The organism is Mycobacterium sp. 360MFTsu5.1 (assembly GCF_000383495.1).
In the GTDB taxonomy this organism is placed as follows: domain Bacteria; phylum Actinomycetota; class Actinomycetes; order Mycobacteriales; family Mycobacteriaceae; genus Mycobacterium; species Mycobacterium mucogenicum_B.
In genome coordinates, this window is sequence record NZ_KB911471.1 from 1 (window position 1) to 114727 (window position 114727).

Below are 114727 nucleotides of genomic sequence, written 5' to 3' on the forward strand. Positions count from 1 at the left end.
GAGACGCCGATGCTGTTCTCGGTCGGCTTCCTGATCACCTTCCTGCTCGGTGGTCTGTCGGGCGTGCTGCTGGCCAGCCCGCCGCTGGACTTCCACGTGACGGACAGCTACTTCGTCATCGCGCACTTCCACTACGTGCTGTTCGGCACCATCGTGTTCGCCACCTACGCGGGCATCTACTTCTGGTTCCCGAAGATGACGGGCCGTCTGCTCGACGAGCGTCTGGGCAAGCTGCACTTCTGGCTGACCTTCATCGGTTTCCACACCACCTTCCTGGTCCAGCACTGGGTCGGTGACGAGGGCATGCCGCGCCGGTACGCCGACTACCTGCCCTCCGACGGCTTCACCACGCTGAACGTCATATCCACCATCGGGGCCTTCATCCTCGGACTGTCCACCCTGCCCTTCGTGTGGAACGTGTTCAAGAGCTGGCGTTACGGCGAGCCCGTCGTCGTCGACGACCCGTGGGGCTACGGCAACTCCCTGGAGTGGGCCACCAGCTGCCCGCCGCCGCGGCACAACTTCACCGAGCTGCCCCGCATCCGTTCGGAGCGGCCGGCGTTCGAGCTGCACTACCCGCACATGGTCGAGCGGATGCGTGCCGAAGCGCACATCGGTCGATCGCACCACTAGAAATCAGCCGACCCGCCCGCGCCTAAGGCGCGGGCGGTTCTGCGTTAGGGGACCTAACGGATGACGCAGGAAAGCAACTCAAACGGGTCGGTGCTGATCACCGTCACCGGATTGGACCAGCCGGGTGTGACGTCGACGCTGTTCGGCGTGCTGTCGCGGCACAACATCGAGCTGTTGAACGTCGAGCAGGTGGTGATCCGTGGCCGCCTGACGCTCGGCGTCCTGGTCGCGGTGCCGGCCGAGGTGGCGAGCGACGTATTGCGCGCCGACGTGCAGCAGGCCATCGGCGAGCTGGGGCTCGACGTGTCGATCGACAGTAGTGACGACCAGCCCGTCCTGACCGAACCGTCGACCCACACCATCGTGGTGCTGGGCCGGCCCATCACCGCCGAGGCCTTCACCGTCGTCGCCCGCGAGGTGGCGGCGCTCGGGGTCAACATCGACTTCATCCGTGGCGTCTCCGACTACCCGGTGACGGGTCTGGAGCTGCGGGTGTCGGTGCCGCAGGTGGGCGGCGCCTACGCGCAGCTGCAGACCGCGCTGGCCCGTGTCGCGGTCGACGAGGGTGTCGACATCGCGCTCGAGGACTACAGCCTGGCCCGGCGGGCCAAGCGGCTCATCGTGTTCGACGTCGACTCGACGCTGATCCAGGGCGAGGTCATCGAGATGCTGGCGGCGCGCGCCGGCGCCGAGGCGAAGGTCGCGGCCATCACCGAAGCCGCCATGCGCGGCGAACTGGACTTCGAGGAGTCGCTGCGGGAGCGGGTGGCCACGCTCGCCGGCCTGCCTGCCGAGGTGGTCGACGAGGTCGCCGACCAGATCGAGCTGACGCCGGGCGCCCGCACCACGCTGCGCACGCTGCGCCGGCTGGGATACCACTGCGGTGTGGTGTCCGGTGGGTTCCGTCAGGTGATCGAGCCGCTGGCCGAGGAACTGATGCTCGACTTCGTGGCGGCCAACCACCTCGAGATCGTCGACGGCAAGCTGACCGGCCGGGTGACCGGCCCCATCGTCGACCGCCCGGGCAAGGCCAAGGCGCTGCGCGACTTCGCCAACCAGGCCGGTGTGCCCATGGAGCAGACCGTCGCGGTCGGCGACGGCGCCAACGACATCGACATGTTGTCGGCGGCCGGCCTCGGCGTCGCGTTCAACGCCAAGCCCGCGCTGCGGGCCGTTGCCGACGCCTCGCTGAACCACCCGTATCTGGACACTGTGCTGTTCATCCTGGGCATCACGCGTGGCGAGATCGAGGCCGCCGACGCCGTCGACGGTGTGGTGCGTCGGGTGGACATTCCCTAGGGATTCCCTGGCGAGGGCACGCCGGGACCGCTGTCGCGTTACAGTGGTGACTATTGATATTGATTTGCTGCGTAAGCGTGTGGGAGATGGTGACATGAAGCGTGCGGTTCTGGTTGGTGTGAGTGCTGTCGCGTTGGTCGCCGGCCCCTTGTCGGTCGTATCGGTGACGGCGGCCGCGCCCGCCTACGCGTGCCCCTGGGGGACCGTGCCGAGCCACTTCGAAGGCGTGTGCGTCAAGGGCACGGCGAATGGCAGCGGCCCGCAGGCGGTGCCGCCGCAGACGTCCAACAGCGGGACGGGCGCGCAGATCACCCAGTCGGTCGGCGGCCTGCAGACGGTCAACGGCATTCCCTGCACGCCCGAGCACATCGGCACCTGCATCGGCCTGATCCAGAGCCAGCAGTAAGTCTCGCTTCAGCCCACCTCAGACGACGAGGGCGTGAGCGTCCGGCGTACCCACGCCGGTGACGCCGCGCCACGCCTGAGCCAGCACCGCGACCGACTGGTGCAGGCGCTCCTCGGGCTGGGTGAAGGGCACGCGGATGAAGCGCTCCAGCGTGCCGTCGACCCCGAAGCGTGGCCCGGCGGGGATGACGAGGCCCATCCGAGAAGCCGCGGCGGACAGTGCTGAACTCATGGGTGCGGGCAGCCGCATCCACATCGACATGCCGCCGTGGCACGGGCTGGCCGTCCAGTCCGGGAGTTGTTCCTGCAGAAGCGAACTCACCAGCTCACGCCGGGCGCGCAACATGTCGCGACGGGCGGGCAGGACGGTGTCGGCCTGCCGGAGCAGGTCGGCCGACGCCAGTTGTTCGACGATCGCGGTGCCGAGGTCGATGGTCGGCCGCACCGCGGCGATGGCGGCCAGGGTGGACCGTTCGGCGCGAATCCAGCCGACCCGCAGGCCACCCCAGAACGACTTCGACATCGAGCCGACGGTGATCACCAGGTCGCGGCGGCTCTCCAGGTAGGAGGCCAGCGGCGGGGGCAGCGGATCGTCCAGCCAGATGTCGCAGATGGTTTCGTCGATGATGGTGCGGGTCCGGGTCTCGGCGATGATCCGGGCGAGGCGCTCGCGCCCCGCGGCCGGCAGGCTCAGCCCGGTCGGGTTGTGGTTGTCGACGATCAGATAGGCCAGGGTGGGGGCCAGTTGCCGCATGGCGGCCTGCACGGCATCCAGTTCCCAGCCGTCTTCGGCCATGCTGACGGGCACCGGCCGGGCGCCGGAGGCCGCGATGAGCGAGATGGCGCCGTGGTACGTCGGCTGTTCGATCAGCACGCGGTCGCCCGGGCGGGCGTAGGTGGCCAGCACGAGATTGATCGCGTGGAGCGCCCCGGTGGTCACCATGATCTCGTCCGGATCGGTGGGAAGACCTCTGGCGCAATATCTTTCGGCGATGGCCCGGCGAAGCTCGGCGACGCCGGTGAGTTCGATGCCGAGGTCGTGCAGATGTGGCGCCACGCGCTGGGCGGCGCGCGCGAACGCCTCGAGGGTGGCGGCCGCCGGCGCGGAGGGCGCGGCGTCGGCCAGGCTCAGCGTGCCGGTTCTGACGATGGGTGCCGGACTGGCCGTGAGCGCCGTGGGCGGCAGGGCCGTGGTGCTGCGGGCGCCGCGGCGGGCGTTGAGGTAGCCGTCCTCGCGCAGCTGGGCATAGGCCGCGGTGACGGTGGTACGGGAGACCCGCAGGGCGTCGGCCAGCGCGCGTTCGCTGGGATACCGGGCGCCGACGGGGAGCCGGCCGTCGACGATGAGCAGGCGGATGGCGTCGGCCAGGCCCAGATAGGCGGGGCCACTGAGGCTGGACGTGCGCCAGTTGCCCAATTCGCGTGCCAGAAGGACTTCGTCAAGTGATCTGGCTGACATCTCGATCGACATTGAAGCCAGTATCGGTCAACTGGCTATTGAATGGCAAGCCAGTTGGCCGGAAAACTGGTGTCATGCGAACGAACTGGCTATCAAAACTGGCTGAGAAGCGCACCCGGTCGAGGCGCGACAACCGCGCCGATGTCCGTGATCTGGATGCCGCCCGGGTGCGTCACGAACTGGACGCCATCCGCGCTCGCTTCCAGGACCACCGGTGATGGCAGCGGGCAAACGCGTCAGTGGGGCCGGCCTGACAATCCGCTCGGTGCTGCTGCTGGCGGGGCTGAGCGGCTACGGCCTGTCGATGGCGCTGTTCGTGCGGGCCGGCCTGGGCCTGGATCCGTGGGACGTCTTCCACCAGGGCCTGGCCAAGCACACCGGGCTGACCATCGGCGGCGCCACGGCGCTCGTCGGTGTCGTGGTGCTGCTGGGCTGGATCCCGCTGCGGAACCGGCCGGGCGTCGGCACCGTCGCGAACGTCATCGTCATCTCCGTCGTGGTCGACGCCGCCCTGATGGTGCTGCCGCAGCCGACGACGCTGCCGGTGCGCACCGCGATGATGGTCGGCGCCGTGGTGCTCAACGCCGTGAGCACGGTGATGTACATCGGTGCCGGGATGGGGCCGGGCCCACGCGACGGCCTGATGACCGGGCTGGTGGCCCGGACCGGATGGTCGGTGCGGCTGGTCCGCACCGGCATCGAGGTGACGGTGCTGGCCACCGGCTGGCTGCTGGGTGGCACCGTCGGCGTCGGAACCGTCGTGTACGCCTTGGGGATTGGGCCGCTGGTGCAACTGGTGCTGCGGTGCACCCCGACCCGGTGGCTCGCGGCCAGCGGATGGGCGCACGTGGTGGGGGACCGGGCAGCTGAACCGGCCGTGGCTACGATGAGCGAGTGCCCGGCGCCCTCAACGACAACCTCGTAAGGCCAGAAGTCCCGCCCGACTCGGACCAATTTATCGACTCCGTCGATGGCGACCTCCTGATCGAATTCTCGGCCGTCACACTGCGCCGCGGCGGTGCCACCCTGGTCGGCCCGATCGATTGGTCGGTGGAACTCGATGAGCGCTGGGTCGTCCTCGGTCCCAACGGCGCGGGCAAGACGTCGCTGCTGCGCATGGCGGCCGCCGTCGAGCATCCGTCGTCGGGCACGGCGTTCGTCCTCGGCGAGCGGCTGGGCCGCACCGACATGTCCGAGCTGCGGTCGCGGATCGGGCTCAGCAGTTCGGCGCTGGCACAGCGGATACCCGACGACGAAGTGGTGCGGGACCTCGTGGTCTCCGCCGGTTATGCCGTGCTGGGCCGGTGGCGCGAACAGTACGACGACGTCGACTACAACCGCGCGCTGGACACCTTGGAGAGCATCGGCGCCGAACACCTCGCCGACCGCCGTTACGGCACGCTGTCCGAGGGTGAGCGCAAGCGGGTGCTGATCGCCCGGTCGCTCATGACCGACCCGGAGCTGCTGCTGCTCGACGAGCCGGCGGCCGGACTGGACCTCGGCGGGCGGGAAGAACTGGTGGCCCGGTTGGCTGATCTGGCCGCCGACGCCGACGCACCCGCCTCCGTCCTGGTCACGCACCACGTCGAGGAAATCCCGGAGGGCTTCACGCACTGCCTGCTGCTCTCCGAGGGGCAGGCGATCGCCTCGGGGCTGCTGCCCGAGGTGCTCACGTCCGAGAATCTCTCCCAGGCCTTCGGTCAGTCGATCGCCCTGGAGTACATCGACGGGCGGTACTTCGCCCGTCGTACCCGCAGTCGCGCGGCGCACAGGAGGCGTTTATGACCGAACTCGACCCGCTGCATCCCAGGCCGGCCGCGACCGTGATGCTGGTGCGCGACGGCGCGCCCGGCATCGAGGTCTTCCTCATGCGTCGCACCATGTCGATGGCCTTCGCCGGCGGCATGACGGTCTTCCCCGGCGGCGGGGTCGACGAGCGCGACCGCGACGCCGACATCGCGTGGACCGGACCCGACCGCACCTGGTGGGCCGAGAAGTTCGGCGTCGACCCCGTGTTGGCCGGCGCACTGGTGTGCGCCGCCGCTCGCGAGACCTTCGAGGAGTCCGGCGTGCTGTTCGCCGGGCCGGCCGACGACCCGGACGGCATCGTCTCCGACGCGACCGTCTACCACGAATCCCGGGCCGCGCTGGAAAGCCGTGAACTGTCGTTCGGGGAGTTTCTGGCCCGCGAGAAGCTGGTGCTGCGTGCGGACCTGTTGTGGCCGTGGGCCAACTGGATCACCCCCAAAGAGGAACGCACCCGCCGCTACGACACGTTCTTCTTCGTCGGTGCCCTGCCGGCCGGCCAGCGCGCCGACGGCAACAACACCGAGAGCGACCACGTCGCCTGGCGTACGCCCGCGGCCGCACTGGAGGAGTTCGCGCAGGGGCATTCGTTCCTGCTGCCGCCCACGTGGACGCAACTGAGCTCGCTGGACGGCCGCACGGTCGGTCAGTTGCTCAAGGACGAGCGGAAGATCGAGCCGATCGAACCGGTGCTCACCATGGGCGAGGGCACATGGGACATCGAGTTCTTCGATGCCGAGCGATACAAGGCGGCCCGCGCCGGCAGGGCGCAGTGATGGACATCGGCGAGTTCGTCCAACTCCACGTCACCGACGGCATCGGGACCCTGCTCCTGGCCAGGCCACCGCGCAATGCGCTGACCCGCCAGATGTGCCGAGAGGTCACCGCGGCCGCCGAGGAGCTGGGCCAGCGGTCCGACGTCACCGCCGTCATCGTGTACGGCGGCCACGAGGTCTTCTGTACCGGTGACGACGACCACGAGACCAGCACCCTCGACGCTGCCGAAGCCCGCGTCGCGGGCGCGGTGTGCCGCGCCGCGGTCGACGCCGTCGCCGCCATTCCGCGGCCCACTGTCGCGGCCGTCACCGGCTACGCGCTGGGCAGCGGCCTGACGCTGGCCCTGGCGGCCGACTGGCGGATCAGCGGTGACAACGTGAAGGTGGGGTCGACGGAGATCCTGTCGGGCCGGGCACCGGCCGAGGGCGCCGCGGCGCGGTTGGCGGCGGCCGTCGGCGACAGCCGGGCCAAGGACCTGGTGTTCAGCGGCCGGTTCGCCGGTGCCGAGGAAGCGGTGGCCCTGGGTCTGGTCGACCAACTCGTGGCGCCGGACCACGTCTACGACGAGGCGCAGAAGTGGGCGCGCAGGTTCCTGGACGCGTCGCCCGAGGCGCTGGCCACAGCAAAGGCGGCGTTCGCGGTTCGCTGAACCCGTGCTCAGCGGGTGAACAGAACCGTGGATGTGAACTCCCGGTGACGGGGCAGTTAGGCTGACCTGCATGACGAGTACCGACCAGACGTCCGAGGTCGCCGCAGCCGACGCTGCCGCCCAGGTATCCGAGGTAGTTGACCAGGCCCCCAACCCGCACGCGACGGCCGAGCAGGTCGAGGCGGCCCGCCACGACACCAAGCTGGCGCAGATCCTGTACCACGACTGGGAAGCCGAGAGCTACGACGACAAGTGGTCGATCTCGTACGACCAGCGGTGCATCGACTACGCGCGCGGTCGCTTCGACGCCATCGTCCCCGACGAGGTCCAGCGTCAGCTGCCGTATGACCGTGCCCTCGAGCTCGGCTGTGGCACCGGCTTCTTCCTGCTGAACCTGATCCAGGCCGGCGTCGCCCGCCGCGGCTCGGTGACCGACCTGTCCCCGGGCATGGTCAAGGTGGCCACCCGCAACGGCAAGGCCCTCGGTCTGGACATCGACGGCCGCGTCGCCGATGCGGAGGGAATCCCCTACGAGGACAACACCTTCGACCTCGTCGTCGGACACGCGGTGCTGCATCACATCCCCGACGTGGAGCTGTCGCTGCGTGAGGTCGTCCGCGTGCTCAAGCCGGGCGGCCGCTTCATCTTCGCCGGCGAGCCCACCACGGTCGGTAACTTCTACGCCCGCCGCCTGGCCGACCTGACGTGGAAGACCACCGTCGCGGCCATGAAGCTGCCGGGCCTGGAATCCTGGCGCCGGCCGCAGGAGGAGCTCGACGAGAACTCGCGCGCCGCCGCGCTCGAGTGGATCGTCGACCTGCACACGTTCGAGCCCGCCGACCTGGAGCGCATGGCCACCAACGCCGGTGCGGTCGAAGTCGCCACCGCCAGTGAGGAATTCACCGCCGCCATGCTGGGCTGGCCGGTGCGGACCTTCGAGTCGACGGTGCCCCCGGGCAAGCTCGGCTTCAAGTGGGCCAAGTTCGCCTTCGGCGGCTGGACCACGCTGAGCTGGTTCGACGCCAACGTGTGGCGCCGCGTCGTGCCGAAGGGCTGGTTCTACAACGTGATGATCACCGGGGTCAAGCCGTCCTGACGGTGTCCTCGGCGGACCCGACGCTCCTGACGCTCTGACGTGAGCGGCTATGCCTTCACGCTCGACGATGTCGCCTACCTGACCGGAGCCGGTCAGGAGGCGCTCGCCGAGGTGGCTGCCCGGCCACTGACCGATGCCCACCGGGTATCCGACATCGCTTGGGCGCGTTCGCGTTTCGGTGACCGTGCGGCCGTGCTGGTCGAGACGGTGCTGCTGCGTCGCCGGGCCGTCGCCAAACTGGCCGAGCTCGGCGACGTCGCCGGCTGGCTGTTCACCGACGAGGCACTGCAGCAGGCCACGGCCGGGGCCGTCGCCGTTCATCGGGCGCGGCGGTTGTCCGGTCGCGTCGTGCACGATGCGACGTGTTCCGTCGGGACAGAACTTGCCGCCCTGAGCAATTCGGGTGATTCCGCGCCCCGCCTCGTCGGCAGCGATCTCGACGCGGTCCGGCTGGCGATGGCGCGGCACAACGTGGGCGACCGGGCGCTGCTGTGCCGTGCGGACGCGCTCCGCCCGATCACGCGGGACACGGTGGTGGTCGTCGACCCGGCGCGGCGCAGTTCGGGCCGCCGCAAGTTCGATCCCCGCGACTACGCCCCGCCGCTGGACGAGTTGCTCGAGGTCTACCGGGGCCGCGATCTGGTGGTGAAATGCGCACCCGGCGTCGATTTCGGCCAGCTGGCCGAGCTGGGATTTCGCGGCGAGGTGCAGATCACGTCGCTGGCCGGCAGTGTCCGGGAGGCCTGTCTGTGGTCACCGGGGCTGGCCCCGTCCGGCGTCACGCGCCGGGCCACGGTGCTCGACAAGACCGGCCAGGTGGCCGAGGAATTCACCGATGCCGATCCGGATGACTGTCCATCGGGGCCGGCGGGGCGGTGGATCGTCGACCCCGACGGCGCGGTGGTTCGGGCCGGTCTGGTGCGCCACTATGCGGCGCGGCACGGCCTGTGGCAGCTCGACCCGGCGATCGCGTATCTGTCCGGCGACGAGTTGCCCAGCGGTACAAGGGGTTTCGAAGTAATCGAGCAGATCGCCTACAACGAGAAGCGGCTCCGGCAGGCGCTGTCCGCGCACGGGGCGTCGGCCGTCGAAATCCTGGTGCGCGGCGTCGACGTCGACCCGGATGCGTTGCGCGCCAAGCTGAAGCTGCAGCGGTCGGGTGGGCAGCTCTCCGTGGTGATCACGCGCATCGGTGCCGGGGCCGCCGCCCGGCCGACGGCGTTCATTTGCCGGCCGTCGCGCTGAATCACCTGGTCGCAGTTCATGCCCGGGACGGGTAGGGCCGACAGGTACGCTGGAACCGGCGGCGACGTGCCGCCATTTCTTGATCCCCGGAGGATTCACCAGATGCGCCTTCCCGCACTCGCCGCAGTGATCGCTGCTTCAGGGGCGGTCGGTTTGCTCGGCACGCCTCTTGCGGCCGCGACCCCGGCGAAATGCCCGGAGCTGGGCGGTGTCGTCGACGGCTCGCGGATGTGTCAGATTCGGGACACCACCCGCGGCTACGCGCTCAACATCAGCTATCCCATCGACTACCCGGATCAGCAGGCCGTGGTCGACTACATCACGCAGACGCGCGACGGATACGTCAACGTCGCGAAGATGCCCGGACCGCACGAGACCTCATACGAGCTGGATACCACCGCGACGCAGTACACCGCGGCGATCCCGCCCCGTAACACCCAGTCGGTCGTGTTCAAGACGTTCCAGGATGTCGGCGGTGCGCATCCGCAGACCTTCTACAAGACGTTCACGTGGGACCTGGTCCAGCGCAGGCCGATCACCATCGAGAACCTGTTCGCGCCTGGCGCACAACCCTTTCCGGTGATCCTGCCGCTGATTCAGGGCGAGCTGATCCGCCAGTCCGCACAGCCGGTGCTGATGCCGCCGGCAGCCGGGCTGGACCCCGAGACCTACCAGAACTTCGCGATCACCAACGACTCGCTGATCTTCTTCTTCAGCCAGGGACAGGTGCTACCGGAATCCGCCGGCGCGGTGCAGGTGACGGTGCCGCGCGCCCCGATCGAGGCCATGCTCGCCTAGTGATTCGTGCACGATTTTCCGCGGTTGCCGCGGAAAATCGTGCACAAATCCCTGTTCAGGCTGGGGCGAACGCGTAGACCTGGCCGTCGCTCGTCGCGGTGATGACGCGCTTGTCGTGCCCGACGGACACCCCGACGGGCCAGCCCGTGGCGCCCGGCAGCGGATAGCTGTTCACGGTGTGGCCGTCGGCGGGGGAGAAGACCACCAACGCCTGGCCGGCCTGACCGTCGCGGACCACGACGTACCCGACGTCGGTGCCGGCGCGCGTGGCCGTCGTCAGCGGCTCGACGTCGGCACGCGTCCACGCCACCTCGCCCTTGTCGCCCTTGTCCTTGACCGCGGTGAGCTTGGTCTGTGGCCCGCCGCCGGCGACCACCAGACCGTCCGGCGTCACCGATGGCGGCGTCTGCGGCTGGAACCCGAGGTTGACCGACCACTTGGCCTTGCCGTCGGCGGAGTTGACCGCCCAGAGGTGCTGATCGCGGCCGTTGACGTAGACGGTCTTGCCGTCGGCGGACAGCACCGGGCTGGCGATGGGGCCGCCGCCGACCGCCGTGCTGCTCCATTCGCGGGTCAGCAGCGGCGTCTGGCCCTCGTGGTAGCGCAGCCCGACCAGGGCCGGGGCATCGGTGCCCGGTTGCCACAGGCCCAGCACCACCATGTCGGTGTCAGGGGAGTAGGCGGGCGCCGCCGAGATGGGGCACGCCGCCTTGGCGGGCTGGCAGTCGGCCAGGCCGCGCGCCGAGTCGGCGGGGTCGACGCCGCTGACGAGGTCCAGCGGGGCGCCGATGGTCTGGCCGCGGTGGGCGTCGAACACCAGTACCTGGCCCAGATGTGTCACCACGAGGAGCTGGCCGGGCGACAGGATGCGCGGTGTCGTCGGCATCCCGATCACGGGCTGGCGCCAGCGGATCCACTGCGTCGGCGGGAACGACATGATCGCGCCGGGCTGGCCGACGTACATGTTGTCGAAGCCGTCGAACAGAGGGCTGGACATGCCGCCGCCCTGCCACAGCCGGGTACACCAGCGCTGGCGGCCGTGCTGGTCGCTTTCCCACACCATCAGGGAGCAACCATTGGACGACTGCGCGTTGATGGCCAAATAGCTGCCGGAGCCGAGGATCACCTGTGCGCCGAGATTGCCCTTGGCCGAGCGGGCCCAGTCCTGCTTCAGGCTGCCTGCCCCGGCCAACGCGGTGAAGCTGCTGTTGGCGGCGTCGCCGTACTGTGCCGGCCAGCCGTCCGACGGGTGCGCCTTGACCCAGGAGTCGGTGTTGCCGCACCCGGCAACGGTCAGGGTGACCGCCGCAACAGCAACGGCGGCGAGGCGGCGGATTCGGTGTGCAGGCATCGAGTCCCGAGACTAGCCCGAGACACGCGAATGTCCGATTTCGCCTCGCGTAGGCTTTCCGGCCATGACGACGATGTGGGGCGCACCGATTCACAAGCGATGGCGGGGTTCGCGGCTGCGCGATCCGCGGCAGGCGCGGTTCCTCACCCGCGAGTCGCTGAAGTGGGTGCTCGACAACAAGGCCTACACCCCGTGGTACCTGGTGCGGTACTTCCGGCTGCTCAAGTTCAAGCTGGCCAACCCGCACATCATCACGCGTGGCATGGTGTTCCTCGGCAAGGGCGTGGAGATCCAGTGCACGCCCGAGCTGGCGCAGATGGAGATCGGTCGCTGGGTCCACATCGGTGACAAGAACACCATCCGCTGCCACGAGGGCTCGCTGCGGTTCGGCGACAAGGTGGTGCTGGGCCGCGACAACGTCATCAACACCTACCTGGACATCGAGATCGGCGAGTCGGCGCTCATGGCCGACTGGTGCTACGTCTGCGACTTCGACCACAAGATGGACAGCATGGAGCTGCCGATCAAGGACCAGGGCATCATCAAGGGCCCGGTGCGGATCGGGCCGGACACCTGGATCGCCGCCAAGGTGACCATCCTGCGCAACACCAGCATCGGCCGCGGCTGCGTGCTCGGTGCCCACGCGGTGGTCAAGGGCGAGATTCCGGACTTCTCCATCGCGGTCGGTGCCCCCGCCAAGGTGGTCAAGAACCGCAAGCTGGACTGGGAGACCTCGGCCGCCGAGCGCGAGGAACTCGCCCGCGCCTTGGCCGATATCGAGCGCAAGAAGAGCTCCCGGTAATTCAGCTCGTGTAGTCGAGAGTTGTCATCATGCCCGCCTCCTGGTGATAGGCGTTGTGGCAGTGCAGCATCCACTCACCGGGGTTGTCGGCGACGAGGGCGACGGTCAGCTTCTGCTTGGGCAGCACGATCAGCGTGTCCTTGCGCGGCCCGCGCCGGCCGTCGGGCTGCAGCACCTGGAACGTGTGCCCGTGCAGGTGCATGGGGTGCCACATGGTCGTCGAGTTGGTGAAGCTCATGGTGGCGCGCTGTCCCTGCCGGATGGTCAGGGCCTTGCGGTTGTCGAAGCCCCGCCCGTTGATGCCCCAGTCGTACTTCATCATCGAGCCGGTGAGTTCCGCGGCCAGCGTGACGTCCGGCGTGATGGGTCCGAGGTCGACGGCCGAGGTGGCCGTGAAGTCGGCGACGGTGCCCACCTTCCGATTCAGCTCCGCCGGGCGGAAAGCGGGGTCCGGCGCGGCGCCGGCGCCGGCGGAGAGGATGGCGCGCGCGGCGCTGTCCTTGCCTTCGGCCACTGCCACCAACGGGAAGACGCCGGAGCCTGCCGTGACGATGACGTCGTAGCGCTCGCCCATGCCCAGCAGCAGCGCGTCCACGTCCACCGGGTCGACGGGGAAGCCGTCGGTGTGGGTGACCGTCATGCGGTGGCCGGCCAGCGCCACCCGGAACGCGGTGTCGGCGCCGGCGTTGATGATGCGCAGCCGGATGCGCTGACCCGGTTTGGCATTGAAAACCGTTGGTGCGGCGGGAATCCGGCCGTTGGCGAGGAAGTAGGGGTACTTGACGTCGCCGGCGTCGCCGCCGAGCAGCGGGCTCGTCGCCATGGGCATGTCACCCATGCCGCTCATATCATGGCCGCCCATGTGTCCCATGCCGGCCATGGCCCGCAGACCGTCGTAGATCTGCTGGGGTGACTTACCGGCACCCGAGGTCCAATCATCAAGGACCACAATCCATTCCGCGTCGTAACGGCCGCGATCCGCGGGATCGTCGATGACCACCGGCAGGTACAGCCCGTAGTCCGCGTCCAGACCGGTGTGCGGATGCGCCCAGTAGGTACCGGCGTGCGGGGCCGAGAACGTGTATGTGAAGTCGTTGCCGGGCTTGATGTTCGGTGTCGCGGGTGCCGCGCCGTCCATGTCGTTGCGCAGCGCGATGCCGTGCCAGTGCACCGACGTGTCATGGTCGAGGCCGTTGGACACGCGGACCGACAACTCGTCGCCCCCCGACGCGCGGATCAGCGGTCCGGGCACCTGGTCGCCGTAGGCGAGCGTCTGCACCGTGACGCCGCCCAGGTCGACAGTGGCCGGCTGCGGGCGCAGTGCCACCGCGACGGTGCGCCCGGTGTGCGGGCGGGCGGCCTCGGCGGCGGCGATGGCCTTCTGGTCGACGCCGCCTGCCGCGGTCGGCGTCTTGCTACACGCGGCGACGCCGGCAAGCGCGGATGCGCCTGTGACGGCAGAGGCGATCAGGAAACTACGGCGAGTGAACACCCTGCCGTTTGTACCCCCGGGGGGTATATCCGTCAAGCGTGGTCAGCTCGCGGGGCAACACAAAACTGTCCCTCTTTCAGGGAAAAGGGACAGTTCTATGGATTTTCGGTGGACCGGACTCAGCCGCGGTCGGGCAGCGGGCGCTCCACGATGGGACGACGCGCGTGCGGCAGGCGCTCGCCGCGCTTGGCAGCGAGGTAGACGTCCGAGGTCTCGGCCGCGACCGTCTGCCACGAGAAATCGTGGTTCAACCGGTCGCGCGCGGCCAGGGCGCGCTGCTGCGCGCCCGCGGGGTCGTCGAGCACCTTGCGGACGGCGGACGCCAGCGCGCCGACGTTGCGCGGCGGACAGGAGACGCCCGTCTTGCCGTTGATCACCGCTTCGCCGAGCCCGCCGACGTTCGACGTCACCAGCGGGGTGCCGGCCGCGGCGGCTTCCAGTGCGACGATGCCGAACGGCTCGTAGTGGCTCGGCAGGACCGCGGCGTCGGCCCGGTGCAGCAGCTCGAGCAGCCCGGAATGGTCAACGCGGCCAACGAAATTCACGGCCTTGGTGACCTTGGCCTTGCGGGCTTCCTCGACCAGCCAGTCGTACTGCGTGCCGTCACCGGCGATGGTCAGCGTGGTGCCCGGGTGGGTCCGCCGGATGCGCGGCATCGCGGCGATGACGTCGTGCACGCCCTTCTCGTACTCGAGCCGGCCGACGAACAGCAGCTCGGCCGGGCCGTCGTGCTTGCGCCGCATGGCGAACGGCCAGCCGGCGGTGTCGATGCCGTTGCAGATGACGCTCACGTCGGGCAGCTCGGGTCCGAACAGCTCGGTGATCTCCTCGCCCATGGACACCGAGCAGGTGATCAATGAGTCGGACTCGTGCACGAGCCACGATTCCAGCGAGTGCACCTGGCGGCTCACGGGGCCGGAGAGCCAGCCGGAATGCCGGCCGGCCTCGGTGGCGTGGATGGTGGAGACCAGCGGCACGTCGAAGAACTCGGCCAGCGTCACGGCGGGGTGGGCGACCAGCCAGTCGTGCGCGTGCACGACGTCGGGCGTCCAGTCGCGCAGGCTCAATCCGGCGCGAATCATGGCGTGCCCCATGGCCAGTGTCCAGGCCATCATGTCGGTGCCGAATTTGAACTCGTTCGGGTCGAGGGCCGCGGAGATCACCCATACGCCCTCGTGCACCTCGTTGGTGGTGGGGTGCGTGCTGGGGTCGGTGTCCGCGGGGCGACGGCACAGCACCACGACCTCGTGGCCGAGGGCGGCGAGCTCGACGGCCAGATGGTGGACGTGGCGTCCGAGGCCACCGATCACCACGGGTGGGTACTCCCACGAGACCATGAGGATTTTCATCGCTGCCTTCTGCTCTTCGCGCAAGCGCTCATCGGTGCCCTCGGCTCTTCGCGCAAGCGCTCATCGGTGCCCTCGGCTCTTCGCGCAAGCGGCTCATCGCGGCAACCTCCGCGCGTCCAGGGCGCCGAACAGTCCGTCGGCGCGGTTCCAACCCTCCGCGAGCTTCTGGGCCTGGTCGCGTCGTCCAGACGCGAGGGCACCGGCGATCTCCCGGGTGGCGTGCGCGTGCAGGTGCGCGCGATAGCGAGCATATTCCGCCGCGGTGTCTTTGCTCACCATGAAGGGCCAGTCGCTCGAGACGGTCAGCAGGGCTTCGCGCAGGATCTGGTCGGCCACGCGGTCACGGGCCGGGTACGCCGAATCCTGCGCCAGGACCTTGTCCACCGTGGTCAGCGCGGTATCGACGACCTCGGCGTTGAGCGTCACGAAGTCGGCGACCTGCTCGCCGGACCAGACCTGCCAGTCCTTGCCCGAGCCCCAGGAACTGGGCGGCAGTTCGACGGGGGAGCCGACGAACCCGTTGTTGATCGCGTCCGACAGGGTGCCCACCTGGACACCGGCGGCCGGCAGCGCGCGCAATACGCGTCCCAGCCACTCCGGTCCCTCATGCCACCAGTGCCCGAACAGTTCGGTGTCGAAAGCGGCGACGACGTGGGCCGGGCGCCCGGTGCGCTCGGACTCCGAGAGCAGCCGGCGCCGAACCGTGTTCACGAAATCCGCGACGTGCGCGTCGATCGCGGCGGTGGCCCGCTCCGGCTCGTACGGGGCCTTGGACTCCGACGGGACGGTGCGGCCGGTGACCCGGGCCGGCTTGAGGCCGGTGAGGTGGTCGTACGTGTGGAAGTCGCGGTACGCCGGGTGCCCCGGGTAGCCGGACTTGGGCGACCACACGCGGTAGCTGACCTGCAGGTCGCGGCCGAAGGCGACGACGTCCGACTCGCCCACGGGACGGCCGAGCGCGGTGTCGCCGTGCAGTGACGGGCCGTCGACCATGAAGTGGGTGACGCCGGCGGCGGCGTAGCCGGTCTCCATGCCGGGCGCGTAGGCGCATTCGGGCGCCCAGATGCCGCCGGGGGTGTGCGCGAAGCGGGCGCCGGCGTCGGCCAGGCCCTCGCGCAGCGCGAACTCCCGCAGCCGGGGGTTGAGCAGCGGCTGGAACGGATGTGACAGCGGGCCGCCGAGCAGTTCGATGGTGCCCGCGCCGATGAGCTGCCGCAGCACGGGGCTGCCGCCGTGCTGCCAGTGATCGGCGAACTCGGCGAGCGCCGCACCGGCCTGCTGGTGCTCGTGAACACCGAAGGCGCGCAACGCTTCCGGTGAGTTGAAGGTCTCAGGGGCGCCGCTGGAGTCTGTCCCGTCGCTCCGCTCGCCCCGGCCGCCCCGCACGGTGGTCGCCTCCAGCGCGCGCAGCTGCCAGTTGGACAGCCACTGCTGCATACCGGCCAGGCAGTATGGATCGTCGAGCTGGGCGGTGACGACGGGTGTCATGCCGAGGGTCAGCAGGTGGCCGCGGCCTTCCTCGGCCAGCTCGCGCAGCACGCGCGTCAGGGGCAGATAGGCCGTCGCCCACGACTGGTACAGCCACTCCTCGCCGACCGGCCAGCGGCCATGGTGGGCCAGCCACGGCAGGTGCGTATGCAGCACCAGGGTGAACATCCCCGGTACTGGTGCGCTCGACGAATCACTCACGGCCGCACCGCGATTGCCACCAGGTCGAGGCTGTCATCGATGTTTGCGGCGTCGGCGTCCAGCAGATCGAAGTCGTCGATCGTCACCGCGGCCACGTCGGCCAGCAGGTCCGCGGGCCAGGGTGCGTCGGCCACGGCGCGGTCGATCTGGGCCTGGATGATGGAGCCGCCCTGCCGGGCGTCGACCTCACGCAGTCCGGCGCCGTGATACACGCCCAGCATGGCCTCCATGACGAAGCCCTGTTCGGTCAGCAGTTCGGTCATCTCGGCGGCGTTCAGTTCCCGGGTGTGGAACGGGTTCAGCGGGGTGTCGCTGCCGGGGGTGAAGGTGATCCGGTTGGGCGTGGACATCAGTAGCACGCCACCCGGGCGCAGCACCCGCAGGCATTCGGCGACGAATTGCCCTTGGTCCCAGAGGTGTTCGATCACCTGGAAGTTGACGACGACGTCGACGGAGGCGTCGGGGAGCGGCAATGCGGCCAGGTTGCCGTGCAGCATCTCGACCCGCGGGTAGCGGGCGCGGATGTGCGCCACGGAGGACTCGTCGTAGTCCAGCCCGATCACCCGCCGCGCGACGTCGGCGATGAGGTCGGCGCCGTAGCCCTCGCCGGCACCGGCCTCGAGGACGTCGCGGTCGCGGCAGCGCTCGACCAGGCGCCGGTAGACCACCTCGTGGCGCCGGAACCAGTAGTTCTCCTCGGCCAGGTCCGGGACGGTGCGCTCACCGGTCAGTGGCATCACTGGCACTGAGGTTGCCGCGTGGCTGTCCGGCTGGGTTTCGGGAAAAGTGCTCATTAGATAGGCAGGCTAGCCCAGAGTGGTACCGCTGATCCCATGCCCGATCGGTTGGGCCGTCCCACCTGCTGGTTCTGTCATGTTGCCCAACACCCTCAAGTGTGGTCAAGAAAACAAAAGGCGGCATCCTCGGGCCGCGTTCGACCAGCTATGGTGTTCCTGCGCCATGCCACATAAGTTACCGAGTAGTAACATGTTGGTCGTTGCGTTAATCGTGAATGCCAGGCCGACCGCCGGCCTCATCGAGGAGGACGAACCACACCCATGACGAACATCGTGGTCCTGATCAAACAGGTCCCTGACTATGAGTCGGAGCGCAAGCTCAACGACGGCGACTTCACCCTCGACCGCGAGTCCGCGGACGCGGTGCTCGACGAGATCAACGAGCGCGCCGTCGAGGCTGCGCTGCAGATCAAGGAGAAGGAAGAGGCCGCCGGCGGCGCCGGCACCGTCACCGTGCTGACCGTCGGACCGGAGCGGGCCACCGAGGCCATCCGCAAGGCTCTGTCCATGGGCGCCGACAACGCGGTGCACGTGAAGGACGACCAGCTCAAGGGCTCGGACATCGTCCAGACCGGTTGGACCCTGGCCCGCGCGCTGGGCACCATCGAGGGCGCCGAGCTGGTCATCGGTGGCAACGAGTCCACCGACGGCGTGGGTGGCGCGGTTCCGGCCGTCATCGCCGAGCTGCTGGGCCTGCCGCAGCTGACCTCGCTGCGCAGCATCTCCGTCGAGGGTGGCAAGGTCACCGGCGAGCGTGAGACCGACGAGGGCGTCTTCGGCCTGGAGGCCACCCTGCCCGCCGTCGTGAGCGTCAACGAGCGCATCGGCGAAGCCCGCTTCCCGTCGTTCAAGGGCATCATGGCCGCCAAGAAGAAGCCGGTCACCGTGCTGACGCTGGCTGAGATCGGTGTCGAGGCCGACGAGGTCGGTGTCGCCAACGCCAGCAGCAAGGTGCTGTCGTCGACGCCGAAGCCGGCCAAGGCCGCGGGCGAGAAGATCGCCGACGAGGGCGAGGGCGGCACCAAGATCGCCGAGTACCTCGTTGGTCAGAAGCTGATCTAGCCCCCACCACACCGAAACTTCCAGAAAGACACAGAGGCAAATACGCATGGCTGAAGTACTTGTGCTCGTCGAGCACGCCGATGGTGCCCTCAAGAAGGTGAGCACCGAACTGATCACCGCTGCCCGTGTGCTCGGTGAGCCGTCGGCAGTTGTGGTGGGTGCCCCCGGCACCGCCGCGCCGCTGACCGACGCCCTCAAGGCCGCCGGTGCGGCCAAGATCTACGTCGCGGAGTCGGCCGACGCGGCCAACTTCCTGGTCACCCCGACCGTCGACGTGCTGGAGGCTCTCGTCGAGTCCGCGGCCCCGGCCGCCGTTCTGACGGTCGCCAGCACCGAGGGCAAAGAGGTCGCCGGTCGTCTGGCGGCCCGCCTGGGTGCCGGCCTGCTGGTCGACGTCGTCGACGTCAAGGCCGGTGGCATCGGTGTGCACAGCATCTTCGGTGGCGCTTACACCGTCGAGGCGCAGGCCAACGACGTGCTCCCGGTGATCGCTGTCCGTCCGGGTGCCGTCGAGGCTGCCCCGGCCGACGGCGCCGGTGAGGTCGTCAACGTCGAGGTTCCGGCCCAGGCCGAGAACGCCACCAAGATCACCTCGCGCGAGCCGGCCGTCGCCGGTGACCGTCCGGAGCTCACCGAGGCCAGCGTCGTGGTCGCCGGTGGCCGTGGTGTCGGCAGCGCCGACAACTTCGCGGTCGTCGAGGCCCTGGCCGACTCGCTCGGCGGTGCTGTCGGTGCTTCGCGTGCCGCGGTCGACTCGGGCTACTACGGCGGTCAGTTCCAGGTCGGCCAGACCGGTAAGACCGTTGCCCCGCAGCTGTACATCGCCCTCGGCATCTCGGGCGCCATCCAGCACCGCGCCGGCATGCAGACGTCCAAGACCATCGTTGCGGTCAACAAGGACGAAGAGGCCCCGATCTTCGAGATCGCCGACCTCGGCATCGTGGGTGACCTGTTCCAGGTCGCACCGCAGCTGACCGACGCCATCAAGGCTCGTAAGGGCTGATTTTTTTCTGCGTGAGCAGAAGCGAAGGTGCCCCAAAACTTCGGTTTTGGGGCACCTTTGTGTCTGGGCATGACTGCTGACAGCAACCAGAACGGTGGTGCCGATGGCGAGCCAGGATCGCGGGCCGGTCTTGCGTGGCCGCGACAGCGAGATCACGACGCTGCGCGGCCTGTTGTCGGCCGCGCGGTCGGGTAGCAGTCAGGTGCTGGTCCTGCGGGGCGAGGCGGGGGTCGGGAAGACCGCGCTGCTGAGGTATGCGGTCAATGCCGCGGACGGATTCCGCTGTGTCCAGGTGACGGGCGTCGAGTCCGACATGGAGCTGGCCTACGCGGGCCTGCAGCAGCTGTGCGCGCCGCTGATGCATCACCTCGACGAGTTGCCGACGCCGCAGCGGGGTGCATTGGACGTGGCCTTCGGCCGCGGCGTCGGAGCGGCGCCGGACCGTTTCCTGGTGGGGCTCGCGGTGCTGAGCCTGTTTGCCGCCGCAACGGCGGATCAGCCGCTGTTGTGTGTGGTCGACGACGCGCAGTGGCTCGATCAGGTGTCGGTGCAGACCCTCGCTTTCGTGGCGCGGCGCTTCCTCGCCGAGCCTGTCGTGCTGCTGTTCGCGGCCCGTGACGCCGGAGCCGAAGCGCTGGGGCCGTTGCCGGAGCTGGCGGTGACCGGGCTGTCCGATGCCGACGCCCGAGACCTGCTCGATTCGGTGCTGTTGGGGCGGGTCGACGAACGGGTGCGCGACCGCGTCGTCGCCGAGACACGGGGGATCCCGCTGGCGCTCCTCGAGGTCCCCCGCAGTGTTTCTGCCGCCGAGCTCGCCGGTGGCTTCTGGAACATGGGCACCGGGCGCAGCGTGACGAGGCAGGTCGAGGACGGCTACCGGCGTCGCGTCGAGGCGCTGCCACCGGCTGCTCAGCAACTGTTGTTCCTCGCCGCCGCCGACTCGGTTGGGGACGCGGCGCTGTTCCAGAGGGCCGCAACGACTTTGGGACTGTCCGTCGGTGCTCTGGCGCCGGCCGAGGCGGCCGGACTCATCGAGTTCGGCGCGCGGGTGCGTTTCGGCCATCCGTTGATGCGTTCGGCTGTCTATCGTGCGGCCGACGTGAACGCGCGCCGAGCGGTACATCGGGCTCTGGCCGAGGCCACCGATCCCCGGCAGGATCCCGACCGCCGCGCATGGCATTTCGCCCACGCGGCGGCGGGGCCCGACGACGCTGTCGCCGCGGATCTCGAGCGCTCCGCCGGCCGGGCCAAGAGCAAGGGCGGCGTCGCCGCGGCAGCGGCCTTCCTGGAACGCGCGACGGTTCTCACCGCGGACCCGGCCCTGCGCGCGGCACGGGCGCTCGCGGCGGCACAGGCCAAGCGCGACGCGGCGGCACCGGCTGCGGCGCATGAACTCCTGGCGATCGCCGAACTCGGGCCGCTGACGAATCTGCAACGGGCGCAAGTGGATCGGTTGCGGGCCGAGATGCAATTCGCCCGCAGCCGCGGCGGCGGGCCCGGCGTGCCGCCGCTCAGCGACGCCGTGCAGAAGTTGCTCGCCGCGGCACGAGATCTCGAGACGCTCGATGCCGACCTTGCCCACGAGACATATCTCGAGGCGCTCGCCGCGGCGATGTATGCGGGCCGGCTGGGTGGGCCGGACATGCTGGTACAGGTGGCCGAGGCCGCGGGCGCTGCCCTCGGCAGTGCGGCCGAGCTGCAACGGCCGGTGGACTTGCTGCTGAGCGGGGTGGCGAGCCGGATCGTCACCGGCGGCGGTACCGAACAGATGCGCGCCGCGCTGGAGCTCATGTGCCGGCACGCGCAGGACGCCGACGGCCAGCTCCTGCGGTGGATGCCGTTGGGACTGGCCATCGTTCAGGAATCGGCCGTCGGCGAGATTTGGGATGACGGCATCCACCGGCTGCTGGCCACCGCCGTGATTCGTCAGGCGCGTGACGCCGGTGCCTTGGCCGCGCTTCCGCCCGCACTCGCCTTCGGGGCCGGTGTGCATCTCCTGGCAGGCGAATTCGACACGGCGGCAGCACTTATCGCTGAGGCTGCCGTCATCTCGGCGGCGACCGACTATGCCCCGTTGCGGTACCACTCGCTGTCGTTGGCGGCGTTTCGTGGGGTTGCCGCCGATGCGGTCGGCCTCATCGAGTCCGCGGCGGCCGATGCGGCGGCCCGCGGCGAAGGCCGGGTACTCGGGGTCACTGGGTTTCTTTCGGCGGTCGTCTACAACGGACTCGGGCGTTATGCCGAAGCGTTCGCGGCGGCCAGGAACTGTTGCGACTACGACGATCTCGGCTTCTTCAGCTGGGGTCTGATCGAGCTCGCCGAAGCCGCAACGCGCATCGGCGACAAGCAAACCGCGGAGTGGGCAGTGCGGCGGCTGGCCGCGCGCGCGGGCGCCAGCGGCACCGATTGGGGACTGGGAGCGCTCGCCCACGCGCGCGCCCTGGTGGCCGACGACGAGGACGCCGACGCCCTGTACACCGAGGCCATCGAACGGCTCGGGCGCACCGGCGTTGTCTTCCTGCAGGCCCGGGCCCGGTTGTGTTACGGGGAATGGCTGCGCCGCATGAACCGCCGCGTGGCGGCGCGGGAGCATCTCGCGGCGGCGTTCGAGATGCTCAATCGGATGGGGGCAGAGGCGTTCGCAGAGCGCACGCGCCGCGAGCTGATCGCCGCCGGCAAGAAGGTCCGCAAGGAGCCGGTCAGTTCCGGTGACGAGCTGACGACGCAAGAGGCCCAGATCGCCGAACTGGCCGCCGGCGGTCTGACCAACCAGGAGATCGGTGCCCAGCTGTTCATCAGCACCCACACCGTCGAATGGCACCTAAGAAAAGTCTTCGTCAAGCTCGGCATCACCTCGCGGCGGCAGCTGCGCACGCTGTTCCCCGCGCGCTGAACTGCGCCACCGAACCACGTACTTCCAAGGGTCCGCCGCGGTCGGGGAGCGGCCATGCTGATCACATTCCGCGTAAACCCTTGAAGTGAAAGAGTCCCGTGTCCCGCATCCTGTTACAGACGACGATCACCGAATGCGCCGACGATTGGGACGTCGGCCGGTTTTCGATGGTGGCAGACGAGTTGAGAGCGTGCGGTCACCAGGTGACCGCACGCAATCGGGCATGCCTGAGCGACGACCCGGTGCTGAGCCGTCTGGACGAGTTCGATTTCGACCAGTTGTGGCTGCTCGCGGTCGACGTCGGCGACGGTCTGACGGCGGCCGACGCCGACGGTGTCCGGCGGTTCCGCGAGCGCGGCGGCGGTGTGCTCACCGCGCGCGATCACCAAGACCTGGGCTGCTGCCTGAACCGTCTCGGAATTCTCGGCGTGGTCAACGAATTCCACGACGACACCCGCGATGCCCCCGATTTGCGTGACGATCAGGACAACCCGAACATCTCGTGGCCCAACTACCACTCGGGCGCCAATGGCGACTATCAGCCGGTGCTGGTCGACGGCGAGCCGCACGAGCTGCTACGCACCAACCGCACCGCGAGCGGGCACATCGAATGGTTCCCCGCGCATCCGCATGAGGGCATGGTCACCGAGAGACCTCCGCTCGCCCGCGCCATCGCGAAGGGTCGCAGTACCGCCACCGGCCGGTACTTCAATCTCGCCGTGGTGGTCGATGGTGAGCGATGTCCCGACGGCCGGCCGATGGGCCGCGTGGTCGCCGAGTCCACGTTTCACCATTTTGCCGACTACAACTGGGATCTCGGCGCCGGAGCACCGTCGTTCGTGTCCGATGTTCCCGGCACACAGATCATGAACGACCCCGCGCGGCTGGCGGTCTTCAAGGACTACGTCGCCAATATCGCCGGGTGGCTCCACCCGGTCTCGACTACGGGGTTCCAAGGGTCCGATCAGGCTGCATCGCGACGACGCTGAATACCGCAGCTGGGGGCATCCGCCCCAGTGCTGGACCGCCGATAGGGATACGAAATGACGCTTGAGACAGTGGAATCCACCGCACCGGCCGATGGCCGGGGACCCGAGCAACCGGTGCCGTCGTACTACGCGCTTCCGGTTGGGGACATCGACGTCGTGGTGATCAGCGACGGCGTGCTGCCGATGTCGGCTCCGAGCTTGGCGACCAACGCCGACCCTGAAATCCGGGCGGCCTGGCTGGACGACATGTTCCTGCCATCCGACAGTCTCGCGTTGCCGCTGAATCAGGTTGTCGTCCGTCGCGGAGAACAGACCATCCTCATCGACGCCGGAGTCGGCGTCGACTACCAGGACTTCACGCCACGGGCCGGACATTGGGGCGAACGCCTCGAGGCCGCCGGCATCGATCTCGCTGCCGTGACCGACGTGGTCCTCACGCATATGCACTTCGATCACGTCGGCGGCCTCCTGGTGGATGGGGTGAAGGACCGGCTGCGCCCGGACGTGCGAATCCACGCCGCTGCCGCCGAGGCAGAGTTCTGGGAGTCACCGGACTTTTCCCGCACCACGGTGAACGCCGCCATGCAGGATGCGATGCGGTCTTCCGCCACAAGGTTTCTGACCGAGTACCGCAACGTGTTGCGGCCATTCGAGAACGAGTACGAGGTCGCGCCGGGGGTGCTGGTCCGTCGAACCGGCGGACACACCCCGGGGCACAGTGTGGTCCGGCTGGCATCCGGCGGCGACCGACTGACGTTCGCGGGTGACGCCGTGCTGCAGGCGGGATTCGACCACCCGGACTGGTTCAACGGTTTCGAACACGACCCCGAGGAAGCGGCGCGCGTGCGTGTCGGGCTGCTGCAGGAGCTGTCATCGACCCGCGAGGCGCTCGTCGCGACGCACCTGCCGTTCCCATCGGTCTGCCATGTCGCAACTGCGGGCAACGCATTCCGGTGCGTGCCGGCCGTGTGGGAATCCTGAACCAGCAAATCGAAAGGGTGTGTCTGATGAAGATCACTGTGATGGGCGCCAGCGGCCAGATCGGTTCGAAGGTCGTCGCGCTGCTGAACGAAGCCGGTCACCAGACCGTGGCGGCGTCGCGGGACACGGGCGCCGATGTCCTCACCGGCGCGGGCCTGACCGAGGCCCTCGCGGGCTCCGACGTGTTGGTTGACGTCGTCAACTCGCCGGACTTCGCCGACGGGCCGGTACTGGACTTCTTCACCCGGTCGGCGACCAACCTGGTGGCCGCGGCGAAGGAGACCGGCGTCGGCCACTACGTGGCACTGTCGATCGTGGGCTGCGACGGTCTGCCCGACAGCGGCTACATGCGCGCCAAGGTCGCTCAGGAGCGCATCATCACCGAGTCGGGACTGCCCTACACCATCGTGCGGGCCACCCAGTTCCATGAGTTCGCCGACGCGATCACCGCATCGTTGACCGTCGACGGCGAAGTGCGGGTGCCCGAGGGCCTCATCCAGCCGATCGCCGGCGCCGACGTCGCCGCCGAAGTGGCTCGTGTCGCTCAGGCCGCGCCGGTCGACGGCATCGTGAACATCGGGGGTCCGGACAAGTTGACGTTCGCCGGCCTGGCGAAACTGGCGCTGGCGCACCGCCATGAGAGTCTGCCGATCGTGGTCGACCCGGCAGCCGTCTACTTCGGCACCAAGGTCGGCGACACCGGCCTGGTCACCAGTGGCGACGCGATCATCTCGGACCTGCACCTGGCCGACTGGCTGGCCACCCAGTGACGGAGCTGACGGGCCTGACCGCGCTGGTGACCGGCGGGACAGCCGGAATCGGATACGAGACCGCGCGTCTTTTGGCTGCCGAAGGCGCCGCGGTGATCATCACCGGACGCTCCGCAGATCGCGGCGCCGCGGCGGCCGCCGAACTCGGGGTGCGATTCATCGCCGCAGACCTGGCGGATCTGGAATCGGTGAAAAGCCTTGCCCGCCAATGTGGTGATGTCGACATCGTCGTCAACAACGCCGCCAGCTTCCCGGGCGCGCTCACCGTGGAGCAGGACGTCGCGTCGTTCGAGTCGACGTTCGACACCAACGTGCGCGGCGCCTACTTCCTGGTGGCAGCACTGGTACCGGGCATGCTCCGCCGCGGACGCGGGAGCATCGTCAACGTCACGTCCATGGTTGCGTTCAAAGGCGTTCCCGGGGCGTCCAGCTACAGCGCCTCCAAGGCGGCATTGGAATCGTTGACCCGCACGTGGGCAACGGAATTCGGGCCGCAAGGAGTGCGCGTCAACAGCGTCGCGCCGGGACCGACGGCGACCCCGGGCGTCGTTGCCGAGTGGGGTGACACCAACGACGAGCTGGGTCGCGCACTGCCACTGGGCCGGACGGCGCAGCCGGCCGAGATCGCGCAGGCGGTGCTGTTCCTCGCGTCGCCACGGTCGAGTTTCATCACCGGCTCGACCCTGCACGCCGACGGCGGCGGCGCGGCGGCGTGATCGCCGAAAACGGCCCCCGGACAACATGTCCGGGGGCCGTTTTCGTGGTCAGCGGTCAGTAATCCCAGGTTGCGGGAACGCACCGGAAGGTGTCGCCCGCAGCCGCCACGTGGCACACCGAGGGGAACGGCAGGTGCGTCGCCACCAGAGCTGATCCAGTCGCCGCGACCTCCCGCAGCAGGCCGACGCGGACGCGGGCCGCCTCCGCGGGATCGTGCTCGAAACCGTTCTGCCACTCGGGGTTGTCGAAACCGGGAGCGAACACCGCATCGCCCGCGAACATCAGCTTCTCGCCGCGGGACTCCAGCCGCACCACGCTGTGGCCGGGAGTGTGCCCACCGGTGCAGGAGATGAGCACGCCCGGCGCCACCTCGTAGTCCGTCTCGAATGTCCGCAATTGGCCGCGGTATTCGTTCAGGAACTGCGTGGCGACCCGCTTCAGCACGTCCGGAATGGGCTGCGGCATGACCGTGCGAGAGAAGTCGGGCGCCTCCCAGAACTCGGCCTCGGCGGTCGAGGCGTGGACGCGCAGATCGGCACGCAGCCGGTCCTTGAGTCCTTCGGTGATCAGCCCGCCGACGTGGTCCATGTGCATGTGGGTCAGTACGACGTCGGTCACCGAATCGAGATCGACGCCCGCAGCCTCCAGGCGCTGGATCGTCTGACCGGCGCGCGGGAAGTCCGGGAACTCGAGGCCCAGCCCGGCGTCGACCAGGATGGTCCGATCCTCGCTACGGACGACGACCACGTTGAGCGGCCAGTCGACGATCTCCGGCGGCAGGAAGTTGTCGTTCAGCCACTCTGTCAGGTCGGCCGGCGGGGTGGTGGTGGCCAATGTCGACGCGGTGATCGGCAGTACACCGTCGCTGATGACCAGTACTTCGATGTCGCCCACCTGCACGGCGTAGCGCGACGGAACCAACTCGTCGAGCCCCGTCTGCCCGAGGTGGGAAATGTTGTCCAAGCTCACGTTGTCTCCTTTGGCTGCATCGTTCGGCAGGGAATTCACCCTGCGCGGGGTTGAACGCGAGCCACCCCGCGAAGTCATCCGTGCCGGCACGCACCACGGATTGGGGCAAGGGACTACGTACTTTCAAAGGTTCGCCGCGGCCGCCGCTCGACGAGTCTGAGTTCGGCGGACTTCACCGTCACTGGTTGAAAACAGGGAGGCCTCGAACGTGACGGCAGCGCCGGCACCGGATTCCGAACTCGCCGCCCGGTTCGTCGTCGAGGCCGTCCCGTTGTTCGATGCGCTCGGACGCGGCGCCCGACGGCTGACGGACTCCGACGCCGACGCCGAAGATCTCTTGCAGGACACGCTGTTACACGCCTTCGAGGGCTTCGGGTCGTTTCGGCCGGGCACGAACCTCAACGCGTGGCTCTTCCGGATTCTGCACAACCGCTGGGTCAGCAGACACCGGTACCGGCAGTGCCGGCCCGCCGAGGTGGCACTCGAGATGTTCACCGCGAGTGGCCATGAGCGGTCGGCTGTCCATCGTTCGGCCGAGGTCGAGGTGCTGGACGTGATGCCCGACGACGACGTCGTGGCCGCGCTGTCGGAGCTACCCGATGGCGCCCGGACGGCGGTCTTCTACGTCGGGATTCAGGGCTATACCTACGCCGAGACGGCCGCGCTCATGGGTGTCCCGATGGGCACGGTGATGTCGCGGGTTTCGCGGGGTCGGCGGCAACTGCGTACCGCGCTGTCACACCTGGACCGTCAACAGGATTCGGCGTGCCGGCCGGTGACCACGAATTTCCAAGGGTCCGCAGGCGGGCCACAGCCTGCAGGCTGAAGTGGACAGTTGAAGCGGGCCGGAAAGCAGGTTCACCGTGGACGTCTACGAGGCAGTGACCACCAGGCGCTCGGTGCGCGGTTTCATCGACAAAGAAGTACCCAGAGACGTGATCGAGCGCGTGCTGACCGCGGCCGCGTGGGCACCGTCTGGTTCGAACATCCAGCCATGGAACATCTACGTCGTGACGGGCTCGCCACTGGCCGAGCTGAAGAAGCGCGCGGTGGGGCGGGTGGCCGACGGAGTCCTTTGGGACGACCGGGAATACGTGATGTACCCGCCGGCGATGAAGTCGCCGTACCGCGACCGCCGCGAGGCGTTCGGCAACGAGCGTTACAGCGCACTCGGCATCGCACGGGAGGACTGGGAGGCGCGTCAGCGGGCCGCGATCGCCAACTGGGACTGTTTCGGCGCACCGGCCGCCCTGTTCTGCTACATCGACCGGGATCTGGGAGTGGCCCAGTGGGCCGACCTCGGGATGTATCTGCAGAGCGTCATGCTGCTGTTGCGCGCCGAGGGGCTGCACAGCTGCCCGCAGATGGCCTGGTCGCAGGTACACAACACCGTCGCCGAGGTCCTGTCGCCGCCGAGCGAGCTGATGCTGTTCTGCGGCATGTCGATCGGTTACGAAGACGCCGCCGTCGAATACGTCCGGACCGGCCGGGCCCCACTGGGCGAAACCGTCACATTCATCGGGGACCCGGGCGCCCGGCCCTGACCCACCGACTACGGGCTTCCAAGGGTCCCATCGCCCTGCACAGCTGAGAGTCTGAATCCACCGATCCCGCCGAATTCAGTTGAGGAGCAAGCATGTTCGCCACATCGGACGACATAGCCAACGCCATCACGACCATCCAGACCGTCACGCCGCCGTTCATTCCGGCCGGTGCGCACGTGATGACGGTGATCATCGAGTGGCCGCCCGGAGGGGCCGGAGCGCCACCGCACCGTCACCCGGGCGGACCGGCGTTCGGCTATGTGCTGGACGGGGAGATGCTCTTCGAGCTCGAAGGCGAGGCCCCGCGCGTGGTCAGGGCGGGGGAGGCGTTCTGGGAGCCCGGGGGCGACGTCATCCACTATTCCGACGGCAACAACCGCTCGGACATCCCGGTGCGGTACCTCGTCACGATGGTCTGCAACCCGGACGTGCCGATGCTCGTGGTCGTCGACGACGACGAACTCGAAGCCCGCAAGGATCGCCGGGTCCGCTGACGGCCGACGAACCGCCGCTCAGCGGCCAGAGCTGCTGTAGCACAACAGAAATCAACGATGAAAGGCATGACTCATGAAGATCACTGTGATAGGGGCCAGCGGCCAGATCGGTTCCAAGGTCGTCGCGCTCTTGGGTGCCGCGGGCCACGACACCGTTGCCGCCTCCCGTGAGTCCGGCGCTGATGTCCTCACCGGCGCGGGCCTTGCCGACGCACTGGCCGGCGCCGATGTACTCGTCGACGTCGTCAACTCGCCCGACTTCTCCGACGGGCCGGTGCTCGACTTCTTCACCAAATCGGCGACGAACCTGACGACCGCAGCCAAGGACGCGGGCGTCGGCCACTACGTTGCGTTGTCCATCGTGGGCTGCGACGGTCTGCCGGACAGTGGGTACATGCGGGCCAAGGTCGCTCAGGAGCGCATCATCACCGGATCGGGGTTGCACTACACCATCGTTCGGGCCACGCAGTTCCACGAATTCGCCGAGGCGATCACGGCCTCACTGACCGTCGACGGCGTCGTGCGCGCGCCGGAAGGCCTCATCCAGCCGATGGCCGGCAAGGATGTCGCAGCCGAAGTTGCCCGCGCGGCGCAGGCCGCGCCGATCGACGGGATCACCAATATCGGCGGGCCGGAGAAGATGACCTTCGCGCGGCTGGCCGAGCTGGCCCAGGCCCACAGCGGCAGCACGCTGCCGATCGTGACCGACCCGGCGGCCGTCTACTTCGGCACGAAGGTCGGCGACACGGGTCTGGTCACCGGTGCCGACGCCACCATCGCCACCACCCGTCTGCAGGACTGGCTGGCCGCGCACTGACCGCAGGCCGCTGTCGCAGCGCGAAAGGCCCTTGCCAGAAACTGAAACGTGTTCCAATATGCATCGATGACGCATGGCGGGAGCTCGGGCAGCGACGGCACGACGTTCGACCCTGACGCGCTGCGGCAGCGGTACGCCGAGGAGCGCGCCCGTCGGCTGCGTTCCGACGGCATCGGCCAGTACGTGGAGATCGCCGGCCGGTTCGCGACCTTCGGTGAAGACCCTTGGGCCGAGCCGGGTTTCACCCGTGCGCCGCTGACCGACGAGGTCGACGTCGCGATCATCGGCGCCGGTTTCGGCGGGTTGCTCACCGGTGCCCGGCTGCGGGAACTGGGCGTGGCGGACATCCGGCTGATCGACAAGGCCGCCGACGTGGGCGGCACCTGGTACTGGAACCGCTATCCCGGCATCGCCTGTGACGTCGAGTCGTACGTGTACATGCCGCTGCTGGAAGAACTGGGTTATGTGCCGACCGAGAAGTACGCCAAGGGCGCCGAGATTTTCGCGCACTGCCAGGCCATCGCCGAGCACTACGACCTGTACCGCAACGCGTGCCTGCAGACCGAGGTGCGGGAAATCCGTTGGGACGCAGCCGATTCGCGGTGGGTGATCGCCACCAACCACGGCGACGCCATTCGTGCCCGGTTCGTCTCGATGGCCAACGGCTACCTGCAGAAGCCCAAACTGCCCGGGATCGAGGGCATCACCGAGTTCGCAGGCCACGCCTTCCACACCAGCCGCTGGGACTACGCCTATACCGGCGCGGGCCTGGAAAACCTGGCCGACAAGCGCGTCGGCATCATCGGCACGGGCGCGACGTCGATCCAGTGCGTGCCGCGCCTGGCGCCGGCCGTCGGGGAGCTGTTCGTATTCCAGCGGACGCCGTCGACGGTCGACGTGCGGGCCAACGCGCCCACCGACCCGGACTGGGCCGCGGCGCTGGAACCCGGTTGGCAGCAGCGCCGCATCGAGAATTTCCAGATCCTCACCGCCGGCGGCCAGGCCGACGAGGATTTGGTGGCCGACGCCTGGACCAGCCTGGCCAAGGCCATGCCGATTGCCAAAGAGGGCACCGATCCGCAGGCGTCGACGGCGGAGTTGGCGGACTTCGCCAAGATGGAGCAGATCCGGGCGCGCATCGACGCGCTGGTGACCGACCCGGCCACCGCCGAAGGGCTCAAGCCCTGGTACGGCTACTACTGCAAGCGGCCCTGTTTCCATGACGAGTATCTGCAGACGTTCAACCGCGATAACGTCACCCTGGTCGACACCCGGGGCCGGGGTGTCGAGAAAATCAGCGCACGCGGGGTTGTCGTGGACGGCACCGAATACCCGCTCGACTGCCTGATTTTCGCCACCGGATTTGAGGTCGGCACCGACTACACGCGGCGCACCGGGTTCGAGGTGATCGGCCGTGACGGAAAGACGTTGACCGAGAAGTGGTCCGATGGGGTGCGCACGCTACATGGTTTGCATGTCAACGGTTTTCCGAACTGCTTCATCGCGAGCATCGCGCAGTCCGGATTCACGGTGAACTTCCCGTACCTGATCGACACGCAGTCGCGACACACCGCGTGGGTGATCGCGTGGGCGCTCAAGAATGACATCACCAAATTGGAGGCGAGCGCGGCCGCCGAGGACGGCTGGGTCCGCGATGTGGTGGCGCGTTCCGTGGTGATCTCCGGCCGGCGCGAAGCCTGCACACCCGGCTACTACAACCGCGAAGGGCAGCCCAGCGACCGGCTGAACCAGGACAGCTTCTTCTTCGGCAGCCCCACCGAATACGCCGACATCCTCGCAGCCTGGCGGGATGCGGAAACCCTTGAGGGGCTGGTCATCACGTGAGCACCGCCCTGCTGATCGACGGGCAGCTGGTGCCCGGGCGCGGCGGCGAGTTCGCGACAATCAACCCGGCCACCGAGGAGACGTTAGGGTACGCCGCCGACGCTGACGCCGACGACATGGATCGGGCCATCGCGGCGGCCCGCACCGCCTTCGACGACACCGACTGGTCGCGCGACACCGCGCTACGGGTGCACTGCCTGCGGCAGTTGCGCGACGCGCTGGGCGACGAGATCGAGCACCTGCGCGCCATCACCGTGGCCGAGGTGGGCGCGCCGGTCTCACTGACCTACGGCGGGCACCTGCAGGCACCGGTCGATGGCCTGGGCTACGTCGCCGATCTCGCTGAAAACTACACGTGGACAACCGATCTCGGAGAGGCTGCGCCGTTCGGTAAACCGACTCGGCGCACCGTCGTCCGCGAGCCTTGCGGTGTCGTCGGCGCTGTCACGCCGTGGAACTTCCCGCATCAGATCAACTTCGCCAAGCTGGGCCCGGCGTTGGCGGCCGGCAACACCGTCGTGCTCAAGGCCGCGCCGGACACCCCGTGGTGTGCTGCCGAGGTTGGCCGGATCATCAACGAGCGCACCGACTTTCCCGCGGGCGTGGTCAACGTCGTCACTTCGGCCGATCATGCGCTCGGCGCGCAGTTGACCGAGGACCCCCGGGTGGACCTGGTGTCGTTCACCGGCTCGACGGCCACCGGCCGGGCCGTCATGGTGGCAGCCTCGCACACCATCAAGAAGGTGTTCCTGGAACTGGGCGGCAAATCCGCGTACATCGTGCTCGACGACGCCGACCTACCCGCGGCCTGCACCGCCGCGGCCGCCGGTGTCGCGATGCACGCCGGGCAGGGCTGCGCCTTCACCACCCGGCTGCTGGTGCCCCGCGCACGGTACGACGAGGCCGTCGCCGCGGCCGCAACGGCCATGTCCAGCATCGGTTTCGGCGACCCCACCGACCCGAAGACCCTGTGCGGCCCATTGATCTCCGCGCGCCAGCGCGACCGCGTCGAGGGCTACCTTCGGCTGGCGCTGGAGGAGGGTGGCCGGTTTGCCTGCGGCGGCGGGCGGCCGGCGGACCGGACCCAAGGCTTCTTCATCGAGCCGACCGTCATCGCCGGACTCACCAACGATGCCCGCGTGGCGTGCGAGGAGATCTTCGGGCCTGTGCTCACCGTGATCGCCCACGACGGTGACGCCGACGCCGTCCGCATCGCCAACGACTCGCCGTACGGATTGTCCGGCGCGGTCGTCGGCACCGATCAGGCTCGCGTCGACTGGGTGGCGTCCCGGCTGCGGACCGGGACCATCAACGTCAACGGCGGCGTCTGGTACTCACCCGACGCACCCTTCGGCGGCTACAAGCAGTCGGGGATCGGCCGGGAGATGGGCGTGGCCGGTTTCGAGGAGTATCTGGAGACGAAGCTGGTCGCCCGCGGTATCTCCGGCACGCGTTGACCCTGTACCTACGCAGCATTTGTGCGAGTAACCACCGCCCTGGTTACAGGGTCAACGTGAGGTGGGAGCGCGAGCGCGTTGAGGCTGTACCTATGGCGCATTCGTGCGAGTGCGCCTACACGCCGTAGTCGATCACCGCGCGAACAACCCGGCCGCCCAACAGATCATCGAAGGCCTCGTTGATGTCGTCGAGACGGTAGCGCCGCGTGATCATCTCGTCGAGCTTGAGCCGGCCCTCCTGGTAGAGCTGCGCCAGGGCCGGCACTTCGGTGGTCGGATTGCAGGAGCCGAACAGCGTGCCGCACAGGTTCTTGTTCATCAGGATCAGGTCCTGCAGGTCGAGTTGCACGGCCCCGGCCGACGGCGCCGCCATCCCCGTCAGCACGCAGGTGCCGCCCTTGCGGGTCAGGGACAAGGCATCGGCAACGTCGCCGTCACCGATCAGCGACGGTGACACGATCACGGCATCGGCCATCACGCCGCGCGTCAGATCCCGTACCAGCGCAGCAGCTTCAGCGATGGTCACCGCGGTGTGGGTCGCGCCGAACCCGACCGCCGAATCCCGCTTGAACGCCACCGGATCGACGGCCACAACATGAGCCGCCCGACCCAACGCAGCACCCTGGATGGCGGCGGTACCGATACCGCCGACCCCGATCACCACCACGGTGTCGCCGGCACGTACTCCGGCGCGGCGCACCGCCGATCCGTAGCCGGTGGGCACTGCGCACGACAGCAGTGCACTGGGCACGAGCGGCAACGACGGGTCGATCTTCACGAGCGAATCCGCTGCCACCACAGTATGTTCGGCGAACGCGCCGATCTTCGAGGTGTGCCGCAGTTCCTCACCCGCGAGGCTGTGATGACGGAAGGTGCCGTCAGTGGGCATGCCCGGGATGAGCGTGCCGGCGCCGACATCGCACAGGTACTCCATACCGGCTGTGCACCAACGACATTTCCCGCACACCGCCAGGAACGACGTCACCACGTGGTCGCCGGGGGAGAAGCGCGTCACTCCCGGCCCGACCTCCAGGACTACCGCCGAACCCTCGTGACCCCCGATGGTGGGCGGCATGCCCGGCACCACAGCACCTTTCGGCGCGGCCAGCTGGCCCGACCGGATGTGATCGTCGGAGTGGCACAGCCCGGCGGCTGCCATCTGCAACAGCACCTCACCGGCGCGCGGCGGGTCGAGCTCGAATTCCTCGACCGACCAGTCCCCGCCGACCTCACGGATGATCGCGGCACGGCTTCTCATCGCGGCATCATGCGCCGAATGTAACGGACCGTGATGTTTCGCAACCGGTCATCAACGCGTTACGTGATTGATGCCGCCGCGCCGAACGGCTCCGTCACCGTGCTGAACATGAGCACTAGTTCTGTACTCATCGCCCCTGAAGACACCAGTTCATCGACCGGCACCCCGCGCTACACGCTGCTGCTGTCGGCCGACGCCGAACACATCGAGGCCGCGCAACGGCTTCGTCACCACGTGTTCACCTCGGAGCCGGGTTACACCCTCACCGATGACAGCCCCGGTTTCGAAAGTGGCCGGGACGCTGACCGATTCGACGAGTTCTGCGACCACCTGCTGGTCCGCGACGACAACACCGGCGAATACGTCGGCTGCTACCGCATGCTGCCGCCGCCCGGCGCCATCGCCGCGGGTGGGCTTTACACCGCAACGGAATTCGACGTCAGCGCGCTCGATACCCTGCGCCCGTCACTGGTCGAGATGGGCCGCGCCGTTGTGCGCGCCGACCACCGCAACGGCGCCGTCGTGCTGCTCATGTGGGGCGGCATCCTGGCCTACCTGGACCACAGCGGCTACGACTACGTCACCGGCTGCGTGTCGGTACCCATCCAGGGCGGCCCGGACGAGGCCCCGGCCAGCCAGATTCGCGGTGTCCGCGACTTCGTCAACAAGCGGCACGCCTCGGAATACAAGGTGCGCCCGTACCGCCCGGTCATCATCGACGGCAAGCTGCTCGACGACATCGAGCCGCCGGCCCGCGTGACGGTGCCGCCACTGATGCGCGGCTACCTGCGCCTCGGCGCGAAGGTGTGCGGCGACCCGGCCTACGACCCCGACTTCGGTGTCGGTGACTTCCCGGCCCTGCTGGACAAGCGCGAAGCCGACGTCCGGTACCTGACCCGGCTGCGCTCGGCGGCTGCCGCGACCGACAAGGCCGCGCAGTGACCACGCCGGTCACGGCGGCGGAGCACGCCTGGCTGCCCAAGGCGTCGTGCGACGCCAGCTGCATCCGGGTGGACTCCGCGCACATCAGCCGCCCCTTCGTGGTTGTGCTGCGCACGACCGTCCGGCTCATCATGACGATGCTGCTGCTGCCGGCACTGCCGCTGCTGGCGGTGCCGCTGCCCGGCAAGTCCCGCATCCAGCGGCTGTACTGCCGCCTGATGCTGCGCTGCCTCGGCGTGCGGATCACCGTCTCCGGCGGCCCCATCCGCAACCTGAGCGGCGTGCTGGTGGTCGCCGGGCACGTGTCCTGGGTCGACATCTTCGCGATCGGTGCCGTCATGCCTGGCTCGTTCGTGGCTCGTGCCGACCTCATCGAGTGGCCCGCGCTCGGGTTCGTGGCCCGGCTGCTCAAGGTCATCCCGATCGACCGCCACAGCCTGCGCGGCCTGCCCGACGTCGTCCGCACCGTCGGGGACCGGCTCTCCGCAGGTCAGACGGTCGTCGCGTTCCCGGAGGGCACCACGTGGTGCGGCCTGGGGCACGGCACCTTCGCACCGGCGATGTTCCAGGCCGCGATCGACACCGGACGCCCGGTCCAGCCGCTGCAGCTGACCTACCGGCACCGCAACGGCGCGCAGTCGACCATCCCGGCGTTCATCGGCGACGATTCGCTGCTGACGTCGATCAAACGCGTCATCACCGCCAAGCTGACGGTGTGCCACATGCAGGTGCAGTCGCTGCAGCTGCCCGGCACCGATCGGCGCGATCTGGCCGGCCGCTGCCAGGCTGCGGTGCACGAGGTCGGTCCTCTGCCCGTCGCTCCTGTTCACGGGCGCGCGCTGGCAGCCTGACCGGTTTGGCCTGGCCGGTATCCTGGACAGGCCATGAGCCCCGCATATCTGGACCACGCCGCCACGACCCCGATGCAGCCCGCTGCCATCGAGGCGATGACGGCGGTCCTGGCGGCCGGCGGTAACGCGTCCTCGCTGCACACGTCGGGCCGGGCGGCGCGGCGCCGGATGGAGGAGGCCCGTGAGTCCCTGGCCCAGCAGCTGGGCGCCCGGCCCTCCGAGGTGATCTTCACCGCCGGCGGTACCGAGAGTGACAACCTGGCGGTCAAGGGCATCTTCTGGGCCCGCCGGGACAGCTGTCCGGGGCGCCGCCGGATCGTGACGTCGCCGATCGAGCACCATGCGGTGCTCGACGCCGTCGAGTGGCTCGTCGAACACGAGGGCGCGGAAGTGACCTGGCTGCCCGTGGACGCCACCGGCGCCACGTCCGCCGAAGCCCTGCGCCAGATTCTCGAGACCCACGACGATGTCGCGCTGGTCAGCGTGATGTGGGCCAACAACGAGGTCGGCACCATTCAGCCGATCGCCGAATTGGCCACTGTCGCCGCCGAATTCGGCGTGCCGATCCACAGCGACGCCATCCAGGCGATCGGTGCGGTGCCGGTCGATTTCGCCGCGAGCGGGCTGTCCGCCATGAGCGTGGCAGCACACAAGTTCGGTGGTCCCACCGGCGTCGGTGCGCTGCTGCTGCGCCGCGACGTCGCGTGCGTGCCGCTGCTGCACGGCGGCGGTCAGGAGCGTGACGTGCGTTCGGGCACACCGGATGTCGCGGGCGTGGTCGCCATGGCTGCCGCCGCACGCGTTGCGGTGGAGGGCCTGGACGCCTACCGCACCCGGATCGGCGCCCTGCGGGACCGACTGGTCGACGGCGTGCTGTCGGGCATCGACGACGTCGTGCTGAACGGCGGCACCGGCGAGGACCGGCTTCCGGGCAACGCGCACTTCACTTTTCGTGGCTGCGAGGGTGATGCCCTGCTGATGCTGCTGGACGCCAAAGGTGTCGAGTGCTCGACGGGTTCGGCCTGCACGGCGGGCGTCGCGCAGCCGTCACATGTCTTGATCGCGATGGGCGCCGATCCGGCGAGCGCCCGCGGATCACTCCGATTTTCGTTGGGGCACACCAGTTCTGACGCCGACATCGATGCCGCGCTGGCCGTGTTGCCGGCCGCGGTCGAGCGGGCGCGTCAGGCCGCACTGGCCAGTGCCGGGTTGGGAAGGTAGTCATGCGGGTTCTGGTAGCGATGAGCGGGGGAGTGGACTCCTCGGTGGCCGCGGCGCGCATGGTCGACGCCGGCCATGACGTGGTGGGCGTGCACCTGGCGCTGTCCACCGCGCCCGGGACCCTGCGCACCGGGTCGCGCGGCTGCTGCTCGAAGGAGGACGCCGGAGACGCCCGTCGCGTCGCCGACATCCTGGAAATCCCGTTCTACGTCTGGGATTTCGCGGACCGCTTCAAGGAAGACGTCATCGACGACTTCGTCGAGTCGTACGCCCGTGGTGAGACGCCGAACCCCTGCGTGCGCTGCAACGAGAAGATCAAGTTCTCGGCGCTGTCGGCCCGTGCCCTGGCCCTGGGATTCGACGCCGTGGCAACCGGGCACTACGCGCGGCTGGAGGACGGCCGGTTGCGCCGTGCCGTCGACGCGGACAAGGACCAGTCCTACGTGCTCGGCGTGCTGACGGCCGAACAACTCAGCCATGCCCTGTTCCCGATCGGTGACACCCCCAAGCCTCAGATCCGGCAGGAGGCCGCCGAGCGCGGGCTGGCCGTCGCCGACAAGCCGGACAGTCACGACATCTGCTTCATCCCGTCCGGTGACACCCGGGCCTTCCTCGGCGCCCGCATCGGCATCCGGCCGGGCGCGGTCGTCGACGCCGGGGGCACGAAGCTCGCCGAGCATGACGGCGTGCACGGGTTCACCATCGGTCAGCGCAAGGGCCTGGGCATCGCGGGTCCGGGGCCGGACGGCCTGCCGCGCTACGTCACGGGCATCGATGCCGAGACCGGGACCGTCCACGTCGGTGGTGTGGCCGACCTCGAGATCCACGAACTGACGGGCGAGCGTCCGGTGTTCACCTCGGGTGTGCCGTTTGACGGACCGGTGGAATGCCTGATCCAGGTACGGGCGCACGGCGGACTGGCCGATGCGGTCGCCGAGTTCGCGGACGGCGTGCTCGACGTGCAGCTGCGCACTCCGCTGCGCGGCGTCGCCCCAGGTCAGACCATGGTGCTGTACCGCCGCGACCCGGACGGCGACGAGGTCATCGCCAGCGCCACGATCGCGCGCTGATCCCATCCAAAAGCAACCATATGGTTGCGTTTCCGGGGATGCCGTCGTAACGTGATAGGCAACCAGGGGGTTGCTTATGAATACCGATCGCATCGAAAAAGAAGTCACCTTGCGTGCGCCGCTCGACCGAGTGTGGCGCGCCATTTCCAACGCCGACGAGTTCGGGCGCTGGTTCGGCGTCCGATTCGACGGCCCGTTCGTCGCGGGTGAATCGGTGACCGGGGTGATCACACCGACCGAGGTCGACGACGAGGTCGCCGCCGCACAGGAACCGCACGCCGGGACAGCCTCGGTGTGGCAGATCGTGGCCGTGGAACCGCCGCGGCGTCTGGCGTTCCGCTGGCATCCGTACGCCGTCGAACCCGGTGCCGACTATGACAACGAGCCGACCACGCTGGTCGAGTTCACGCTCACCGAGACCAGCGATGGCGTGCTGCTGCAGATCGTCGAATCCGGGTTCGACAACATCCCGGCCGATCGCCGGGCCGCGGCGTTCGAAGCCAACAGCGGCGGCTGGGAAGCCCAGACGAAACTGGTACGCAAGTACCTGGGCGAGTCGATGTGAGTACGGCGGTCGAAGACCGCGCGCCACTGTTCGACGCGCTCGGCGACCCGAATCGGCTGCGTATTGTCGTACGGCTCTGCGAGGCCGGGCCGTGCTCGACTTTGCAAGTGACACAGGTGATTCCGGTGACCCGGCAGGCGGCCACCAAACATCTGCTGCTGTTGGAGGCGGTGGGGCTGGTGACCAGCAGCCGGCACGGGCGCGAGCGCATCTGGCGGATTCAGCCGGACCCGCTCGCCGAGGCCAGCGAGTACCTGACCGCGCTGTCGAAGCGCTGGGATCGCGCGCTGGACCGGTTGCGGAGCTACGTGGAAGATCCGGCCGCAGACCCCATCGAATAGTGTTGGCCGGGTGACTGTTTTCGCCCAGGCAACCGGTATCGGCTCGTGGCCGGGGACGGTCGCCCGGGAAGCGGCGGCAGTCGTCGTCGGTGAGCTGCCCGCCCTGCCGCATCTCGTGGAGCTGCCGGCGCGTGGCGTCGGCGCCGACATCATCGGACGGGCAGGCGCGCTGCTCGTCGACATCGGCCTCGACACCGTCCCCCGCGGTTACCGCATCGCATCCGGCCGCAGTACCGTCGTGCGCCGCGCCACCGGCCTGCTCGACGAGGACGTCGACGCGCTCGAAGAGGCATGGGAGAAAGCCGGGCTGCGCGGGACCGGACGGACCATCAAGGTGCAGGTCCCCGGTCCACTGACGCTGGCCGCCGAACTCGAACTGCCCGGCGGTCACCGGGCCATCACCGATCCGGGCGCGCTGCGGGACCTGGCCGGCTCCCTCGCCGAGGGCGTCGCGCACCATCGCGCCGAGGTCGCGCGGCGCTGCGACGCCGACGTCGTCGTGCAGTTCGATGAACCGTCATTGCCCGCCGCGCTGGCCGGGCGGCTTGCCGGGGTAACCCGGATGTCGCCGGTGGCGCCGGTCGACGCACTGCTCGCCGCCAGCCTGCTCGACGAGTGCATCGCGACCGTCGGGGGACAGGCGAGCATTCACGTCTGCGCCGCGGACGTGCCGTGGAAAACCCTGGCGCGCACCGCTTTCAGCGCCATCTCCGTCGACGTGACCAAGCTGACCGCGGCCGACCTCGACGGCATCGGCGAGTGGATCGAGGCGGGCCGGACCATCATGCTCGGCGTGCTGCCGGGCGTCGCTCCTGAGCGTTCCGTGCCGGTCGAGACGGTGGCCGCGGCCGCCGCGAGTATCACCGACCGGCTCGGGTTCCCGCGGACGGTGCTGCGCGAGCGCGTCGGCCTGACGCCCTCGTGCGGGCTCGCGGGCGGGACGCAGACGTGGGCGCGCACCGCGTTGACGTTGCTGCGCAAGGCCGCGGACGGCATCGCACAGGACCCGGACGCGGCCTGAGCCCTGACCCGCGACGACTGCGGAAATCGTCAACCCGGGCGCGGTGGCATGCCATGATGAGGGACCGGAGTGCGCAGGGGGTTGCCACTCAGCGGAACCGATCGGGGGCAGACATGCGCCGTGACGATGCGCTGCTGACGGTTGCCGGCCTCTCGGTATCGGTATTTCTGACGATGGCCGGACCCTCGATGGCGATCGCCGCCGCCGATCCCGGCGGGTCCAATGGCAACGGTGGCAACAGCAGCTCCGGCAAGGCGGGTTCCGGCAAGAGCAGCTCCCCACGTGGCAACGCCGGCAACGGCAACTCCGGCAACGGTGGCTCGCGCGGCAACTCTGGTGCCAATTCGTCGGTCTCGGGCCAGACCAACACCGGGAAATCAGCGAAGGCGAACGGCAAGAGCAACAACACCGCGCCCGGCGCGCGGCCGGCCAGTGGTTCCGACAACCCCGCTGCGATGCCGGTGTTCACGCCCCCGAACCCGCCGGTGCCCGTCGTCGTCGCCGAACAGCACACCGGCACGTCGCCAGGCGGGACCTGGTGGCAGGCGCCAGGTGCGCCGCAGCCCACCATCGAAGTACACGAATCGTCGGCGCCGAGCGAGGAAGGTGACGCCGATCTGCTGTCCGCCGATCACAGCGGCATCCCGGTGTGGGCCGCCGCCGAGCCGCTCGGGGTGCGCGGCGACCTGTTCGGACTGGCCGGCCTGGTGTTGATGCCGCTCGTCGGGCTCGTGGTCGGGTACCGCCAGGCCAAGGCCGCGCGCGATGTCGGCGAGACGATCCCGCGCTAGACCTCGCGGATGTCGCGCAGTTCGCGGCGCAGAATCTTGCCGGCGGCAGACTTCGGGATCGCGTCGATGAACGCGACCTGCCGGACCTTCTTGTACGGCGCGACCTGGCCGGCGACGAAATCCATGATCTCGTCGCCCGTCAACCCGGACTCCGGCTGCAGGACGACGAACGCCTTGGGTACTTCCTCGCCCGATTCCGGGTCGCGCACCCCGACCACTGCCGTATCGGCGATACCGGGGTGCGTCAGCAGCACGGCCTCGAGTTCGGCCGGGGGCACCTGGTAGCCCTTGTATTTGATGAGTTCCTTGAGCCGGTCGACGATGTAGATGCAGCCGCTGGCGTCGACCCGGGCCAGGTCGCCGGTGTGCAGGAAGCCGTCGTCGTCGATGGTCTCGCGGGTGGCGGCGTCGTTGTTGAGGTAGCCGGCCATGACGTTGGGACCGCGGAAACACAGTTCGCCGACCTCGCTGAGGCCGTGCTCGGGCCGGCCGATCTCGGCTCCCGTGTCGGGGTCGACGATCTTGCTGACGGCGTTCGGCACCGTCCAGCCGCACGAGCTCAACGGTGCGACGGCGCCGACGAGTTCGCGGCCGCCGTCGAACGGCATGCAGTGGCTCACCGGGCTCAGCTCGCTCATGCCGTAGCCCTGCACGATGGGGCAGCCGAGCCGGTCGGCGACCGCCATGCCGAGGTCGTCGTCGAGCGGCGCGGCGCCCGACATCAGGCCTTTCAGGGAGTCGAGCCGGTACGAGTCGACCATCGGGTGCTTCGCCAGCGCCACCGCGACCGGCGGCGCGATGAACGCGTACGTGCACTTGTGGTCCTGGATGGTTTTCAGGAAGAGCGCGAGATCGAAGCTGGGCATGATCACCAGCCGCGCGCGGGCGTGCAGGACGGAGTTGAGCAGCACCGTCATGCCGTAGATGTGGAAGAAAGGCAGCACCGCGAGCACGCGGTCCTCGGGGACCAGGCCCTGGATGGGCCGAATCTGCGCCACATTCGCCGCGAGGTTCGTATGGGTGAGCATGACGCCCTTGGGGTTTCCCGTGGTGCCCGAGCTGTAGGGCAGGGCGGCCAGATGAGTGGCGGGGTCGAAGCTGACCTCGGGTGCGGGTAGCGCGCCGTCGAGCAGTTCGGCCGCGTTGGGATGGCCGTCGGCCGCGGTTCCGGGGCCGTCGAGCACGACCACGCGATCGGCTGTCAGCCCGACCTCGGCGGCGGCCTGCAACGCCTGCGGCGCCAGCGGCGTGACGGTGATCAGCATGGCGGCACCGGAGTCGGTCAGTTGCTTGGCGATGTCCTTGGCCGTGAACAGCGCGTTGATGGTCGTGGCGGTGGCGCCGGACCGCAGAATGCCGTGGAAGGCGACGGCGAACGCGGCACTGTTGGGCGCCAGTAGGCCGACCACGTCGCCGACGCCCAGACCGCGGGCGGCCAGCGCTCCGGCGAACGCCTCGATCCGGGTCGTCAGTTCGCGGTAGGTGTACTCGGCACCGGTCGCGACCTCGGTGATGGCGATGCGATCGGCGTCCGACTCGGCCAGATCACCGAAGATGTACTCGGAGACGGCCGTCGTCGGGATCTGGACCTCGGGGAAAGGGCTCGCGATAGTCATGGCGTCTTAGATCGAACCATGCCCGGGTGACGTGCGTCATGCCGGTTGGTTGCCGTCGGCGGGCCGGTTGTGGCGCCGCGTTACAGGTCGTCGGCCATGCGCAACGCACCCGTCGGACAGGCCGCCACGGCCCGGCGCAACACCAGCGGGTCGACGTCGGTGGTGTCACCGATGTCGACCGTGCCGTTGTCCCCGACCCGGAACGCCGCGCTGATTCCCTCGCACATGCCCATGCCGATGCAGATCTCGGGGTCGACCTCCACCCGGCTCATGGCTGCGCCGTGAACGGAAGGTGCGTGGGGCGGCGCACATAGCTGCCTTCGGCGTACTCGACCGCATCGGCGTCGACGTCGAAATCCGGACAGCGGGTCAGGAGCTCCTCGAGCGCGACGCGGGCCTGCATGCGGGCCGCCGCGGCGCCGAGACAGTGGTGGTTGCCGTGGCTGAACGTGAGGATCTGCGCGGGGCGCCGCAGCACGTTCAACTCCTCGGCGTCCGGGCCGAACTGCCGGTGGTCGCGGTTGCCCGAGCCGTACAGCAGGAAGGTCTTGCGGCCGGCCGGAATGGTGGTGCCCTCGATCTCGACGTCGCGGGTCGTCATGCGGGCCAGGCCCTGCACCGGCGAGGTGAGCCGCAGCAGTTCCTCCACGGCGTCCGGGATCAGCGCCGGGTCGTCGATCAGGAGCTGTCGCTGGTCGCGGCGGGCGGTGAGCAATTGCACTGCGCCACCGAGCATTCCGGTCGTGGTGTCATTGCCGCCGGTGATCATCGTGAAGGCGAAGCCCAGGATGGACAGGATTCCGGACATGTCGCCGTCGGCGCCGAAGCCGGCTTCCACCAGGTGCGAGACGGTGTCGTCCTCGGGATGTTTCTGGCGGTAGGCGATCAATTCGTTGAAGTAGGTGAACAATTCGGCGATGGCGGGGGCGGCGGCGGGCTGGTGCCCGGTGGAGTTGGCGGCGACGATGGCATCGGTCCACGCATCGAAGCGATCCCAATCCTTTTCCGGGACACCGAGATAATGCGCGACCACCATGGTGGGCATGGGTTTGAGGAACTCGGTGATGATGTCGCCGGTGCCCTTGGCGCGCAACTTCTCGATGCGGTCCACCACGAATTCGCGCACCTTGGGTTCGATCGCGGTGACCTGCCGCGGGGTGAATCCCTTGGCCACCAGCCGCCGGAAGGTGGTGTGGACCGGCGGGTCCTGCATCACCATCGGCGGATTGTCTTTGATGCCAACGGCTTCCATGTCGTCGTAGTTGAAGGTGAGGCCCTCGGCCGACGAGAAGGTCTCGTGGTCCTTGGCCGCTGCGGAGATGTTGGCGTAGCGCGACAGCACCCAGTAGTCCTTGTCCGGCGCGTGCGCGGGAACAACGTGGTGAACCGGATCGTGTTCACGCAGTGCGGCATACATGGCCCACGGGCTGCGCCAGGTGGCGGCGGAACCGGGGGTGAAGGTGACGGCGGTGGCGGTCATACGGACTGTGCTCCTGTGGTGATCTGCGGGAAGGGGCTGAAGCGGTCGTTGTAGCCGTCCTGACGGGCGGCGAGCTGGGCCTGCCGTTCGGCGTCGGTCACGTACTTGGTGCCGGCCGGCAGCACGGCGCCGAGTTGATCGAGGGTGACGACCTGCTGCGAGACGATCATCGGCACCGCCGACGAGGTGGCGTCGAGCGCCTGGAACCGGATGTACAGGGTGCCCTGGTTGAGGCCGCCGGTGGAGACCCAGTTGGCCACGCCGGGGTCGTCGGGGGAGATGACGAGCGTGTAGGTGCCATCCGCATTGGCGATGGACTGTGCGTTGTTGAGGCTCGTCTGCGCGGTGCCGTCGCCGGGCGACAGTTCCCAGTCGTTGGTCACCGGCACCACGAAGTATCCGGCGTTGCCGGGGTTGATCGTGATGACCAGAGCCTGGTTGTCGGCCAGCTGGAAGTAGCCGAGGCTCTGCTTCTGCGACACCAGGGTGCCGGGGAAGTTGAACGGCTGCGTCAGCGTGTTGGGCGGCTTGAGCTGCCCGGTCTGCAGGTTGAGGGTGACGATGTCGAGCGCCGTATTGTGCGCGCTGGTACCGAAATTCGCGAGGATGTCGGCGGTGTGTGCGACCATCTTGTCGAAGTTCTCCGCGCGCGAGCCCGCCGGACCGCTCGTGCGGGTGACGGTGAGGCCGGGCGCCGATTCGGTGTTCCAATCTGCCATCGTGTACCGGACGAAGATCTGCTGGGCCTCCGGCGGCAGATAGATGTGGTTGGTCTGCCCCGGCTGGGTGGGATTGCCGTCCACCGTGATGATGAACGTGCCGTCGGCATTGACCACGAGGTCCTTCGCCAACAGGTTCCCGATCGGTTTGGCATCGCTGATGTCGGCGTAGACGCCGAAGTTCCCGTCGGCGGGGACGCCGCCGAGGTACTTGCCGCTGATGACGTACGTCGAATCACTGCGCACCGGGATGGTGCGGTAGATGGTGTCGGGGTTGTCGTAGATGAACCTCCCGCCGGGGGTGTCGATGCCGTACCAGCTGTGCGCGCGCATATCGACGGCCATCACCAGCGGGTTGTCCGGATCGTTGTTGACCACTGTCATCGCGGCATTGAGAGCCTGCTCCCGGGCGGCTGCGTCGAGCAGCGCCAGGTTCTTGGCGTCGACGCCGCCGACGAGGCCGAACCGCTGCTGCGCATGCGCCAGCCAGGCCTGCTTGAGCGCCTCGATGGCAGCCTGCACCTGCGGCGTGTTGACGATCTCCTGGGCCTTCTGTTCCAGCGCGATCTGGTCGGCCGTGCCGAGCGGACTGGTCGGCTTCACCGTGACAGTGACGGTCTCGGTGGTGGTGGCACCGGCATTCGGCTGGAACAGCTTCAGCAGGTTGATGTGGAACGGATTGCCCGGCCGGTCGTCGACGGTGACCGTGAACGAGTCGGTGCCACCGGTGAATGCCAGTGCGTCGCTTGGGGTGTACGTGAACGTGCCGTCCGGGCGGACCGTCACGGCGCCCTTCGTCGGGCCCTTGTCGACGGTGTAGGTGAGCTTGTCGCCGTTGGCGTCGGTGGCCTTCAAGTCACCCTTGATGACGCCGCCGAATGTCTGGCTGGTCTCGGTCTGTTTGTAGTTGACGATCGGCGCGGAGTTGAAGAACGTGTGGCCGATCTCGCGGCGAATCCAGCTGAAGAGGGTCCACAGCACCGGCGCCTGCGGCGGAGCGGTGGGACTGGTTCCGGCGTGCGGGACGAGCCCGATGGCGCCGAGCAGGCTCGACACCACATGCGTGACGAAGTTGCCGCCGGTGGCGGCGGTCGAAACGGGTTGCGTTGTCGCCGTGAGGGTGTTGATCTTGGTCGCGGCGGCGGACAGGGCCGACGAAACCGTGGTGGCAGCGGACTCCACTGAAGGTGCCTGGGCTGCAGCCGGTTTCGGTGCGGTCACCGCCGCGGTCGGGGTGGCGGCCTTCGGGGCGGTCTGAGTCGTCGCGGCGGCAGGTTGGGCGACTGACGCGATGGGTTTGGTCGTCCGGTTGCGTTGCTGCTTCTGCCGGGACTTCCTGGGCGTCGAATTCGTGGTCTCGGCCGGGTTGCCCGACCCGGGATTCGTCGTGGCCGGCGTCTGGTCGGGGGTGTCGGACTTCGGGTTGTCGGTGTCCCCGGGCTTGTCGGGTGTCGTGGCCGACGAGTCGTCCTGTCGCTTGGGCTTTTTCGCCTTCTTGGCGGGCTTCTCGGGCTTCGGTTTGGTGGCCGGCGACGGGTTGTCGGTGGACGATGCGGACGTGGACGCGCCGGAGGTGGCGCTGGCGCCGGTGTCGGCCAGGCAGATGGCGGGACCGTTCGCGACGGCGATGCCGATGCCGAGGGCAACTGCCAGTGCGCCTACGCGGCCGATGAACCGGGCGTGGCCCGATCCCGCCGAGCTACCAATGCGATGCAGCGTCGTCGCTGTGTCCATCCACGCTCCCGAAGTAGTGACGAATAATTGTCGTTTGATTGCCAAATAATTGGCGACAGGCAGATGGTAAGCATCCCGACGACGGACGCGCAAGCATTGTTTTCCGCTGAGTGGGTCGCGAAAGTGCCCGCCGGACGGTCGGGCGGGTTGGGCTGTGACGGTGGCTAGTGCTGGCCGAGCTTTGCTGCGGCCGAGCGCAATTCGTGGATGTACCGCGCGCGGTCGGCAGCGCTGACCGACGGATCCAGCGGCCCGAGCTGAATCTCGTAGGCCGGATGGCCGGCGGCGTTGTCCACGGCGGTGCTCAGATAGCTCACGGCGAGCGGCTCGGGGGATTCGAGCTGTGCCGTGCTGTACGGCTTTCCGCCGAGGCTGACCAGCGTCTCGAAAACCCGCTGCCGTAGCGCACTGCGCCGGGGGTGCTCGGAGAGCAGTTCGGCAACGTCGCCGAGTACGCCCAGCACTTCGGGGTTGGCGTCGCCGAAATCGAATATGGCGACGCCGTCCTTGCGTAGCTGGTCGAGCAGGTTGCTGAAGTCGGGGCGCAGCTCCTGCGGCGCGCCGGCCAGCCACTGTTGTTGGCTTGCCGCGTCGCGGCGGGCGATCACCGTCGCGCCGGCCGGCGGCGTCAACGGCAGGCGCACGCCGACACCGACGCCGCCCGGGATGTGGCCGACGCCGCGCACCACGCTGACGAACGTCATCTCGCTGGTGCCGACCATGGCCAGCGATACACCGCATTTGGTGGCATGTGCCAGGTCGTGCAGGACCTCGGTGTGGTTCTCCGGCAGAGGCAGGGCATTGCGCACGGCCTCGGCGACGCCGAGCATGCCCGGACCGAGGGTGTAACTCCGATCAGCAAGGCGCACAACCCAACCCGCGCGCTCCAGGGCCAGCAGGATCGAGGTGACGGTCGCGCGGTTGAGGTCCAGTCGGGATGCGATGGAGGCCACCGAACTCGGTTCGGACTGCTGCGCCAGGAGTTCGATGATGCTGACGACGCGGTCGGTGGGCGGTGAGCCTGCCCGTGCGCTGTCTTCCAGCGGAGTGCCGCGTGTCATCGATGCTCCTGCCGGTCTGGGGACGCTGAGCATCTTATGACGAATAGTTGTCGGTGGTGTGTAGTGGTGAACGTCTTGGCGTCGAGAAGGACCAAGTGGTTGTTCTCGAGGTCGTCACAGCGACCATTTGGTCCTTCTCGACGATATTGCCGGACTGACTAGGCCTCGCCGCGGTCCAACAGCTCGCTGGAGCCGAGGACGCGTTCGATGCGGACCTCGATCACCACGCGCCGTGGGTTCACCCGCGGGGTGCGGTAGCGCTGGGCGTAGCGCAGTTCGGCGTCGCGGACGTCGTCGGCGTCGTTGCTGACGGTCGACTTGCCTTCGAGGGACAGCCACCGGGCACCGTCGACCTGGCTCAGCACGGCAACGCCGCGTTGGGCTGCGTTGAGGGCCTTCTGGGAGCCGCCTGTGGTGATGACGCGCGCGATGTGGGTCTTCGGGTCGAAGGTGAAACCGACAGCCACGACGTGCGGGGAATTGTCCGACCGCAGGGTGGTCAGCATCGCCAGATGACGCTCGGTGAGGAATGCCAGCGCGTCACTGGTGAGCCGTGTCGTTGCCTTCGCCATCATGATCAAAAGTAGCGCAGGTGATAATCGCAGCCGTGAACGACACGGCGGATACCGGCGGCGAGGTGGTCGTCATCTTCGGCGGCCGCAGTGAGATCGGCCTGGAACTGGCCATCCGGCTGGCGCCGGGCAACACGGTGGTGCTCGCTGCCCGCCGGGCCGACCAGCTGATCGACGAGGTGCAGGCGGTTCGCGCGGCCGGCGCCGCCGCCGTCCATACCTGCGAGTTCGACGCCGACGATCTGGCCTCGCATCCCGCGTTGGTCAGCACGATCGAAGCCGAGCTCGGGCCTATCGGCACCGCGGTCCTGGCCTTCGGCGTCCTCGGCGACCAGGCCCGGGCGGAAGAGGACGCCGCACACGCGGTGGCCGTCGTCCACACCGACTACGTGGCCCAGGTGAACCTGCTGACCCTGTTGACGCAGCGCATGCGCGCCGCGGGTCGGGGACGGTTGGTGGTGTTCTCGTCGATCGCCGGGGCGCGGGTCCGTCGGGCCAACTACGTCTACGGATCGGCCAAGGCGGGCCTGGACGGCTTCGCGTGCGGGTTGGCCGACGCGCTGCACGGCACGGGCATCCAATTGCTCATCGTGCGGCCCGGCTTTGTGATCGGCCGGATGACCGAGGGCATGGACCCGGCACCGATGTCGAGCACGCCCGCGCAGGTCGCCGAGGCTGCCGCGACGGCGCTGCGGAAGGGCAAGGCGGCAGTCTGGGTGCCGTGGGGCATTCGCCCGCTGATCTTTGCGACTCGTTTTGTGCCGAAGGCCATCTGGCGGAAGATGCCCAGGTGACCGGTAACGAAGGCAAGATCACCGTCGTCGGCATCGGCGCCGACGGCATGGCCGGGCTCGGTGGCGCGGCGCGCACTGAACTGCAAAGCGCCACCGTGATTTTCGGCGGTCCGCGGCAGCTGGATCTGCTGGACGCGGACGTCACCGCCGAGCGGAGGGCCTGGCCGTCGCCTATGCTGGCGGCCCTGCCCACGTTGTTCGACGGGCTGGGGGACGTGCACGTCGTGGCGTCCGGTGACCCGATGCTGCACGGCATCGGCGTCACCCTGATCCGGCTGTTCGGCCGGGATCGCGTGACGGTGCTGCCGCACGTGTCCTCGGTGACGCTGGCGTGCGCGCGACTGGGCTGGAGCGTCCAGGACACCGAGATCATCAGTCTGGTCAACGCCGCACCCCACACCGCCGTCCGCCCCGGTGGCCGTGCGGTGGTGTTGTCCAAGGGTGCCGACACCCCGCGGGCGTTGGCCCGGCTGCTCACCGAAACCCGACGCGGCTATTCGGAATTCACCGTCCTGGAACAACTCGGCGGCCCGGCCGAACGCGTCACCACGATGACGGCGCAGGACTGGGACGCCAGTGACCCGCCCGTCGACGCACTCAATGTCATTGCCGTGCGTTACGCACCCGACCTGCGCATCGGGACTGTGGTGGCCGACACGGCCTTCGACCACGACGGGCAGATCACCAAACAGACCATTCGGGCGCTGGCGCTGACCGCGCTGCAGCCGCGCCCCGGTCGGGTGCTGTGGGACATCGGCTCGGGATCGGGCAGCATCGCGATCGAGTGGTGCCGGGCGTCGGGCGGCCGGGCCGTCGCTTTTGAGCGCGACGAGGTGCGGCGCGCGCGAATCGCCAACAACGTCACCAAATTCGGCGTCACCGTGGACGTGCGTGGCGCGGCGCCGGAGGGATTCCAGGACGTGGCGGGCCCGGACAACGTCTTCATCGGCGGCGGCCTGACCCAACCGGGGTTGTTCGACGCCTGCTTCGCCGCGCTCGAATCCGGTGGCCGGCTGGTCGCCAATGCGGTGACGGCCGAGTCGGAAGCCTTTGTGGTGCAGCTCTATTCGAAGCTGGGTGGCGAACTGCGCCGGTTCCAGCACTATCACGGCGAACCGATCGGTGGCTTCACCGGTTGGCGCCCGGCATTGCCGATAACCCAGTGGACGGTGGTCAAAGAATGACGGTGTACTTCATCGGCGCGGGACCCGGTGCCGCCGATCTCATCACCGTGCGCGGGCAGCGGCTGTTGCGGTCGTGCCAAGTCTGTCTGTACGCCGGCTCGATCATGCCCGACGACCTGCTGGCGGAATGCCCGCCCGACGCGCGGATCGTCGACACCGGTCCGCTCAACCTGGAGCAGATCATCGGCGAGTTGGTCGCCGCGCACGAAGCGGGGCTCGACGTGGCGCGCCTGCATTCGGGGGACCCGTCGATCTACAGCGCGGTGGCCGAGCAGTGCCGCCGGCTCGACGAGCTCGGTATCGACTACGAAATCGTGCCCGGCGTACCGGCTTTCGCGGCTGCCGCCGCGGCGCTCGGGCGGGAGCTGACGGTGCCCGGCGTGGCCCAGACCGTCACGCTGTCCCGGGTGGCGACACTGTCGACGGCGATGCCCCACGGCGAGGATTTGGTATCGCTGTCCAAGCCCGGCGCCACCCTGGTGCTGCACCTGGCGGCCGCGCAGATCGACAACATCGTCCCGCAGCTGCTCGAGGGCGGGTACCGTCCGGAAACCCCCTGCGCGGTGGTGGCTTTCGTCAGCTGGCCGACCGAGCAGGTCATCACCTGCACCCTGTCCGAACTGGCCGAGCAGACCAAAGCGGCGGGCATCACCAAGACCGCGGTGATCTTCGTCGGCGATGCGCTGGGCGCCCGGGGATTTGACGAGAGTTACCTGTATTCCAGCGGCCGGCGCCGCGGGGCCACCCACTGATGTATTTCCGCGAGCAGTCGCAAAACTGTCATTTCGGGGCCGAAATCGACAGGTTTACGTCTGCTCGCGAGAGAGACGAGAGGTAACCGGTGAAAGTCTTGCTCCTAGGCGGGACGTCCGAGGCGCGGGCACTGGCCAAACGGCTGCACCCCGATGTCGAGCTGATCAGTTCCCTGGCCGGTCGCGTGCCCGACCCGGCGCTACCCGTGGGCCCGGTGCGGATCGGCGGCTTCGGTGGCGTCGACGGGCTGCGGACCTACTTGCAGGACAACGAGATCACCGCCGTCGTCGACGCCACGCACCCGTTCGCCGCCACCATCACCGCCAACGCCGCCCAGGCCTGCGCAAGCCTGCGGCTGCCGCACCTGGTCCTGGCGCGGCCGGCGTGGCCGCACGGTGACGCCATCGTCGTCGCCGATGACCGGCAGGCCGCGCAGACCGTCAAAGACCTTGGGTACCAACGGGTCTTCCTCACCACGGGACGTTCGGGCACGACGGCCTTCCGCGCGTCGGACGCCTGGTTCCTCATCCGTGCCGTCACGCCGCCGGACGCCGAGACGCTGCCGCCGCAGCACCACATTCTGCTGTCGCGCGGTCCGTACGACTACGACAACGAGCTGGCGCTGCTACGTGACCACCGCATCGACGCCCTGGTCACGAAGAACAGCGGTGGCGGCATGACGCGCGCGAAGCTGGATGCCGCTGCCGCGCTGCATGTTCCGGTGATCATGGTGGACCGGCCGGCGCTGCCCGACGGCGTGGCGACAGCCGCCACCGTCGACGAAGCCGAAGCGTGGGTCAGGGCGCGTCGATGAGCCGCTGGAGTTCGTCCCACGCGGCCCGCCGGTGCGCTTCCGCATCGTCGCGGAGCTGACGGACCTTCTCGCCCTGCTCGGTGCTGCGGTCCCGCAGCGCCTCCAGGTCCACGATGAGCCGGCGCCGTAGCTCGCCTTCGGGCCCGTCGGTGCCGAGGACGTTGAGCTGCTCCGAGATTCGGCTCTGCGCCTCGTAGTCACCCGAGCGCGCGGCCTCGACCTGCTCGGCGTCCGATTCCAGCCGCTCGGCGGCCGCCCACTTGTCCAGGACAGCGCCGAGCGCGGTGATGGTGGCCGCGTCGAGGGACCGGTCGGCCAGCCACTCCTCGAGCTGACCAGGCGCGAGGTGCTCGTAGTCGATCTCACTGGACAGCGGCCAGCTTTCCAGCACCGTGGCCTCGACGGCCCCGTGGCCGGCCGCGGTGACCGTGATCCGGTGGTTGGTCCCGTCGTCGGCGATCGCGGTCACGTTGTCCCGCGGTTCGACGCGGCGTCCCTGAAAACGGGTGATCTCGAAGATCACGTCGACCGGCTCGGCATGGTCGTTCTCGACCCGCAGGGTGTGCACCATCTCGCGGCGCTGCTCGTGTACCAGCGCGGCGCGGGCCAGACGGACGCGGGCGGTGACGTCGCTGACGGTCGAGGTGTGCCGGCAGCGCACCGCAAGGTCTTTCGCGAACGGCAGCCGCACTTTCGCGTCACGGGCGGTAAAGGGCACCATCGCTTCACCGGCGTAGGCGTCCTGCTCGTAGATGACGGCTGGGCCTTCCTCGAGCACGATGCCCGCGGTGTTGGTGAAGACGAGGACGATCTCGGGGGAGCGGTCGCGGCCGTTCCACACCAGCTCGCGCCGGACCCCGTCCACCGCCTGTACCGCCAGCGGAATCATCGACGCGCCGCCGCGCTTGAGCGACACCGGGGTACTGAGCCGGTACTCGAAATACTCACCGCGGTCGGCGGTTTCGACATCGTCGACGGCATCGGCATACGCATCGAAAAACCCGGCGCCGGCAGGAGCGGGCATCGCCATCGCCACCGGGACCTCGGCCGGCGACCGGGTCTTCTTCGCCGCGGCGGACACGGGCACCGCGCCACGGCGGCTTTCCTCGACGACCTCCCGATACGCGTGCTTGCTCTCGTACAGGTCGATGTCGAAGGAGACCGGTTCGCCGGTGGTCAGGGTCAGCGCGACGTCCGTGAGGTCTTCGTCGACCGGGTTGTGCACGATGCCCATCGCGGTCAAGACCAGTGCGTCACCGTCGCGGACCAGGCGGTACGACAGCCGCCACAGCGGGGCCGGCACCACATAGGACACCTGGACGGTCCCGCTGCCCCGAACCTGTACGCCCAGTTGGCAATTCTGGCCCGCGGTCAGCGCGCGGGACCGGTCCAGCAGGTACTCGAGGTTGTCGCGTGACGGTCCCTCCGCCAGCGTCACGGCAGCGACGTCGGCCAGTTCGATCAGGCTGACCGACCCGGCGTCGGTGCGCAGGACCAGCACCTGTCGATACTTCGCGGATTCGTCGACGCCGATCACCTCGCCCCGATGGCGCGTGGCGCCGCAGTCGACTTCGACGGTGCGGCCCCGCAGGCCGTCGAACAGCCCGCGCAGCGCGTTGCCGGACTCGATCTGCACCCCGCGGCCGCCCAGTTGGGTGTGCGGGTCGGTCGGGGTGTCGAACGAGACCGCCCCGACGGCCAGGTCGGTGCCGGTCCCAGTCACCGACAGTGACTTCAGTACGTCCTTCATCTGGGCGTGGCGGAACGTCAGGGCGAAATCACCGTCGACCGGGCCACTGCGTTCGACCAGCGCCATGCCGTGCTTGTACATGACCAGGCGCGTGACTCGAGGGCTTTCGCTCATGTCCGGAAACCCTAGTGGCCCAATCGAATCAGTGGGGGTAATACCGCGGGGTGAACACCCGGTCGCCCTCGGGGGTGCTGTGCCACACCGTCTGCGACGACCCGATGATCAGCAGGCAGCGCATGTCGATCTCGGCCGGCTTGAGGTCGGCCAGCCGCACCACGCGCACCGATTCATTCGGCCCGGCCACGTCACGACCGATGATCACGGGGGTGTTCGGGTCCCGATACTCCAGCAGCAGGTCCTGCATCGCGGCAACCTGCCAGGTGCGGGTCTTCGACGCCGGGTTGTAGATCGCGAGCACGAAGTCGGCGCGGGCGGCCGCGGTGACGCGCTGGGCGATGATGTCCCACGGCTTGAGCCGGTCGGACAGCGAGATCACCACGTAGTCATGGCCGAGCGGCGCACCGACCCGGCTGGCCACGGCTTGCGCGGCGGTCATCGCCGGGACCACCCGGACCTCGACGCCCGGCCACTGCTGAGCCTCCTCGAGCACCGCGGTCGCCATCGCGAAAACGCCGGGATCGCCGGAGGACACCACGGCGACGGTCCGGCCCTGCTGGGCCAGCCTGCAGGCCAGTTCGGCGCGGGCGCGTTCATCGGTGTTGTCGCTCGGGTGCCGCTGCTGGCCGGGGCGATCCGGCACGCGGTCCAGGTACGGCCCGTAGCCGATCAGGTCGGTGGCTGCCGCCAGTTCGCGGCGGGTCTGCGTCGTCGTCCACTCGGGGTCGCCGGGGCCCAGCCCGACCACGACAACACTGCCGCCGGTGCGGGCCTCACGCCGTCCGCCCGGCAGGATCGCGATGGAGAAGTACGGCACCGTCGTCTCGTCGACGTCGGCGGCCGGCAGCACCCGCTGTGACTCGGTGCTCGCGCGCTCCACGTAGAAGGCCTCGTCCAGCCGTCCGGCCGACGAAAGCGCCTGCCGCACAGCCGGGTACGAGCGGCCCAACTTCATCACGACGGCGGCGTCGGTGTCGGCGAGGCGGCGCTGCAGCTCGCCGGCCGGCAGTGTGCCGGGCAGGATGGTGAGCACCTGTTCGCCCTGCACGAGCGGCGTCGAGATCGCGGCCGAGGCGGCGCTGACGGACGTCACGCCCGGCACGATGACGGCGTGGAACCGCTCGGTGAGCCGCGTGTGCATGTGCATGTAGGAGCTGTAGAACAGCGGGTCGCCCTCGGCCAGCAGCGCGACGTTGCGCCCCGCGGCGAGGTGGGTGGCGATGCGCTCGGCGGCCTCGGTGTAGAAGTCCTCGATGGCGCCGTCGTACCCGCCCGGATGCGACGTGGTCTCGGTCGTCACCGGGTAGACGAGGTGCTCCTCGATCTGGCCGGGGCGCAGATACGGTTCGGCGATGCGGCGCGCGATGCTGTGGCCGTGGCGCGCACTGTGGTACGCCACCACGTCGGCCTCGCCGATCACGCGCGCGGCCTTGACCGTCACCAATTCCGGGTCACCCGGACCCAGGCCGACGCCGTACAAGGTGCCCAGGGCGTTCATTCTCGTTCACTCGCAATCGCGTTCACCGCGGCGGCGGCCATGGCACTGCCGCCACGCCGCCCCGTCACCACCAGATAGTCCATGCCGCGCGGCCGCGCGATCAATTCGTCCTTCGACTGCGCCGAGCCGACGAAGCCCACCGGGCCGCCCAGCACCGCGGCGGGCACCGGGGCGCCCTCGTCCAGCAGCTCCAGCAGCCGGAACAGCGCCGTCGGTGCGTTGCCGATGGCCAGCACGGCACCGCCGAGCCGGTCGGCCCACAGATCGACGGCCGCCGCGGACCGGGTGCTGCCGAGCTTCTCGGCCATGGCCGGCGCACCCGGATCGGCGACCAGCGACACCACGTCGTTGTTCGCGGGCAGGCGCGAGCGCGTGATGCCCGCCGCCACCATCGACGAGTCGCACAGGATCGGAGCCCCGGCGGCGAGTGCCGCATGCGTGCGGGTCACCACGTCGTCGGTGTAGGCGACGTGCTCGGTCACGTCGACCTGGCCGCAGGTGTGGATCAGACGGACGACGACGCGTGAGACGTCGTCGGGAAATCGCGCCAGATCCGCTTCGTCACGGATCGTCGCGAACGACTGCCGGTAGATCTCCGCAGCGTCGCGGACGTAGTCGAGCACGCGATAACCCTACGGGTGGCGCGGTTCGTACCCCGAGTTGGTCGCCACCAGCACCTCACCGACGGACGGACTGCCGCACGCGCGCTCGCAGCCGACGAAATGCCGGCGACCGCCGGGCTCGCCCGACTCCGCCGCCGCGGCCGCGTCACTGCGCACGTCGGTCAGTGACTTGGCGCACCCCGGGCTGCCGGTGCAGGAGCTGATCGACAGCCAGGGGGAGTGCTCGTCGAATATCAGCCCCATGGGCGCCAGCACCCGCAGTGAGGTGTCGGCGATGCCCTCTTCGAGGTCACAGATGAGTAACGAACGCCATGGTGTGACCACCACGGGAGCGGTGATGGCTGCCACAAACTCGGCGGTTCGGGCCTGCAACACACCCAGCGGGACAGCGGCGCCCAACGTGATCCGGCCGTCGTCCTGGGTGATCCAGCCGACCGGCGGGACGTCGACGGGCGCCCAGGTCGCACTGGACGGTTCGGTCGGCTTCAACCCGGCCGCATCCAGGAGAGCGTCGGAGTCATTCAGTTCGCTTGTCCGCCAACGGTTCCCGCGAATATCCTGGAAACTGCGGGCCAGGTTCAGGAGGGTGTCCGAGGCCTGCGCGGCGGCGATCCGCACACCGGTGTCGCGGCCCGCGACCAGCACGGCGGCGGTGTCGGAAGACATCAGATGGGTGCTCACATCAGGCGCCAGACCCGAGATGTCACCGCGGCCGTCGTCGACCCCGAACCAGAACCTGCCGGGAAGTTCGGCCAGGTCAGGCCGGTTTTGCAGGCCGGAATCGAGGTCGCGCACGACGGCCCGGATATCGCCCAGCCCGCCGCGGCGGCCCGACAGCGGGGACGCCACGATGTTGCGGACGCGCTCATGGGTGGCCGAGGGCAGCAGGCCCGCCGTGTGGACCGCCGCGGCGAGCCCCGCGGCGTCGCGGATTCCGCGCACCTGGATGTTGCCGCGCGAGGTCAGTTCCATTGCCGGCGAACCGAATTCGGGGGCCGCGAGGGCCAGTGCCTCCAGTTGCGCAGCGGTGATCATGCCGCCGGCCAGGCGGATGCGGGCCAGGCCACCGTCGGCTGCCTGGTGCACCTGCAGGGCGCCCGGGCAGGCGTCGTCGTCACGGCTGCGAATCACCTTGTCCACGTTACGTTGTGCCGCAAATAGTGAAACAGGTCACTGCCGTTTCCGGGCTGTTCCCTGCCTTACAAGTCCCTTGTATTCAAGGCATCGGCCCGTACCGTGGAACACGAACTTCCGCTTGCTACATCGCATTCGGATGACCTAAGGAGGGACGCAATGTCCGATTTCGCTCTGTACGTTGGTGGCGTCTTCGCTCTCATCGTGGCCGCGGGCCTGCCCTACCAGGGCAAGACGTGGTACCAGCGGTGGGAGACCAACCAGCGCTGACCACAGCGAGGTAGATGAGACCGCCGGCGGGCGGGTTGCACAGCAACCCGTCCGCCGTTGCATTTTCCGCCCCCGGTTCGGTCTGATCGGCGCAGGCCGCGACGTTAGGCTGCTGGCCAAGTGGCCCGTCGCGACAGGGGAGGCAGTCCGTGTGGTCGGCGATGGTCAACGGGATTCGGTTCAGCGAGCCGCTCGAGTCCGAGTTCCAGCTGAGCTTCGGTCAGTCGGGCCGCAAGGCCCGCCACGAGATGTGGGCCGTCCTGCTGATCGTGATCACGGCCGGTATCGCCTTTCACCACACTCTGCTGCGGGTGCCGCCCGAGGTGATGCCGCTGGGCCGCTCCCTGCTGCTGGCCGTCATCGTGCCCATGGTGCTGCGGTGGCTCAGCGGCGACCACAGCCCACTGCAGCGGTGGTCGTCGCTCCTCTACATCGCCTCGGTGTACATCGACGTCGCCTGCTTCATGGTGCTGCGCATCGCGTGCATCCGGCATGGTCTGGACGTCGTACCGCTGGCCATGCCCGTGGCGATCCTGATGAGCCTCATCGTCGTGCAGATCCGCTTCGTGCTCCTGGCACCGGCAATTCTGGCCGGGCTTGCCGGCATCGTCGCGACCGAGCTCTCGGCGTTCGAGCCCACGAGCAACGAACTCTTCGACATCGTCGCCTTGATCGGGATGGTGACCGTGGCGCTCAGCGCTGCCTACGAACTCGAACGGTCGACCCGAACCGGGTGGTTGCGGGCCCGCACGTTGGCCCGCCTCACCCGCACCGACGCGCTGACCGGAGTGCCGAACCGGCGCTACTTCGACGAACAGCTCACGGAGGTGGCGCGGGCCGCACGGCGCACCGGACAGGGCCTGGCCGTACTGGTGCTCGACGTCGACGACTTCAAGGGCTTCAACGACCGCAACGGTCACCTGGCCGGCGATGACTGCCTGCGCCGCGTCGGCGCCCATCTGGGCGACTCCTTGACCGGTGTGGACGAGTTCTGCGCCCGCCTCGGTGGTGAGGAGTTCGTCGCGGTGTGGTGTGCGGCCGATCCGGCCACGATGGCCACTCGCGCCGAGGAGATCCGGTCCGGAATCGCCGGACTCGCGATCGCTCACGACGCCGACGGGCGCGTCGTCACCGCGTCGGCCGGCCTGGCGCACGACCCGGAACCCGACGCGGCCACCATCAACGCCGTCGAACTGCTCCGCCGCGCGGACTCGGCCCTCTACCGGGCCAAGCGCGACGGCCGCGACCGGCTCGCCATCGCCGACCCGCAGCTGCCCGCCATGGCGAGCCGCGACAGGACCCGCGGCCCCCGGCGCTCGACGGTCCCTGCCGGCGAGCCGCAGCCCGCGCCGACGCGCGATCAGGAAGCAGAGTTCCGGAAGGTGTACGACCGGCAGGGGCGCATCTCGCGGGCCGCGATCATGCTCGGCCTGGACGCCGTCTGCCTCGCGATGCTGTCGTCGTACAAGACCGTGCTGAAGATGCCGCCCGAATCGCAGGCACTCGGCGTGTACACGCTGGTCTACGGGATCATGCCGATGGCGACGCTGGCCGCGCTGACCGCATTGGTGCCGCGGCTCTACCGGTTCTCCGCTCCCACGTATATCGCGGCCGTCGGCGTCATCACCAGTGCCCAGATGTACGAGCGGGTGGTGCAGCTGCCGCAGGGCTACGACGTCGTCCCGTACCTCATGCCCACCGCGGTGCTGCTGAGCCTGTGCGTGGTGAAGATCCGGTTCCGCCTGCTGGCCCCTTCGGTACTGGCGATCCTGCTGTGGGTGTCGGCGCTGGAGCTGTGGGTGTTCCCGTGGACCAGCAACAGATTGCTCACCGTGGGCACCGCCATCTTCATGGTTGCCGTGACCATGCGGTTCTCCTACAAGCTCGAGCGATCGGTGCGGCTGGCGTGGCTCGACGAGCGCAAGCTCGACGAGCTCACCAGAACCGACCCGCTGACCGGATTGGCCAACCGGCGGTCCTTCGACGAGGCGCTCGACGAACTCGACGCGGCGATGGAGACCCGGTATGCGGCGCTGATGGTGCTCGACGTCGACGACTTCAAGGGCTTCAACGACCGGTACGGCCATCCGGCGGGCGACGATGCGCTGCGCGCGATCGGCACGTACCTGCGGCTGGCGACCGTGGACGCGGACGTCGTCGTGGCCCGCGTCGGGGGCGAGGAATTCGCGGCGCTGTGGCGCGGTCCCGACAACAGCGACGGCACCGGCAGGCGGCGGGCCGAAGAACTGCGCAGCGGCATCGCCGGGCTGGGCCCGGTCGCGGGTACGCCCACGACGCTGACCGCCTCGGCCGGATTCGCCGAGATGTCCCGATCGGACTGGGCCGCGGCGGGCAGTTTTGCCCGTGAACTTCTGGCCCGCGCGGACCGCGCGGTCTACGAGGCCAAAGCCGGGGGCCGAAACCAGCTGGTCGAGGCGCCGTCCGACACCGCGGAGCAGCCGGCATCGCCGGTGCGGTACGAATAGTCGGTGCCGACCGTACTGCTGCTCTCGACGTCCGACACCGATCTGATCACCGCCCGCGCCAGCGGCGCCGAGTACCGGTGGGCCAATCCGTCCCGGTTGATCGACGGGGAACTGGCGGACCTCCTGGCGGGTTCGGACCTGGCGATCGTGCGGGTGCTGGGCGGCTATCGCACCTGGCAGGACGACATCGATGCCGTCGTCGCCACCGGTATCCCGACCGTGGTGCTGTCAGGGGAGCAGACGCCCGACGCCGACCTGATGAGTCACTCGACCGTCCCGGCCGGTGTCGCGCTCCAGGCGCACATCTATCTGGCGCAGGGTGGCGTCAGCAACCTGGTGAATCTGCATTCTTTCCTGTCGGACACGGTGCTGATGACCGGGTTCGGCTTCGGCGAGCCCGAATCCGCTCCGAGTTGGGGGCTGCTGGACCGCTCGTCCGACGCCGAAGGACCGACCGTCGCGGTGCTCTACTACCGCGCCCAGCAGCTGGCCGGCAACACCGCCTACATCGACGCGCTGTGCGGCGCCATCGAGCAGGCCGGGGGCCGGCCGCTGCCGATCTTCTGCGCCTCGCTGCGCACCGCCGAGCCCGAGCTCATCGAGCTGCTGGGGACGGCCGACGCCCTGATCACGACGGTGCTGGCGGCCGGCGGCGCGACGCCCGCCCTCGCGAGCGCCGGCGGCGACGACGACAACTGGAACGTCGCGCATCTGGCGGCCCTCGACATCCCGATCCTGCAGGGCCTGTGCCTGACCAGCTCGCGCGCCCAGTGGGACGAGAACGACGACGGCCTGACGCCGCTGGACGTCGCGTCGCAGGTCGCGGTGCCGGAGTTCGACGGCCGCATCATCACCGTGCCGTTCTCGTTCAAGGAGATCGACAGCGAAGGCCTGATCTCATACGTCGCCGACCCGGAGCGCTGCGAGCGCGTCGCGCGGCTGGCCGTCCGGCATGCCCGCCTCAAGCACATCGAGCCCGCCGACAAGCGTGTCGCGCTCGTGTTCTCGGCGTACCCGACCAAGCACGCCCGCATCGGCAACGCCGTCGGCCTCGACACCCCGGCCAGCGCCGTCGCACTGCTGCGCGCCATGCGCGACGCCGGCTACCGCATCGGCGACGGCGAAGCGCCCGAAGACCTCCCCACGATCGTCGCCTCCGGCGACGGTGACGCCCTGATCCACGCGATGATCGAGAAGGGCGGCCAGGACCCCGACTGGCTCAGCACCGAAGCGCTGGAAGCCAACCCGGTGCGCGTCTCCGCCAAGGACTACCGCGCCTGGTTCGCGACGCTGCCCGCCGAACTCACCGATGCCGTCACCGAACACTGGGGCGAGGCGCCAGGGGACTTGTTCGTCGACCGCTCGCAGGACCCCGATGGCGAGATCGTCATCGCGGCAATGGTTTCCGACAACATCGTGCTCATCGTCCAGCCGCCCCGCGGCTTCGGTGAGAACCCCGTCGCGATCTACCACGACCCCGACCTGCCGCCGAGCCACCACTACCTGGCCGCCTACCACTGGATCAACAAGCACTTCGGCGCCGACGTGATGATCCACCTGGGCAAGCACGGCAACCTGGAATGGCTGCCCGGCAAGACCCTCGGCATGTCCGCCGCGTGCGGCACCGACGCCGCGCTCGGCGACCTGCCGCTGGTGTACCCGTTCCTGGTCAACGATCCCGGCGAGGGCACGCAGGCCAAGCGCCGCGCGCATGCCGTGTTGGTCGACCACCTGATCCCGCCGATGGCCCGCGCCGAGACCTACGGCGACATCGCCCGCCTGGAACAACTCCTCGACGAGCACTCGACCATCTCGGCGCTGGACCCCGGCAAGCTGCCGGCCATCCGCCAGCAGATCTGGACGCTGATGCGCGCCGCCAAGATGGACCACGACCTCGGGCTGGCGGACCGGCCCGACGAGGACGTGTTCGACGACATGCTGCTGCACGTCGACGGCTGGCTGTGCGAGATCAAGGACGTCCAGATCCGCGACGGCCTGCACATCCTGGGCCAGGCGCCCGACGGCGAGGCCGAACTGGACCTGGTGCTGGCCATCCTGCGGGCACGGCAGCTGTTCGGCGGCGAGCAGTCGGTGCCGGGGCTGCGTGAGGCGCTGGGGCTGGCCGAGGACGGCTCTGCCGAGCGCGAGGCCGTCGACGCGGCCGAAGGCCAGGCCCGGGAACTGGTTGCAGCACTGCAGAAGTCGGGCTGGGACGCCGCCGCCGTCGACGGCATCACCGACAACGCGGAGGTCGCCAAGGTGCTGCGGTTCGCGGCGACCGAGGTGGTGCCGCGGCTGCGCGCGACGAACCGCGAGATCGACCAGATCCTGCACGCCCTCGGCGGCGGCTTCATCGCGGCCGGGCCCTCGGGATCGCCGTTGCGCGGGCTGGTCAACGTGCTGCCCACGGGACGCAACTTCTACTCCGTCGACCCCAAGGCGGTCCCGTCGAAGCTGGCGTGGGAAACCGGTGTGGCGATGGCGGATTCGCTGCTGGAGCGCTACCGCACGGACTACGGCCGCTGGCCCGAATCCGTCGGGCTCTCGGTGTGGGGCACCTCGGCCATGCGCACCGCAGGCGACGACATCGCCGAAGTGCTTGCGCTGCTGGGTGTTCGGCCCCTCTGGGACGACGCGTCCCGCCGCGTGGTCGGGCTGGAACCGATCGCACTGGCCGAGCTGGGCCGCCCGCGCATCGACGTCACAGTCCGCATCTCCGGCTTCTTCCGCGATGCCTTCCCGCACGTGGTGACCATGCTCGACGACGCCGTCCAACTGGTCGCCGGACTCGACGAGCCGGTCGAGGACAACTACGTCCGCGCCCACTCACAGGTCGACATCGCCGACCACGGCGACCAGAGACGCGCCACCACAAGGATTTTCGGTTCGAAGCCGGGTACCTACGGTGCCGGCCTGCTGCAGCTCATCGACAGCCGCAACTGGCGCGACGACGCCGACCTGGCCCAGGTGTACACCGCATGGGGCGGCTTCGCGTACGGCCGTGGCCTCGACGGCGCCCCGGCGACCGACGACATGAACCGGGCCTACCGGCGAATCTCGGTGGCGGCCAAGAACACCGACACCCGTGAGCACGACATCGCCGACTCCGACGACTACTTCCAGTACCACGGCGGCATGGTCGCGACCGTGCGCGCGCTGACCGGCAAGGACCCCGCCGCCTACATCGGCGACAACACCCGGCCCGACGCCGTCCGTACCCGCACGCTCTCGGAAGAGACCACGCGCGTGTTCCGGGCCCGCGTCGTCAACCCGCGCTGGATGACCGCCATGCGCCGGCACGGCTACAAGGGCGCCTTCGAGATGGCGGCCACCGTCGACTACCTCTTCGGGTACGACGCCACCGCGGGCGTCATGGCCGACTGGATGTACGAGCAGCTGACGCAGAGCTACGTCCTGGACCCCGAGAACCGTAAGTTCATGAGTGAGTCCAACCCGTGGGCGTTGCACGGCATGGCCGAGCGGCTGTTGGAGGCGGCGGGCCGCGGCATGTGGGCCGAACCGGATTCCCAGACCCTCGACGGGCTCAAGCAGGTGCTGCTGGAGACCGAGGGGGAGTTGGAGGGGTAGCGGCACGCTCCTTGGTCGGGAGAAATCCGAAGGCCGCAGTTATCCTGGCTCGGTGTTCGAGATCGGTGCGGTGGTCGCCGGTTACGTCATCGAAAGCCGCCTCGGCCGCGGCAGCAGCGCTGACGTGTACAGGGCTCGCCGGCCCGCGGAATCGATTCCGGTCGCGCTGAAGGTATTTCACAACCGGGATGCCGATGATCGGGTGGCCTGGCGGCTGGAGCGGGAGTTCAGCATCGCCTCCCGACTGAGGCACCCGCACATTGTGGCGATGTACGAGCACGGAGAGCTGCGGGCCGACGGCGGCGGGGCAGGCGAAGCTGGTGCGCAACCCACCAGGCTGTGGCTGTCCATGCAGTACGTCGACGGCCCCGAGTCGACGGTGTTGATACCCGGACCGGACCAGGAGCCCGATGTCGATGCGGTCGTTCGGGTGTCGACGCAGATCGGCTCGGCCCTGGACTATGCGCATCAGATGGACGTGATACATCGGGATGTCAAGCCCGCCAACATCTTACTGAGCTCCGACCAGCGCTCGGCGTTCCTGACCGATTTCGGCATCGCGCAGTTGTTGGACGATGCGAAACCCCTGGCCCGCAATGGCCGGGTCCGCGGGTCGATTGCCTACGCGGCGCCGGAACTCCTTACCGCGCAACAGCTGTTGCCGCAAACGGATGGCTACGCGTTGGCCTGCACCATGTTCGAGTGGCTGACCGGCCTGCCGCCGTATCCGCGCCCCACCACGTTCGCCATCACTTATGCCCATCTACACGACGAGGTGCCGACGCTCACCTCACGCCGCTCCTGGCTGCCCACTGCGCTGAATTCGGTGTTCGCGAAGGCGCTCGCGAAAGATCCGTCTGCGCGCTATGACTCATGCACCGAGTTCGTCACCATCGTCGCGAAGATCATGCGGGATGTCCCGGCGCCGCAGAGCCGCCGCCGACGATGGCCGGCATGGTCGCGCCGCTGAAATTTATGGTTCACGCAGTGTTTACCGTCTGAGCCGACGCGTGCGCGACATCCGACTTAGTGTTTTGGTGTGGGGCCGAACACAGGAGTCTGAGGCGGTATCGGACCGATCTCCCGTGTGGACGACATCGATGTGACCCCATGACAACTGGGCCCATCCGACGCCGACGGGAACCGAATGACCACTGAATCAACGACTTACGACAATTCGGCGCTTGCGCACGAAGACGAGGGATACCACAAGGCCCTCAAGCCGCGTCAGATCCAGATGATCGCCATCGGCGGCGCCATCGGCACCGGCTTGTTCATGGGCGCGGGCAGCCGCCTGCACTCGGCCGGCCCGGGCCTGTTCCTGGTGTATGCCTTTTGCGGTGTTTTCGTCTTCTTCATCCTGCGGGCCCTCGGCGAGCTGGTGCTGCACCGGCCCTCCTCTGGTTCATTCGTGTCATACGCGCGCGAATTCTTCGGTGAGAAAACAGCTTTCGTCACCGGTTGGCTCTACTTCTTCAACTGGGCAGCCACCGCGATTGTCGATGTCACCGCGGTCGCGCTCTATATGCACTACTGGGGCATGTTCAAGGCGATACCGCAGTGGTTGATCGCACTCATCGCGCTGGGGATCGTGGTGACCCTGAACATGATCTCGGTGAAGCTGTTCGGTGAAATGGAATTCTGGGCCTCGATCATCAAGGTCGCCGCGCTGGTCACGTTCCTGGTGGTCGGTATCGTTTTCCTCGGCGGTCGCTTCGAAATATCCGGCCAGACAACCGGATTCGGCGTGATTGCCGATAGTGGCGGACTCTTCCCGACCGGCCTGTTCTCGTTGGTGATCGTCACGTCCGGCGTCATCTTCGCTTACGCCGCAGTCGAACTCGTCGGCATCGCCGCCGGAGAGACCGCAGAGCCCGCCAAGGTGATGCCGCGGGCGATCAACTCCGTCGTCGCCCGTATCGGAATCTTCTATGTCGGCTCGTTGGTGGTGTTGGCGCTGCTGTTGCCCTACACGGCGTACCACAAGGGCGAAAGTCCTTTCGTGACATTCTTTTCCAAGATCGGCGTTCCCGCGGCCGGTGGCATCATGAACATGGTGGTGCTCACCGCCGCGATGTCCAGCCTCAACGCAGGCCTGTACTCGACCGGCCGCGTGCTGCGCTCGATGGCGATGAATGGCAGCGGCCCCGGGTTCACCGCGAAGATGAACCGCAACGGCGTGCCGTTCGGCGGGATCGCGCTGACTGCCGCGCTCACCCTGCTGGGCGTCATCCTCAACCTGTTCGTACCCGAGGACGCGTTCAACATCGCCCTCGACCTGTCGGCGCTGGGCATCATCTTCACCTGGGGCATGATCGTCGCCTGCCAGATTCAGCTGTACCGCTGGGAAGCCAAGGGTATTCTGCAGCGGCCCAGCTTCCGGTTGCCCGGTACGCCGTACACCAGCTATGCGACGCTGCTGTTCCTCGTCGCGGTCACTGCGCTGATGTGTTACGAGAACTACTGGAACCTGATCGCCATCATCCTGCTGGTCCCGTTACTGATCGGCGGCTGGTACGCGGTGCGGGGCAACGTCCTGGCGATCGCGGCCAAGCGTGTCGGATACACCGGCGAGTACCCGGTGATCCCACAGCCGCCGATCCCCACCGCGCCGCACCTGCCGCACGACAAGACGTAGCGCTCGTGGCCGTTGTGCGCGCACCTGCTCCGGTGGGCGTGCACAGCGTTCACGCTCGTCGCCCACGCACTAACCTGATGGCCATGGCCCTCACCTTCGCCGATGTCGCCACCGCGAACTACATCCTGCTGACCACCTTCACCAAGGACGGCCGGCCCAAGCCCACCGCGGTCTGGGCCGTCCCCGACGGTGACCGGCTGCTGGTCATCTCCGAGGCCAAGGCCTGGAAGGTCAAGCGCATCCGGAACACCCCGCGCGTGACGGTCGCCAAGTGCGACATGCGCGGCAACCCGAAGAGCGAGGCCGTCGAGGCCACGGCAGCCATCCTGGACAAGTCGCAGCTGGGCCACGTCTACGACGGCATCGGCAAGCGCTACGGGTTGATCGGCAAGGCCTTCAATTTGTTCTCCAAGCTGCGCGGCGGCATGGAGAACAACGTCGCGCTGGAGTTGCGGGCCGCGTGAGTCAATTCCCTGCCGGCGCGCCAAAGCTGCCGCGCCACAAGGACATCGGGCGGCTGCTGCTGAACTGCCCGGACCGGCGCGGCGTCATCGCCGCGGTGTCGACGTTCCTCACCAAATCGGGCGCCAACATCATCTCGCTGGACCAGCACTCGACGGCTCCGGAAGACGGCGTCTTCCTGCAGCGCACCGTCTTCCACCTGCCCGGGCTGGCCGCCGCCCAGCCCGATCTGGAGCGCGAATTCCAGGCAGTGGCAGACGAATTCGACATGGACTACCGGTTCACCGACGCGTCCAAACCCAAGCGCGTGGCGATCATGGCGTCGACCGCCGACCACTGCCTGCTCGATCTGCTGTGGCGCAACCGCCGTGGCGAACTCGACATGACCGTCGTGATGGTGATCTCCAATCACGCCGACCTCGCCGAGCAGGTCCGGGCGTTCGGGGTGCCGTTCGTGCACATCCCGGCCAGCCGCGACATCCGGGAGCAGGCCGAACAGCGTCAGCTGGAGCTGCTCAAGGGCAACGTCGACCTGGTGGTGCTGGCCCGGTACATGCAGATCATCACTCCCGGGTTCCTCGAGGCCATCGGGTGTCCGCTGATCAACATCCACCACTCGTTCCTGCCGGCCTTCGTCGGCGCCACGCCGTACCGGCGAGCCAAGGAGCGTGGCGTGAAGCTCGTCGGCGCCACCGCGCACTACGTGACGGAGGACCTCGACGAGGGCCCGATCATCGAGCAGGACGTCGTGCGTGTCGACCACACCCACAGCGTCGAGGAGTTGGTGCGGCTCGGCGCCGATGTGGAGCGGGCGGTGCTGTCGCGCGCCGTCCTGTGGCACTGCCAGGACCGCATCCTGCGCCACGGCAACGAAACCGTGGTCTTCTAGAGACATGGCTCCGAAGTTCGAAGACGTGTACCGCGAGAAGTATTTGCTGCTGACCACCTTCACGAAGGACGGCCGGCCCAAGCCGACACCGGTCTGGGGCGTGCCGCACGAGGGCAAGCTGCTGATCAGCACCGACGACGGCTCGTGGAAGACCAAGCGGATCAAGAACACGCCGCGCGTGACCATCCAGAAGTGCGGCGCGCTGGGGAAGGTCAAAGGCGAACCGGTCGAGGCCATCGCACGCAACCTGCCGAAGTCCGAGACCAAGCGCGTCTTCGACATGGTGACCAGGCGCTACTGGTGGCACGCCTGGTGGTGGATCCCGCAGGCGATCATCCGCGGCGGTGTCGAGAAGGTGCACGCGGCCATCGAGGTCGAGCCGCTTCCCGGCGGCTAGGAACCAATTCCGGCGTTCCGGCGTTGTCCAGGGCATGGCGATGCGACTGTTTTTGGTTTATGCCTTGGTCGAGGTCGCGGTGCTGGCAGCCCTGGCCTCGACCATCGGTGTGGCTTGGACATTACTGGCGCTGTTGGCCACCTTTGCCGCCGGTCTGGCCATCGCCGGCACGCAGATCACCCGGCATTTCAGCAGGTTGTCCGAGGCGCTGAGCGCCCGATCGGCCGACCCGACACTGGCCACCGACAGTCTGCTGGTGGCCCTCGGCACGGTGCTGGTCGTCGTTCCCGGGCTGGCCAGCTCGGTGCTCGGGGTGCTCATGCTGGTGCCGTTCACCCGGCGCGCGGTGCGGCCGGCGGCGAACGCCCTGTTCGGCCGTCGGCTGACCCCGATGGACTTCCCGACCCAGGTGATCTACATCAACCACGATGAGCGCTACCGCGGTCGCGGCGAGTACATCGACGGCGAAGTGATCGAGGTCATCGACAGCTCACCGGTCGCTGCGCACCGGCACGCCGGCTGAACGGACTAACCTGTCACCTTCGTGACCACCTTTGCGACGACGCTGCTGCTGGGCGGTCGTATTCACAGCCCCGCGGCGCCCGACGCCACTGCCATCGCGATCCGTGACGGCGTGGTGGCGTGGCTCGGATCCGATGACGTCGGCCGGGCGCTGCATCCAGACGCCACCATCGTCGATCTCGAGGGCGCATTCGTGGCGCCGGCGTTCGTCGACAGCCACGTGCACCTGACCGCCACGGGGCTCACTGTGGTCGGGCTCGACCTGCGCACCGCGACGTCGTTGCCGCACCTGCTGACCCTGCTGGCCGAACACGCCGCGCAGCACCCGGACGGCGTCGTCTGGGGCCACGGCTGGGACGAGTCCGGCTGGCCCGACCGCCTCGTCCCGACCACCGCGGACCTCGACGGCGTGCTCGGCGGTCGTCCTGCCTACCTGGCCCGGGTCGACGTGCACTCGGCCGTCGCGACGACGGGACTGCGGCAGCTGGTGCCCGGCCTTGCCGACGCCGCGGGCTTCTCCGCGCAGGGACCGCTGACCGCCGACGCCCACCACCGCGTGCGCGCCGCGGCCCGCAACCTGCTCAGCGCGGCGCAACGCCGCGACGCCCAGCGCGCCGCGCTCGACCTGGCCGCCCGCAACGGCATCGTCGCGGTCCACGAGTGCGCGGGCCCCGAGATCGGCGGCCTCGACGACTGGACCGACCTGCGCGCCACCGAACACGGCGTCGACATCGTCGGCTACTGGGGCGAGGCCGTCGCCGACGCGGCCGTGGCCCGCGACCTGATGGCCCGGACCGGGGCCCAGGGTCTGGCCGGTGACCTCTTCATCGATGGCGCGCTCGGCTCGCGCACCGCCTGGCTGCAGCAGCCCTACACCGATGCGCCCGACTGCTGTGGCAACACCTACCTGGACACCGACGCCGTCACCGCACATCTGCTGGCCTGCACCGAGGCCGGCATCACCGCGGGCTTCCACGTCATCGGCGACGCCGCGGTCGCCACCGTCGTCGAAGCCCTCGACCGGACCGTGGCCGCGTTCGGGGCACCCGCGGTGGCGCGCTGTGGTCACCGGCTGGAGCACCTCGAGATGGTCGACGCGGAGCAGGCGCGCAAACTCGGCTCCTGGGGCGTCGTCGCCAGCATGCAGCCCAATTTCGACGCGTTGTGGGGCGGCGCCGACGGCATGTACGCCCAGCGTCTCGGTGTCGATCGAGCGCAGGGTTTGAACCCGTTTGCGCTGTTAGCATCGCAAGGCGTGCCCCTCGCCTTCGGTTCGGACAGTCCTGTCACCAGCATCAATCCGTGGGAATCGGTGCGCGCGGCCATCAGTCACCGGACCGCGGGCAGTGCCATCTCGGCGCGCTCGGCGTTCCTGGCGGCCAGCCGCGGCGCCTGGCGGGCCGGCGGCGTCCGTGACGGGATGACCGGGACGCTGGTGCCCGGTGCCGTCGCGTCGTACGCCGTGTGGCAGGTGCCCGGCGGCGCCGACGCCCTCGACGTCACCGCACCGGCCGACGCCGTGCAGCGCTGGTCGACCGATCCGCGGTCGCGTGTGCCGGCGCTGCCACCACTGGGACCCGACGACGAGCTGCCGACCTGCCTGCAGACCGTGCACCGCGGTGAGCTGATCCATGGCTGAGCGCACCGAAGGCACCGAAGACACGGCAGACACCGAAGTCGCCGAAGACGCCCAAGACACCCAAGACACTGAACGCACCGAGGCGCCCCCGGAAACCGAGGCAGAGCCGGAGACACCCGCAGAACCGGAGCAGCCGCAAGGCCCGGGTCGCGGCGCGCGGCTCGTCACCGGCCTGAGGCGGTTCTTCGAGCCGCGACTGGTCCGGCTGGCCGCGGCCGTCGTGGCCGGTCTGCTGCTGTGCGCGAGCTTCCCACCGTTCGACCTCTGGTACCTGTCGTTCGTCGCACTGGCGCTGCTGGCCTGGGTGCTGATCGACGAACGCACCACGCCCGCAGGTGGTTTCGGCTACGGCATGCTGGGCGGCCTGGCGTTCTACACGCTGCTGCTGCCGTGGATCAGCAACTTCGTCGGCCCGGTGCCATGGCTGATGCTGGCGGCGCTGGAAGCGTTCTTCACCGGCGTGTTCGGCCTGACCGCGGTCCTCGTGCGGCGCCTGCCGGCGTGGCCCCTGTGGTTCGCCGCGCTGTGGGTGACGGCCGAATGGCTCAAGTCGACGGTGCCGTTCGGCGGCTTCCCGTGGGGCGTCGTGGCCTTCAGTCAGACCGACAGCCCGCTGCTGCCGCTCGCGCAGTTGGGCGGTGCGCCGCTGGTGTCGTTCGCGGTGGCGCTCATCGGTTTCAGCGCGACGGCCATCGTGCTCGAGGCGGTCCGGCACTGGCGTCACGACCACCGCACCGGCGCGGCGGCACCGCCGGAGGTCTTCATCCCGGGCATCTGCATCGCGGTGGTCCTGCTGCTCACCGTGCTGGCCTGGCCGCACGTCCGCAAGGCCGGAGCCGGTGCGGGTGACGACCCGGCGATCAACGTCGCCGCCATCCAGGGCAATGTGCCGCGGCTCGGCCTGGACTTCAACGCCCAGCGCCGCGCGGTACTCGACAACCATGTGCGCGAGACCAAGCAGCTGGCCGAGGACGTCCGCGCCGGCCGGGCACCGCAGCCGACGGTGGTGATCTGGCCGGAGAACTCGTCGGACATCGACCCGCTGGTCAACGCCGACGCCGCGGAACTGATCTCGGCCGCGTCGGCGGCGATCCACGCGCCGATCCTGGTGGGCACCGTGCTGGCGGCGCCGGAGTACACACCGGAGCACCCGGTGACCACCAACTCGGTGATCGTGTGGAACGGGACCGACGGGCCGGGGGATCGCCATGACAAGGCCATCGTCCAGCCGTTCGGCGAGTACCTGCCCTGGCGCAGCTTCTTCCGGCTGCTGTCGTCGTACGCCGATCGGGCCGGCTACTTCGTGCCGGGCAATGGCAACGGCGTCGTCACCGCCGCGGGCGTGCCGATCGGGGTGACGACCTGCTGGGAGGTCATCTTCGACCGTGCCGCCCGGCAGTCCGTCCTCAATGGCGCGCAGTTGCTGGCAGTGCCCGCGAACAACGCGACGTTCGACGAACCGATGAGCGTGCAGCAGCTGGCGTTCGCCAGGCTGCGCGCCGTCGAACACGACCGGTACGTCGTCGTCGCGGGTACCACCGGCATCAGTGCGGTGGTCGCTCCGAACGGCCAGGTCCTCGAGCGCACCGAGTTCTTCCAGCCCGGTTACCTCGACCGTCAGGTGCGGTTGAAGACCGATCTGACGCTCGCCACGAGATGGGGCCCGGTCATCAATGGCGTGCTCATCGCAGTCGGCGTTTCGGCTCTTCTGGCAGCCATGCTGCACAATAGGAACCTCGTGCGCCGCCGCGAGGCGGCCGCGGCAGATCAGGACGGCAGCCCGACTGCGCCTGACACCGATACCGACACCGAGAGCGAACAGGGGTAATGACCATGGGCGACGACCGTCCGAGTCAGCGCACGCTGGTCATCATTCCGACCTACAACGAGCGCGAGAACCTGCCGTTGATCGTCGGCCGGGTGCATGCCGCCCGCCCGGACGTCCACGTGCTCGTCGTCGACGACGACAGCCCCGACGGCACCGGTCAGCTGGCCGATGAGCTGGCGCTGGCCGATCCCGACCGCGTGCACGTCATGCACCGCGCGGGCAAGGGCGGTCTGGGCGCCGCGTACCTCGCCGGATTCGCGTGGGGCCTGGGCCGCGGTTACAGCGTGCTGGTCGAGATGGACGCCGACGGCAGCCACGCGCCCGAGGAGCTCTACCGCCTGCTGGACGCCGTCGACGCCGGCGCCGACCTGGCCATCGGCTCGCGCTACGTCCCGGGCGGTGCCATCCGTAACTGGCCGCATCGCCGGCTCGTCCTGTCGCGCACCGCGAACACCTATGCCCGGGTGCTGCTGGGCGTCAAGATTCACGACATCACGGCCGGATACCGCGCCTACCGGCACGACGTGCTGGAGAAGATCGGCCTCGACGACGTCGATTCGAAGGGCTACTGCTTCCAGATCGACCTGACGTGGCGCGCCATCAACGCGGGCTTCACCGTCGTCGAGGTGCCCATCACGTTCACCGAGCGCGAACTGGGTGTGTCGAAGATGAGCGGGTCGAACATCCGCGAGGCCATGTCGCAGGTGGCGAAGTGGGGCATCCGCGGCCGGCTGGACCGGGCCCGCGGCGTCGTCCGCTAGTCACGCAGACAAAAAAGCCCCGCCTCGCGGCGGGGCTTTTTTGTTGGCGCGATCAGCCGCGGCGGCGGGTCTTGATCAGCTCCAGGCGCTCCTTGAGCAGCTCTTCGAGCTCCTCGATGGAACGACGCTCGAGCAGCATGTCCCAGTGGGTACGCGGCGGCTTGACCTTCTTGGGCTCGGGAACGTCACCCTCGAGCAGGGTGCCTTCCATGCCGTTCTTGCACGCCCAGGTGCCGGGGATCTCCGCATCGTCGGCGAACGGAACTTCGAATTCCTCGCCGTTGTCGGTGCGGTAGCGGGCCACCTGCCGCGGCGCCAGGTCATGGTTGCGGTCGGTCTCGTAGCTCACAGCTCCGAGGCGACTGCCTCGCAGGACACGATCAGCCATCGAAAATCACTCCCTTGGTATAGCGACAGGGAATCAACGCAGGCCAGCGCCGTGAAGTTCCCGACTCGATTGTCCATGATACCGGGGTTCGGCCGCCCGCCGGATACAGTCACGATCGTGAGGCGGACATGAAGCGCTCGAAGGCGCAGCCGTGCCGGTGGTGTGGCCGGGAGGTGGCCGACGCGGGCATGGGCCGTCGTCGCCAGTACTGCCGTCAGTCGTGCCGGCAGCGGGCCTACGAGCAGCGGGCGATGGTCAAGGGAACCAACCTGGCCGAGGACTCGGTGGTGCTCAGCGCGGAGGAAGCGGCGGCGCTCTCCGACCGCGTTTATCAGGTACGGTGTGCGGCCGAGGACGTCGCGACCGCAGTTGCCGAAGGCGCCGGACCCACTGAATTGAAAGAACTGTGCGAAGTGCTGCTGCAGGCCGCCAAAGACGCCGACGGTTGGCGCTGACGGCTCGCGCGGCGGCGGGAAAGAAATAGTGCATGACTGACGACCGTCGGCGGATTCACAAGCCGACCAAGTTCCTGGGCCGCGGCTTCGAGGCGTTCCACGACGTCGAGGATCCCGTCCAGGACAGTCGCGTCGCCCACGAGACCGCGGCGGCGCTGCTGGAACGTGTCCGCAGCTATCCGGACCCCGACGTGGTCTCCCGGCTGGTGGCGTACACCGACGAGCACGGCATCGAGACCATCGCCGAGTTGTGGGCGGGTGCCGGGGCGCGCAGTCTGCCCGGTGCGCTGTGGCGCGTCTATCTGCTGCGGCTGTCGATCCGCACGGACCCCTATTCGGCCAGCCTGATGTTCGGCCGCGGCACCGAGGTGCTGCATTCGATCGACCCCGTGGTCGCCGGTGCGGAGACGCCCGTCGGGCCGACCGAGATCCGTGAGCTCGCCGACCGGATTCTGCGCGGCGTCTTCGAGGGCGATTTCGCCGTCGCGCTGGAGCGCGCGGCGGCGTACTGCCGCGTGAGTGCGGCCGGTTGCACGAGCCTGGCCGAGGACGCGACGACGACGGCGCCGGAGCGCGCCGCAGACCTCACCGACCGTGCGGTGACGTTCACCCGGATCGCCAACGAGCTGCATGCCGCAGCCGGGCTGTGGCGCACCGATTCGCTCGATTGACGCTCTCGCCGACAATGTGGGCGAATGTCGGCGGAGAAGTTAAAGCCAGACCGCAGAACGCCTCTCGGCGGTAGGCCGCTCGTGGCGGCGAAATTTGGGGCCCGGGGTTACTGCGGCCTGGCGCTGTTCACTCTAGCGGATGTTCGGGCGGGGTGAGCAATTCCGTGACCGGCGACACGGGGCGTCGACGCCAGCTGCCGGGCAGGGGTGCGGGACCGGATCGAGTGCGTGAATGACGCATCCGAGTCGTCTCGATTCCGGTGCGCGTCGTGTTGTGACCCGGACGCGGATTGATCCGAATGACCGCGGCCCATCGGCCGGGCGGGCTTAGTGTGTCGGCGTGACAGACGTCGGTGGTGACCGCCAGCAGTGCCTACCCGAGGAACTGAGGGAACTGTTCCTGTTCGAGTCGTTGACGGACGAGCAGCTGGCGCAGCTCTGTCACGCCGGTCACATCGAGGTGTTCGGCCCGGGGCCGGTCATCGCCGAAGGCGACCCCGTCACGCCGCTGCGGGTACTCATCGACGGCGAATTGGTGCTCTCCAAGCGTGCCGGCGGCCGGGAACTGGAGATCGATCGAACGTCGCAGCCCGGCGTCTACTTCGGTGCCCGGTCGGCGTTCAGCCCCGTCGGTCATGACCGGAACCGGTTCTCGGTGCGGGCCACCCGGCGGACGCGGTTCTTCGTCATGCCTGCCGACGAATTCGGTGCTTTCGTCAAGAGCCAGTTCCCGATGGCTGTGCACCTCATCGATGGACTGGCGGAGACCGCGGAGAAGCAGCACCGCGTCGCCGACGAACGGGACCGGATGCTGGCGCTCGGACAGCTCTCGGCCGGTTTGACGCACGAACTCAACAACCCGGTGGCGGCCGTCGTCCGCGCCGCGACCGACCTGCGCAGCCGGCTGGATGCTCTCCTCGCGCCACTGGTGGACAGCGAATTCGACAGCGCGGCCCTGACTTTCCTGGGTCGGGCGCAAACTGACGTGGTCGCGAAGGTGGCCGCTACGTCGGGGCGGCCGCTGTCGGCGATGCAGGCGAGCGACCTGGAGGATGAGGTCGGGGACTGGTTGTCCAACCGGGGGATACCGGATGCTTGGGATGGCGCCGACGTTCGTCGAGGCCGGCCTGGACTGTGAATGGCTCGCACAGCTGGTGCCGGGTGACCGGCAGCCGGACTGGTTGCCGCGGGCCGTGACATGGTTGCGGCACCGGGTCGAGGCCGAACTGCTGACCCATCAGGTTCATGATGCCGCACAACGGATTTCGGGTCTGGTCACCGACGTCAAGCAGTACACCCAGCTGAACAGCGCGCCGTTCCAGTTCGCGGACGTCGACGCACTTCTGACCAGTACCCTGCGGATGTTCGCCGGCCGGATCGGCGCGGGTACGCCGGTCGAAGTGATCACGGACTTCGGCCCGTCGATACCTGAATTGCTTTGCCATCCAGCCGAACTCAATCAGGTATGGACGCACATCATCGAGAACGCCATCGGCGCCATGCGGCCGGCCGACTCAGGGAGACTGACGGTGCGCAGCCGGTTCGAGGACGATGCGGTCCGGATTGAGATCAGCGACACCGGCGGCGGAATTCCGGCCGACATCCGCGGGCGCATTTTCGACCCGTTCTTCACCACGAAACCGCTCGGTGAAGGTACCGGCCTGGGCCTGCACCTGGCCCGGCAGATCGTTGTCGACCGGCACGGCGGGGAGCTGTTCGTGGCCTCACAACCGGGCGACACCACGTTCGTCGTGCGGCTTCCGCTACAACCCGCGGCGGAGGACGGAGAAAGACCATGACCACGGCGTTCGTGCTGTCCGGCGGCGGCAGCCTGGGGTCCATCCAGGTGGGCATGCTGCTGGGTCTGGCCGAGGCCGGCATCAAGCCGGATCTGATCGTCGGCACCTCTGTCGGTGCCCTCAACGGCGGCTGGATCGCGGGGCGGTCCGACCACGACGGGGCCCTGGCGCTGGCCGATCTGTGGCGGACCCTGTCGCGCCGCAAAGTGTTCCCGACCAGCCCGAGTATGGGACTGCTCGGGTTTCTGGGGCGCCGGCCGCATCTGGTTTCCGATATCGGCATCCGCACGCTGCTCCGCCAGAATCTGCGGTTCCGGCGGCTGCAGGACGCGCCCACGCCACTGCATGTGGTGGCCACCGACGTGCTCTCGGGGCAGGACGTCCTCCTGTCGTCGGGCGACGCCGTCGATTCGATCGTCGCCAGCGCCGCCATCCCCGCGGTCCTGCCGCCGGTGCGGATCGGCGGACGCGATCTGGTCGACGGCGGCGTGGTGAACAACACACCGCTGTCCTATGCGGTGGAACTGGGCGCGACCGAGGTGTGGGTGCTGCCGACGGGCTACTCGTGCGCCATGCCGGAACCGCCGCGCGCCGCACTGGCCATGGCGATGCACGCGTTCACGCTGGCGATCAATCGGCGGCTGGCGACGGACGTCGAGCGGTTCGAGGGAGCGGTCGAACTGCATGTGGTGCCGCCGTTGTGTCCGGTGCGGGTGTCGCCGATCGACTTCTCCCGTTCGGGCGAGCTCATCGAACGGTCGCTCGAGTCGACGCGGCGGTGGCTGCCGACCACCCGACCCGAGGTGGGGCAGGCCGAACTGCTCGAACCCCATCGCGACTGCGGCTGAGTCCGCCGTGCTCCGCGCGTCTGCGGGGGCCTACTTGAGCACGTTGACGGCGCGCGCCACCACCAGCGCGGTGGTCGACACTGCGACCATCGACTGCACGGTCATCATCGTCTTGGCCCAGCGCGACAGGGGCATGGTGTCGGTGGGCGAGAACGCGACCACATTGGTGTAGCTGGTGTACAGGTAGTCGACGAAAGTCGGGCGCCAATTGGGTTTGGCGTTCTGCGGGTCGCTCATCTGCGGGAACTGGAAATCCGGGTACGGGTTGTCGCCGGCCCGCCGCGCAAACGGGCCGCCACGGTCCAGCTCCCAGTACCAGATGCCGAACACGATGATGTTGGTGATGAAAATCGCTGCGCCGCTGCCCAATAGGACGCCCGCGTCGTTGCTCACCTTGCCGGACAGGATGTTCAGGTCGAGGATGATCGCCGATGCCGTGTTGTCGAGCGTGATCGCCGCGGTCAGCACGATCATGGTCCAGCGGCCGACGGTGGTCTGGCGGGACAGCCGCACCGGATTGATGATCATCAGGACGGCCACCAGCAGCAGCTCCAGAGTGATCAACGGCCACCGGGGTATTTCCGGGACGGTGTACTGCACAGGGATCGCGCGCTGCAACGTCACCGCCGCCAGGATCGCGACGATCACCGGCAGCCGGTTCTCCGGATCACCCGGGCGGAGCCACGACGGCACATGGTGTTCGGCGTTGCTGGTCAGACGGTGTGTCCGCTCGACGAATGTCCTGACCGCCGGCGGCAAGGGTTCTGGAGTGGGGTCCATGCGCTCAGTTTTGCACCGAGATGACACCATTAGATGGTGTCTGCCGAGCTGAGCCAGGGAACCCACAGGACGTCGCCGCTTGCCGCGGCCGACATCGATGCGGCTGCCCGGCGAATTTCCTCGGTGGTCACCCGCACCCCGCTGCAGTACAGCGACCGGCTGTCGGCGCTGACCGGCGCCCAGGTGTACCTCAAGCGTGAGGACCTGCAGGCGGTGCGCTCGTACAAGCTGCGCGGTGCCTACAACCTGCTGATGCAGCTCTCCGACGAGGAGAAGGCCGCCGGTGTGGTGTGCTCGTCGGCGGGCAACCACGCCCAGGGTTTCGCGCTGGCCTGTCGCTCGATGGGTGTGCACGGCCGCGTCTATGTCCCGGCCAAGACCCCCAAGCAGAAGCGGGACCGCATCCGCTACCACGGCGGCGACTTCATCGAGCTGATCGTCGGCGGCGCCACCTACGACCTGGCCGCCGAGGCCGCGCTCGAGGACGTCGCCCGGACGGGCGCCACGCTGGTCCCGCCGTATGACGACCTGCGCACCATGGCCGGGCAGGGCACCATCGCCGTCGAGATCCTCGAGCAGCTGGACGGCGAACCCGACCTGGTGATCGTGCCGGTGGGTGGCGGCGGCTGCATCAGCGGCATCACCACCTACCTGACCGCGCACACCAAGGCGACCGCCGTGCTCGGCGCCGAGCCCGCCGGTGCGGCGTCGATGATCGCGGCGCTCGCCAAGGGCGAGCCGGTCACGTTGGAGCACGTCGACCAGTTCGTCGACGGCGCGGCGGTGGCCCGGGCCGGCGAGCTGACCTACGCGGCGCTCGCCGCGGCCGGCGACATGGTGTCGGTGACGACCGTCGACGAGGGCGCCGTGTGCACCGCAATGCTCGACCTGTACCAGAACGAGGGCATCATCGCCGAGCCCGCGGGCGCGCTGTCCGTGGCGGCGTTGATGGAGAACGGTGTCGAGCCCGGCTCGACGGTCGTGTGCCTGATCTCCGGTGGCAACAACGACGTCTCGCGCTACGGCGAGGTGCTCGAGCGGTCACTGGTGCATCTGGGTCTCAAGCACTATTTCCTGGTGGACTTCCCGCAGGAGCCCGGCGCGCTGCGGCGGTTCCTCGACGAGGTGCTCGGGCCCAACGACGACATCACCCTGTTCGAATACGTCAAGCGCAACAACCGGGAGACCGGCGCCGCGCTCGTCGGCATCGAACTCGGCTCGGCCGCCAACTTCGACGGGCTGCTGGAGCGGATGCACAATTCGGGCATCCACGTGGAGCCGTTGGAGCCGGGGTCACCGGCTTACCGTTACCTGACCTAGGGGCGTCGACGGAGGATCGCGAAGCTGTGGCCGGGCAGTGTCGTGGCGTTTGTCCCGATCTGCGGCTCGGCTGAGCTCAGGACCGACTCGCCGGTGACGGGCACGACGGCGGGCTGCTCACCGAGGTTGCACGCCACGGCGAACGCCCCGCGATGCATGACGATCCAGCGGTCGGCCTCGTCGAACTCGACGCGCAGGTGGTCCAGCCACGGGTCGGCGAAGTCGGGTTCGGTGCGCCGCAACGTGATCAGGTCGCGGTAGAGCCGCAGCAGCCGGGCGTGCTCGCCCGTGCCGACCTCGTCCCAGTCGAGCTTGGAACGCTGAAACGTGGCGGGATTCTGCGGATCGGGGATGTCGTCGGCGGCCCAGCCGTGGTCGGCGAACTCGGCCTTGCGGCCCTCGGCCGTCGCGCGTGCCAGCTCGGGTTCGGGATGTGAGCTGAAGAACTGGAACGGTGTCGACGCGCCCCACTCCTCGCCCATGAAAAGCATTGCCGTATAGGGCGATCCGAGGACCAGCGCGGCCTTGACCGCCAGCTGTCCGAAGTCGAGGTTCTGCGACGGGCGGTCGCCGATCGCCCGGTTGCCGACCTGATCGTGCGTGCAGGTATAGGCCAGCAGCCGGGTGGCCGGAATGCTCGTGGTGTCCAGCGGCCGGCCGTGGCGCCGGCGCCGGAACGACGAGTAGGTGCCGGCGTGGAACAAGCCACGTGCGAGGGTGGTGGCGAGTGCCTGCATCGACCCGAAATCGGCGTAGTAGCCCTGCCGTTCGCCGGACACCGCGGTGTGGATGGCGTGGTGGATGTCGTCGTCCCACTGGGCGGCGAGGCCGTAGCCGCCACGGTCACGCGGGGTGATCAGCCGCGGGTCGTTGAGGTCGCTCTCGGCGATCAGGGATAGCGGGCGGCCGAGTTCGGTTGCCAACGCATCGCTTTCGGTGGCCAGCTCTTCCAGCAGATGAACGGCCGTGGTGTCGACCAGCGCGTGCACCGCGTCCAGTCGCAGGCCGTCGATGCCGAAGTCCCGCATCCAGCGCAGGGCGCAGTCGATGATGTACCGGCGGACCGGATCGGAGTCGGCGGCGGCGATGTTGATCGCCTCACCCCACGGGGTCCGGCCCGCCGTCAGGTACGGCGCGAACTTGGGCAGGTAATTCCCTGATGGGCCAAGGTGATTGAACACCGCGTCGAGCAGCACGCCCAGGCCCCGTTGGTGGCAGGCGTCGACGAAGCGCACGAGACCCGAAGGGCCGCCGTAGGGTTCGTGTACGGCGTACCACAGCACGCCGTCGTAGCCCCAGCCGTGGTTGCCGCTGAAGGCGTTGACCGGCATGAGTTCGACGAAGTCCACACCGAGGTCGACGAGGTGGTCCAGCCGCTCGATTGCGGCGTCGAACGTGCCGGCCGCGGTGAACGTGCCGACGTGCAGTTCGTAGATCACCGCGCCGTCGATGGCGCGGCCGGGCCAGGGGGCCGGCGGCGCGGATGTCCACAGCTGCGAAAGCCCGTGCACGCCATCGGGTTGCCGCGGCGAACGGGGGTCGGGCAGTGGTTCGGAGTCGTCCAGGACGAAGCCGTACCGGACGTCGGCCGGCACGTCGACGGTGACGCGCCACCACCCGTCGTCGGAGCGGGTCATCGGATACCGGATCCCGTCGGCGTCGAGTGCGACGTCGTTCGGTGTGGGCGCCCAGACCGAGAATTCGTGGTCAGCCATCGGCTTTCTCCAGAAGTACGCCGGGCAGTTCGGCGAACAGCGTGTTGGCGGCGACGGTGCCCGACCAGGTGCGGCCGGTCAGCCGGTCGGTCCAGTCGCCGGCTGGCAAAGCCAGAGTGGTTTCGGCGCAATCGGATTCGTTGAGCTTCAGCGTCCAGCGGGGGACGACCACCAGAACGTCGGTACCCCGCTGGAATGCGATCACGTGGTCAGCGGCGGGACCGTCGGCGGCGACGGGCGTGTAGTCGCCCGACAGGTACGTCGCCGGCCGCTCCCGGCGTGACCGCAACGCTGCCGCCACGACCCGAATCTTGGGGTGGTTCAAGGTATCGAGCTCACGCTGTCGGAGAGCGAAATCCACCGGACGGCGATTGTCGGGGTCAACCAGGCTGTCGTCGAACAGTTCGGTGCCCTGGTAGATGTCGGGGATACCCGGCACCGTCAGGGCGAGCAGTTTCTGCGCGACGGCATCGCAACGCGCGGCCTCGTCGAGCTGCCCGACAAACGTGGTGATCTCGGTCGCGATCGGGCCGTCGATCAGCGCATCGATCCAGTCGTGGACCGCATCTTCGAACTCCCGGTCCGGCTGCTCCCAGTCGGTGTGCAGCTCGGCTTCGCGAATCGCCTTCTCGGCATAGGAGTGCAGCCGCGCGCGGACGGCGTCGTCGACGTCGCCGGCAGTGGGCCAGACACCGATGATGTTCTGCCACAGGAACAATCCGGTGCCCTCGTCGGGTGGTACGCACACCGTGTTCCAGCGGCCGACGCGCTGCGCCCAGTGCTCGGCACACTGCGACAGCACCGTGATGCGGGCCCGCACATCCTCGCCGCGCTTGGTGTCGTGTGTGGACAGCGTCACCATGGTGGCGGGCCAGTCGCGTGCGCGCGCCACGGCACGCTGGTGAAACTCGGCCGTGCTCATGCCGAACCTCTCCGGTGTGCCACCGACCTCGTTCAACGACACCAGCCGCGCGTCACGGTAGAAGAGGGTGTCCTCGACGGCCTTGGCCGTCGTCGCTCCGCACAACTGCTGCAACCGTGCCGCCGGTTCAGGCTGCTCGAGGGCGGTGACGACCAGCTGCAGCGCCGATGCCAGTTCCGGTGCGGTGCTGAGGGTTTGGTTGATGGCTTCGGGCAACGTCGCGGCCAGCACGGGGTAGTCGGTGCGATACACGCCGACATGGCTGAGCAGTTGGGCGACGGCGGCCGGGAGGGCGGGATCGTCGCCGCCGGCGGCCCGCGTGATCGCACGGCACAGCCGGGCCAGCTCGCTGGCCAGGGTTTCGGTGGCGGCCTTGATCTTCAGTTCCCGGGCATCGCTATGGGTTTCGCGGGCCAGCTCCGTCAGCGCGGCGGCGCCGTCGGGGTCGACGAAAAGCCCGCCGATCTCCCGCAGCACGTCGTAGCCGGTGGTGCCCGCGATGGGGAGGCTGGGGTCCAGCGGCTCGTCGGCGGCCAGAATCTTCTCGGCGACGATCCAGGCGTCGTCTCCGGCCAGTTCCCGCAGCCGCACGAGATAGCCTGCGGGATCGGTCAACCCGTCGATGTGGTCGACCCGCAAACCGTCCACCAGCCCGTTACGGAACCAGCGCGCGATCTCGGCGTGGCTGGCGTCGAACACGTCGAGGTCCTCTTGGCGCACCGCCGCCAGTGAGGTGATGGAGAAGAACCGCCGGTAGCCACAGGAACCGGACTGCCAGCCCGTCAGCCGGTACGCCTGCCGGGCATAGACCTCTGCGGCCGTGCCGGCGCCGGTGCCGGGCCGGATCGGCCAGGTCCGGTCACCCAGCCGCAGCACGTCACCGTCGACGGCGAGATCATCGACGTCGGAGTCGGAACCCAGCACCGGCAACACGATTCGGCCGTCGGGGTCCAGATCCCAGTCGATGTCGAAGAAGTGGGCGAAGCGTGATGCCCGACCGTGCGTCAGGACGTCCCACCACCACGGATTCTGTTCGGGTTGTTCGACGCCGACGTGGTTCGGCACGATGTCGACGACGAGCCCCATGCCGCGCGCCCGCGCGGCGGCGGACAGCCGGGAAAAGCCCTCCGGCCCACCGAGCTCCGCCGAGACGGCCGTCGGGTCGGTGACGTCGTAGCCGTGCGTCGACCCGGTCACGGCCGTCAGCACCGGCGACAGGTACAGGTGCGAGACGCCGAGATCGTCGAGGTAGGGCAGCAGCGCCAACGCGTCGTCGAAAGTCATTCCGTCGCTGCGCATCTGCAGCCGGTACGTGGCGACTACGGGCGAGACCGGCACCGTCATCACGCCGTCTTACGTAGCACCAGCAGCGAGCGGGCCTGCAGTGAAATCGTCTCGCCGGCGGCGGCCACCAGTTCGGTGTGGCCGTGCGGGTCCGCGGTGTCCAGCGCCGCCGCCCAGCTCGCCCCGTAGTCCTCGCCGGGAATCACGAAATCGAGTGCCTCGTCGTGGGCGTTGAAGCACAGCAGGAACGAGTCGTCGGTGACGCGCTCACCGCGGGCGTTGGGTTCGGGTATCGCGTCGCCGTTGAGGAACACCGAGATGCTCTTGCCGAAGCCGGAATCCCAGTCCTCGAGCGTCATCTCTTCGCCCGCGGGAGTCAGCCATGCGATGTCGCGGATCTGCCCGGTGCTGCGTACCGGTTGCCCGGCCAGGAACCGGCGGCGCCGGAAGACGGGATGCTTGCGCCGGAACGCCACCACGGTTCGGGTGAATTCCAGCAGTGCCGCGTTGGTCTCGCACATGGTCCAGTCCATCCACGACAGTGTGTTGTCCTGGCAGTAGACGTTGTTGTTGCCCTGCTGGGTGCGCCCGATCTCGTCACCGTGACTGATCATCGGTGTGCCCTGCGACAGCATCAGCGTCGCGAAGATGTTGCGGCGCTGCCGTTCGCGGAGCTCGAGGATCTCCGGGTCGTCGGTCGGGCCTTCGACGCCGCAGTTCCAGGAGCGGTTGTGGCTCTCGCCGTCGCGGTTGTCCTCGCCGTTGGCTTCGTTGTGCTTCTCGTTGTACGACACCAGGTCGGTCAGCGTGAAGCCGTCGTGGCAGGTGACGAAGTTGATGCTCGCGCTCGGTCGGCGGCCGGTCGCCTCGTACAGGTCCGAGGAACCGGTCAGTCGCGAGGCGAACTCGCCCAGGGTCGCGGGCTCGCCCCGCCAGTAGTCGCGCACAGTGTCGCGGTATTTCCCGTTCCACTCGGTCCACAAACCTGGGAAGTTGCCGACCTGGTAGCCACCCTCGCCGACATCCCACGGCTCGGCGATCAGTTTCACCTGGCTGATCACCGGATCCTGTTGCACCAGATCGAAAAACGCCGAGAGCCGGTCCACGTCGTAGAACTCCCGGGCCAGCGTCGAGGCGAGGTCGAAGCGGAAGCCGTCGACGTGCATCTCGAGTACCCAGTACCGCAGCGAGTCCATGATCAGCTGCAGCGTGTGGGGATGACGGGCGTTGAGGCTGTTGCCGGTGCCGGTGAAGTCCTTGTAGAGCGACAGGTCGTCGTCATCGAGCCGGTAGTAGGCGGCGTTGTCGATGCCGCGGAAGTTCAGCGTCGGGCCGAGGTGGTTGCCTTCGGCGGTGTGGTTGTAGACGACGTCCAGGATGACTTCGATGCCGGCGTCGTGGAACGACTTCACCATGGTCTTGAACTCGGCGACCGCGCTGCCGGCGTGCTGATTCCCCGAGTACTGGTAGTGCGGCGCGAAGAAGCCGAACGTGTTGTAGCCCCAGTAGTTTCGCAGCCCGAGGTCCAGCAGCCGGTGGTCGTGCAGGAACTGGTGCACGGGCATCAGTTCGATGGCCGTTACGCCGAGCGACCGTAGGTGCTCGATGATCGCCGGGTGGGCGAGTCCGGCGTAGGTGCCGCGCAGTTCCTCGGGGATCGCCGGGTGCGTCTGCGTCATACCCTTGACGTGGGCCTCGTAGATCACCGTCTCGTGATACGGCGTCCGCAGCACACGGTCGTTGTCCCAGTTGAAGAATGGGTTGATGACCACACTGGTCATGGTGTGCCCCAACGAATCGACGCCGGGCGGCTCACCGGTGGCCGATGGCGCCGTCAAGTCATAGGAGTACAGCGCCTGGCTGAAGTCGAAGTCGCCGTGGAACGACTTGCCGTAGGGATCGAGCAGCAGCTTGCTCGGATCGCAGCGGTGTCCATTGGCCGGGTCCCACGGTCCGTACACGCGAAATCCGTACCGCTGCCCGGGCGTGACCGTCGGCAGATAGCAGTGCCACACGTAGCTGTCGACCTCGTCGAGGTTGACGCGTTCTTCGCTGCCGTCCTTGGCGATCAGGCACAGCTCGACGCGCTCGGCGACTTCGGAGAACACTGAAAAATTGGTGCCGGAACCGTCGTAGGTCGCACCGAGGGGATAGGCGCTACCCGGCCAGACGCCAACAACCATGAAGGCAGCTCACCACCAGCCGGTGGCAGCCCCGACCTGGCGGCCGAGTTCGCCGGTCATGGTGCGCATGTAGGTGGCGGACAGGTGATGAGAGTCGTGGTATAGCAACACATTTCCCTCCACAGCGCGGCAGATGTCGGGGCGGCACACCGCGTCACTCATGTCGAGCGGTTTCAACAGTGGGAACTGCGCGACGAAATCGAGGGTCGGGTTGTGGTCGGACAGTACCTCGGAGCGGGCGATGCCGCAGGACGTCGAATTGCCGCCGCTGGCAAGGCAGTCGGCCGGGAAGAACGGCTTACCGTCCCGGACCAGCCACGGAGTGTCGCGCATCGCCAGAATCGGGATGTTCGCATCCGACAGGCGCTGCCAGATACCGATGTACGTGCCGGGCATCACGTCACCGGACTTGATGTTCCAGGGCCGCGTGGAGGTGGTGAAGACGAAGCTCGGGTGGTCGGCCACCAGCTTCGGCATGACCAGCTCGTTCCACTCGTAACACTTCGGGTACGGCCGGTTGTCGCCCATCACCAGCGGGTTCTGCTCGGTCGACAGTGGACAGCCCATCTTCAGATAGGTCACGACCTTGAAGTGATAGCGCTTGCCGAGCAGGTCCAGTGCGGTGATCCAGTGCTCGGCGTGCGAGCCGCCGGCCAGCGCGATGGTGCGGGGTGCCTGCGCGTCACCGTAGGTGCAGTTTCGGATTGACAGGTCGTCGAAGTCGGCGATACAGCTGTCAGCCGTCGTCGCGGGCACGTCGTCGTGCGCCTCGAGCACCGTCGGGCGGAACGGCAGCTTCGGCACCCGGGCGTGGTGCAGCAGGGCGCGGGCGCCCGGATAGTCGACCGCCGACAGGGTGGCGAGTTCCTTGCCGTTGGCGCGGGCGGTGTTCATGTGCTCGCGCCACGTGAATGCGGTGGCGGTGAGCGTCACGCCCATCACGGCGACGAGTGTCCCCAGTACAGCGGTGGGCCGCCGCAGCCCGGCGAATCCGGCCGAACCCGTCGTCGACCGCCGGCGGAGCGGGTTCTCCACATAGCGGGTGGTGAGCCAGGCCAGTACTCCGGAGACGAGCAGCACGACGGTGCCGTCGACGAAATGGGCCCGGCTGTGGCCGCTGTAGGCCAGCCAGAAGATCAGGAGCGGCCAGTGCCAGAGATACAACGAGTACGCCATGGTGCCGAGCGACAGGAACGGGCCGGTGGCCAGGAGCCGGTTCGGCGCCGGCAGCCGCTCGGTGTGATTTGCGGCACTGAGGATGAAAAGCATGGTCGCGCCGACCGGAACCAGCGCCCAGGGCCCCGGAAATTCCCGCACGCCGTCGATCAGGGCGCCGCACGACAGGATGGCCGCCAGCGCGACCACCGACACCACGTTGCGCAGCCACATCGGCCACCGGACGGACGGCACGAGCGCGCCGACGAGAGCGCCGAGCAGCAGCTCCCAGGCGCGGGCGAAGCTGTCGTAGTACGCGCTCACCTGGTCGGCCTGGTGCGCGAAGATCGCGTAGACGAACGACGCGACGGTCAGGACGCTGAGCAGCGCGATGAACGCCGGCCGGAGCCGGTCGCCGAGCCGGCGCCGGAACAGGTACGCGAAGCCGAAGATCAGCGCCAGGAACGCGACATAGAACTGGCCCTGCACCGACATCGACCAGAGGTGCTGCAGGGGGCTGACGGATTCGCCGGCCCGCAGGTAGTTCGACGCGGTCTCGGCGAGTTCCCAGTTCTGGTAGTAGCCGAGGCTGGCCAGGCTCTGGTCGGCGAACGTCTCCCAGCGGGTCTGAGGCTGGATCACGATGGTCAGCACGGCGCCCGCGGCGAGCACGACGATCAGCGCCGGCAGCAGGCGACGGACCAGGCGGCGCAGCTGCGGACCGGGGGACAGCGGCGCGTTCGGCGTCAGCGCGATCCGCAGGAGTTTGCCGCCGAAGAAGAAGCCGGACAGCGCGAGGAAGACGTCGACGCCGCCGGAGACGCGGCCGAACCACACGTGAAAGGCCGCGACCATCGCAATGGCGATGCCGCGCAGGCCGTCCAGGTCGTGGCGGTAGAACGCGCTCGGCGCATTGCCCGCCGCGGCGTCCGCACCGCTGTCGGAGACGCGCTCGGCGTTGCCCGACCCGGGCTGCGACGCCGGCCGCGGTGCTGCAAGAGTCGTCATGGTCGAATGTCAATCTACCCAAGATCCAGGCCACGTTCATGTAACGGCGAGTCGCCCGCGTGCTGAGCACGCCCGTTTCGACGTGCTCGGCGGGCGATTAGGCTCGGTCCTCGTGCCAGCGCTGAACCCTGCCGAAATCTCGGCGATCGACACCGCCCACATCTGGCATCCGTACAGCACCATCGGCGCCGAGGCTTTGCCGGCGGTGGTTGCCACCGAGGCGCACGGCATCATGCTGACCCTCATCCACGAGGGCCGGCCGGTGCAGGTCATCGACGCGATGAGCTCGTGGTGGACGGCGGTGCACGGGCACGGGCATCCGGTGCTCGACGCCGCGATCACCCGGCAACTGAGCAGGATGAACCACGTCATGTTCGGCGGCCTCACGCATGAGCCCGCGGCGCGGCTGGCGCAGCTGCTCGTCGAGATCACCCCGGCCGGACTTGACACCGTGTTCTTCTCCGACTCCGGTTCCGTCTCTGTCGAGGTCGCCGCGAAGATGGCGCTGCAGTACCAGCGCAGCCTCGGCCGTCCCGGCCGGCACAAGCTGATGACGTGGCGCGGCGGCTACCACGGCGACACCTTCACCCCGATGAGCGTCTGCGACCCGGACGGCGGCATGCACTCGATCTGGACCGATGTGCTGATGCCCCAGATCTTCGCGCCGCGCGTGCCCGCGGAATTCGACCCGGCCTATGTCGAGGCCTTCGAGGCCCAGCTGGCCGCGCATGTGGACGAGCTCGCCGCCGTCATCGTCGAGCCCGTGGTCCAGGGCGCCGGCGGCATGCGGTTCCACGACCCGCGGTACCTGACGGCACTGCGCGACATCTGCGACCGGCACGACGTGCTGCTGATCTTCGACGAGATCGCGACCGGTTTCGGGCGGACGGGCGAGCTGTTCGCCGCCGACCACGCCGGCGTCAGCCCCGACATCATGTGCGTCGGCAAGGCGCTCACGGGTGGCTATGTGACGCTGGCGGCGACGCTGTGCACCGCCGAGATCGCGCGGGTGATCAGCTCCGGCGAGCCGGGCGCGCTCATGCACGGGCCGACGTTCATGGCCAACGCGCTGGCGTGCGCGGTGTCGGTGGCGGCCGTCGAGCTGCTGTTGAGCGAGGACTGGAAGACACGAGTGGCGACCATCGCGGACGGGCTGCGGCGCGGTCTGGCACCGGCCGCCGACCTGCCGTCGGTCGCCGACGTGCGCGTGCTGGGCGCCATCGGCGTCGTCGAGATGCGCGAGCCCGTGAACATGGCGCTGGCCACGGTCACCGCGATCGAGCACGGTGTGTGGCTGCGGCCCTTCGGCAAGCTGCTGTACGTGATGCCGCCCTTCATCTGCACGCCCGACGAGATCGACCAGATCACCTCTGCTGTGGTCGCCGTTGCCCGTGCGTTAACCTGAACACCGTTCAATTGCACTGGAGTCAGGAGAGCGCGCCGATGACTGATCACTCGCCGCTGGCCTGGCTCGCCGATGTCGAACGCCAGCGCCGGGCCGCGGGTCTGCGTCGGTCGCTGCGGGTCCGGCCCGCGGTGGCCACCGAACTGGACCTGGCGTCCAACGACTATCTCGGCCTGACCCAGCATCCCGACGTCATCGCGGGCGGCGTGACGGCGCTGCACACCTGGGGCGCGGGTTCCGGCGGATCGCGCCTGGTCACCGGCAACACCGAACTGCACGAGGAGTTCGAGGCCGAGCTGGCCGACTTCATGGGCGCCGAGTCGGCGCTGGTGTTCTCGTCCGGCTACACCGCCAACATCGCTGCGGTGGCGGCGCTGTCGGGGCCGGGCGCACTGGTCGTCTCCGACGCCTACAGCCACGCCTCACTCGTCGACGCCTGTCGGCTGTCCCGAGCGCGCGTGGTGGTGTCCCCGCACAACGACGTCGGCGCCGTGGAGACCGCTCTGGTCAGCCGGTCCGAGGAGCGGGCCGTCGTGATCACCGATTCGGTGTTCTCCACCGACGGTGCCCTCGCGCCCTTGCGCGCCCTGCACGAGGTCTGTCGCCGGCACGGCGCGCTCCTGATCGTCGACGAGGCCCACGGCCTCGGCGTGCGCGGCACCGGTGGCCGTGGCCTCGTGCACGAGGTCGGCCTGGCCGGCGAGCCCGACATCGTGGTGACGACGACGCTGTCCAAGTCGCTCGGCAGCCAGGGCGGCGCGGTGCTCGGGCCGGCCGCGGTGCGGGCGCACCTCATCGACGCCGCGCGCACGTTCATCTTCGACACCGGTCTGGCTCCGGCCGCCGTCGGCGCCGCGCAGGCCGCGCTGCATGTCCTCATCGCCGAGCCCTGGCGGGCGCAGGCCGTGCTGACGCACGCCGCGACGCTGGCCCGGTTCGGCGGCGCCGTCCACACGCCTGATTCGGCCGTCGTCTCGGTGATCCTGGGTGACCCCGAGGTCGCCCTGGCCGCGGCGTCGGCGTGCCTGGACCGCGGAGTTCGGGTCGGCTGCTTCCGGCCCCCGTCGGTGCCGGCCGGCACCTCGCGTCTGCGCCTGACGGCGCGCGCGTCGCTCGACGACAGCGAACTGGATTTGGCCGGGCGGGTGCTCGGCGAGGTGCTCGCGCTGGTGCAGTCGTGACGCTGCTGCTGGTTGCCGGGACCGATACCGGCGTCGGCAAGACCATCGCCACCGCGGCGCTGGCCAGTGCCGCCCGCCAGGCCGGTCTGGACGTCGCGGTGTGCAAGGCGGTGCAGACCGGCATCTCGCCGGCCGCCGGCCACGGTGACGACGATCTGGCCGAGGTGGGTCGCCTGGCGGACGTCACGTCGCTCGTGCCGGGCTGGCGCTATCCCGAACCACTCGCCCCCGTCGCGGCCGCCGAATTGGCCGGCATGGAGTTGCCGACGCGCGACGAGCTGGTCGCTCTGGTCCGCAACGTCGACCGGCCCCGTCAGCTGACCCTCGTCGAGGGCGCCGGGGGACTGCTCGTCCAACTCGGCGCCGACGGCACGACGTTGCGCGACCTGGCCGTCGAACTCGGGGCCGCGGTCCTGGTCGTCGTCGCACCGGGTCTGGGCACCCTCAACCACACCGGCCTGACCGTCGAATCGCTTGCCGCGCATGACATCGCGTGCGCCGGACTGGTGATCGGCAGTTGGCCGCAGGAGCCGGGGCTCGCGGAAGCATCCAACCGGGGTGCGCTCGCGGACATCGCTCCGGTGCGTGCCGTGCTGCCCGACGGCGCGGGCCGGTTGTCGCCCGGGGAGTTCGCTGCCGTGAGCGCGAAAGCGTTTGATCCGCAATGGATTTCGAGCCTGGTCGGCTGACATGGTGCACTCGGTCGAGCTGCTGTTCGACCTCGACACCGAGGCCGTGATCAGGCGCGCCTGGGACGACCTGCGCGCGGCGGGGATCGTCGCTCAACCGCCCGCCGCTCGTCCACATGCCACCTTGTGTGTTGCCCAGCAGATCGACGAGGCGGTGGTGCCGGCGTTGGCCGGTGTCGCCGGGAGGCTGCCGTTCCGGGCCCGTTTCGGCGCCACGCTGGTGTTCGGCCGCTCCGCCGGAGTCCTGGCCCGTCTCGTGGTGCCCAGCGCCGACCTGCTCGACCTGCACGCCGAGGTCTGCGCGCTCGCCGCGCCGTATCTACGGCCGGGCCCCATGCCGCACACCGAGCCGGGTGACTGGACGCCACACGTCACCCTGGCGCGTCGTATCCCGCCGGATCGGCTCGCCAGGGCACTCGGCATTGCCGGCCGGCCGGCCGAGATCAGCGCCACCGCGACCCGACTGCGGCTGTGGAACGGGGACACCCGCACGGAGATTCTGCTCGGCTGACGCACTCGATCGGCGTCCGGTGCGGTGGCCGGCCCTCGACGCGTGTCCCGCTCCCGGCCTCAGCCGCGGCGGCTGATGGCGTGCGCCGCGAGCCCGTCGACGAGCAGGCCGAGGCCGAAAGTGAAACGGCCACCGGCATTTTCGGACCACACCGCCTCGCTGTCGGCCACCGTGGCGCCGGCCGCGTCCCACTGGATGCGGGACTGTTCGTCGGCGGTGAAGCCCAGCACGTAGTAGACGATGGTGCGGGCCGCGAGGTCGGCGTCGTGCGCCGTGAGCCCCGATTCGACGCACGCGTCGGTGAGGGCCGCCACGATGCGGCTCAGCTCGGCCGATCGCCCGGCGGAGAAACTGGCCGACACCAGCTCGGCGCCGTCGGTGGCGGACAGCAGCGCGTCGCGCAGCGCCGAACACAGAGCGACGATGCGGTCCGGCCATTCGCCGCCGGCCGGAACGGTCGCCGCGCTGGCCAGCAGGCGGTCGGCGACGGCGCCCAGTAGCTCCTGCTTGTCGGCGAAATGCCAGTACAGAGCGCCTGGGCTGACGCTCAGTTCACGCGCCAGCCTGCGCATGGTCAGGTCGGCGATCCCGTAGTTGTCCAGGATTTCGGCGGCCTTGGCCACCACGTCGCTTCGGTGCAGTTGCACGTCTGTATCCTAAACACCGTTCAAGTTGTAGGCCGCAGTCGGCCTGAAGTAAGGAGTGCCGATGACTCAGGCCGCGACCGATGTTTTGGGTGTAGCCCGCGAGCAGGTGCTCGAGCGTGGCGAAGGCCTGAGCCAGGAGCAGGTGCTCGAGGTTCTGCAGCTGCCCGACGACCGACTGGAGGACCTGCTGGCACTCGCGCACGAGGTGCGCATGAAGTGGTGTGGTCCCGAGGTCGAGGTCGAGGGCATCATCAGCCTCAAGACCGGCGGTTGCCCTGAGGACTGCCACTTCTGCTCGCAGTCGGGTCTGTTCGCCTCCCCGGTGCGCAGCGCGTGGCTGGACGTCCCGAGCCTCGTCGAGGCCGCGAAGCAGACCGCCAAGACCGGTGCCACCGAGTTCTGCATCGTCGCCGCGGTGCGTGGACCCGACGAGCGTCTGCTGGCCCAGGTGGCCGCCGGCATCGAGGCCATCCGCAACGAGGTCGACATCCAGATCGCCTGCTCGCTGGGCATGCTCGATCAGGAGCAGGTCGACCGCCTCAAGGCCATGGGTGTGCACCGCTACAACCACAACCTGGAGACCTCGAAGTCGTACTTCCCCAACGTCGTCACGACCCACACCTGGGAAGAGCGCTGGAAGACGCTGGAGATGGTCCGCGAAGCCGGCATGGAGGTCTGCTGCGGCGGCATCCTCGGCATGGGCGAGACGCTGGAGCAGCGTGCCGAGTTCGCCGCGAACCTCGCGGAGCTGAACCCGCATGAGGTCCCGCTGAATTTCCTGAACCCGCGCCCGGGCACCCCGTTCGGTGACCTCGAGGTGCTGCCGGCCGCCGACGCGCTGCGCGCCGTCGCGGCGTTCCGTCTGGCCATGCCGCGCACCATGCTGCGCTTCGCCGGTGGCCGCGAGATCACCCTCGGCGACCTGGGCGCCAAGCAGGGCATCCTGGGCGGCATCAACGCCGTCATCGTCGGCAACTACCTGACGACGCTGGGTCGCCCGGCCGAGTCGGACCTGGAACTGCTGGACGATCTGCAGATGCCGATCAAGGCTCTGAACGCCACCCTGTAGAACTAGACGTGATGACCAGAGAATTGCCCGCACCCGTCAGTGCCGGCAAGTTCAACGTGTACACCGGTGTCGCGGCGGACGCCGTCGACGGCGCCGTCATGCCGACCACGGCCCAGCTCGGTCTGGAGGCGCCCCGCTGGTGCGCCGAATGCGGCCGACGCATGGTGGTGCAGGTGCGCCCCGACGGCTGGTGGGCCAAGTGCTCCCGGCACGGGGTGGTGGACTCGAAGGACCTGGAAACTCAACGGTGACTCAGCCCGCTGAAACAGCCTCGGCGCCAACGCTTTCGCATCGCGCCGCGGCGCTGCGGGTCGTCGCCGGCCTGGCGCTGACCGGCGCTCTCGGCGGCGTGGTGTGGGCGTTTCTCGCCCCGCCGGTCGACGCCGTCGTCGCGCTGACCAAGAAGGGTCAGCGCATCCACGGGTACTTCGGTGACGAATCGGACCGGGTGTTCCTGGGCGGTGCGTTGGCGGTCGGTCTGTTGACGGTGATCGCCGTTGTAGCCGCGACATTGGTGTGGCAATGGCGCGCGCATCGCGGGCCGCTGCTGGCCGGCGCGCTGGCACTCGGCAATATGGCAGCCGCGGGCGCGCTCACGGGCGTGGGCGCTGTCGTCGCGCATTGGCGTTATGGGACACCGGATCTCGCGGGTGCGCCGTTGTCGCCCGAGCATCGGGTGGGTTACCTCGTCGAGGCGCCGCCGGTGTTCTTCGGCCACTCGCCGTGGGTCATCACCACGACGCTGATTTTCCCGGCCGGCGTTGCCGCGCTGGTCTATCTGTTCTGCACGCTGGCGACCAAGCGCGACGATCTGGGCGCCTGGCCGCCGGTGGAGCCGGCGCCGGTCCGGCTACCGGCAGCCGCCGCTCCGGTGGCTACCGGCGCCCAATCGGAAGTCCCAGCAGAACCTTCGTGCTGACCACGCCCAGCTTGAGCAGGCCGAGGTAGGTCGCCGGGTTCAGCAGGGCCGGCCACGACGTACGTACGGTCGGGCCCAGCGGCTTGCCGTCGAACCGTTCGGCGAGCCAGTTCAGCGTCATCGGCGCGGCCAGCGGGTGCAGCGCGATGTGCTCGCTGAGGATGTCGCGGTGGTAGGTCACGTGCGAGCCGCCCATGACGTAGGTGTCGGTCAGCTCGTCGATGTTCCCGACGGCGATGATCTGGTCGTACACGGCCTGCATGATCAGCAGCGGCGGGGTCGGCGCCGTCTTGCCGAGCTTGATGCTCTCGAAGACGTGCTGCACCTCGGGGGTCTCGAGCACCTCCTGCAGCGGCGACTTCAGCAGGGTGTCGAAGTCGAGTCCGGCGTGCCGGAGGACCGCCTCGGCGGTGGTCATGCCCTCGATGTTGCGCAGCATCGCCTTACCGGCCTCGGTGGCGTGCTCATGGATGACGCGGTTCAGGCCGGGGTAGATGTGCATGAGCGCCGCGATGACGGTGGCCGGCAGGCCCGCCTTGGAGGTGCCGTTCAGCTGGTTGAAGACGTTGCCCAGGTTGGCGACCGGCGAGCCGAGGGCGGCGCCGACGACGTTGAGCTCGGGCGCGTAGTTGGCGTATTCCTCCGCGGCCCAAGCACTGGCGAGGCCGCCGCCCGAGTAGCCCCACAGGCCGATCGGCGCGTCGGCGTACAGGCCGAGTGATTCGGTGTTGATGGCGGCGCGCAGGCCGTCGAGGATGTGGTACCCGGGCTCGTGCGGCGCGCCCCAGATGCCGTCGGTGCCTTCGTGATCCGGGATGGACACGGCCCAGCCCTGTGCGAGGACCGCGGCGACGAGCATGTATTCGAGCTGTGCCACCGAGCCCAGGGCCCGGGCGCGACGGCGCAGGGCGTAGGACGGGAAGCAGGCGTCGGAGACCGCGTCGATGGCGCACTGGTACGACACGATGGGGCAGCGCGTGTCGGCGTTGTGGCCGACGGGCAGCAGGACGGTGGTCACCGCGGCCTGCGCGCTGCCGTTGAGATCGGTACTGCGGTACAGCAGCTGGGTGGCGGTGACGCCCTGGGGGATGACGCCCATGAAGCCGAGCTCGACGTCACGGGACCGCAGGACGGTGCCGGGCGCGGTGAGTTCGAAGCCGACGGGCGGCACGTAGAACGAGTCCTCGCTGGGCCGCAGTGGGCGGGTGCCGGGCTGGAGTTCCTCGTGGTACGGCTGGCCGATCCACTCGGCGTCGAACGCCCTGGCTGCATTGCCCATGGTCATCGGGAAATCATGTCTTAAGGAACCCTTAAAAACCAATTCCGGCTCGCGAAATGTGGCCTGAAAGTGACCTACGTCACGATGCGTAGAGCAACTAACTAGGTGGACGCAACGCGGCGAACTCGTCTGTGACGCGGTATGTGGAGTCGGTGAAGCGGTACAGCGCGGCGGGGCGGCCGCCGCTGCGTCCGGAGCGGGCCGTCGTGCCGGTCGGGGTGATGACGCCGCGCCGGGCCAGCACGCGCTGCAGATTGGTCGGATCCACCGGGTGGCCCAAAGTGGCGGCGTAGATGTCCCGCAACGTGGTGAGGGTGAATTCCTTTGGTGCCAAGGCGAATCCGATGTTGGTGTAGGACATCTTGGCGACCAGTCGGGCGTGCGCGTGCGTGATCATCGGGCCGTGGTCGAAGGCCATGGGTGGCAGTGCCGACACCGGATGCCAGCGCGTGTCGCCCGGCAGTTCGGGTGTTGCGGGGGAGGGCACCAGGCCCAGGAAGGTCGAGGCGATGGTGCGCGGGCCGGGCACGCGCTTGGGCTCGGAGAAGACCGCGAGCTGCTCGAGGTGGGTCAGTTCGCGCAGGTCGACCTTCTCGGCGAGCTGACGCCGGACGGAACTGACCATGTCTTCGTCGTGCCGCAGCTGACCGCCGGGCAGGGACCACGCGCCGCGTTGCGGCTCCATGGCGCGCTCCCAGAGCAGCACGCTGAGCTGCGGTGTCTTGCTGTCGAGGTGGCGCACCTGGAAGACGACGGCGAGCACTTCATGCGCAGTCCCCACGTCCGTCACGTTTTCGATTTTAAGTCGAAAACATCGAAGATCAAAAGCGGCCGGCGGCGGTGGTGTGGCCGGCCGAATTCGACAATCGGCCGGCAAATCCGTCACTCTGTCGGCAAGTGCTCTTCGAAAAGAAGAATCTCGCCTCAGCCATTAGACTCACGTGCGATTGCAGCAAAGCTTCGTGTTCGCCACGCGGGGGAAGGCCGGTGGGGCCATGCGCAATATCGGCATTCACCCAACGGATCCGCTCGGGTGGGTATGCACCTTCGCGGAGCTGGGCACACTGGGCGCGCGTCTGCTCGTGCGAAACCACAGGTCCGCTGAGTCTGTCGTCGGCACCGGTACCGCCAACGTGTCGCTGACGAGCTACGGCAAGCGGATTTCTACGGTGTGGCAAACGATCGAGACAATCGGTGCGGGCGCCGTCAAGCCTCGCCGATTGATCCTGTGGCTCGATGACCGTGACGCGTACCTCGATCCGCCGGCAACATTGAAACGACTGCAGGGCCGCGGATTGGAAATTCGTCATTGCCGCGACTACGGACCGCACAAGAAGTACTTCCCGTACACCAACGAGATATTGCCGGATGAACCCGACCGCACCCTCGTCACGGCGGACGACGACGTCTACTACCCGCCCACCTGGCTCGCGGAGCTGCTCACCGCACATCGGTCCGGGGAGGTCACCGCTTTCCGTGCGCGTATCCGCAACGACGGTCCGTACCGAACCTGGCCGATGTGCACCACGACCGAAGCCTCCGAGACGGTGTTCGCGACCGGCGTATCCGGTGTCGCGTACCCTTCGGAACTGCTTGGGGCACTGCGGGATCGGGGCGAAGCGTTCGCCCACGTGTGCCCCCGGGCGGACGACTACTGGTTGCACTACGCCGCCGTGTCCACGCGGATCCCGATCCGGCAGGTGCGCGATGTCGCGGCGTACTTCTGGCCCATCGTGACGGTTGCCGGTCGGGGGCTATGGGACGGCACCGGGACTGCGAACGACGCCATCGCCGTCCAGACGCAACAGACGTGGCTGAACTGCCAGGGGCGCTCTGAGGCCCCATCGACAGCTGATCCGTCTTCGCCAGATCGCGCCGGCGCGGGACGATGGCAGGCCGAAGTCGAGCCGCCCGACCCCGCCGTGTAGTCGGCGCCAAGGCAGGTCACGACGCCGTACGAGTCCATTTGGGCCGTCAACTTCGCCCTCGGGCAGGCATGTGCTTGGTAACGTCCTGAGTGCGTTCAAAGGTTGCTGGTTCGGGGGATTTGGCACCTGGGATGTGGAAGGGGGAGAAGTGGCTCAGCGCGAGTTCTTCTTGCACCCGGGACGGGTAGGACATCTTCGGTGACGCGATCCTGCGGCTCGGCCGACAAGCGCACCGTGCGGATGATCTTTGCGGTCACTTTTTTGTGGATTGCCCTGCTGCAGTACGTCTTTCTCGGTATTGCGCGCGGGGAACCCTACCCGGCTCTCATCCTTCCCGGATTCCCGGCGAACTGTCCCGGCTGCTTATTGGAAACTGGTGTGCCCAAGGCGAAAGAGCCCGGGCTTGTCGTTCGTTTCGCGGACGGGCATGCGGAGTCTGCGCCGATAGAGACCATCCTGCCCCCGGGCCCGTCGGTGCCGTTGATCGCATTTTCGACCGCATATGACAACGACACTTTCGGGTCTGATCCCGGAGCAATCGCCTGGCTGCGATCAAAGATCACTGCGCGGTTTCCTGGCCGAGAAGTTGTCGGCTTGGACATCGTGTGGCGGACGGCGATATATGAGGCGGCCGAGCCGTCCAGAGTCGAATACGCGCCGCTGCGTACCGTCAGCATCGATTTCGGAAATGCGACGTGAGGGTCATCGATAAATTCGACCGCTGGGTCGAAGATGGACCGTTCACCCCTGAGGATTTGGGCATATCCCGCATCGTTTATGCGGTCAGCGTCCTACTGGTCGCGCCCGACATCACGTGGCTGGCCGAGTATCCCGATTTCATGTTTCATCCGCCGCCCGGGCCACTTCAACTCCTATCGGGATTCCCTTCAATGCCGGTACTCAGCGGGATGGAAGTTCTTCGGTCAGTCATTCTCGTCATGCTCGGTCTGGGCATATGGACGAAGTATGTGTCGCTGGCTGCTTGGCTCGTACTCTCCGCCACCTATGGTGTGACGTTCTGTCTGGGCAAGATCGACCACACGATCTTGTTGACATTGCCGCCGCTGGTATTGGCCTTCGCCAACTGGGGGAACCGCTATTCCCTCGACGCCCTTCGGCGCAGAAATGAAACCTCTGTTCAGCCACAGTGGCCCTTGCGATTGTTGGCTCTGCTGATCGGCTGGGGATTTTTCGCCGCGGCGCTGACCAAGGTCCTCACCGGCTGGCTGTCATTCTCAAGCCATGCCTCGCGCGGATACTTCGTACTCGGCTTCGTGACACAAGGGCGGACGCACTGGCTGGCCCGGTGGATAGCTGAACATGATGTGCCGGTCGCGTGGGAGGCCGTCGACTGGCTCACCGTCGTTTTCGAGTTGTCCTTCCTCATTGCGTTACTTTGGTGGCGCGCGTTCCGGATCACGCTGGCTGTCGCGACCATATTTCATCTGGTCGTGTTGCTGATCATGAACATCGATTTCAGCAATGCCGTTGTGGCATACGGCGCCTTTGTTTCGTGGGGTGTGCTTGCCGGACGGGTCGGCAGTTCACGAATTGGCAGATTTGGCTCGCGGACCCTGGAATCGGCGCGCCCGCTATTGGCGGGCGCCGGCGGCCGCATTCTCGTGATAGCGATGGCGGTTGCCGTCGGCGTCGCGTCGTGGTTCCTCATGGTCAGTCCGGCGGGCTCGATTTCCACCGGCCCGATTGGCGCTCATCTCGTCATTGTCGTCGGCGCGGCGATAGGGCTGACGTATCTCCTGCTCCGAGCCGGCACCACTTTGGCGGGCGGTACGAGACGTTGAGCCCGGACGCTCTCGGTCGTCTTTGCTGGTCGGGCGCGCAGTCATAGCGGTCGACCACCCGCTGCGTAGCCGCTTCGCGAGGGCTGCGGTCAGGCCTGGTGCCCTCGCGCGCGGTACACGAAGGTGAACATTTCGTGTGCAGTGCTAGTATGTGGCATGTTTTCGATCATAAGTCGAAAACCTGGCCAGGTTCAAAGGAGACGGCCATGACGGTTCTGGACCGTGCGGCGGAGTTCGAAGGTTTCGGCGACGTGGTCGCCGACGGGCAGTGGGCAGACGAAGTGCGTCGCCTTGCCAAGGAACGCAACGCCACAATCCTCGCGCACAACTACCAGCTGCCCGAGATTCAGGACATCGCCGACCATGTGGGCGACTCGCTGGCGCTGTCGCGGATCGCTGCGGACGCCGCTGAGGACACCATCGTGTTCTGCGGTGTGCACTTCATGGCCGAGACCGCCAAAATCCTGTCGCCGGCCAAGACGGTGTTGATCCCGGACCAGCGAGCGGGCTGCTCGCTGGCCGATTCGATCACCGCCGACGACCTGCGGGCCTGGAAGGCCGACTACCCGGACGCGGTCGTGGTGTCATATGTGAACACCACCGCGGCCGTCAAAGCCCTCACCGACATTTGCTGCACGTCGTCCAACGCGGTCGAGGTCGTCGCCTCGATTCCCGCGGACAAGACCGTGCTGTTCTGCCCGGACCAGTTCCTCGGTGCGCACGTGCGCCGCATGACGGGTCGGGACAACCTGCACATCTGGGCCGGCGAATGCCACGTGCACGCCGGCATCAACGGTGACGAGCTCGCCGACCAGGCCCGCTCGCACCCCGACGCCGAACTCTTCGTGCACCCCGAATGCGGTTGCGCCACCTCGGCTCTGTACCTGGCCGGCGAGGGCGCGGTGCCCGACGACCGGGTCAAGATCCTGTCGACCGGCGGCATGCTCGACGCCGCCCGCGAGACCCACGCCAAGCAGGTCCTGGTCGCCACCGAGATCGGCATGCTGCACCAGTTGCGCCGTGCCGCACCGGAAACCGAGTTTCTCGCCGTCAACGATCGGGCCTCATGCCCGTACATGAAGATGATCACGCCGGCCGCGCTGCTGCGCTGCCTGCGGGACGGTGCCGACGAAGTTCACGTCGACGAAGATGTCGCAGCCGCAGCTCGGTTGAGCGTGCAGCGCATGATCGGGATCGGGCAGCCCGGCGGCGGGGAATAGCGTGAGCGCCCACGCGGGCCGTCGGACGGCTGCTTGCGGCGGCCGCGGCTACTGGCGCCAGCGGGCCGACGTCATCGTCGTCGGCACGGGGGTCGCCGGCCTCGCGGCGGCGCGTGCCGCCCAGCTGGCCGGCAGCCGCGTCGTGGTCGTCGGCAAGTCCGGCGAGACGGCGACCGCTTATGCCCAGGGCGGCATCGCGGTCGTCATCCCCGACACCGATGATTCGGTGCAGGCGCACGTCGCCGACACCGTCGCGGCCGGGGCCGGCTTGTGCGATGTCGACGCGGTCACCTCGATCGTCGCCGACGGTTATGCCGCCGTGCGTGAATTGGTCGGCGCCGGTGCGGCTTTCGACGAAGTCGGGCCGGGGGATTGGTCCCTGACCCGCGAGGGTGGGCACAGCCGCCGCCGCATCATCCATGCCGGTGGCGATGCCACCGGTGCCGAGGTGCAGCGCGCACTGGCCGCCGCGACCCAGACGCTCGACATCCGGCCCAATCATGTTGCGCTGCAGGTCCTGCACCACGACGGTGCGGTCAGCGGTCTGCTGGTGCTGAGTCCTGAAGGACCGGGTGTGCTGACGGCGCCGTCGGTGATCCTGGCGACCGGTGGCCTGGGGCAGCTGTACACCGCGACGACGAATCCGGACGGTTCGACCGGCGACGGCATCGCCCTGGCGCTGCGCGCCGGATTACCGGTCCGTGACATCGAATTCATCCAGTTTCACCCGACGATGCTGTACACCGGCGCGGCCGGCGGCCGGTGCCCGCTGATCACCGAAGCCTTGCGCGGCGAAGGGGCCGTCCTGCGTGACCTCCGCGGCGACTCGGTGACCGACGGTGTGCACCCGATGGGGGACCTGGCTCCGCGCGACGTCGTGGCCGCCGCGATCGATGCCCGCCTCGCGGCCACCGGCGACGACTACGTCTACCTCGATGCGCGCGGCGTCCCCGACGTCGCCGCCCGGTTCCCGACGGTCACGGCCGCGTGCCTGGCGGCCGGCATCGACCCTGCGCGCCAACCGATTCCGGTGGTGCCGGGCGCCCATTACAGCTGCGGGGGTGTGGTCACCGACGTGTTCGGCCGCACCGAGATGGCGGGTCTGTACGCGGCCGGCGAGGTCGGACGCACCGGTATGCACGGCGCCAACCGCCTGGCCTCCAACAGCCTGCTGGAGGGATTGGTGGTCGGTGGCCGGGCCGGTCGTGCGGCGGCGGAGCAGGCCCGCGACGCCGGCGGAAACCGGGTACCGGAGCCGGATCTGGGCAAGCGGCCCGCGCTGAATCGCGATGTGCTGCAACGTGACATGACGAGCTACGCCTCGGTGGTTCGCGACGCCGCCGGGCTGGGCCGGCTGGGCGAGTTGCTCGCCGGCGCCCGCGGCACGGCCATGTCGGACCGTGCCGCCGTCGAGGATGCGGCCTTGACCGTGACGGCCTCGGCGGTTGCTGCCGCTGCGGCCGTGCGCGCGGAATCCCGTGGCTGCCACCACCGCAGTGACCGACCGGATCGCGATCCGGCCTTCGGGGTATCGATCGATGTGCGGCTGGATGCCGCCGGGCGTGCGGTGGCCGCCCTGCCGATAGGAGTGTGCAACTGATGGCATTGAACGCAGCGGAATTGGCCGACGCGCACGCGATCATCGATCGCGCGCTCGACGAGGATCTGCGCTATGGGCCGGACGTCACCTCGGTGGCGACGGTGTCCGCCGACGCCACCACGGTCGCGTCGATGGTGTCGCGGCAGCCGGGCGTCATCGCGGGCCTGGACATCGCGGTTCTGGTGCTGGACAAGGTGATCGGCGAGGGCGCCTACCGGATCCTTGACCGCGCCGAGGACGGCGTCGAGGTCAAGCCCGGCGATGCGGTGCTGACCGTCGAGGCCCCGACACGGGCCCTCCTGACCGCCGAACGCACGATGCTGAACCTCGTCTGCCATCTGTCGGGCATCGCCACCGAGACGGCCCGCTGGGTGCAGGAGGTGGCCGGGACCGACACCGCTATCCGTGACACCCGAAAGACGTTGCCCGGACTGCGGTTGTTGCAGAAGTACGCGGTGCGCGTCGGCGGCGGTGTCAACCACCGGCTCGGGTTGGGCGATGCCGCACTCATCAAGGACAACCACGTCGCAGCCGCCGGATCGGTGCTGGCGGCCCTGCAGGCGGTCCGTGCGGTGGCGCCGGATCTGCCGTGCGAGGTCGAGGTGGATTCGCTCGAGCAGCTCGACGAAATCCTCGGTGAGAACGTCGAATTGGTGTTGCTGGACAACTTCCCGGTCTGGCAGACGCAGATCGCGGTGCAGCGCCGCGACGCCCGCGCGCCCGGCACCAAGCTGGAATCGTCGGGTGGTCTCAGCCTCGATTCGGCCGCGGCCTACGCCTCGACCGGGGTCGACTTCCTCGCCATCGGCGCGCTGACGCATTCGGTACGGGTGCTCGACGTCGGCCTCGATACGTAACTCGGCCGCTACTATCACGAGCATGGCGGAAGACGAGAAGACCGAAGACAAGACCACCACGCTGAGCAAAGCCGCAAAAGACACCGACGAGGCGTCGGGTTCGATGTCCGTCACGCAGATCATCGCGATTGCGGCCGTGGTCATCGGCCTGATCGCCGCCGGCATCGGTGGCTACGCGCTGTACGCGGTGAAGAACCAAGACAAGAAGTACACCGAGGCCGAGCAGGACACGGCCAAGATCGCGCTCTGTGACGCCATGAAGACCGTCAGCAAGGGCATCGCGATCAACACCAACCTGGCGGTCCCCGGCGGGCCGGACGACACGACCGGTGCCCTGGCCGTGGCGGCCAATGCGCGTCTGGCGCTGATCACCGGTGGCCAGTATCTGTTGAACCGGATCGACCCGGCCGCCCCGGCCGATCTCGCGACAGCGGCGCGCAAGTACGCGAACACCCTGCTGGACATCGGGGCCGCGGCGACGGCCGGTTCTCAGACCGACGATCCGCAGCAGAAGGTGCGCCTGGACGACGCCGGCGCCGACAGCAAGCAGATCAACGACATCTGCAAGTAGCCGTTGACGGACCGGGGGCCACGCTGACACTCAGCGTGGCCCCCGGTTTGTCAGTGGGCGATGTCGGCGACGAACACGCCGCTGCGCTTGGCCACGATCTGTGCGATCCGCGGCAGCGAGGGGTCACTGGTACCCGCGGGCAGGATGCGCGGATTCACCAGGTGCAGATCCTGGCGCGCGACGTGGATGTCGGCCTCGCCCGCGGCGAGCACGTTCTTGACCCAATTGGTCTTGCCGTGAGCCAGCCCGATCGCCAGCACATCGCCCTTGCGGTACGAGGTGACGATGGTCTCGAACTCCTTGCCGGACTTGCGGCCGCGGTGCTTGATGACCGAGAACCCCGGCAGCTTCTTGGACAACGGGCGCAACGCCGGGTTGATGTACTTGATCTGGAAGTTCTCCAACCACACCGGGAAGATCATCGGCACGCCGGCGGCGTTGTTGGGGTGGTCCTGACGGCTTGACATTGACGCCTCCGTATTCGATTCGGCTTGCTCTCGGACAATAGTCCGGCGTGCACGTGCGTGACGGTCCTGCCGATGGGAAGAGCCGCTAGCCCGTGGCGGCGCGGCGCAGTTCGCGCCGGACGACGGTCGGGGTGTACCCCGTCTGCTCACGCAGCGTCCGGCAGAAGTGGGCCTGGTCGGCGAACCCCAGCGTGGCCGCGACATCGGCGAGCGTGGTGTCACCGCGGTGCAGATGGTCGAGGGCCCGTCCCACGCGGACCCGATTGCGATACCGCGTGACCGATACCCCCAGCTCGTTGCTGAACGATCGGCTCAGACGGTAGGGCGACACCCCGAGGGCAGCGGCGAGGGGGAACAGTCCTGCGGCGGTGTCATCGCCCTGGCGGATCGCTTCGCGGGCTCGCGCCACCAATCGCCGCTCCGAAGTCCGAGACGGCGAATCGGACGCGGGGATCGGCCGTGTTGCCGCCGACCGCAGCGCCGAACCCACCAGCAAGACCAGTTGTTCGGCGATCTGATAGTCGGGGTCGGTGCCTTCGTCGCCCAGCAATCGCCGGTGTGCCAGTTCCAGTCGGGCGTCGACATAGACCGGCGTGGACCCGGTCCGCTGGGGTTCGCCGGCGAGCTGCCACCAACTCGCGGCGCCGAGCTGCAGTGACGTGCACTGGTCGCCCCCGTGCGGATGGGCAAATTGCTCGCCCTCCCCGGGCAGACCGAGATAGCCGAGCGTCGGATCGTGTTCGACGGGACCGCCGGCGCTGCGGCGGTGAAAACTGCCCGAACGGACCAGCACGACGCGGCCGTCGATCGCGCACTCGGGCTCGGACCAGGCCTCGTCGGCACCCGTGCAGCACCAGGTCGCGATGCTGAAGTCGGGTCGCGCGACCAGCGTCTGCGCGGTCAACATGCCGGTGACGTTATCGGTGGGGACCGACACGGTCGGATGACGGCGACGGCCCGCAAGAATGTTCAAGACGTCCGGTCGGCCACCGCCCAGACTGGCGGCATGGCATTCATTCACGTTGAGTTCGATGTTGAGGCAGACCGCGACCAGGTGTGGCAGGTGATCGGGGACTGGGAGGCCGGTCCCGTGCGCATGGCTCCCGGCTTCGTGGTGTCCTCCGAGTCGGCCGGCAATATTCGGGTCGTGACGTTCGCCGACGGTTTCTTCGGCCGAGAACGCCTGGTCAGTCGCGATGACGCCGATTGTCGAATCGCCTACTCGTTGATCGGTGATACCGCGCGCCCGGTGCACGACAACGCGGTGATGCGGGTTACGGCCGTCGGTCCGGCGCGCTGCCGATTCCTCTGGTCGCGTGACGTCCTGCCCGACGAAGCCGCGGGCCCGTTGCGGGCCGCGATGGAACAGGCGGCGCCGATCATCAAGAGCGCGCTGGAGAGCTCGACAGTCGGCTAGGCCGCCACGTGGTGGCGGATTTTTATGAACTGGACTGATCAGGGACAATTGAATCGATGGCCGAGATACAGATGTCCCGTATCGACCTGCGTAACCGTGTGCTGACCGCCGCAGAGTTGCGTTCCGTGCTGCCTCGAGGCGGTGTCGACGTAGATGCGGTGCTGCCCAAGGTACGCCCGATCGTCGACGCCGTGGTCGAACGCGGCGCGGTGGCGGCACTGGAGTACGGAGAGTCGTTCGATGGGGTGCGGCCGGCGGCCGTGCGCGTCCCCAAGGCGGAGCTGGACGCCGCGCTGACCCGCCTGCCCGCCGACGTGCGGGTGGCCCTCGAGGTCGCGATCGAGCGGACCCGCGCCGTGCACGCCGACCAGCGCCGCACCGACACCACCACGACGCTGGCCCCGGGCGCGACCGTCACCGAGCGGTGGGTCCCCGTCGAGCGTGTGGGGCTTTACGTACCGGGCGGCAACGCCGTCTACCCGTCGAGTGTCGTGATGAACGTCGTCCCGGCCCAGACCGCCGGCGTCGACTCCCTGGTGATCGCCAGCCCACCGCAGAAGGACCACGGCGGACTGCCGCACCCGACCATCCTCGCCGCGGCGGCCCTGCTCGGGGTCGACGAGGTGTGGGCCGTCGGCGGTGCCCAGGGCATCGCGCTGCTGGCGTACGGCGGCGTGGACACGACCGGCGAAGAACTCGCGCCGGTCGACATGATCACCGGGCCGGGCAACATCTTCGTCACGGCCGCCAAGCGCATCTGCCGCTCCCAGGTGGGCATCGACGCCGAGGCCGGCCCGACGGAGATCGCCATCCTGGCCGACAACTCGGCCGACCCGGTGCACATCGCCGCCGATCTGATCAGCCAGGCCGAGCACGACGAGATGGCCGCCAGCGTGCTGGTCACCACCAGCGAGAAGCTGGCCGACGCCACCGATGTCGAGGTGGCCGCGCAGGTCGCCGCGACGCTGCACCGCGAGCGGGTGACGGTCGCCCTGAACGGCAAGCAGTCGGCCATCGTGCTGGTCGACGATCTCGACGCCGGCGTGCGGGTGGTGAACGCCTACGCCGCCGAGCACCTGGAGATCCAGACCGTCGACGCCGCGGAGGTTGCGGGCCGAATTCGTTCGGCGGGTGCCATTTTCGTCGGCGCCTGGTCGCCGGTGAGCCTCGGCGACTACTGCGCCGGGTCCAACCACGTGCTGCCCACCGCCGGCTGCGCGCGGCACTCCAGTGGCCTGTCGGTGCAGACGTTCCTGCGTGGCATCCACGTTGTCGACTACACCGAGGCGGCCCTGAAAGATGTTGCGGGTCACGTGATCACGTTGGCCAATGCCGAGAACCTGCCGGCGCACGGTGAGGCCGTACGCCGGAGGTTCGAACGCTGATGGGCAAGAAGATCTCCCTGGCCGACCTGCCGCTGCGGGAGAACCTGCGCGGCAAGTCGCCCTATGGGGCACCGCAACTCGTCGTTCCGGTGCGGCTCAACACCAACGAGAACCCGCACCCGCCGACGCAGGCACTCGTCGACGACGTCGCCGCATCGGTCGCCGTGGCTGCCACCGAGTTGCACCGGTACCCGGACCGCGACGCCACGGCGCTGCGTACCGATCTGGCCGCGTACATGCAAGCGCAGACGGGTGTCGCGCTGACGGCGGAAAACCTGTGGGCGGCAAACGGTTCCAACGAAATCCTGCAGCAGCTGCTGCAGGCGTTCGGCGGGCCGGGCCGCAGCGCGCTCGGGTTCGTGCCGTCGTACTCGATGCACCCGATCATCTCGGACGGCACTCAGACCGAGTGGCTGTCGGCGACCCGGGCGACCGATTTCGGTCTCGACGTCGACGTGGCCGTGGCCGCGATCGAGGCGCAGCAGCCCGACGTCGTCTTCGTGACCAGCCCCAACAACCCGACCGGGCAGAGCGTGCCGCTCGATGACCTGCGCCGGCTGCTGGACGTCACGCCCGGTGTGCTGATCCTCGACGAGGCGTACGGCGAGTTCTCGTCGCAGCCAAGCGGTGTGGCGCTGCTCGCCGATTACCCGGCCAAGCTGATCATCAGCCGCACCATGAGCAAGGCGTTCGCCTTCGCGGGCGGGCGGCTGGGTTACCTGGTGGCCGACCCCGCCGTGATCGACGCGATGCTGCTGGTGCGGTTGCCGTATCACCTGTCGGTGCTGACGCAGGCGGCCGCGCGTGCGGCGCTCCGCCATGCCGATGAGACGCTCAGCAGCGTCGCCACCTTGGCGGCGGAGCGGGACCGGGTGGCAGCGGCGTTGTCCGACATGGGTTTCCGGGTGATCCCCAGCGACGCCAACTTCATCCTGTTCGGTGAGTTCGCCGACGCCGCGGCGACCTGGCAGCGCTACCTCGACGCCGGTGTGCTGATCCGCGACGTCGGGATTCCTGGATTCCTGCGCACCACCGTCGGTTTGGCCTCGGAGAACGACGCCCTGCTGGAAGTCAGCGCCAAGCTCGCCGCATCGGAACTAGCCCCACAAGGAGTTTCATGACCCGCCGTGCCCGCGTGGAACGCACCACCAAGGAATCCAGCATCGTCGTCGAGATCGACCTCGACGGCACCGGTCAGGTCGACATCAGCACCGGGGTGCCGTTCTTCGACCACATGCTGACCTCCTTGGGCACGCACGCCAGCTTCGATCTGACGGTGCACGCCAAGGGTGACGTCGAGATCGAGGGCCACCACACCGTCGAGGACACCGCGATCGTCCTCGGTCAGGCGCTCGGCCAGGCTCTGGGTGACAAGAAGGGCATCCGCCGCTTCGGCGACGCGTTCATCCCGATGGACGAGACCCTGGCCCATGCGGCCGTTGATGTTTCGGGCCGTCCGTACTTCGTGCACACCGGTGAACCCGAGTCGATGGTGTCCTTCACCATCGCCGGGTCGTCGGTGCCGTACCACACCGTGATCAACCGGCACGTGTTCGAGTCGCTGGCATTCAACGCCAAGATCGCGCTGCACGTGCGCACGCTGTACGGCCGCGACCCGCACCACATCACCGAGGCGCAGTACAAGGCCGTGGCGCGCGCGCTGCGTCAGGCCGTCGAACCCGACCCGCGCGTGGCCGGGGTGCCGTCGACCAAGGGCACTCTGTGACCAAGAAACTCGTCGTTCTGGACTACGGTTCGGGCAATCTCCGGTCCGCGCAGCGCGCCCTCGAGCGGGTGGGCGCTGACGTCGAGGTCACCTCGGACGCCGCTGCCGCGGCTGCCGCCGACGGTCTGGTGGTGCCCGGCGTCGGCGCCTACGAGGCCTGCATGACGGGTCTGCGGTCGATCGGCGGGGAGAAGATCATCGCCGACCGGCTGGCCGCGGGTCACCCGGTGCTGGGTGTGTGCGTCGGCATGCAGATTCTGTTCTCGAAGGGCGTGGAATTCGGCGTGCAGACCGAGGGTTGCGGCCAGTGGCCCGGCGAGGTCACCCGGCTCGACGCGCCGGTGATTCCGCACATGGGCTGGAACACCGTCGATGCCGCGGCCGGCAGCACCCTGTTCAAGGGGCTCGACGCGGACACCCGGTTCTACTTCGTGCATTCCTACGCCGCCCAGCAGTGGGGTGGCCATGCCGACGCGAAGGTCACCTGGGCCACGCATCACGTGCCGTTCATCGCCGCCGTCGAAGACGGCGCGCTGTCGGCGACACAGTTTCATCCGGAGAAGAGCGGCGACGCAGGTGCGACGCTGTTGGCGAATTGGGTTGAGGGGCTATGAGTTTGATTTTGTTGCCGGCCGTTGATGTGGTCGACGGCAAGGCAGTGCGGCTGGTGCAGGGCAAGGCCGGCAGCGAGACCGATTACGGTTCGGCGCTGGAGGCTGCGCAGACCTGGCAGCGCGACGGTGCCGAGTGGGTGCACCTGGTGGACCTGGACGCCGCTTTCGGCCGCGGTAGCAACCGGGAACTGCTGGCCGAGGTGGTCGGCAAACTCGATGTCGCGGTGGAGCTTTCGGGCGGCATCCGCGATGACGCCTCGCTCAAGGCGGCCATGGACACCGGCTGTGCCCGCGTGAACATCGGCACCGCCGCGCTGGAGAGCCCGGAATGGTGCAAGCGCGCCATCGGCGAGTACGGCGACCGCGTGGCCGTCGGTCTCGACGTGCAGTTCGAGAACGGCAGCTGGCGGCTGCGTGGCCGCGGCTGGGAGACCGACGGCGGCGACCTGTGGGAGGTGCTGGAACGTCTTGATAGCGAAGGGTGTTCGCGCTACGTCGTCACCGACGTCACCAAGGACGGCACGCTGACGGGCCCGAACCTCGATCTGCTGAGCACGGTCGCCGGTCGCACCAAGGCACCGATCATCGCGTCGGGCGGCGTGTCGAGCCTGGACGACCTGCGGGCCATCGCCACGCTGACCGGGCAGGGCGTCGAGGGCGCCATCGTCGGAAAGGCTTTGTACGCAGAGCGGTTCACGCTGCCTGAGGCGCTGGCTGCGGTTAAGTGATCGAACCGGCGAGGTTGGCAGAGCTGGTCGCGACCGCGACCAGCGTTCTCGACGATGCCGTCGCCCCGTTCATCGCCGGCCACCAGGCCGATGCGGCAGTTCGCAAGAAGGGCAACGACTTCGCTACCGAGATCGACCTCGCCATCGAGCGCCAGGTCGTCGCGGCGCTGACGTCGGCGACCGGAATCGGTGTGCACGGTGAGGAATACGGTGGCGAGCCCATCGATTCCGAACTGGTGTGGGTGCTCGACCCGATCGACGGCACGTTCAACTACGCGGCCGGTTCGCCCATGGCGGCGATCCTGCTCGGCCTGCTGTGGCGGGGCACTCCGGTCGCGGGGCTGACCTGGTTGCCGTTCATGGGCCAGCGCTACGTCGCGACCGTGGACGGTCCCGTCCGCGACGGTGACACGGTATTGCCGCCGCTGGCCCCGACCACACTGGCCGAATCGATCATCGGCATCCAGACCTTCAACATCGATTCGAAGGGCCGGTTCCCGGGCCGGTGGCGCAATGCGGTCCTGTCGGGCCTGACGCGGGAATGCTCGCGGGTGCGCATGCACGGGGCCACGGGCCTCGACCTGGCCTACGTCGGCGCCGGCATCCTCGGCGGTGCGATCAGCTTCGGTCACCACATCTGGGACCACGCCGCGGGTGTGGCCCTGGTCCGGGCCGCCGGCGGTATCGTCACCGACCTGGCTGGCGAGCCGTGGACGGCCGATTCGAAGTCTGCGTTGGCCGCCGCGCCCGGTGTGCACGAGAGGATGCTGGAGATCGTGAAATCCGTTGGCATTCCGGAGGATTACCTGTGAGTCTCGCAACGCGCGTCATCCCGTGCCTGGACGTCGACGGCGGCCGGGTGGTCAAGGGCGTCAACTTCGAGAATCTGCGGGACGCCGGTGATCCCGTCGAGCTGGCCGCCGCGTATGACGCGGAGGGCGCCGATGAGCTGACGTTCCTGGACGTCACCGCGTCGTCGTCGGGCCGCTCGACCATGCTTGAGGTGGTGCGCCGCACCGCCGAGCAGGTGTTCATCCCGCTGACCGTGGGTGGCGGCGTGCGTTCGGTCGAGGACGTCGACACGCTGCTGCGCGCCGGTGCCGACAAGGTCTCGGTCAACACCGCCGCCATCGCCCGGCCCGAGCTGCTGTCGGAGCTGTCGCGCCAGTTCGGTTCGCAGTGCATCGTGCTGTCGGTGGATGCCCGCACCGTGCCGGAAGGCTCCGAGCCCACCCCGTCCGGCTGGGAGGTGACGACCCACGGCGGCCGCCGCGGTACCGGCATCGACGCCGTCGAATGGGCCACGCGCGGAGCCGAACTCGGCGTCGGGGAGATCCTGCTGAACTCCATGGACGCCGACGGCACCAAGGCCGGGTTCGACCTGGCGATGCTGCGGGCGGTGCGCGCCGCGGTGAGCGTGCCGGTGATCGCCAGCGGGGGAGCCGGCGCTGTCGGCGACTTCGCGCCCGCGGTGCAGGCCGGTGCCGATGCGGTCCTGGCGGCCAGCGTGTTCCACTTCCGCGAGCTGACCATCGGTCAGGTGAAGGAAGCGATGGCGGCCGAAGGGATCACGGTGCGATGAGCGCTTGCGCGAAGAGCAGAGGGCACTGATGAGTCTCGATTCGAATATCGCCGCCCGCATCAAGCGCAACGAGGCCGGGCTGTTCACCGCCGTGGTGCAGCAGCGCGGCACCGGCGACGTGCTGATGGTCGCCTGGATGGACGACGACGCGCTGGCCCGCACCCTGGAAACCCGTGAGGCGACGTACTTTTCCCGCTCGCGTGGTGAGCAGTGGGTCAAGGGTCTGACGTCGGGCCACACGCAGTACGTGCACTCGGTGCGGCTGGACTGTGACGGCGATGCCGTGCTGCTCGAGGTCGACCAGGTCGGTGGGGCCTGCCACACCGGCGACCACAGCTGCTTCGACGCCGATCAGCTGCTGGCCCCCGAGGCCTAATCCGGCTCGGCCAGGTGCTGCTTCACCAGCGCGCGTCCCTCGGCCCGCAGGGCGTCGTCGACGTCGACCTCGAGCACCCGTAGGGCGGCATCGGCGATGGCTTCGGCCACCTCGTCACCGGTTATCTCGGGATCGTCGACGCGCTGCGCGATGACCGTCTCGGTCAGGCGTACCGGCAGGCCACAGCGGAACTCGTCGCGGCCACCCACGGCATCGACCGCCAGTTCGCGGTAGACGGCGTGCAACTCGCGGCGCCGGCGGTGGAAGCCCTCGATGCCGTCGACCTCCGGCAGCAGATAGAGCCGGCCCAGGTTCCACGGCACGGACAGCAGGTTGGCCGCGTCACCGGCCGTCACCGCCCACAGGGCCGCCTTCGGATCGTCCACCGAGCGCGTCACGCGCCGCGCGAACTCCAGCGACGGCACCACCGTCGCGTCGAGCAGCGCCTCGAGGATGGCCTCTTTGTTGGGGAAGTGGTGATACAGCGAGGCCTGGCGGATGCCGACGGCCTCGGCGATCGACCGCGTCGAGGTCACCGTGAAGCCCTGTGTCACAAACAGTTCTCCGGCGGCATCGAGGATCTGTTCGACGGCGGTACTGCCGGGGCGTAGGGCATCGCGATGACGGGGACGGCCGGGGCGGCTCATGCCACTACTGTGCCACTTGCGGTCAGCCGCGCAGCGTCGGCTCGCGTGAAACGCAACTGTTACATCGCGACCCACGTCGGAAACGTCGGTGACCCCTCTGCGTCACGCTTCCCATTAATTCTGTCAGTTGACAGGTATTAGGCCTCGCAGAATCGGAATCGGATGACATTGACCAACACGTCGCCGGCAGATCACGACGATCTCGCCGAGTTCGGCTACGACCAACAGCTGCACCGCTCGCTGGGCAAGTTCGCCTCGTTCGCGGCCGGTTTCTCGTTCGTGTCGATCCTGACCACGATCTTCCAATTGTTCGGCCTCGGATACAGTTTCGGCGGTCCGGCGTTCTTCTGGACCTGGCCGGTGGTGTTCATCGGACAGTTCGCGGTGGCCCTGTGCTTCGCCGAACTCGCGGCCCGCTACCCGATCTCGGGGGCCATCTACCAGTGGGCCCGCCGCCTCGGCGGTGAGGTGGTCGGCTGGTTCGGCGGCTGGTTCATGATCGTCGCCCAGATCATCACGGCGTCCGCCGCCGCCATCGCGCTGCAGGTGGTGCTGCCGGCGGTGTGGTCGGGCTTCCAGATCATCGGCACCGATACCGCACTGACGTCCGCCGACGGCGCCGCCAACGCCGTGCTGCTGGGTACCGCGCTGCTCATCATCACCACCACGATCAACTGCATCGGGGTGCGCTGGATGTCGCGGGTCGCGACGATCGGCGTGTGCTGCGAGATCATCGGCGTGATCGCCGTCGTCGGTGTCTTCTTCACGCACGCACAGCGTGGTCCGCAGGTCGTCTTCGACACCGGCGGCGCGGGTTCGGGCTACGGCTGGGCCTGGATCGCCTCGGGCCTGATGGCCGCCTACGTCATGGTCGGCTTCGGTTCGGCCGGTGAACTCGCCGAGGAGACGCGCGACGCGCGTCGGGTCGCCCCGCGCACCATCCGGTCGGCGCTCACCGTCTCGGCACTCGGTGGCGGTCTGATGATCGTCGGCGCACTCATGGCGGCGCCGAGCCTGACCGACGGCCGTCTGGCGACCGAAGGCCTGCCCTACGTGCTGGGCGCGGTGCTGTCCTCGCCGTGGGGCACGCTGCTCCTCGTCGACGTGGCGATCGCGATCTTCATCTGCACCTTGGCAATTCAGACCGCGGCCACCCGCCTGATGTTCTCCATGGCACGCGACCAGCGGCTGCCGTTCTCGTCGCTGCTGTCGCGCGTCAATCCGGCTACCGGGACGCCCATTCCGCCCGCGATCGTCGTCGGTGTCGCGTGCGTCGGTGTGCTCCTGGTGAACGTCGGCAACTCCGCGATCTTCGCGACCCTGGCCAGCGTCTGCATCATCGCGATCTACATCGCCTACCTGCTGGTGACCGCGCCGCTCCTGGCGCACCGGCTGCGTGGAATGCGCTGGGACGCATCGGTTACCGACGCCGGTGGCCGGCCGCTGTTCTCGCTGGGCCGCTGGGGTCTGCCGGTCAACATCTTCGCCGTCGTGTACGGCGTGGCCATGGTGATCAACCTGGCCTGGCCGCGGCCGGAAATCTACGACCCGACGGGCACCATGCCGCTGCTGGTGTGGGCCGGGCCGTTCACCATCGTCGCCATCGTCGCGCTCGGCGCCCTGTGCTTCCCGTACCGCCGCACGCATCCACGCCCCGTCGGGTCGCTCTGACCCCGTCCAATCCACAACTGCCGAAAGGATTCTCGTGAGTTCTTCGTCCACCACCTCGACGACCGCCGCCGCCCGCGCACACGCCCGTGCGCAAGCCGGCACCCACACCGCAGCCATGCCCGTCGTCCCGGCATCGCAGTGGCCGACACCGCCGGCCGGTGTCGATGCCGACCGCCTGACCTGGGCCGAGACAGTGCCCGGCGGCCGCTACACCAGCAAGGTGCTGGACCGCGGAACGCGGTTGCGGCTCACCGACATCGACGGCCGCGCGTGCGCGCACCTGCTGCTGTGGCGCGCCGACGCCCCCTGGGAGCGCCTGAACACCGCCGACACCGTCAAGGTGCCGTGGCAGGCGTACCTCGGTACCGGGCACCCGCTGCTCGATGACCAGGGACGGGTGCTGGCGACCATCGTCGCCGACACCTCGGGCCACCACGATGCCCTGTGCGGCACCACAACCCGATCCCAGAACGAAGCCCGCTACGGGGCCGGCAGCGCGCACTCGGACAGCCCAGCCGGCCGGGAGCTGCTGGTGCTCGCCGCACTCAAACACGGCCTGGGCCCGCGCGACGTCGGCCCCGGCGTGTCGTTCTTCCACGGCGTCCGCGCCGACGACGCGGGCCAGCTGGTGTCGACGGGCTCGGCCGGAGCCGGCACGGCGATCGAACTGCTCGTGCACCTGCCGGTGATCGTGGCGATCGCCAACACCGCGCACCCGCTCGACGAATCGCCGACCTTCGACACGTCCGATCTGGAGGTGCTGGCCTGGTCGGCACCCGCCGACCTCGCCGACCTGGCCGCCCGAGCCGAAACGATCGGACCCGAATACGAACGCGCGCACCGCAACACCGAAGACGTCTGGACCGCACTGCACCTCACCGAAGGAGTTCCCGCATGAGCACCGTCATCGACTCGGTCCCCGCGCTGGTGACCGGCACGACCATCCTCGACGAGATCGTCGAGGCCCGCGGTCCCTGGTCGGCCATCGTCGCGGCCGGCGATGTGCTGACCATCGTCGACCTGCACGGCAATCAGGCTGTGGACACGCTGATCTACGGGGCGCACGACACGTCCCGCCGGTACAGCGCCCAGACCACCATCACGGCGCAGAAGTCGTTGTTCGTCAGCACCGGAACGGTGTTGCGCGACAGCGACGGTGGGGCACTGATGACTGTTGTTGCCGACGAAGTGGGCAATCACGACACCGTCGGCGGCGCCTGCTCGCAGGAGTCCAACACGCTGCGCTACGGCCACCACACCCGTCATCAGCACGCGTGCGTCGAGAACTTTCTGATCGAAGGCGCCCGCTACGGCCTCGGAAAGCGTGACCT

110 protein-coding genes (1 of these 110 cut by a window edge) are annotated in these 114727 nt (G+C 68.6%); 80 read left to right on the forward strand and 30 right to left on the reverse strand.

What is annotated here, in order from left to right; all coding sequences use genetic code 11:
* From H289_RS0122670 to H289_RS0122680, 3 genes are all read left to right on the forward strand, one after another.
* Nucleotides 1–633 (forward strand): cytochrome c oxidase subunit I (locus tag H289_RS0122670; protein WP_020103123.1); only part of this gene is annotated, 633 nt, incomplete at its 5' end.
* 60 nt (nt 634–693) lie between these two features.
* The gene (serB, locus tag H289_RS0122675) at nt 694–1932 is read left to right on the forward strand and encodes a phosphoserine phosphatase SerB (RefSeq protein WP_020103124.1); all 1239 of its coding nucleotides are present in this window, start codon (nt 694–696) and stop codon (nt 1930–1932) included.
* Between the two features lie 94 nt (nt 1933–2026).
* Nucleotides 2027–2338 (forward strand): hypothetical protein, encoded by a 312-nt coding sequence (locus H289_RS0122680; protein ID WP_020103125.1) that lies wholly within the window; start codon nt 2027–2029, stop codon nt 2336–2338.
* A gap of 18 nt (nt 2339–2356) precedes the next feature.
* On the opposite strand, the gene yczR is transcribed toward H289_RS0122680, so the two are convergent.
* Nucleotides 2357–3808: a MocR-like transcription factor YczR gene (gene yczR / locus H289_RS0122685; protein WP_020103126.1), complete on the reverse strand. Its 1452-nt coding sequence runs from the start codon at nt 3806–3808 to the stop codon at nt 2357–2359.
* On the opposite strand from yczR, the gene H289_RS33495 reads away from it, so the two are divergent.
* From H289_RS33495 to H289_RS0122725, 8 genes are all read left to right on the forward strand, one after another.
* Nucleotides 3781–4014 (forward strand): hypothetical protein, encoded by a 234-nt coding sequence (locus H289_RS33495; protein ID WP_177127380.1) that lies wholly within the window; start codon nt 3781–3783, stop codon nt 4012–4014. The genes yczR and H289_RS33495 overlap by 28 nt on opposite strands.
* A complete protein-coding gene (gene yczE / locus H289_RS0122695; protein ID WP_020103128.1) occupies nt 4014–4721 on the forward strand; it encodes a membrane protein YczE in 708 nt (235 codons plus the stop codon). The genes H289_RS33495 and yczE overlap by 1 nt, the downstream gene beginning before the upstream one ends.
* Nucleotides 4722–4753: 32 nt before the next feature.
* Nucleotides 4754–5581 carry an ABC transporter ATP-binding protein gene (locus H289_RS0122700; protein WP_029105613.1) on the forward strand — a complete coding sequence of 276 codons (828 nt, stop codon included), beginning with the start codon at nt 4754–4756 and terminating at the stop codon, nt 5579–5581.
* On the forward strand, nt 5578–6378 hold the full coding sequence (locus tag H289_RS0122705) for an NUDIX hydrolase (protein ID WP_020103130.1): 801 nt from the start codon (nt 5578–5580) through the stop codon (nt 6376–6378). The genes H289_RS0122700 and H289_RS0122705 overlap by 4 nt, the downstream gene beginning before the upstream one ends.
* Nucleotides 6378–7028 (forward strand): enoyl-CoA hydratase, encoded by a 651-nt coding sequence (locus H289_RS0122710; protein ID WP_020103131.1) that lies wholly within the window; start codon nt 6378–6380, stop codon nt 7026–7028. Before H289_RS0122705 ends, H289_RS0122710 begins: the two co-directional genes overlap by 1 nt.
* Nucleotides 7029–7098: 70 nt before the next feature.
* Nucleotides 7099–8124, forward strand: a complete 1026-nt coding sequence (locus H289_RS0122715) for a class I SAM-dependent methyltransferase (RefSeq protein ID WP_020665455.1) — start codon at nt 7099–7101, stop codon at nt 8122–8124.
* Nucleotides 8125–8163: 39 nt separating this feature from the next.
* The gene (locus H289_RS0122720; protein WP_020103134.1) at nt 8164–9369 is read left to right on the forward strand and encodes a THUMP-like domain-containing protein; all 1206 of its coding nucleotides are present in this window, start codon (nt 8164–8166) and stop codon (nt 9367–9369) included.
* A gap of 102 nt (nt 9370–9471) precedes the next feature.
* Complete coding sequence (locus H289_RS0122725; protein ID WP_020103135.1) at nt 9472–10167, forward strand: esterase; 696 nt, start codon at nt 9472–9474, stop codon at nt 10165–10167.
* Between the two features lie 55 nt (nt 10168–10222).
* Here the strand turns inward: H289_RS0122725 and H289_RS0122730 are convergent, their stop codons facing one another.
* Entirely contained in the window at nt 10223–11518 is a 1296-nt protein-coding gene (locus tag H289_RS0122730) for an outer membrane protein assembly factor BamB (RefSeq protein ID WP_020103136.1), read from the reverse strand.
* Between the two features lie 64 nt (nt 11519–11582).
* Between H289_RS0122730 and H289_RS0122735 the strand changes: the two genes are divergently transcribed.
* The gene (locus H289_RS0122735; protein ID WP_020103137.1) at nt 11583–12320 is read left to right on the forward strand and encodes an acyltransferase; all 738 of its coding nucleotides are present in this window, start codon (nt 11583–11585) and stop codon (nt 12318–12320) included.
* Between the two features lies 1 nt (nt 12321).
* On the opposite strand, the gene H289_RS0122740 is transcribed toward H289_RS0122735, so the two are convergent.
* From H289_RS0122740 to H289_RS0122755, 4 genes are all read right to left on the reverse strand, one after another.
* A complete protein-coding gene (locus H289_RS0122740) occupies nt 12322–13812 on the reverse strand; it encodes a multicopper oxidase family protein (protein ID WP_020103138.1) in 1491 nt (496 codons plus the stop codon).
* 119 nt (nt 13813–13931) lie between these two features.
* Nucleotides 13932–15161: a glycosyltransferase family 4 protein gene (locus tag H289_RS0122745; protein ID WP_020103139.1), complete on the reverse strand. Its 1230-nt coding sequence runs from the start codon at nt 15159–15161 to the stop codon at nt 13932–13934.
* Nucleotides 15162–15254: 93 nt separating this feature from the next.
* The gene (locus H289_RS0122750; protein WP_020103140.1) at nt 15255–16817 is read right to left on the reverse strand and encodes a 1,4-alpha-glucan branching protein domain-containing protein; all 1563 of its coding nucleotides are present in this window, start codon (nt 16815–16817) and stop codon (nt 15255–15257) included.
* A gap of 29 nt (nt 16818–16846) precedes the next feature.
* A complete protein-coding gene (locus H289_RS0122755) occupies nt 16847–17644 on the reverse strand; it encodes a class I SAM-dependent methyltransferase (RefSeq protein ID WP_029105616.1) in 798 nt (265 codons plus the stop codon).
* 264 nt (nt 17645–17908) lie between these two features.
* Between H289_RS0122755 and H289_RS0122760 the strand changes: the two genes are divergently transcribed.
* The 7 genes from H289_RS0122760 (at nt 17909) to H289_RS0122790 (ending at nt 26061) form a co-directional block, all read left to right on the forward strand.
* Complete coding sequence (locus H289_RS0122760) at nt 17909–18709, forward strand: electron transfer flavoprotein subunit beta/FixA family protein (RefSeq protein WP_020103142.1); 801 nt, start codon at nt 17909–17911, stop codon at nt 18707–18709.
* 46 nt (nt 18710–18755) lie between these two features.
* Entirely contained in the window at nt 18756–19712 is a 957-nt protein-coding gene (locus H289_RS0122765) for an electron transfer flavoprotein subunit alpha/FixB family protein (protein WP_020103143.1), read from the forward strand.
* 103 nt (nt 19713–19815) lie between these two features.
* Complete coding sequence (locus tag H289_RS0122770) at nt 19816–22605, forward strand: helix-turn-helix transcriptional regulator (protein WP_020103144.1); 2790 nt, start codon at nt 19816–19818, stop codon at nt 22603–22605.
* 98 nt (nt 22606–22703) lie between these two features.
* On the forward strand, nt 22704–23594 hold the full coding sequence (locus tag H289_RS31125; RefSeq protein WP_020103145.1) for a hypothetical protein: 891 nt from the start codon (nt 22704–22706) through the stop codon (nt 23592–23594).
* A 54-nt stretch (nt 23595–23648) separates the two neighbouring features.
* The gene (locus tag H289_RS0122780; protein WP_020103146.1) at nt 23649–24575 is read left to right on the forward strand and encodes an MBL fold metallo-hydrolase; all 927 of its coding nucleotides are present in this window, start codon (nt 23649–23651) and stop codon (nt 24573–24575) included.
* Nucleotides 24576–24601: 26 nt separating this feature from the next.
* Nucleotides 24602–25345 carry an SDR family oxidoreductase gene (locus H289_RS0122785; protein WP_020103147.1) on the forward strand — a complete coding sequence of 248 codons (744 nt, stop codon included), beginning with the start codon at nt 24602–24604 and terminating at the stop codon, nt 25343–25345.
* On the forward strand, nt 25342–26061 hold the full coding sequence (locus H289_RS0122790) for an SDR family NAD(P)-dependent oxidoreductase (protein ID WP_020103148.1): 720 nt from the start codon (nt 25342–25344) through the stop codon (nt 26059–26061). Before H289_RS0122785 ends, H289_RS0122790 begins: the two co-directional genes overlap by 4 nt.
* Before the next feature lie 55 nt (nt 26062–26116).
* Here H289_RS0122790 and H289_RS0122795 read toward each other — a convergent pair whose 3' ends face one another.
* Nucleotides 26117–27031 (reverse strand): MBL fold metallo-hydrolase, encoded by a 915-nt coding sequence (locus tag H289_RS0122795; RefSeq protein ID WP_051128570.1) that lies wholly within the window; start codon nt 27029–27031, stop codon nt 26117–26119.
* A 208-nt stretch (nt 27032–27239) separates the two neighbouring features.
* On the opposite strand from H289_RS0122795, the gene H289_RS31130 reads away from it, so the two are divergent.
* The 6 genes from H289_RS31130 to H289_RS0122825 all read left to right on the forward strand — a co-directional run bounded on the left by H289_RS31130 (nt 27240) and on the right by H289_RS0122825 (nt 33188).
* The gene (locus H289_RS31130; RefSeq protein WP_020103150.1) at nt 27240–27857 is read left to right on the forward strand and encodes a sigma-70 family RNA polymerase sigma factor; all 618 of its coding nucleotides are present in this window, start codon (nt 27240–27242) and stop codon (nt 27855–27857) included.
* A gap of 37 nt (nt 27858–27894) precedes the next feature.
* Nucleotides 27895–28575, forward strand: a complete 681-nt coding sequence (locus tag H289_RS0122805; protein ID WP_020103151.1) for a nitroreductase — start codon at nt 27895–27897, stop codon at nt 28573–28575.
* 92 nt (nt 28576–28667) lie between these two features.
* The gene (locus H289_RS0122810; RefSeq protein WP_020103152.1) at nt 28668–29069 is read left to right on the forward strand and encodes a cupin domain-containing protein; all 402 of its coding nucleotides are present in this window, start codon (nt 28668–28670) and stop codon (nt 29067–29069) included.
* 73 nt (nt 29070–29142) lie between these two features.
* Nucleotides 29143–29886 carry an SDR family oxidoreductase gene (locus H289_RS0122815; RefSeq protein WP_020103153.1) on the forward strand — a complete coding sequence of 248 codons (744 nt, stop codon included), beginning with the start codon at nt 29143–29145 and terminating at the stop codon, nt 29884–29886.
* A 66-nt stretch (nt 29887–29952) separates the two neighbouring features.
* A complete protein-coding gene (locus H289_RS0122820; protein WP_020103154.1) occupies nt 29953–31731 on the forward strand; it encodes a flavin-containing monooxygenase in 1779 nt (592 codons plus the stop codon).
* Nucleotides 31728–33188: an aldehyde dehydrogenase gene (locus H289_RS0122825; RefSeq protein WP_020103155.1), complete on the forward strand. Its 1461-nt coding sequence runs from the start codon at nt 31728–31730 to the stop codon at nt 33186–33188. The genes H289_RS0122820 and H289_RS0122825 overlap by 4 nt, the downstream gene beginning before the upstream one ends.
* Nucleotides 33189–33303: 115 nt before the next feature.
* Here H289_RS0122825 and H289_RS0122830 read toward each other — a convergent pair whose 3' ends face one another.
* Nucleotides 33304–34446: an NDMA-dependent alcohol dehydrogenase gene (locus H289_RS0122830; RefSeq protein WP_020103156.1), complete on the reverse strand. Its 1143-nt coding sequence runs from the start codon at nt 34444–34446 to the stop codon at nt 33304–33306.
* 108 nt (nt 34447–34554) lie between these two features.
* Between H289_RS0122830 and H289_RS0122835 the strand changes: the two genes are divergently transcribed.
* From H289_RS0122835 to H289_RS31135, 8 genes are all read left to right on the forward strand, one after another.
* Complete coding sequence (locus H289_RS0122835; protein WP_029105618.1) at nt 34555–35388, forward strand: GNAT family N-acetyltransferase; 834 nt, start codon at nt 34555–34557, stop codon at nt 35386–35388.
* The gene (locus tag H289_RS0122840; protein WP_020103158.1) at nt 35385–36239 is read left to right on the forward strand and encodes a lysophospholipid acyltransferase family protein; all 855 of its coding nucleotides are present in this window, start codon (nt 35385–35387) and stop codon (nt 36237–36239) included. The genes H289_RS0122835 and H289_RS0122840 overlap by 4 nt, the downstream gene beginning before the upstream one ends.
* A 33-nt stretch (nt 36240–36272) precedes the next feature.
* On the forward strand, nt 36273–37460 hold the full coding sequence (locus tag H289_RS0122845) for a cysteine desulfurase family protein (protein ID WP_020103159.1): 1188 nt from the start codon (nt 36273–36275) through the stop codon (nt 37458–37460).
* Between the two features lie 2 nt (nt 37461–37462).
* Nucleotides 37463–38530, forward strand: a complete 1068-nt coding sequence (mnmA, locus tag H289_RS0122850; RefSeq protein WP_029105619.1) for a tRNA 2-thiouridine(34) synthase MnmA — start codon at nt 37463–37465, stop codon at nt 38528–38530.
* A 76-nt stretch (nt 38531–38606) separates the two neighbouring features.
* Nucleotides 38607–39095, forward strand: a complete 489-nt coding sequence (locus H289_RS0122855; protein WP_020103161.1) for an SRPBCC family protein — start codon at nt 38607–38609, stop codon at nt 39093–39095.
* Nucleotides 39092–39436, forward strand: a complete 345-nt coding sequence (locus H289_RS0122860; protein ID WP_020103162.1) for an ArsR/SmtB family transcription factor — start codon at nt 39092–39094, stop codon at nt 39434–39436. The genes H289_RS0122855 and H289_RS0122860 overlap by 4 nt, the downstream gene beginning before the upstream one ends.
* Nucleotides 39437–39446: 10 nt before the next feature.
* Nucleotides 39447–40457 carry a methionine synthase gene (locus H289_RS0122865; protein ID WP_020103163.1) on the forward strand — a complete coding sequence of 337 codons (1011 nt, stop codon included), beginning with the start codon at nt 39447–39449 and terminating at the stop codon, nt 40455–40457.
* Between the two features lie 113 nt (nt 40458–40570).
* Nucleotides 40571–41248: a hypothetical protein gene (locus H289_RS31135; protein WP_020103164.1), complete on the forward strand. Its 678-nt coding sequence runs from the start codon at nt 40571–40573 to the stop codon at nt 41246–41248.
* On the opposite strand, the gene H289_RS0122875 is transcribed toward H289_RS31135, so the two are convergent.
* From H289_RS0122875 to H289_RS0122900, 6 genes are all read right to left on the reverse strand, one after another.
* On the reverse strand, nt 41245–42864 hold the full coding sequence (locus tag H289_RS0122875; protein WP_020103165.1) for a 4-coumarate--CoA ligase family protein: 1620 nt from the start codon (nt 42862–42864) through the stop codon (nt 41245–41247). The genes H289_RS31135 and H289_RS0122875 overlap by 4 nt on opposite strands.
* An 80-nt stretch (nt 42865–42944) precedes the next feature.
* Complete coding sequence (locus H289_RS0122880; RefSeq protein WP_020103166.1) at nt 42945–43136, reverse strand: ferredoxin; 192 nt, start codon at nt 43134–43136, stop codon at nt 42945–42947.
* Nucleotides 43133–44344 (reverse strand): cytochrome P450, encoded by a 1212-nt coding sequence (locus H289_RS0122885; protein WP_020103167.1) that lies wholly within the window; start codon nt 44342–44344, stop codon nt 43133–43135. Before H289_RS0122885 ends, H289_RS0122880 begins: the two co-directional genes overlap by 4 nt.
* Nucleotides 44341–46797: an Ig-like domain-containing protein gene (locus H289_RS32010; protein ID WP_020103168.1), complete on the reverse strand. Its 2457-nt coding sequence runs from the start codon at nt 46795–46797 to the stop codon at nt 44341–44343. The genes H289_RS0122885 and H289_RS32010 overlap by 4 nt, the downstream gene beginning before the upstream one ends.
* A gap of 164 nt (nt 46798–46961) precedes the next feature.
* Nucleotides 46962–47858, reverse strand: a complete 897-nt coding sequence (locus H289_RS0122895; RefSeq protein ID WP_020103169.1) for a helix-turn-helix domain-containing protein — start codon at nt 47856–47858, stop codon at nt 46962–46964.
* 158 nt (nt 47859–48016) lie between these two features.
* Nucleotides 48017–48433, reverse strand: coding sequence for a F420-dependent biliverdin reductase (locus tag H289_RS0122900; RefSeq protein WP_020103170.1), 417 nt, complete (start codon nt 48431–48433; stop codon nt 48017–48019).
* A gap of 32 nt (nt 48434–48465) precedes the next feature.
* On the opposite strand from H289_RS0122900, the gene dprE2 reads away from it, so the two are divergent.
* The 4 genes from dprE2 to H289_RS0122920 all read left to right on the forward strand — a co-directional run bounded on the left by dprE2 (nt 48466) and on the right by H289_RS0122920 (nt 51975).
* Entirely contained in the window at nt 48466–49224 is a 759-nt protein-coding gene (dprE2, locus tag H289_RS0122905) for a decaprenylphospho-beta-D-erythro-pentofuranosid-2-ulose 2-reductase (RefSeq protein WP_020103171.1), read from the forward strand.
* Nucleotides 49221–50408, forward strand: a complete 1188-nt coding sequence (locus H289_RS0122910) for a bifunctional cobalt-precorrin-7 (C(5))-methyltransferase/cobalt-precorrin-6B (C(15))-methyltransferase (RefSeq protein WP_020103172.1) — start codon at nt 49221–49223, stop codon at nt 50406–50408. The genes dprE2 and H289_RS0122910 overlap by 4 nt, the downstream gene beginning before the upstream one ends.
* The gene (cobM, locus tag H289_RS0122915; protein ID WP_020103173.1) at nt 50405–51160 is read left to right on the forward strand and encodes a precorrin-4 C(11)-methyltransferase; all 756 of its coding nucleotides are present in this window, start codon (nt 50405–50407) and stop codon (nt 51158–51160) included. Before H289_RS0122910 ends, cobM begins: the two co-directional genes overlap by 4 nt.
* Nucleotides 51161–51249: 89 nt before the next feature.
* Nucleotides 51250–51975 (forward strand): cobalt-precorrin-6A reductase, encoded by a 726-nt coding sequence (locus tag H289_RS0122920; RefSeq protein WP_020103174.1) that lies wholly within the window; start codon nt 51250–51252, stop codon nt 51973–51975.
* On the opposite strand, the gene H289_RS0122925 is transcribed toward H289_RS0122920, so the two are convergent.
* From H289_RS0122925 to cobG, 4 genes are read right to left on the reverse strand one after another with little or no spacing between them, the layout of a single operon-like run.
* A complete protein-coding gene (locus H289_RS0122925) occupies nt 51959–53839 on the reverse strand; it encodes a hypothetical protein (protein WP_020103175.1) in 1881 nt (626 codons plus the stop codon). The genes H289_RS0122920 and H289_RS0122925 overlap by 17 nt on opposite strands.
* Nucleotides 53840–53867: 28 nt before the next feature.
* Entirely contained in the window at nt 53868–55340 is a 1473-nt protein-coding gene (locus H289_RS0122930; protein ID WP_020103176.1) for a precorrin-2 C(20)-methyltransferase, read from the reverse strand.
* Nucleotides 55337–55963, reverse strand: a complete 627-nt coding sequence (locus tag H289_RS0122935; protein ID WP_020103177.1) for a precorrin-8X methylmutase — start codon at nt 55961–55963, stop codon at nt 55337–55339. The genes H289_RS0122930 and H289_RS0122935 overlap by 4 nt, the downstream gene beginning before the upstream one ends.
* A 9-nt stretch (nt 55964–55972) precedes the next feature.
* Complete coding sequence (cobG, locus tag H289_RS0122940) at nt 55973–57094, reverse strand: precorrin-3B synthase (RefSeq protein WP_029105620.1); 1122 nt, start codon at nt 57092–57094, stop codon at nt 55973–55975.
* A 422-nt stretch (nt 57095–57516) separates the two neighbouring features.
* Here cobG and H289_RS32015 point away from each other — a divergent pair, with 422 nt between their 5' ends.
* From H289_RS32015 to H289_RS0123000, 11 genes are all read left to right on the forward strand, one after another.
* Entirely contained in the window at nt 57517–59853 is a 2337-nt protein-coding gene (locus H289_RS32015) for a GGDEF domain-containing protein (protein WP_155944234.1), read from the forward strand.
* A 3-nt stretch (nt 59854–59856) separates the two neighbouring features.
* Nucleotides 59857–63441: a cobaltochelatase subunit CobN gene (gene cobN, locus H289_RS0122955; protein WP_020103181.1), complete on the forward strand. Its 3585-nt coding sequence runs from the start codon at nt 59857–59859 to the stop codon at nt 63439–63441.
* A 52-nt stretch (nt 63442–63493) separates the two neighbouring features.
* Nucleotides 63494–64411, forward strand: a complete 918-nt coding sequence (locus tag H289_RS0122960; protein WP_020103182.1) for a serine/threonine-protein kinase — start codon at nt 63494–63496, stop codon at nt 64409–64411.
* Between the two features lie 177 nt (nt 64412–64588).
* Nucleotides 64589–66079 carry an amino acid permease gene (locus tag H289_RS0122965; RefSeq protein ID WP_020103183.1) on the forward strand — a complete coding sequence of 497 codons (1491 nt, stop codon included), beginning with the start codon at nt 64589–64591 and terminating at the stop codon, nt 66077–66079.
* 83 nt (nt 66080–66162) lie between these two features.
* A complete protein-coding gene (locus H289_RS0122970; protein WP_029105621.1) occupies nt 66163–66543 on the forward strand; it encodes a PPOX class F420-dependent oxidoreductase in 381 nt (126 codons plus the stop codon).
* The gene (gene purU / locus H289_RS0122975) at nt 66540–67430 is read left to right on the forward strand and encodes a formyltetrahydrofolate deformylase (RefSeq protein ID WP_020103185.1); all 891 of its coding nucleotides are present in this window, start codon (nt 66540–66542) and stop codon (nt 67428–67430) included. The genes H289_RS0122970 and purU overlap by 4 nt, the downstream gene beginning before the upstream one ends.
* A gap of 4 nt (nt 67431–67434) precedes the next feature.
* The gene (locus tag H289_RS0122980; protein ID WP_020103186.1) at nt 67435–67827 is read left to right on the forward strand and encodes a PPOX class F420-dependent oxidoreductase; all 393 of its coding nucleotides are present in this window, start codon (nt 67435–67437) and stop codon (nt 67825–67827) included.
* A 34-nt stretch (nt 67828–67861) separates the two neighbouring features.
* Nucleotides 67862–68350 carry an FxsA family protein gene (locus H289_RS0122985; RefSeq protein WP_020103187.1) on the forward strand — a complete coding sequence of 163 codons (489 nt, stop codon included), beginning with the start codon at nt 67862–67864 and terminating at the stop codon, nt 68348–68350.
* A gap of 21 nt (nt 68351–68371) precedes the next feature.
* On the forward strand, nt 68372–69988 hold the full coding sequence (locus H289_RS0122990; RefSeq protein WP_020103188.1) for an amidohydrolase: 1617 nt from the start codon (nt 68372–68374) through the stop codon (nt 69986–69988).
* The gene (gene lnt / locus H289_RS0122995; RefSeq protein ID WP_020103189.1) at nt 69981–71816 is read left to right on the forward strand and encodes an apolipoprotein N-acyltransferase; all 1836 of its coding nucleotides are present in this window, start codon (nt 69981–69983) and stop codon (nt 71814–71816) included. The genes H289_RS0122990 and lnt overlap by 8 nt, the downstream gene beginning before the upstream one ends.
* A complete protein-coding gene (locus tag H289_RS0123000) occupies nt 71816–72577 on the forward strand; it encodes a polyprenol monophosphomannose synthase (RefSeq protein WP_020103190.1) in 762 nt (253 codons plus the stop codon). Before lnt ends, H289_RS0123000 begins: the two co-directional genes overlap by 1 nt.
* A gap of 52 nt (nt 72578–72629) precedes the next feature.
* Here H289_RS0123000 and H289_RS0123005 read toward each other — a convergent pair whose 3' ends face one another.
* The gene (locus tag H289_RS0123005; protein WP_029105623.1) at nt 72630–72965 is read right to left on the reverse strand and encodes an RNA polymerase-binding protein RbpA; all 336 of its coding nucleotides are present in this window, start codon (nt 72963–72965) and stop codon (nt 72630–72632) included.
* A 128-nt stretch (nt 72966–73093) separates the two neighbouring features.
* On the opposite strand from H289_RS0123005, the gene H289_RS0123010 reads away from it, so the two are divergent.
* From H289_RS0123010 to H289_RS0123025, 5 genes are all read left to right on the forward strand, one after another.
* The gene (locus H289_RS0123010) at nt 73094–73420 is read left to right on the forward strand and encodes a hypothetical protein (RefSeq protein WP_029119937.1); all 327 of its coding nucleotides are present in this window, start codon (nt 73094–73096) and stop codon (nt 73418–73420) included.
* A 32-nt stretch (nt 73421–73452) separates the two neighbouring features.
* Nucleotides 73453–74091, forward strand: coding sequence for a hypothetical protein (locus H289_RS0123015; RefSeq protein ID WP_020103193.1), 639 nt, complete (start codon nt 73453–73455; stop codon nt 74089–74091).
* A 340-nt stretch (nt 74092–74431) separates the two neighbouring features.
* Nucleotides 74432–75229 (forward strand): cyclic nucleotide-binding domain-containing protein, encoded by a 798-nt coding sequence (locus H289_RS34105; protein WP_502685710.1) that lies wholly within the window; start codon nt 74432–74434, stop codon nt 75227–75229.
* A complete protein-coding gene (locus tag H289_RS34110; protein WP_502685711.1) occupies nt 75183–75890 on the forward strand; it encodes a sensor histidine kinase in 708 nt (235 codons plus the stop codon). The genes H289_RS34105 and H289_RS34110 overlap by 47 nt, the downstream gene beginning before the upstream one ends.
* On the forward strand, nt 75887–76738 hold the full coding sequence (locus tag H289_RS0123025; RefSeq protein WP_020103195.1) for a patatin-like phospholipase family protein: 852 nt from the start codon (nt 75887–75889) through the stop codon (nt 76736–76738). Before H289_RS34110 ends, H289_RS0123025 begins: the two co-directional genes overlap by 4 nt.
* Before the next feature lie 30 nt (nt 76739–76768).
* Here H289_RS0123025 and H289_RS0123030 read toward each other — a convergent pair whose 3' ends face one another.
* On the reverse strand, nt 76769–77518 hold the full coding sequence (locus H289_RS0123030) for a hypothetical protein (RefSeq protein WP_155944235.1): 750 nt from the start codon (nt 77516–77518) through the stop codon (nt 76769–76771).
* A gap of 36 nt (nt 77519–77554) precedes the next feature.
* On the opposite strand from H289_RS0123030, the gene ilvA reads away from it, so the two are divergent.
* Nucleotides 77555–78838: a threonine ammonia-lyase IlvA gene (gene ilvA / locus H289_RS0123035; protein WP_029105625.1), complete on the forward strand. Its 1284-nt coding sequence runs from the start codon at nt 77555–77557 to the stop codon at nt 78836–78838.
* Here the strand turns inward: ilvA and treZ are convergent.
* Genes treZ through sucT form a run of 4 tightly spaced genes read right to left on the reverse strand, consistent with a single transcriptional unit; the run spans nt 78835 to nt 87105 of the window.
* Entirely contained in the window at nt 78835–80553 is a 1719-nt protein-coding gene (gene treZ, locus H289_RS0123040) for a malto-oligosyltrehalose trehalohydrolase (RefSeq protein WP_020103198.1), read from the reverse strand. The genes ilvA and treZ overlap by 4 nt on opposite strands.
* Complete coding sequence (treY, locus tag H289_RS0123045) at nt 80546–82819, reverse strand: malto-oligosyltrehalose synthase (RefSeq protein ID WP_020103199.1); 2274 nt, start codon at nt 82817–82819, stop codon at nt 80546–80548. Before treY ends, treZ begins: the two co-directional genes overlap by 8 nt.
* Nucleotides 82819–84942 carry a glycogen debranching protein GlgX gene (gene glgX, locus H289_RS0123050; RefSeq protein WP_020103200.1) on the reverse strand — a complete coding sequence of 708 codons (2124 nt, stop codon included), beginning with the start codon at nt 84940–84942 and terminating at the stop codon, nt 82819–82821. Before glgX ends, treY begins: the two co-directional genes overlap by 1 nt.
* A gap of 9 nt (nt 84943–84951) precedes the next feature.
* Nucleotides 84952–87105 (reverse strand): acetyltransferase SucT, encoded by a 2154-nt coding sequence (sucT, locus tag H289_RS0123055; RefSeq protein ID WP_020103201.1) that lies wholly within the window; start codon nt 87103–87105, stop codon nt 84952–84954.
* Between the two features lie 112 nt (nt 87106–87217).
* Between sucT and H289_RS0123060 the strand changes: the two genes are divergently transcribed.
* Genes H289_RS0123060 through H289_RS0123075 form a run of 4 tightly spaced genes read left to right on the forward strand, consistent with a single transcriptional unit; the run spans nt 87218 to nt 90891 of the window.
* Nucleotides 87218–88510, forward strand: coding sequence for an adenosylmethionine--8-amino-7-oxononanoate transaminase (locus H289_RS0123060; RefSeq protein WP_020103202.1), 1293 nt, complete (start codon nt 87218–87220; stop codon nt 88508–88510).
* A gap of 38 nt (nt 88511–88548) precedes the next feature.
* Nucleotides 88549–89691 (forward strand): 8-amino-7-oxononanoate synthase, encoded by a 1143-nt coding sequence (locus tag H289_RS0123065; RefSeq protein ID WP_020103203.1) that lies wholly within the window; start codon nt 88549–88551, stop codon nt 89689–89691.
* Nucleotides 89688–90380, forward strand: a complete 693-nt coding sequence (gene bioD / locus H289_RS0123070) for a dethiobiotin synthase (protein ID WP_020103204.1) — start codon at nt 89688–89690, stop codon at nt 90378–90380. The genes H289_RS0123065 and bioD overlap by 4 nt, the downstream gene beginning before the upstream one ends.
* Nucleotide 90381: 1 nt before the next feature.
* Nucleotides 90382–90891, forward strand: coding sequence for a 2'-5' RNA ligase family protein (locus H289_RS0123075; protein ID WP_020103205.1), 510 nt, complete (start codon nt 90382–90384; stop codon nt 90889–90891).
* A 59-nt stretch (nt 90892–90950) separates the two neighbouring features.
* Here H289_RS0123075 and H289_RS0123080 read toward each other — a convergent pair whose 3' ends face one another.
* Complete coding sequence (locus H289_RS0123080; RefSeq protein ID WP_020103206.1) at nt 90951–91538, reverse strand: TetR family transcriptional regulator; 588 nt, start codon at nt 91536–91538, stop codon at nt 90951–90953.
* 61 nt (nt 91539–91599) lie between these two features.
* On the opposite strand from H289_RS0123080, the gene bioB reads away from it, so the two are divergent.
* Genes bioB through H289_RS31155 form a run of 3 tightly spaced genes read left to right on the forward strand, consistent with a single transcriptional unit; the run spans nt 91600 to nt 93526 of the window.
* Nucleotides 91600–92607 (forward strand): biotin synthase BioB, encoded by a 1008-nt coding sequence (bioB, locus tag H289_RS0123085; protein ID WP_020103207.1) that lies wholly within the window; start codon nt 91600–91602, stop codon nt 92605–92607.
* Nucleotides 92608–92618: 11 nt separating this feature from the next.
* Nucleotides 92619–92858 carry a biotin synthase auxiliary protein BsaP gene (bsaP, locus tag H289_RS0123090; protein ID WP_020103208.1) on the forward strand — a complete coding sequence of 80 codons (240 nt, stop codon included), beginning with the start codon at nt 92619–92621 and terminating at the stop codon, nt 92856–92858.
* Nucleotides 92855–93526 (forward strand): DUF2567 domain-containing protein, encoded by a 672-nt coding sequence (locus H289_RS31155; protein ID WP_020103209.1) that lies wholly within the window; start codon nt 92855–92857, stop codon nt 93524–93526. Before bsaP ends, H289_RS31155 begins: the two co-directional genes overlap by 4 nt.
* Here the strand turns inward: H289_RS31155 and H289_RS0123100 are convergent.
* The gene (locus H289_RS0123100; RefSeq protein WP_020103210.1) at nt 93483–94811 is read right to left on the reverse strand and encodes a lipase family protein; all 1329 of its coding nucleotides are present in this window, start codon (nt 94809–94811) and stop codon (nt 93483–93485) included. The genes H289_RS31155 and H289_RS0123100 overlap by 44 nt on opposite strands.
* Before the next feature lie 91 nt (nt 94812–94902).
* The gene (locus tag H289_RS0123105) at nt 94903–95595 is read right to left on the reverse strand and encodes an NUDIX hydrolase (RefSeq protein ID WP_036421260.1); all 693 of its coding nucleotides are present in this window, start codon (nt 95593–95595) and stop codon (nt 94903–94905) included.
* A 151-nt stretch (nt 95596–95746) separates the two neighbouring features.
* Here H289_RS0123105 and H289_RS0123110 point away from each other — a divergent pair, with 151 nt between their 5' ends.
* The 7 genes from H289_RS0123110 to H289_RS0123140 all read left to right on the forward strand — a co-directional run bounded on the left by H289_RS0123110 (nt 95747) and on the right by H289_RS0123140 (nt 102783).
* Nucleotides 95747–96733 carry a hypothetical protein gene (locus H289_RS0123110; protein WP_020103212.1) on the forward strand — a complete coding sequence of 329 codons (987 nt, stop codon included), beginning with the start codon at nt 95747–95749 and terminating at the stop codon, nt 96731–96733.
* Between the two features lie 198 nt (nt 96734–96931).
* Complete coding sequence (locus H289_RS0123115) at nt 96932–97432, forward strand: hypothetical protein (RefSeq protein WP_029105627.1); 501 nt, start codon at nt 96932–96934, stop codon at nt 97430–97432.
* Nucleotides 97429–98535, forward strand: coding sequence for an HTTM domain-containing protein (locus H289_RS0123120; protein WP_020103214.1), 1107 nt, complete (start codon nt 97429–97431; stop codon nt 98533–98535). Before H289_RS0123115 ends, H289_RS0123120 begins: the two co-directional genes overlap by 4 nt.
* Before the next feature lie 206 nt (nt 98536–98741).
* Entirely contained in the window at nt 98742–99755 is a 1014-nt protein-coding gene (gene nadA / locus H289_RS0123125) for a quinolinate synthase NadA (protein WP_020103215.1), read from the forward strand.
* A 1-nt stretch (nt 99756) separates the two neighbouring features.
* Nucleotides 99757–101355: an L-aspartate oxidase gene (locus H289_RS31160; RefSeq protein WP_020103216.1), complete on the forward strand. Its 1599-nt coding sequence runs from the start codon at nt 99757–99759 to the stop codon at nt 101353–101355.
* A complete protein-coding gene (nadC, locus tag H289_RS0123135) occupies nt 101355–102212 on the forward strand; it encodes a carboxylating nicotinate-nucleotide diphosphorylase (RefSeq protein ID WP_020103217.1) in 858 nt (285 codons plus the stop codon). The genes H289_RS31160 and nadC overlap by 1 nt, the downstream gene beginning before the upstream one ends.
* A 22-nt stretch (nt 102213–102234) precedes the next feature.
* Nucleotides 102235–102783, forward strand: a complete 549-nt coding sequence (locus H289_RS0123140) for a flagellar basal body-associated FliL family protein (RefSeq protein ID WP_020103218.1) — start codon at nt 102235–102237, stop codon at nt 102781–102783.
* 50 nt (nt 102784–102833) lie between these two features.
* On the opposite strand, the gene H289_RS0123145 is transcribed toward H289_RS0123140, so the two are convergent.
* Nucleotides 102834–103250, reverse strand: coding sequence for a nitroreductase family deazaflavin-dependent oxidoreductase (locus H289_RS0123145; protein ID WP_020103219.1), 417 nt, complete (start codon nt 103248–103250; stop codon nt 102834–102836).
* A gap of 85 nt (nt 103251–103335) precedes the next feature.
* Nucleotides 103336–104157, reverse strand: a complete 822-nt coding sequence (locus tag H289_RS0123150) for a helix-turn-helix domain-containing protein (protein ID WP_029105629.1) — start codon at nt 104155–104157, stop codon at nt 103336–103338.
* Between the two features lie 99 nt (nt 104158–104256).
* Here H289_RS0123150 and H289_RS0123155 point away from each other — a divergent pair, with 99 nt between their 5' ends.
* The 9 genes from H289_RS0123155 to hisI are packed head-to-tail and all read left to right on the forward strand — an operon-like array spanning nt 104257 to nt 111078.
* Entirely contained in the window at nt 104257–104667 is a 411-nt protein-coding gene (locus H289_RS0123155) for an SRPBCC family protein (RefSeq protein WP_029105630.1), read from the forward strand.
* 56 nt (nt 104668–104723) lie between these two features.
* Nucleotides 104724–106052: a histidinol dehydrogenase gene (hisD, locus tag H289_RS0123160; RefSeq protein ID WP_020103222.1), complete on the forward strand. Its 1329-nt coding sequence runs from the start codon at nt 104724–104726 to the stop codon at nt 106050–106052.
* Nucleotides 106052–107173 (forward strand): histidinol-phosphate transaminase, encoded by a 1122-nt coding sequence (locus H289_RS0123165; protein WP_020103223.1) that lies wholly within the window; start codon nt 106052–106054, stop codon nt 107171–107173. The genes hisD and H289_RS0123165 overlap by 1 nt, the downstream gene beginning before the upstream one ends.
* Complete coding sequence (hisB, locus tag H289_RS0123170) at nt 107170–107778, forward strand: imidazoleglycerol-phosphate dehydratase HisB (RefSeq protein ID WP_020103224.1); 609 nt, start codon at nt 107170–107172, stop codon at nt 107776–107778. Before H289_RS0123165 ends, hisB begins: the two co-directional genes overlap by 4 nt.
* Nucleotides 107775–108392: an imidazole glycerol phosphate synthase subunit HisH gene (hisH, locus tag H289_RS0123175; RefSeq protein WP_020103225.1), complete on the forward strand. Its 618-nt coding sequence runs from the start codon at nt 107775–107777 to the stop codon at nt 108390–108392. The genes hisB and hisH overlap by 4 nt, the downstream gene beginning before the upstream one ends.
* On the forward strand, nt 108389–109120 hold the full coding sequence (priA, locus tag H289_RS0123180) for a bifunctional 1-(5-phosphoribosyl)-5-((5-phosphoribosylamino)methylideneamino)imidazole-4-carboxamide isomerase/phosphoribosylanthranilate isomerase PriA (RefSeq protein WP_029105632.1): 732 nt from the start codon (nt 108389–108391) through the stop codon (nt 109118–109120). Before hisH ends, priA begins: the two co-directional genes overlap by 4 nt.
* A complete protein-coding gene (locus H289_RS0123185; RefSeq protein ID WP_036421293.1) occupies nt 109120–109932 on the forward strand; it encodes an inositol monophosphatase family protein in 813 nt (270 codons plus the stop codon). Before priA ends, H289_RS0123185 begins: the two co-directional genes overlap by 1 nt.
* Nucleotides 109902–110702: an imidazole glycerol phosphate synthase subunit HisF gene (hisF, locus tag H289_RS0123190; RefSeq protein WP_196810072.1), complete on the forward strand. Its 801-nt coding sequence runs from the start codon at nt 109902–109904 to the stop codon at nt 110700–110702. The genes H289_RS0123185 and hisF overlap by 31 nt, the downstream gene beginning before the upstream one ends.
* A gap of 28 nt (nt 110703–110730) precedes the next feature.
* A complete protein-coding gene (gene hisI / locus H289_RS0123195) occupies nt 110731–111078 on the forward strand; it encodes a phosphoribosyl-AMP cyclohydrolase (protein ID WP_020103229.1) in 348 nt (115 codons plus the stop codon).
* On the opposite strand, the gene H289_RS0123200 is transcribed toward hisI, so the two are convergent.
* Nucleotides 111075–111725, reverse strand: a complete 651-nt coding sequence (locus tag H289_RS0123200) for a TetR/AcrR family transcriptional regulator (RefSeq protein ID WP_020103230.1) — start codon at nt 111723–111725, stop codon at nt 111075–111077. The two genes, hisI and H289_RS0123200, sit on opposite strands and share 4 nt — an antisense overlap.
* Nucleotides 111726–111887: 162 nt before the next feature.
* Between H289_RS0123200 and H289_RS0123205 the strand changes: the two genes are divergently transcribed.
* The 3 genes in view from H289_RS0123205 to H289_RS0123215 are tightly spaced (at most 34 nt apart) and all read left to right on the forward strand, a layout consistent with a single transcriptional unit that may run on beyond the window.
* On the forward strand, nt 111888–113396 hold the full coding sequence (locus H289_RS0123205; protein ID WP_020103231.1) for an amino acid permease: 1509 nt from the start codon (nt 111888–111890) through the stop codon (nt 113394–113396).
* A 34-nt stretch (nt 113397–113430) separates the two neighbouring features.
* A complete protein-coding gene (locus tag H289_RS0123210; RefSeq protein ID WP_020103232.1) occupies nt 113431–114294 on the forward strand; it encodes an urea amidolyase associated protein UAAP1 in 864 nt (287 codons plus the stop codon).
* Nucleotides 114291–114727, forward strand: the 5' portion of a protein-coding gene (locus H289_RS0123215; RefSeq protein WP_020103233.1) for an urea amidolyase associated protein UAAP2. It continues 211 nt past the right edge of the window; the window shows 437 of its 648 coding nt (coding positions 1–437); the start codon lies at nt 114291–114293; its stop codon lies off the right edge, out of view. Before H289_RS0123210 ends, H289_RS0123215 begins: the two co-directional genes overlap by 4 nt.

What these genes read in the sequence shown, in the direction of transcription:
- H289_RS0122680 (WP_020103125.1), top strand. Translation starts at nt 2,027, where the DNA reads ATGAAGCGTGCGGTTCTGGTTGGTGTGAGTGCTGTCGCGTTGGTCGCC.
- H289_RS0123205 (WP_020103231.1), top strand. Translation starts at nt 111,888, where the DNA reads ATGACATTGACCAACACGTCGCCGGCAGATCACGACGATCTCGCCGAG.
- H289_RS0122855 (WP_020103161.1), top strand. Translation starts at nt 38,607, where the DNA reads ATGAATACCGATCGCATCGAAAAAGAAGTCACCTTGCGTGCGCCGCTC.
- bsaP (WP_020103208.1), top strand. Translation starts at nt 92,619, where the DNA reads ATGACCAGAGAATTGCCCGCACCCGTCAGTGCCGGCAAGTTCAACGTG.
- H289_RS0123025 (WP_020103195.1), top strand. Translation starts at nt 75,887, where the DNA reads ATGACCACGGCGTTCGTGCTGTCCGGCGGCGGCAGCCTGGGGTCCATC.
- H289_RS0122730 (WP_020103136.1), bottom strand. Translation starts at nt 11,518, where the DNA reads ATGCCTGCACACCGAATCCGCCGCCTCGCCGCCGTTGCTGTTGCGGCG.
- H289_RS0122755 (WP_029105616.1), bottom strand. Translation starts at nt 17,644, where the DNA reads ATGAGCACTTTTCCCGAAACCCAGCCGGACAGCCACGCGGCAACCTCA.
- H289_RS0122765 (WP_020103143.1), top strand. Translation starts at nt 18,756, where the DNA reads ATGGCTGAAGTACTTGTGCTCGTCGAGCACGCCGATGGTGCCCTCAAG.
- hisI (WP_020103229.1), top strand. Translation starts at nt 110,731, where the DNA reads ATGAGTCTCGATTCGAATATCGCCGCCCGCATCAAGCGCAACGAGGCC.
- H289_RS0122710 (WP_020103131.1), top strand. Translation starts at nt 6,378, where the DNA reads ATGGACATCGGCGAGTTCGTCCAACTCCACGTCACCGACGGCATCGGG.
- H289_RS0123075 (WP_020103205.1), top strand. Translation starts at nt 90,382, where the DNA reads ATGGTGCACTCGGTCGAGCTGCTGTTCGACCTCGACACCGAGGCCGTG.
- H289_RS0123015 (WP_020103193.1), top strand. Translation starts at nt 73,453, where the DNA reads ATGACTGACGACCGTCGGCGGATTCACAAGCCGACCAAGTTCCTGGGC.
- H289_RS0122715 (WP_020665455.1), top strand. Translation starts at nt 7,099, where the DNA reads ATGACGAGTACCGACCAGACGTCCGAGGTCGCCGCAGCCGACGCTGCC.
- H289_RS0123000 (WP_020103190.1), top strand. Translation starts at nt 71,816, where the DNA reads ATGACCATGGGCGACGACCGTCCGAGTCAGCGCACGCTGGTCATCATT.
- glgX (WP_020103200.1), bottom strand. Translation starts at nt 84,942, where the DNA reads ATGGTTGTTGGCGTCTGGCCGGGTAGCGCCTATCCCCTCGGTGCGACC.
- mnmA (WP_029105619.1), top strand. Translation starts at nt 37,463, where the DNA reads ATGCGGGTTCTGGTAGCGATGAGCGGGGGAGTGGACTCCTCGGTGGCC.
- H289_RS0122885 (WP_020103167.1), bottom strand. Translation starts at nt 44,344, where the DNA reads ATGACCGCCACCGCCGTCACCTTCACCCCCGGTTCCGCCGCCACCTGG.
- H289_RS0122875 (WP_020103165.1), bottom strand. Translation starts at nt 42,864, where the DNA reads ATGACTATCGCGAGCCCTTTCCCCGAGGTCCAGATCCCGACGACGGCC.
- H289_RS0123010 (WP_029119937.1), top strand. Translation starts at nt 73,094, where the DNA reads ATGAAGCGCTCGAAGGCGCAGCCGTGCCGGTGGTGTGGCCGGGAGGTG.
- H289_RS0122770 (WP_020103144.1), top strand. Translation starts at nt 19,816, where the DNA reads ATGGCGAGCCAGGATCGCGGGCCGGTCTTGCGTGGCCGCGACAGCGAG.
- H289_RS0123155 (WP_029105630.1), top strand. Translation starts at nt 104,257, where the DNA reads ATGGCATTCATTCACGTTGAGTTCGATGTTGAGGCAGACCGCGACCAG.
- H289_RS0122835 (WP_029105618.1), top strand. Translation starts at nt 34,555, where the DNA reads ATGAGCACTAGTTCTGTACTCATCGCCCCTGAAGACACCAGTTCATCG.
- H289_RS0122930 (WP_020103176.1), bottom strand. Translation starts at nt 55,340, where the DNA reads ATGAACGCCCTGGGCACCTTGTACGGCGTCGGCCTGGGTCCGGGTGAC.
- H289_RS0122705 (WP_020103130.1), top strand. Translation starts at nt 5,578, where the DNA reads ATGACCGAACTCGACCCGCTGCATCCCAGGCCGGCCGCGACCGTGATG.
- H289_RS0123165 (WP_020103223.1), top strand. Translation starts at nt 106,052, where the DNA reads ATGGGCAAGAAGATCTCCCTGGCCGACCTGCCGCTGCGGGAGAACCTG.
- H289_RS32010 (WP_020103168.1), bottom strand. Translation starts at nt 46,797, where the DNA reads ATGGACACAGCGACGACGCTGCATCGCATTGGTAGCTCGGCGGGATCG.
- H289_RS0122985 (WP_020103187.1), top strand. Translation starts at nt 67,862, where the DNA reads ATGGCGATGCGACTGTTTTTGGTTTATGCCTTGGTCGAGGTCGCGGTG.
- serB (WP_020103124.1), top strand. Translation starts at nt 694, where the DNA reads ATGACGCAGGAAAGCAACTCAAACGGGTCGGTGCTGATCACCGTCACC.
- H289_RS0122810 (WP_020103152.1), top strand. Translation starts at nt 28,668, where the DNA reads ATGTTCGCCACATCGGACGACATAGCCAACGCCATCACGACCATCCAG.
- priA (WP_029105632.1), top strand. Translation starts at nt 108,389, where the DNA reads ATGAGTTTGATTTTGTTGCCGGCCGTTGATGTGGTCGACGGCAAGGCA.
- H289_RS0122820 (WP_020103154.1), top strand. Translation starts at nt 29,953, where the DNA reads ATGACGCATGGCGGGAGCTCGGGCAGCGACGGCACGACGTTCGACCCT.
- H289_RS31135 (WP_020103164.1), top strand. Translation starts at nt 40,571, where the DNA reads ATGCGCCGTGACGATGCGCTGCTGACGGTTGCCGGCCTCTCGGTATCG.
- H289_RS0123150 (WP_029105629.1), bottom strand. Translation starts at nt 104,157, where the DNA reads ATGTTGACCGCGCAGACGCTGGTCGCGCGACCCGACTTCAGCATCGCG.
- H289_RS0122845 (WP_020103159.1), top strand. Translation starts at nt 36,273, where the DNA reads ATGAGCCCCGCATATCTGGACCACGCCGCCACGACCCCGATGCAGCCC.
- lnt (WP_020103189.1), top strand. Translation starts at nt 69,981, where the DNA reads ATGGCTGAGCGCACCGAAGGCACCGAAGACACGGCAGACACCGAAGTC.
- H289_RS0123005 (WP_029105623.1), bottom strand. Translation starts at nt 72,965, where the DNA reads ATGGCTGATCGTGTCCTGCGAGGCAGTCGCCTCGGAGCTGTGAGCTAC.
- treZ (WP_020103198.1), bottom strand. Translation starts at nt 80,553, where the DNA reads ATGGCTGACCACGAATTCTCGGTCTGGGCGCCCACACCGAACGACGTC.
- H289_RS0122745 (WP_020103139.1), bottom strand. Translation starts at nt 15,161, where the DNA reads ATGAAAATCCTCATGGTCTCGTGGGAGTACCCACCCGTGGTGATCGGT.
- treY (WP_020103199.1), bottom strand. Translation starts at nt 82,819, where the DNA reads ATGACGGTGCCGGTCTCGCCCGTAGTCGCCACGTACCGGCTGCAGATG.
- H289_RS0122830 (WP_020103156.1), bottom strand. Translation starts at nt 34,446, where the DNA reads ATGAGAAGCCGTGCCGCGATCATCCGTGAGGTCGGCGGGGACTGGTCG.
- H289_RS0122750 (WP_020103140.1), bottom strand. Translation starts at nt 16,817, where the DNA reads ATGTTCACCCTGGTGCTGCATACGCACCTGCCGTGGCTGGCCCACCAT.
- H289_RS0123145 (WP_020103219.1), bottom strand. Translation starts at nt 103,250, where the DNA reads ATGTCAAGCCGTCAGGACCACCCCAACAACGCCGCCGGCGTGCCGATG.
- H289_RS0122785 (WP_020103147.1), top strand. Translation starts at nt 24,602, where the DNA reads ATGAAGATCACTGTGATGGGCGCCAGCGGCCAGATCGGTTCGAAGGTC.
- H289_RS0122880 (WP_020103166.1), bottom strand. Translation starts at nt 43,136, where the DNA reads ATGAGCCGGGTGGAGGTCGACCCCGAGATCTGCATCGGCATGGGCATG.
- H289_RS0122980 (WP_020103186.1), top strand. Translation starts at nt 67,435, where the DNA reads ATGGCTCCGAAGTTCGAAGACGTGTACCGCGAGAAGTATTTGCTGCTG.
- H289_RS0122965 (WP_020103183.1), top strand. Translation starts at nt 64,589, where the DNA reads ATGACCACTGAATCAACGACTTACGACAATTCGGCGCTTGCGCACGAA.
- hisD (WP_020103222.1), top strand. Translation starts at nt 104,724, where the DNA reads ATGGCCGAGATACAGATGTCCCGTATCGACCTGCGTAACCGTGTGCTG.
- H289_RS0122725 (WP_020103135.1), top strand. Translation starts at nt 9,472, where the DNA reads ATGCGCCTTCCCGCACTCGCCGCAGTGATCGCTGCTTCAGGGGCGGTC.
- yczR (WP_020103126.1), bottom strand. Translation starts at nt 3,808, where the DNA reads ATGTCGATCGAGATGTCAGCCAGATCACTTGACGAAGTCCTTCTGGCA.
- H289_RS0123100 (WP_020103210.1), bottom strand. Translation starts at nt 94,811, where the DNA reads ATGACCATGGGCAATGCAGCCAGGGCGTTCGACGCCGAGTGGATCGGC.
- H289_RS0122970 (WP_029105621.1), top strand. Translation starts at nt 66,163, where the DNA reads ATGGCCCTCACCTTCGCCGATGTCGCCACCGCGAACTACATCCTGCTG.
- hisB (WP_020103224.1), top strand. Translation starts at nt 107,170, where the DNA reads ATGACCCGCCGTGCCCGCGTGGAACGCACCACCAAGGAATCCAGCATC.
- H289_RS0122895 (WP_020103169.1), bottom strand. Translation starts at nt 47,858, where the DNA reads ATGACACGCGGCACTCCGCTGGAAGACAGCGCACGGGCAGGCTCACCG.
- H289_RS34110 (WP_502685711.1), top strand. Translation starts at nt 75,183, where the DNA reads ATGCTTGGGATGGCGCCGACGTTCGTCGAGGCCGGCCTGGACTGTGAA.
- H289_RS0123030 (WP_155944235.1), bottom strand. Translation starts at nt 77,518, where the DNA reads ATGGACCCCACTCCAGAACCCTTGCCGCCGGCGGTCAGGACATTCGTC.
- nadA (WP_020103215.1), top strand. Translation starts at nt 98,742, where the DNA reads ATGACGGTTCTGGACCGTGCGGCGGAGTTCGAAGGTTTCGGCGACGTG.
- cobM (WP_020103173.1), top strand. Translation starts at nt 50,405, where the DNA reads ATGACGGTGTACTTCATCGGCGCGGGACCCGGTGCCGCCGATCTCATC.
- H289_RS0122900 (WP_020103170.1), bottom strand. Translation starts at nt 48,433, where the DNA reads ATGATGGCGAAGGCAACGACACGGCTCACCAGTGACGCGCTGGCATTC.
- bioB (WP_020103207.1), top strand. Translation starts at nt 91,600, where the DNA reads ATGACTCAGGCCGCGACCGATGTTTTGGGTGTAGCCCGCGAGCAGGTG.
- nadC (WP_020103217.1), top strand. Translation starts at nt 101,355, where the DNA reads ATGGCATTGAACGCAGCGGAATTGGCCGACGCGCACGCGATCATCGAT.
- H289_RS0123200 (WP_020103230.1), bottom strand. Translation starts at nt 111,725, where the DNA reads ATGAGCCGCCCCGGCCGTCCCCGTCATCGCGATGCCCTACGCCCCGGC.
- H289_RS0122815 (WP_020103153.1), top strand. Translation starts at nt 29,143, where the DNA reads ATGAAGATCACTGTGATAGGGGCCAGCGGCCAGATCGGTTCCAAGGTC.
- H289_RS0123065 (WP_020103203.1), top strand. Translation starts at nt 88,549, where the DNA reads ATGACTGATCACTCGCCGCTGGCCTGGCTCGCCGATGTCGAACGCCAG.
- H289_RS0122735 (WP_020103137.1), top strand. Translation starts at nt 11,583, where the DNA reads ATGACGACGATGTGGGGCGCACCGATTCACAAGCGATGGCGGGGTTCG.
- sucT (WP_020103201.1), bottom strand. Translation starts at nt 87,105, where the DNA reads ATGACGACTCTTGCAGCACCGCGGCCGGCGTCGCAGCCCGGGTCGGGC.
- H289_RS0122925 (WP_020103175.1), bottom strand. Translation starts at nt 53,839, where the DNA reads ATGAGCGAAAGCCCTCGAGTCACGCGCCTGGTCATGTACAAGCACGGC.
- yczE (WP_020103128.1), top strand. Translation starts at nt 4,014, where the DNA reads ATGGCAGCGGGCAAACGCGTCAGTGGGGCCGGCCTGACAATCCGCTCG.
- H289_RS0123140 (WP_020103218.1), top strand. Translation starts at nt 102,235, where the DNA reads ATGGCGGAAGACGAGAAGACCGAAGACAAGACCACCACGCTGAGCAAA.
- H289_RS0122780 (WP_020103146.1), top strand. Translation starts at nt 23,649, where the DNA reads ATGACGCTTGAGACAGTGGAATCCACCGCACCGGCCGATGGCCGGGGA.
- H289_RS0122760 (WP_020103142.1), top strand. Translation starts at nt 17,909, where the DNA reads ATGACGAACATCGTGGTCCTGATCAAACAGGTCCCTGACTATGAGTCG.